The 115,343-nt window shown below is 33.4% G+C and carries 99 protein-coding genes, 4 tRNA genes, 3 rRNA genes and 5 pseudogenes (2 of these 111 cut by a window edge); 56 read left to right on the top strand and 55 right to left on the bottom strand.

Annotation, left to right across the window (positions count from 1 at the left end):
- The 7 genes and pseudogenes from arsB to AC0J6S_RS15245 form a co-directional block, all read right to left on the bottom strand.
- Nucleotides 1–889 carry the 5' portion of an ACR3 family arsenite efflux transporter gene (gene arsB / locus AC0J6S_RS15275; protein ID WP_474954592.1) on the bottom strand. The gene continues 158 nt to the left of window position 1, outside the view, so only the first 889 of its 1,047 coding nucleotides appear in the window; it begins with the start codon at nucleotides 887–889; the stop codon falls past the left edge of the window.
- A 2-nt stretch (nucleotides 890–891) separates the two neighbouring features.
- Nucleotides 892–1,524 (bottom strand): arsenate-mycothiol transferase ArsC, encoded by a 633-nt coding sequence (locus AC0J6S_RS15270; protein ID WP_474954591.1) that lies wholly within the window; start codon nucleotides 1,522–1,524, stop codon nucleotides 892–894.
- A gap of 15 nt (nucleotides 1,525–1,539) precedes the next feature.
- The gene (locus AC0J6S_RS15265) at nucleotides 1,540–2,010 is read right to left on the bottom strand and encodes a DUF6428 family protein (RefSeq protein ID WP_474954590.1); all 471 of its coding nucleotides are present in this window, start codon (nucleotides 2,008–2,010) and stop codon (nucleotides 1,540–1,542) included.
- 19 nt (nucleotides 2,011–2,029) lie between these two features.
- Entirely contained in the window at nucleotides 2,030–2,362 is a 333-nt protein-coding gene (locus tag AC0J6S_RS15260) for an ArsR/SmtB family transcription factor (protein WP_474954589.1), read from the bottom strand.
- 185 nt (nucleotides 2,363–2,547) lie between these two features.
- Nucleotides 2,548–3,600 carry a zinc-dependent alcohol dehydrogenase family protein gene (locus tag AC0J6S_RS15255; RefSeq protein ID WP_474954588.1) on the bottom strand — a complete coding sequence of 351 codons (1,053 nt, stop codon included), beginning with the start codon at nucleotides 3,598–3,600 and terminating at the stop codon, nucleotides 2,548–2,550.
- Between the two features lie 320 nt (nucleotides 3,601–3,920).
- Nucleotides 3,921–4,304: a hypothetical protein gene (locus AC0J6S_RS15250; RefSeq protein WP_474954587.1), complete on the bottom strand. Its 384-nt coding sequence runs from the start codon at nucleotides 4,302–4,304 to the stop codon at nucleotides 3,921–3,923.
- Between the two features lie 234 nt (nucleotides 4,305–4,538).
- Nucleotides 4,539–6,054: pseudogene (locus AC0J6S_RS15245) on the bottom strand (succinate CoA transferase).
- A gap of 157 nt (nucleotides 6,055–6,211) precedes the next feature.
- Here AC0J6S_RS15245 and AC0J6S_RS15240 point away from each other — a divergent pair.
- The 13 genes from AC0J6S_RS15240 to AC0J6S_RS15180 all read left to right on the top strand — a co-directional run bounded on the left by AC0J6S_RS15240 (nucleotide 6,212) and on the right by AC0J6S_RS15180 (nucleotide 18,972).
- Nucleotides 6,212–7,030, top strand: a complete 819-nt coding sequence (locus tag AC0J6S_RS15240) for a helix-turn-helix domain-containing protein (protein ID WP_113666895.1) — start codon at nucleotides 6,212–6,214, stop codon at nucleotides 7,028–7,030.
- A gap of 194 nt (nucleotides 7,031–7,224) precedes the next feature.
- The gene (locus AC0J6S_RS15235) at nucleotides 7,225–8,532 is read left to right on the top strand and encodes a TolC family protein (RefSeq protein WP_474954586.1); all 1,308 of its coding nucleotides are present in this window, start codon (nucleotides 7,225–7,227) and stop codon (nucleotides 8,530–8,532) included.
- 35 nt (nucleotides 8,533–8,567) lie between these two features.
- Entirely contained in the window at nucleotides 8,568–9,620 is a 1,053-nt protein-coding gene (locus AC0J6S_RS15230) for an HlyD family secretion protein (protein WP_474954585.1), read from the top strand.
- Nucleotides 9,621–9,624: 4 nt separating this feature from the next.
- Nucleotides 9,625–11,208: an efflux MFS transporter permease gene (locus AC0J6S_RS15225; protein WP_474954584.1), complete on the top strand. Its 1,584-nt coding sequence runs from the start codon at nucleotides 9,625–9,627 to the stop codon at nucleotides 11,206–11,208.
- Between the two features lie 160 nt (nucleotides 11,209–11,368).
- Nucleotides 11,369–11,734, top strand: a complete 366-nt coding sequence (locus AC0J6S_RS15220) for a hypothetical protein (protein ID WP_474954583.1) — start codon at nucleotides 11,369–11,371, stop codon at nucleotides 11,732–11,734.
- A gap of 25 nt (nucleotides 11,735–11,759) precedes the next feature.
- The gene (locus tag AC0J6S_RS15215) at nucleotides 11,760–12,350 is read left to right on the top strand and encodes a DNA polymerase ligase N-terminal domain-containing protein (protein WP_474954582.1); all 591 of its coding nucleotides are present in this window, start codon (nucleotides 11,760–11,762) and stop codon (nucleotides 12,348–12,350) included.
- 1,057 nt (nucleotides 12,351–13,407) lie between these two features.
- Nucleotides 13,408–14,921 (top strand): 16S ribosomal RNA (locus AC0J6S_RS15210).
- Between the two features lie 187 nt (nucleotides 14,922–15,108).
- Nucleotides 15,109–15,182 (top strand) — tRNA-Ile (locus AC0J6S_RS15205).
- Nucleotides 15,183–15,325: 143 nt separating this feature from the next.
- A tRNA-Ala gene (locus AC0J6S_RS15200) sits at nucleotides 15,326–15,399 on the top strand.
- 195 nt (nucleotides 15,400–15,594) lie between these two features.
- Nucleotides 15,595–18,478 (top strand): 23S ribosomal RNA (locus tag AC0J6S_RS15195).
- Between the two features lie 151 nt (nucleotides 18,479–18,629).
- Nucleotides 18,630–18,739: ribosomal RNA gene (gene rrf, locus AC0J6S_RS15190) — 5S ribosomal RNA — on the top strand.
- The 16S, 23S and 5S rRNA genes sit together here with 4 tRNA genes alongside, the layout of an rRNA operon.
- 68 nt (nucleotides 18,740–18,807) lie before the next feature.
- Nucleotides 18,808–18,880: transfer RNA gene (locus AC0J6S_RS15185), tRNA-Phe, on the top strand.
- Between the two features lie 6 nt (nucleotides 18,881–18,886).
- Nucleotides 18,887–18,972, top strand: a tRNA-Leu gene (locus AC0J6S_RS15180).
- Between the two features lie 227 nt (nucleotides 18,973–19,199).
- Here AC0J6S_RS15180 and AC0J6S_RS15175 read toward each other — a convergent pair.
- The 10 genes and pseudogenes from AC0J6S_RS15175 to AC0J6S_RS15130 all read right to left on the bottom strand — a co-directional run.
- The gene (locus AC0J6S_RS15175) at nucleotides 19,200–19,442 is read right to left on the bottom strand and encodes a transposase (RefSeq protein ID WP_474956375.1); all 243 of its coding nucleotides are present in this window, start codon (nucleotides 19,440–19,442) and stop codon (nucleotides 19,200–19,202) included.
- Between the two features lie 248 nt (nucleotides 19,443–19,690).
- Nucleotides 19,691–19,831, bottom strand: a complete 141-nt coding sequence (locus tag AC0J6S_RS15170) for a transposase (RefSeq protein WP_474954581.1) — start codon at nucleotides 19,829–19,831, stop codon at nucleotides 19,691–19,693.
- A 461-nt stretch (nucleotides 19,832–20,292) separates the two neighbouring features.
- Complete coding sequence (locus AC0J6S_RS15165) at nucleotides 20,293–20,487, bottom strand: ISAon1 family transposase N-terminal region protein (RefSeq protein ID WP_474956374.1); 195 nt, start codon at nucleotides 20,485–20,487, stop codon at nucleotides 20,293–20,295.
- A gap of 399 nt (nucleotides 20,488–20,886) precedes the next feature.
- On the bottom strand, nucleotides 20,887–21,297 hold the full coding sequence (locus tag AC0J6S_RS15160) for a BON domain-containing protein (RefSeq protein ID WP_474954580.1): 411 nt from the start codon (nucleotides 21,295–21,297) through the stop codon (nucleotides 20,887–20,889).
- Nucleotides 21,298–21,615: 318 nt separating this feature from the next.
- Nucleotides 21,616–22,428, bottom strand: a pseudogene (locus tag AC0J6S_RS15155) (MlaD family protein); the annotation flags it as partial.
- Between the two features lie 191 nt (nucleotides 22,429–22,619).
- The gene (locus tag AC0J6S_RS15150; RefSeq protein ID WP_474954579.1) at nucleotides 22,620–23,354 is read right to left on the bottom strand and encodes an ABC transporter ATP-binding protein; all 735 of its coding nucleotides are present in this window, start codon (nucleotides 23,352–23,354) and stop codon (nucleotides 22,620–22,622) included.
- A gap of 4 nt (nucleotides 23,355–23,358) precedes the next feature.
- Nucleotides 23,359–24,115: pseudogene (locus AC0J6S_RS15145) on the bottom strand (MlaE family ABC transporter permease).
- 167 nt (nucleotides 24,116–24,282) lie between these two features.
- The gene (locus AC0J6S_RS15140) at nucleotides 24,283–24,969 is read right to left on the bottom strand and encodes a type 1 glutamine amidotransferase domain-containing protein (RefSeq protein ID WP_474954578.1); all 687 of its coding nucleotides are present in this window, start codon (nucleotides 24,967–24,969) and stop codon (nucleotides 24,283–24,285) included.
- 486 nt (nucleotides 24,970–25,455) lie between these two features.
- Nucleotides 25,456–25,638 carry a hypothetical protein gene (locus AC0J6S_RS15135; RefSeq protein WP_165150995.1) on the bottom strand — a complete coding sequence of 61 codons (183 nt, stop codon included), beginning with the start codon at nucleotides 25,636–25,638 and terminating at the stop codon, nucleotides 25,456–25,458.
- 179 nt (nucleotides 25,639–25,817) lie between these two features.
- Nucleotides 25,818–25,997, bottom strand: a pseudogene (locus AC0J6S_RS15130) (BON domain-containing protein); the annotation flags it as partial.
- A gap of 552 nt (nucleotides 25,998–26,549) precedes the next feature.
- Here AC0J6S_RS15130 and AC0J6S_RS15125 point away from each other — a divergent pair.
- From AC0J6S_RS15125 to AC0J6S_RS15115, 3 genes are read left to right on the top strand one after another with little or no spacing between them, the layout of a single operon-like run.
- Nucleotides 26,550–26,948, top strand: coding sequence for a PAS domain S-box protein (locus AC0J6S_RS15125; protein ID WP_474954577.1), 399 nt, complete (start codon nucleotides 26,550–26,552; stop codon nucleotides 26,946–26,948).
- Nucleotides 26,945–27,751: a sensor histidine kinase gene (locus tag AC0J6S_RS15120; protein ID WP_474954576.1), complete on the top strand. Its 807-nt coding sequence runs from the start codon at nucleotides 26,945–26,947 to the stop codon at nucleotides 27,749–27,751. The genes AC0J6S_RS15125 and AC0J6S_RS15120 overlap by 4 nt, the downstream gene beginning before the upstream one ends.
- Nucleotides 27,744–28,796 (top strand): response regulator, encoded by a 1,053-nt coding sequence (locus tag AC0J6S_RS15115; protein ID WP_474956373.1) that lies wholly within the window; start codon nucleotides 27,744–27,746, stop codon nucleotides 28,794–28,796. The genes AC0J6S_RS15120 and AC0J6S_RS15115 overlap by 8 nt, the downstream gene beginning before the upstream one ends.
- Before the next feature lie 905 nt (nucleotides 28,797–29,701).
- Here the strand turns inward: AC0J6S_RS15115 and AC0J6S_RS15110 are convergent.
- The 6 genes from AC0J6S_RS15110 to AC0J6S_RS15085 form a co-directional block, all read right to left on the bottom strand.
- On the bottom strand, nucleotides 29,702–30,415 hold the full coding sequence (locus AC0J6S_RS15110; RefSeq protein WP_131908736.1) for a YebC/PmpR family DNA-binding transcriptional regulator: 714 nt from the start codon (nucleotides 30,413–30,415) through the stop codon (nucleotides 29,702–29,704).
- 61 nt (nucleotides 30,416–30,476) lie between these two features.
- Complete coding sequence (locus tag AC0J6S_RS15105; protein ID WP_474954575.1) at nucleotides 30,477–30,935, bottom strand: hypothetical protein; 459 nt, start codon at nucleotides 30,933–30,935, stop codon at nucleotides 30,477–30,479.
- A gap of 20 nt (nucleotides 30,936–30,955) precedes the next feature.
- Nucleotides 30,956–31,510, bottom strand: coding sequence for an LIC11966 family surface protein (locus AC0J6S_RS15100; RefSeq protein ID WP_474954574.1), 555 nt, complete (start codon nucleotides 31,508–31,510; stop codon nucleotides 30,956–30,958).
- A 14-nt stretch (nucleotides 31,511–31,524) separates the two neighbouring features.
- Nucleotides 31,525–33,567: a carboxy terminal-processing peptidase gene (locus AC0J6S_RS15095; protein ID WP_474954573.1), complete on the bottom strand. Its 2,043-nt coding sequence runs from the start codon at nucleotides 33,565–33,567 to the stop codon at nucleotides 31,525–31,527.
- Nucleotides 33,568–33,573: 6 nt separating this feature from the next.
- The gene (gene gcvT, locus AC0J6S_RS15090) at nucleotides 33,574–34,656 is read right to left on the bottom strand and encodes a glycine cleavage system aminomethyltransferase GcvT (RefSeq protein WP_474954572.1); all 1,083 of its coding nucleotides are present in this window, start codon (nucleotides 34,654–34,656) and stop codon (nucleotides 33,574–33,576) included.
- Between the two features lie 430 nt (nucleotides 34,657–35,086).
- A complete protein-coding gene (locus AC0J6S_RS15085; protein WP_474954571.1) occupies nucleotides 35,087–35,782 on the bottom strand; it encodes a LytR/AlgR family response regulator transcription factor in 696 nt (231 codons plus the stop codon).
- A 164-nt stretch (nucleotides 35,783–35,946) separates the two neighbouring features.
- Here AC0J6S_RS15085 and rpsF point away from each other — a divergent pair, with 164 nt between their 5' ends.
- From rpsF to AC0J6S_RS15060, 5 genes are all read left to right on the top strand, one after another.
- Nucleotides 35,947–36,288: a 30S ribosomal protein S6 gene (gene rpsF / locus AC0J6S_RS15080; protein ID WP_474954570.1), complete on the top strand. Its 342-nt coding sequence runs from the start codon at nucleotides 35,947–35,949 to the stop codon at nucleotides 36,286–36,288.
- 5 nt (nucleotides 36,289–36,293) lie between these two features.
- Entirely contained in the window at nucleotides 36,294–36,590 is a 297-nt protein-coding gene (gene rpsR / locus AC0J6S_RS15075; protein WP_086454224.1) for a 30S ribosomal protein S18, read from the top strand.
- 65 nt (nucleotides 36,591–36,655) lie between these two features.
- Nucleotides 36,656–37,096 (top strand): 50S ribosomal protein L9, encoded by a 441-nt coding sequence (gene rplI, locus AC0J6S_RS15070; protein WP_474954569.1) that lies wholly within the window; start codon nucleotides 36,656–36,658, stop codon nucleotides 37,094–37,096.
- 99 nt (nucleotides 37,097–37,195) lie between these two features.
- Nucleotides 37,196–40,381 carry a TonB-dependent receptor gene (locus AC0J6S_RS15065; RefSeq protein ID WP_474954568.1) on the top strand — a complete coding sequence of 1,062 codons (3,186 nt, stop codon included), beginning with the start codon at nucleotides 37,196–37,198 and terminating at the stop codon, nucleotides 40,379–40,381.
- A 517-nt stretch (nucleotides 40,382–40,898) separates the two neighbouring features.
- Nucleotides 40,899–41,180 carry a hypothetical protein gene (locus AC0J6S_RS15060; protein WP_165151003.1) on the top strand — a complete coding sequence of 94 codons (282 nt, stop codon included), beginning with the start codon at nucleotides 40,899–40,901 and terminating at the stop codon, nucleotides 41,178–41,180.
- A gap of 27 nt (nucleotides 41,181–41,207) precedes the next feature.
- Here the strand turns inward: AC0J6S_RS15060 and AC0J6S_RS15055 are convergent, their stop codons facing one another.
- The 4 genes from AC0J6S_RS15055 to AC0J6S_RS15040 all read right to left on the bottom strand — a co-directional run bounded on the left by AC0J6S_RS15055 (nucleotide 41,208) and on the right by AC0J6S_RS15040 (nucleotide 46,429).
- A complete protein-coding gene (locus AC0J6S_RS15055; RefSeq protein WP_474954567.1) occupies nucleotides 41,208–41,612 on the bottom strand; it encodes a putative quinol monooxygenase in 405 nt (134 codons plus the stop codon).
- Nucleotides 41,613–41,718: 106 nt separating this feature from the next.
- On the bottom strand, nucleotides 41,719–42,792 hold the full coding sequence (locus tag AC0J6S_RS15050) for a serine hydrolase domain-containing protein (RefSeq protein ID WP_474954566.1): 1,074 nt from the start codon (nucleotides 42,790–42,792) through the stop codon (nucleotides 41,719–41,721).
- Nucleotides 42,793–43,024: 232 nt separating this feature from the next.
- A complete protein-coding gene (locus AC0J6S_RS15045; protein WP_474954565.1) occupies nucleotides 43,025–45,154 on the bottom strand; it encodes a KAP family P-loop NTPase fold protein in 2,130 nt (709 codons plus the stop codon).
- Between the two features lie 405 nt (nucleotides 45,155–45,559).
- Nucleotides 45,560–46,429 carry a DUF808 domain-containing protein gene (locus AC0J6S_RS15040; RefSeq protein WP_474954564.1) on the bottom strand — a complete coding sequence of 290 codons (870 nt, stop codon included), beginning with the start codon at nucleotides 46,427–46,429 and terminating at the stop codon, nucleotides 45,560–45,562.
- Between the two features lie 199 nt (nucleotides 46,430–46,628).
- Here AC0J6S_RS15040 and AC0J6S_RS15035 point away from each other — a divergent pair, with 199 nt between their 5' ends.
- A complete protein-coding gene (locus AC0J6S_RS15035; protein ID WP_474954563.1) occupies nucleotides 46,629–47,096 on the top strand; it encodes an OsmC family protein in 468 nt (155 codons plus the stop codon).
- Nucleotides 47,097–47,228: 132 nt separating this feature from the next.
- Here the strand turns inward: AC0J6S_RS15035 and clpB are convergent, their stop codons facing one another.
- Complete coding sequence (gene clpB, locus AC0J6S_RS15030) at nucleotides 47,229–49,832, bottom strand: ATP-dependent chaperone ClpB (protein WP_474954562.1); 2,604 nt, start codon at nucleotides 49,830–49,832, stop codon at nucleotides 47,229–47,231.
- A 145-nt stretch (nucleotides 49,833–49,977) separates the two neighbouring features.
- Between clpB and ytxJ the strand changes: the two genes are divergently transcribed.
- The gene (gene ytxJ / locus AC0J6S_RS15025) at nucleotides 49,978–50,367 is read left to right on the top strand and encodes a bacillithiol system redox-active protein YtxJ (protein WP_474954561.1); all 390 of its coding nucleotides are present in this window, start codon (nucleotides 49,978–49,980) and stop codon (nucleotides 50,365–50,367) included.
- Between the two features lie 104 nt (nucleotides 50,368–50,471).
- Here ytxJ and argH read toward each other — a convergent pair whose 3' ends face one another.
- From argH to fahA, 12 genes are all read right to left on the bottom strand, one after another.
- Nucleotides 50,472–51,752 (bottom strand): argininosuccinate lyase, encoded by a 1,281-nt coding sequence (gene argH / locus AC0J6S_RS15020; RefSeq protein WP_474954560.1) that lies wholly within the window; start codon nucleotides 51,750–51,752, stop codon nucleotides 50,472–50,474.
- Between the two features lie 144 nt (nucleotides 51,753–51,896).
- A complete protein-coding gene (locus AC0J6S_RS15015; RefSeq protein ID WP_474954559.1) occupies nucleotides 51,897–52,967 on the bottom strand; it encodes a M20 family metallo-hydrolase in 1,071 nt (356 codons plus the stop codon).
- The gene (argB, locus tag AC0J6S_RS15010) at nucleotides 52,964–53,749 is read right to left on the bottom strand and encodes an acetylglutamate kinase (protein WP_474954558.1); all 786 of its coding nucleotides are present in this window, start codon (nucleotides 53,747–53,749) and stop codon (nucleotides 52,964–52,966) included. Before argB ends, AC0J6S_RS15015 begins: the two co-directional genes overlap by 4 nt.
- Nucleotides 53,739–54,686, bottom strand: a complete 948-nt coding sequence (locus AC0J6S_RS15005) for an N-acetylornithine carbamoyltransferase (protein ID WP_474954557.1) — start codon at nucleotides 54,684–54,686, stop codon at nucleotides 53,739–53,741. Before AC0J6S_RS15005 ends, argB begins: the two co-directional genes overlap by 11 nt.
- 65 nt (nucleotides 54,687–54,751) lie before the next feature.
- Nucleotides 54,752–55,522 carry a glutamate 5-kinase gene (gene proB / locus AC0J6S_RS15000; protein WP_474954556.1) on the bottom strand — a complete coding sequence of 257 codons (771 nt, stop codon included), beginning with the start codon at nucleotides 55,520–55,522 and terminating at the stop codon, nucleotides 54,752–54,754.
- Nucleotides 55,506–56,702, bottom strand: a complete 1,197-nt coding sequence (locus tag AC0J6S_RS14995) for a glutamate-5-semialdehyde dehydrogenase (RefSeq protein WP_474954555.1) — start codon at nucleotides 56,700–56,702, stop codon at nucleotides 55,506–55,508. The genes proB and AC0J6S_RS14995 overlap by 17 nt, the downstream gene beginning before the upstream one ends.
- A gap of 166 nt (nucleotides 56,703–56,868) precedes the next feature.
- On the bottom strand, nucleotides 56,869–58,005 hold the full coding sequence (locus AC0J6S_RS14990; RefSeq protein ID WP_474954554.1) for an aspartate aminotransferase family protein: 1,137 nt from the start codon (nucleotides 58,003–58,005) through the stop codon (nucleotides 56,869–56,871).
- Nucleotides 58,006–58,088: 83 nt separating this feature from the next.
- Nucleotides 58,089–59,066, bottom strand: a complete 978-nt coding sequence (gene argC / locus AC0J6S_RS14985; RefSeq protein WP_474954553.1) for an N-acetyl-gamma-glutamyl-phosphate reductase — start codon at nucleotides 59,064–59,066, stop codon at nucleotides 58,089–58,091.
- A 188-nt stretch (nucleotides 59,067–59,254) separates the two neighbouring features.
- The gene (locus AC0J6S_RS14980) at nucleotides 59,255–60,448 is read right to left on the bottom strand and encodes an argininosuccinate synthase (RefSeq protein ID WP_474954552.1); all 1,194 of its coding nucleotides are present in this window, start codon (nucleotides 60,446–60,448) and stop codon (nucleotides 59,255–59,257) included.
- Between the two features lie 4 nt (nucleotides 60,449–60,452).
- The gene (locus AC0J6S_RS14975) at nucleotides 60,453–61,070 is read right to left on the bottom strand and encodes a GNAT family N-acetyltransferase (RefSeq protein WP_474954551.1); all 618 of its coding nucleotides are present in this window, start codon (nucleotides 61,068–61,070) and stop codon (nucleotides 60,453–60,455) included.
- A gap of 474 nt (nucleotides 61,071–61,544) precedes the next feature.
- Entirely contained in the window at nucleotides 61,545–62,729 is a 1,185-nt protein-coding gene (locus tag AC0J6S_RS14970; RefSeq protein ID WP_474954550.1) for a hypothetical protein, read from the bottom strand.
- Between the two features lie 158 nt (nucleotides 62,730–62,887).
- Entirely contained in the window at nucleotides 62,888–64,171 is a 1,284-nt protein-coding gene (fahA, locus tag AC0J6S_RS14965; RefSeq protein WP_474954549.1) for a fumarylacetoacetase, read from the bottom strand.
- Nucleotides 64,172–64,279: 108 nt separating this feature from the next.
- Between fahA and glyA the strand changes: the two genes are divergently transcribed.
- The 5 genes and pseudogenes from glyA (at nucleotide 64,280) to AC0J6S_RS14940 (ending at nucleotide 69,590) form a co-directional block, all read left to right on the top strand.
- Entirely contained in the window at nucleotides 64,280–65,554 is a 1,275-nt protein-coding gene (glyA, locus tag AC0J6S_RS14960; protein WP_474954548.1) for a serine hydroxymethyltransferase, read from the top strand.
- A 162-nt stretch (nucleotides 65,555–65,716) separates the two neighbouring features.
- On the top strand, nucleotides 65,717–66,310 hold the full coding sequence (locus AC0J6S_RS14955; RefSeq protein ID WP_474954547.1) for a MiaE family protein: 594 nt from the start codon (nucleotides 65,717–65,719) through the stop codon (nucleotides 66,308–66,310).
- Between the two features lie 248 nt (nucleotides 66,311–66,558).
- Nucleotides 66,559–67,653, top strand: a complete 1,095-nt coding sequence (locus tag AC0J6S_RS14950; RefSeq protein ID WP_474954546.1) for an efflux RND transporter periplasmic adaptor subunit — start codon at nucleotides 66,559–66,561, stop codon at nucleotides 67,651–67,653.
- Nucleotides 67,653–68,909, top strand: a complete 1,257-nt coding sequence (locus AC0J6S_RS14945) for an ABC transporter permease (RefSeq protein ID WP_474954545.1) — start codon at nucleotides 67,653–67,655, stop codon at nucleotides 68,907–68,909. The genes AC0J6S_RS14950 and AC0J6S_RS14945 overlap by 1 nt, the downstream gene beginning before the upstream one ends.
- A gap of 2 nt (nucleotides 68,910–68,911) precedes the next feature.
- Nucleotides 68,912–69,590: pseudogene (locus tag AC0J6S_RS14940) on the top strand (ABC transporter ATP-binding protein).
- A 4-nt stretch (nucleotides 69,591–69,594) separates the two neighbouring features.
- On the opposite strand, the gene AC0J6S_RS14935 reads toward AC0J6S_RS14940, so the two are convergent.
- The 4 genes from AC0J6S_RS14935 to AC0J6S_RS14920 form a co-directional block, all read right to left on the bottom strand.
- Nucleotides 69,595–70,164, bottom strand: a complete 570-nt coding sequence (locus AC0J6S_RS14935) for a pentapeptide repeat-containing protein (RefSeq protein ID WP_474954544.1) — start codon at nucleotides 70,162–70,164, stop codon at nucleotides 69,595–69,597.
- 97 nt (nucleotides 70,165–70,261) lie between these two features.
- The gene (locus AC0J6S_RS14930) at nucleotides 70,262–70,696 is read right to left on the bottom strand and encodes a DUF6526 family protein (protein ID WP_474954543.1); all 435 of its coding nucleotides are present in this window, start codon (nucleotides 70,694–70,696) and stop codon (nucleotides 70,262–70,264) included.
- 111 nt (nucleotides 70,697–70,807) lie between these two features.
- Nucleotides 70,808–72,565, bottom strand: a complete 1,758-nt coding sequence (locus tag AC0J6S_RS14925; RefSeq protein ID WP_474954542.1) for an adenylate/guanylate cyclase domain-containing protein — start codon at nucleotides 72,563–72,565, stop codon at nucleotides 70,808–70,810.
- A gap of 95 nt (nucleotides 72,566–72,660) precedes the next feature.
- Nucleotides 72,661–73,104, bottom strand: coding sequence for a hypothetical protein (locus tag AC0J6S_RS14920; protein ID WP_474954541.1), 444 nt, complete (start codon nucleotides 73,102–73,104; stop codon nucleotides 72,661–72,663).
- Between the two features lie 376 nt (nucleotides 73,105–73,480).
- On the opposite strand from AC0J6S_RS14920, the gene AC0J6S_RS14915 reads away from it, so the two are divergent.
- Nucleotides 73,481–74,362 (top strand): YitT family protein, encoded by an 882-nt coding sequence (locus AC0J6S_RS14915; RefSeq protein ID WP_474954540.1) that lies wholly within the window; start codon nucleotides 73,481–73,483, stop codon nucleotides 74,360–74,362.
- 142 nt (nucleotides 74,363–74,504) lie between these two features.
- Nucleotides 74,505–75,548 carry an NAD(P)-dependent alcohol dehydrogenase gene (locus AC0J6S_RS14910; protein WP_395380615.1) on the top strand — a complete coding sequence of 348 codons (1,044 nt, stop codon included), beginning with the start codon at nucleotides 74,505–74,507 and terminating at the stop codon, nucleotides 75,546–75,548.
- A gap of 249 nt (nucleotides 75,549–75,797) precedes the next feature.
- On the opposite strand, the gene AC0J6S_RS14905 is transcribed toward AC0J6S_RS14910, so the two are convergent.
- Both AC0J6S_RS14905 and AC0J6S_RS14900 read right to left on the bottom strand, forming a co-directional pair.
- Nucleotides 75,798–77,090: an O-acetylhomoserine aminocarboxypropyltransferase/cysteine synthase family protein gene (locus AC0J6S_RS14905; RefSeq protein ID WP_474954539.1), complete on the bottom strand. Its 1,293-nt coding sequence runs from the start codon at nucleotides 77,088–77,090 to the stop codon at nucleotides 75,798–75,800.
- 28 nt (nucleotides 77,091–77,118) lie between these two features.
- Entirely contained in the window at nucleotides 77,119–79,974 is a 2,856-nt protein-coding gene (locus AC0J6S_RS14900) for a TonB-dependent receptor plug domain-containing protein (protein WP_474954538.1), read from the bottom strand.
- Between the two features lie 658 nt (nucleotides 79,975–80,632).
- Between AC0J6S_RS14900 and AC0J6S_RS14895 the strand changes: the two genes are divergently transcribed.
- Both AC0J6S_RS14895 and AC0J6S_RS14890 read left to right on the top strand, forming a co-directional pair.
- The gene (locus tag AC0J6S_RS14895; protein ID WP_474954537.1) at nucleotides 80,633–81,829 is read left to right on the top strand and encodes a tyrosine-type recombinase/integrase; all 1,197 of its coding nucleotides are present in this window, start codon (nucleotides 80,633–80,635) and stop codon (nucleotides 81,827–81,829) included.
- Nucleotides 81,830–81,982: 153 nt separating this feature from the next.
- Entirely contained in the window at nucleotides 81,983–82,261 is a 279-nt protein-coding gene (locus tag AC0J6S_RS14890; RefSeq protein WP_474954536.1) for a hypothetical protein, read from the top strand.
- Nucleotides 82,262–82,283: 22 nt separating this feature from the next.
- Here AC0J6S_RS14890 and AC0J6S_RS14885 read toward each other — a convergent pair whose 3' ends face one another.
- A complete protein-coding gene (locus AC0J6S_RS14885) occupies nucleotides 82,284–83,477 on the bottom strand; it encodes a tyrosine-type recombinase/integrase (RefSeq protein WP_474954535.1) in 1,194 nt (397 codons plus the stop codon).
- A 445-nt stretch (nucleotides 83,478–83,922) separates the two neighbouring features.
- On the opposite strand from AC0J6S_RS14885, the gene AC0J6S_RS14880 reads away from it, so the two are divergent.
- The 5 genes from AC0J6S_RS14880 (at nucleotide 83,923) to AC0J6S_RS14860 (ending at nucleotide 88,358) form a co-directional block, all read left to right on the top strand.
- Nucleotides 83,923–84,243: a hypothetical protein gene (locus AC0J6S_RS14880; RefSeq protein ID WP_474954534.1), complete on the top strand. Its 321-nt coding sequence runs from the start codon at nucleotides 83,923–83,925 to the stop codon at nucleotides 84,241–84,243.
- A 36-nt stretch (nucleotides 84,244–84,279) separates the two neighbouring features.
- Entirely contained in the window at nucleotides 84,280–84,936 is a 657-nt protein-coding gene (locus AC0J6S_RS14875) for a sigma-70 RNA polymerase sigma factor region 4 domain-containing protein (RefSeq protein WP_474954533.1), read from the top strand.
- A 4-nt stretch (nucleotides 84,937–84,940) separates the two neighbouring features.
- A complete protein-coding gene (locus tag AC0J6S_RS14870; RefSeq protein ID WP_474954532.1) occupies nucleotides 84,941–85,402 on the top strand; it encodes a hypothetical protein in 462 nt (153 codons plus the stop codon).
- A 1,257-nt stretch (nucleotides 85,403–86,659) separates the two neighbouring features.
- On the top strand, nucleotides 86,660–87,772 hold the full coding sequence (locus AC0J6S_RS14865) for a DUF5131 family protein (RefSeq protein ID WP_474954531.1): 1,113 nt from the start codon (nucleotides 86,660–86,662) through the stop codon (nucleotides 87,770–87,772).
- 118 nt (nucleotides 87,773–87,890) lie between these two features.
- The gene (locus AC0J6S_RS14860) at nucleotides 87,891–88,358 is read left to right on the top strand and encodes a hypothetical protein (RefSeq protein ID WP_474954530.1); all 468 of its coding nucleotides are present in this window, start codon (nucleotides 87,891–87,893) and stop codon (nucleotides 88,356–88,358) included.
- A 202-nt stretch (nucleotides 88,359–88,560) separates the two neighbouring features.
- Here AC0J6S_RS14860 and AC0J6S_RS14855 read toward each other — a convergent pair whose 3' ends face one another.
- Together AC0J6S_RS14855 and AC0J6S_RS14850 are read right to left on the bottom strand one after the other, a co-directional pair.
- Nucleotides 88,561–89,874 (bottom strand): hypothetical protein, encoded by a 1,314-nt coding sequence (locus AC0J6S_RS14855; RefSeq protein ID WP_474954529.1) that lies wholly within the window; start codon nucleotides 89,872–89,874, stop codon nucleotides 88,561–88,563.
- 840 nt (nucleotides 89,875–90,714) lie between these two features.
- A complete protein-coding gene (locus tag AC0J6S_RS14850; RefSeq protein WP_474954528.1) occupies nucleotides 90,715–91,143 on the bottom strand; it encodes a hypothetical protein in 429 nt (142 codons plus the stop codon).
- Between the two features lie 738 nt (nucleotides 91,144–91,881).
- Between AC0J6S_RS14850 and AC0J6S_RS14845 the strand changes: the two genes are divergently transcribed.
- The 5 genes from AC0J6S_RS14845 to AC0J6S_RS14825 all read left to right on the top strand — a co-directional run bounded on the left by AC0J6S_RS14845 (nucleotide 91,882) and on the right by AC0J6S_RS14825 (nucleotide 98,889).
- A complete protein-coding gene (locus AC0J6S_RS14845) occupies nucleotides 91,882–92,322 on the top strand; it encodes a hypothetical protein (protein WP_474954527.1) in 441 nt (146 codons plus the stop codon).
- A 472-nt stretch (nucleotides 92,323–92,794) separates the two neighbouring features.
- Nucleotides 92,795–94,585, top strand: a complete 1,791-nt coding sequence (locus tag AC0J6S_RS14840; RefSeq protein WP_474954526.1) for a dynamin family protein — start codon at nucleotides 92,795–92,797, stop codon at nucleotides 94,583–94,585.
- Nucleotides 94,585–96,384 carry a dynamin family protein gene (locus tag AC0J6S_RS14835; RefSeq protein ID WP_474954525.1) on the top strand — a complete coding sequence of 600 codons (1,800 nt, stop codon included), beginning with the start codon at nucleotides 94,585–94,587 and terminating at the stop codon, nucleotides 96,382–96,384. Before AC0J6S_RS14840 ends, AC0J6S_RS14835 begins: the two co-directional genes overlap by 1 nt.
- A gap of 1 nt (nucleotide 96,385) precedes the next feature.
- Nucleotides 96,386–98,383: a dynamin family protein gene (locus AC0J6S_RS14830; RefSeq protein WP_474954524.1), complete on the top strand. Its 1,998-nt coding sequence runs from the start codon at nucleotides 96,386–96,388 to the stop codon at nucleotides 98,381–98,383.
- Nucleotides 98,374–98,889 (top strand): hypothetical protein, encoded by a 516-nt coding sequence (locus tag AC0J6S_RS14825; protein ID WP_474954523.1) that lies wholly within the window; start codon nucleotides 98,374–98,376, stop codon nucleotides 98,887–98,889. The genes AC0J6S_RS14830 and AC0J6S_RS14825 overlap by 10 nt, the downstream gene beginning before the upstream one ends.
- Before the next feature lie 55 nt (nucleotides 98,890–98,944).
- Here the strand turns inward: AC0J6S_RS14825 and AC0J6S_RS14820 are convergent, their stop codons facing one another.
- Nucleotides 98,945–99,871 (bottom strand): helix-turn-helix transcriptional regulator, encoded by a 927-nt coding sequence (locus AC0J6S_RS14820; RefSeq protein WP_474954522.1) that lies wholly within the window; start codon nucleotides 99,869–99,871, stop codon nucleotides 98,945–98,947.
- A 126-nt stretch (nucleotides 99,872–99,997) separates the two neighbouring features.
- Between AC0J6S_RS14820 and AC0J6S_RS14815 the strand changes: the two genes are divergently transcribed.
- From AC0J6S_RS14815 to AC0J6S_RS14805, 3 genes are all read left to right on the top strand, one after another.
- Entirely contained in the window at nucleotides 99,998–100,213 is a 216-nt protein-coding gene (locus AC0J6S_RS14815) for a hypothetical protein (protein ID WP_474954521.1), read from the top strand.
- Between the two features lie 63 nt (nucleotides 100,214–100,276).
- Nucleotides 100,277–100,531 (top strand): hypothetical protein, encoded by a 255-nt coding sequence (locus AC0J6S_RS14810; RefSeq protein ID WP_474954520.1) that lies wholly within the window; start codon nucleotides 100,277–100,279, stop codon nucleotides 100,529–100,531.
- 300 nt (nucleotides 100,532–100,831) lie between these two features.
- On the top strand, nucleotides 100,832–101,656 hold the full coding sequence (locus tag AC0J6S_RS14805) for a DUF7663 domain-containing protein (protein ID WP_474954519.1): 825 nt from the start codon (nucleotides 100,832–100,834) through the stop codon (nucleotides 101,654–101,656).
- A 762-nt stretch (nucleotides 101,657–102,418) separates the two neighbouring features.
- On the opposite strand, the gene AC0J6S_RS14800 is transcribed toward AC0J6S_RS14805, so the two are convergent.
- From AC0J6S_RS14800 to AC0J6S_RS14780, 5 genes are all read right to left on the bottom strand, one after another.
- Nucleotides 102,419–102,985 (bottom strand): hypothetical protein, encoded by a 567-nt coding sequence (locus AC0J6S_RS14800; protein WP_474954518.1) that lies wholly within the window; start codon nucleotides 102,983–102,985, stop codon nucleotides 102,419–102,421.
- Between the two features lie 153 nt (nucleotides 102,986–103,138).
- Complete coding sequence (locus tag AC0J6S_RS14795) at nucleotides 103,139–103,639, bottom strand: YqiA/YcfP family alpha/beta fold hydrolase (RefSeq protein WP_474954517.1); 501 nt, start codon at nucleotides 103,637–103,639, stop codon at nucleotides 103,139–103,141.
- Between the two features lie 12 nt (nucleotides 103,640–103,651).
- Nucleotides 103,652–104,050: a hypothetical protein gene (locus AC0J6S_RS14790; protein WP_474954516.1), complete on the bottom strand. Its 399-nt coding sequence runs from the start codon at nucleotides 104,048–104,050 to the stop codon at nucleotides 103,652–103,654.
- Between the two features lie 11 nt (nucleotides 104,051–104,061).
- Entirely contained in the window at nucleotides 104,062–104,271 is a 210-nt protein-coding gene (locus AC0J6S_RS14785) for a hypothetical protein (protein ID WP_474954515.1), read from the bottom strand.
- Nucleotides 104,272–104,361: 90 nt separating this feature from the next.
- Nucleotides 104,362–104,952: a hypothetical protein gene (locus tag AC0J6S_RS14780; protein ID WP_474954514.1), complete on the bottom strand. Its 591-nt coding sequence runs from the start codon at nucleotides 104,950–104,952 to the stop codon at nucleotides 104,362–104,364.
- Between the two features lie 175 nt (nucleotides 104,953–105,127).
- On the opposite strand from AC0J6S_RS14780, the gene AC0J6S_RS14775 reads away from it, so the two are divergent.
- The 11 genes from AC0J6S_RS14775 to AC0J6S_RS14725 form a co-directional block, all read left to right on the top strand.
- Nucleotides 105,128–106,066 (top strand): replicative DNA helicase, encoded by a 939-nt coding sequence (locus AC0J6S_RS14775; protein ID WP_474954513.1) that lies wholly within the window; start codon nucleotides 105,128–105,130, stop codon nucleotides 106,064–106,066.
- Between the two features lie 70 nt (nucleotides 106,067–106,136).
- Nucleotides 106,137–107,036, top strand: coding sequence for a helix-turn-helix transcriptional regulator (locus AC0J6S_RS14770; RefSeq protein WP_474954512.1), 900 nt, complete (start codon nucleotides 106,137–106,139; stop codon nucleotides 107,034–107,036).
- 60 nt (nucleotides 107,037–107,096) lie between these two features.
- Nucleotides 107,097–107,543, top strand: coding sequence for a SprT-like domain-containing protein (locus tag AC0J6S_RS14765; RefSeq protein ID WP_474954511.1), 447 nt, complete (start codon nucleotides 107,097–107,099; stop codon nucleotides 107,541–107,543).
- Between the two features lie 435 nt (nucleotides 107,544–107,978).
- Nucleotides 107,979–108,179 carry a beta propeller repeat protein gene (locus AC0J6S_RS14760; protein WP_474954510.1) on the top strand — a complete coding sequence of 67 codons (201 nt, stop codon included), beginning with the start codon at nucleotides 107,979–107,981 and terminating at the stop codon, nucleotides 108,177–108,179.
- A gap of 113 nt (nucleotides 108,180–108,292) precedes the next feature.
- Nucleotides 108,293–109,237, top strand: a complete 945-nt coding sequence (locus AC0J6S_RS14755) for a hypothetical protein (RefSeq protein WP_474954509.1) — start codon at nucleotides 108,293–108,295, stop codon at nucleotides 109,235–109,237.
- Nucleotides 109,238–109,628: 391 nt separating this feature from the next.
- Nucleotides 109,629–109,964 (top strand): hypothetical protein, encoded by a 336-nt coding sequence (locus tag AC0J6S_RS14750; RefSeq protein ID WP_474954508.1) that lies wholly within the window; start codon nucleotides 109,629–109,631, stop codon nucleotides 109,962–109,964.
- Nucleotides 109,965–110,252: 288 nt separating this feature from the next.
- Nucleotides 110,253–110,537 (top strand): hypothetical protein, encoded by a 285-nt coding sequence (locus AC0J6S_RS14745; RefSeq protein WP_474954507.1) that lies wholly within the window; start codon nucleotides 110,253–110,255, stop codon nucleotides 110,535–110,537.
- Nucleotides 110,524–111,000 carry a hypothetical protein gene (locus tag AC0J6S_RS14740; protein ID WP_474954506.1) on the top strand — a complete coding sequence of 159 codons (477 nt, stop codon included), beginning with the start codon at nucleotides 110,524–110,526 and terminating at the stop codon, nucleotides 110,998–111,000. Before AC0J6S_RS14745 ends, AC0J6S_RS14740 begins: the two co-directional genes overlap by 14 nt.
- Before the next feature lie 299 nt (nucleotides 111,001–111,299).
- A complete protein-coding gene (locus AC0J6S_RS14735; protein ID WP_474954505.1) occupies nucleotides 111,300–111,926 on the top strand; it encodes an HD domain-containing protein in 627 nt (208 codons plus the stop codon).
- 55 nt (nucleotides 111,927–111,981) lie between these two features.
- Nucleotides 111,982–113,214, top strand: a complete 1,233-nt coding sequence (locus AC0J6S_RS14730; protein ID WP_474954504.1) for a metallophosphoesterase family protein — start codon at nucleotides 111,982–111,984, stop codon at nucleotides 113,212–113,214.
- Nucleotides 113,215–113,224: 10 nt separating this feature from the next.
- Nucleotides 113,225–115,343: the 5' portion of an AAA family ATPase gene (locus AC0J6S_RS14725; RefSeq protein WP_474954503.1), read on the top strand. Its footprint extends 926 nt past the window's final position; only the first 2,119 of its 3,045 coding nucleotides appear in the window; its start codon is at nucleotides 113,225–113,227; its stop codon lies off the right edge, out of view.

Genomic DNA, 115,343 nt, shown 5'->3' with positions numbered 1-115,343 from the left:
AATTATTTCCCGAAGCAGTGAATGAAAGTGCAACGGCATCTCTATAATTAGCCCCAATTTTTTTAGAAACAAAAAACATCAAGAAAAACATAATGGTGAAGAAAATGACAAGTGGAATTGCAATTCGAACTACATCCATTGGTAAATCAACAATCATTTCACCTTTTAAACTGAACATCACTACAATTGTAAAAAGTAACGCAATCAGAGTAATGGGAGAAACAAACGGAATGAACTTTTGATTGAACCATTTGTCACCAATGAATTTTTTAATGGCATAACGGCTAATTACTGCTAATGCAAATGGAATTCCTAAATAAATTCCGACTGTTGCAGCAATTTCAGCAATAGTAATGTTTAATTCCAAGCCTTTTATTCCAAACAGAGGTAGCATGATTTCCAGATAAAAATACGCATACAAACCAAAAAAGAACACTTGTAACAAGCTGTTAATTCCAATTAATCCAGCTGTTAATTCCCTATTTCCTTCGGCTAATTCATTCCAGACAATTACCATCGCTATGCAAGGCGCAATACCAATTATAATTAAACCCATCATGTATTCTGGGTAATCTTTCAAAAAGAATGTTGCCAGTGAAAACATTAAAAATGGACCAACAATCCAGGTGATAAAGAAAGAGGCGGTCAGTAATTTTGGTTTTTCAAACATTAAAGGAATTTTTGAAAAATCAATTTTAGTCAAAGGGGGATACATCATTAATATCAATCCAATTGCCAAAGGAACATTCGTCGTTCCGCTCGAAAAGGAATTGATAAAACCGCTACTGGACGGGATAAAATAACCAATGGAAACGCCAATTGCCATTGCCAAAAATATCCAAAGGGTAAGGTAACTGTCGAGGAAATTTAATCTTTTTTTAGCGGCCATTATTATAATTTTATTTGGGAGAATACGAAGAACATTTCGGTTGCAATTTGCAAACTGCGTTCCTGATATTTTTCTGCTTGGTGGGGTGTATTGTCAAAAGCTTTTGGATCTTCATAATTGATTGGAATGCGTATTTCAGCTCCTGGAATAAAAGGACAACCGCCATCCGCTTGGGAACACGTCAATATCGCTGCATAATCACTTTTTGGATTAAAATCGTCATCATACCTTTTTGAAAAACCAATGATTGGATGCTCATTCTCCGCATATTTTATGGCATAAATAGGATTAGTTCCTGCCGCGATAGTTTTGATTTTAAATCCTGATTGCTCCAATGTTTTTGATGCTATAGGAAATAAAGCTGTTGCTTCGGTACCCCCAGAATAGCAAAATACATTTTTTATATTGAAATGTGCCGCTGCAGTTTGTGCCCAAACTTGTGACAAATGGCTTCTTCTTGAATTGTGTGTACAAATCAAATTCAACCGAATTTCTTCTTGATTCGATGCTTTTGCTTGAATAAAATCAATAAGCGGTTGCAGAACAATTTTGCGTTCTACCGAAATGCTTTCAAAATTAAAAGAAGAAATTGTTTTTGCTATTTCTGGAAATAGCATGGTTTTGGTTAGTTCCATTTTACAGTTTTAAATTTAGCAACAACCTCCCCCTGGAGTGCAGCTATTGGTTTGACTTGGGAGTTCGGATAATTTTACTTTTTGTTTTTCTACAGGGATTCCACATTGGTCTTCAGCCAAACAAGCTGTTTGCTTATTAAGTAGCGTAAATGCTGTTCCGTTGAAACCAATATCGTATTTGCCAATAGTTTCCGCTTGGAATTCAACTTCCACTTCATAATCTTCAATACCCAGTATTTTTTCAGATAATTCAATTATATCCAAAAGTTTTTTTGGTTTTAAACGGTGTTCAAAGTCATTGGCATCCCATAACTGAAAGTTTACCACGTTTTCTTTTCGAACTTTTCCACCACAATCAATGAAGTTTCTGGTAATTAAACCCACTTCAGTTACATGGAAATGTTCTGGAACATAAGTTCCGTTTGGCAATACAAAAGCAACGTTTTCTAACGTGCTCAACTGTTTTTTAATTTCTGATAGTTTCATGATTCTCGTTATTTAAAAATTAGCAACATTGATTTTTTTTGTTTTCTAAATAGCTATTAATGTGTTGAAAAAAGCCTTTTATTTTATTAAAACCTTCTTCATTGAGGCAATAGCAAATGGAAGCCCCTTCAAAATTGCCTTTTATAAGTCCGGCATTTTTCAGTTCCTTCAAGTGTTGCGAAACGGTAGGTTGTGCCAAAGGCAATTCGTTTACAATATCGCCACACACGCAACTGTTCACTTTGATGAGGTGTTGAATAATCGCAATACGCGCTGGATGCCCAATGGCTTTCGCCAAAGTTGCCAACTCATTTTGTTCGTCTGTGAAATGTTCTGATTTAGTAATCCCCATCGTCTTGTATCTTTATATTGCAATATTACGATAATAGAAAGAAACAACAAAATATTTTGTATTAATTTATAATTAAAAAGCAACACAATATAGTACGAGTGAACAGAGTTCTACCATGATTGTATTGCTTTTTCTTTGAATATTTTTCAAATAATAATGCAGATTGCTTAAGCTATAGTCAGATTTTAAGCTTCAATAATTACTTTCATCGCTTTTTCTTTTGCTGCGTTGCCAAAAACTTCATAAGCTTTTAGTATTTCACTTAATTTAAAATGATGCGTAATTAGCTTAGAAGGTTCCAATTTTCCGGAAGAAACAGTTTTCAATAGCATAGGAGTAGTATTTGTATTTACCAATCCCATTGTTATTGTAATATTTTGAATCCACAAATCTTGAATTTGCAGTTCTACTGGTTTTCCATGCACACCAATATTCGCAATACTACCGCCTGGACGAACAATTTTTTGACAGATATCAAAGGTAGCCGGAACCCCAACGGCTTCAATAGCCACATCAACTCCGTCTTTCGTTTCGGCTAGTATTCTTTTCTGCACATCTTCTTTGGCTGAGTTTATCGTATCTGTTGCGCCAAATTTTTCAGCCATTTTCAAACGATTTTCGTCCATATCAATCATGTAAATTTTAGAAGGAGAATAGAACTGCGCAGTAAGCAAAGCAGACATTCCTATAGGTCCGGCTCCAACAATCGCAATGGTGTCTCCTGGTTTTACACCGCCGTTAATCACACCAATTTCATGTCCTGTAGGCAAAATATCGCTTAACATTACTAAGGCTTCTTCATCAGCACCGTCAGGAATAAGATAAAGACTGTTATCAGCATGCGGAATACGAACATATTCTGCCTGAGTACCGTTTATAAGATTTCCTAAAATCCACCCGCCATCCTCACAATGCGCGTACATTTGTTTTTTACAATATTCGCAGGAACCATCTGAAGTGATGCAGGAAATAATTACATGATCTCCTTTTTTGAAATTCCTAACGGAGGTTCCAGTTTCTTCAATTATACCAACTCCTTCATGACCCAGAGTCGTTCCTGGTTTTACCGATGGCGTTTTTCCGTGTAAAATTCCCAAGTCAGTTCCGCAGATGGTGGTTTTTAATATTTTTACTAATACATCTGTTGTTTTTTCGATTTTAGGCAACGGAACGTCTTTTAATTGTATTTTTCCAGGACCGTCATAAACTAGTGCCTTCATTGTTTTAGTCTGAACCATTTTACTTTTATTTAAGTGTTATTTATCCATTATTGAACCAGTAATATTATCAAGTCTTCCTATTTAATTAATCTCCTTGTCTCCAGAAAGATCAGAATTAATTAGAAATACTCTTTAATAATCTCTTAATCAAGATGACTACTTTTCAAAGTTCGTTTGTTTACTGCTTAAATTCTATGATATAAATCACTTAATGGATAAATATTGGGGTCCTTTAGATAAATAAAAATTTAAAATTTATTCATTATGAAAATCTCTTACAAAATAATGTAGAAACTTTTTTAAAAAAACACGTTCTAAATTTTTGAAAATCATTCAACTCACATCCATTTTGAGAGAAAATCAATAAGCTCTTCTCTCAATTCTTTAAATAGTTTTTCAAATGTTGTTATACTTTGTCTATGTTTTTTATGGTCTGAAAATTTTTCATGATCAATGGCATGCGGATTATCAACCACTGCAGCCTCAAGGAACAATTCGTGACTTTTAATATCGTGAGTTAATATATCAATCTGTTCCTTTTGAATAATCAGCTCATTACTAAAATGATCTGCTAAAGCACGAACCTCTTTAGAAGTATTTTTTTCTGCCACTTCCAAAATTCGTTTATCCATAATTTTAAGTTCATCTTTATAAAACAAAATTTTGTTTAACCATGTTTTATGTTCTTCATGTAAGTCATAAATTGTTTTTTTAGTTTCCATTTTTAGTCTTTTTTAAATAGTTTGAAATTAATTTTATTTCGATTATTTTATACAAATTATAAAAGGTAGGTGATTTTATAAAATTATTAAGTTGCTTAAAGTTAGTGATTTATGTTATATTAAATAAAAAAAAATACAAATTTTAAGCTACAAAAAATGAATTGATTGCAAAAAAAAATATCCCCAAACAATAAAGTGTGTTTGGGGATATTAAAAAAGATAAAAATAGGAATACTAGCCTATTTCGACTAGACAATTTTGCTTCATACTGCCGGTTTCAATATATCTGGAGTGCAGTTTGAATGCTTCTTCTAAAATGTGCGGCGTATCGGCCTCCTCGCAAACAAGCCCGATTAAAATAATCGGATAATTCTTCTTTGTAATCCGGATGGGTGCAGTTTTCAATGATAACTTTGGCGCGTTCTCTGGGAGCAAGCCCTCTCAAATCGGCAATTCCTTGTTCAGTGATCAAGATATCAACATCATGTTCCGTATGGTCTACATGCGAAACCATTGGTAAAACATGAGAAATAGCATTACATTCTTTTGAAGATGATTGGGTAACAAAAATGCTCAAATACGCATTTCTAGCAAAATCACCCGAACCACCAATACCATTCATCATTTTGGTTCCAGAAATATGGGTAGAATTGACATTGCCATAAATATCAAATTCAATGGCTGTGTTAATTGCTATAACTCCTAATCTTCGGATCACTTCGGCTGAATTACTGATAGTTTGTGGTCGAAGTAGAATTTTGTCTTTGTACTTTTCGAAGTTATCAAGAATGTGTTTGTAGCAATTTTCAGAAACCGTTATGGAAGAAGCCGATGCAAAATCTAATTTTCCGCTGTCAATGAGTTCAAAAGTGCTATCCTGCAAGACTTCGGAATACATCACTAAATTTTCAAAATTTCCTTTTGCAAAGCCAGACATGACCGCATTAGCTACTTTTCCTATTCCCGCTTGCAACGGCATCAATGATTTGGTTAAGCGTCCTTCTTTAATTTCATTTTCAAAAAAAGCCAGTAAATGATTGGCAATAGCAGTCGTTTTGGGATCTATTGTAGTTAATTGTGCCGGACTATCGGGAATTTCTGTGAAAACAATTCCAATGACTTTGTTAGGATCAATGGTGATATAATCGGTCCCAATTCTTTCATCTGCAGCTGTAATGTTTAAAACTTCTCGATTGGGATAACTTTTTGAAATATAAATATCATGAATCCCTTTGAATTCAAGTGGTATGGAAGTATTTATTTCGATGATGATTTTATCGGCGGCATGCGCAAAAGTAGCTGAATTTCCAACTGAGGTTGTTGGAATTACATTTCCATTCTCATCAATATAGGTAGCTTCAATTACAGCAATGTCAATTTTTGGAAGGTGTTTGTTTTCTAATAATTCGGCCGTTTCACTTAAATGTTGGTCTATAAAAAGTACTTTTCCTTCGTTTATTTTTTTTCGTAAAGTGGCATCTACCTGAAAAGGCATTCTTTTGTACAAAGCGTTATTGTTAGCCAAGTCCGCATCTGTGGTATGCCCTAAAGAAGCACCGGTAATTAATGTGATTCCAATAGTTTCTGATTTTGCTCTTGCGGCAAAAGCGGGTAAAACAGCTTTACTGTCACCAGCTTTTGTAAATCCACTGGTTCCGATAGTCATTTTGTCTTTGAAAAATAAAGCGGCTTCTTGTGCAGAAATAACTTTGTCTTTGTAACTTTGAAATCTAATTCTATCCGACTGCATAATTATGTGTTTTTAATAAAAAAATAACCAAAAATTAATGTTTTGATAATGAATTAAATCAATTTTTAGATTTTAATTTATATCCTATACAATTTTAGTGAAATTAAGAATTGGATAAATATCGTAATAAGTCATAAAAATATTCATTTCAGCCACAATGAGTCCATTCGAAACTTTAGAAGAGAAATATTATATTAAAGAGGTTGATACCGATAAAAAAAGTATTTATTGCCACCATGATTTGATGGGTGAATTGTTAATTCCAACTCACAAGCATGAAAAAGCCCAAATGCTCTATTCAGAAGGTGGTATTGTTCATGTTACTACTGAAACCAAAACTTATTTTCTTCCCGCCCGTCATTTTATCTGGATTCCGGGTGGCGTAAAACATAGTATTCATCCCAATTCGGAGCGTGTCATGATGCGGAATTTGTATTTTCCGGTAGATTTGAATGAAGATTCATTTTACGAAAAAGAAGGAATTTATCCCATTAATGATTTATTACTGCAAATGATGCTTTTCACGAATCGATGGAATGGAAACTTGAAAAAAGGAACCAGGAATTTTAGTATTGCCAATGCAATAAAAGCCATTTTACCGGAAATTTGTCTGACTAATTTGCCGTTATCCTTGCCTTTACCAAAGGATATTCGCCTGAATAAGATTATTAGTTTTTTAGATAAAAACTTAGGAGAAACTATTTTGTTCTCTGATTTGGCCAATCGTTTTGGGTTCAGTGAGCGCTCTTTGTATCGTTTGTTCCAAAAAGATTTAGGCATGTCATTCATTCAATATTTTACCATTCGGAGAATTTTAAAAGCAATAGAATTGTTACTTGAAAAAAAACTATCTGTTAGCGAAGTTGCTCAAGCTGTGGGATACAGTAGTGTTCCAACTTTTAGCAACACATTTTTCAAGATTTTAGGACAACGCCCTTCTGATTATTTAAAGGGCATTGAAATATTAAAAAAGTGATTTTTTTGCACTACTTATTTTCTGCAATCGTTATAGTTTTCTATTTGTCCTAAATGAATAAATAGTTGGCTTTAGTTGATTTTACGACGTAGATTAAATTAGGGAACTTTGCATGACATTCCTTTATCTACATTATGTTTCTTAAAAAACAGGTTCTTTGGAGCCAATCGAAAATTAATTTTTCAAAAAATGCATTGGTATTATTCCTCTTCTTTCATGGAATCAATTCAGCACAAGCACAGCAAGCTACAGCACTTTTTTTAAATGATGCTTTAAAAATCGCTAAAGAAAATAATAAGACCATTCAGAAATCTCATATCGAACAGCGTATTTCAGAAAAAGAGATCGCCGTGACAAAAAATCTTCGTTTACCAGAGGTTAATTTTAATGCAATGTATTCCCGATTATCTGACTTGACGGAATATGAAGGCGGTTTTTTCTCAGACAAACATATGTATACTCCAGAACCTGGAACCATACTATATGATGTGGTTACAAAATTTGATGTACCGCTTTATGCTGGTAATAAAATCAATAATGCGATTAAAAAGTCGAAAGAGGAAAACGAAATTGCGAAAATCAAGATAGAAAAGACTGAGAGTGATATTCAATTACAGGTGACAGCTACTTTTTTAGGTATTTATAAAATGATGGAACTCCAGAAAATCATTGGCGAAAGCATTAAAGAAGAACAGGAACGATTGAAAGAAGTAAAAGCTTTCAAAACCTTTGGAACAGTTACTAAAAACGAAGTGTTGCGCTCTGAACTGCAACTTTCAGACCGGGAACTCCATTCGTTGACCAATAAAAAAAACATCAAAATTGCACTTCAAGAGTTAAAAACACTATTGCAGTTGCCCGAAGAAGCAGAAATTGCTATTGATACAACAAGCTTACTCGATATTGCTCTGTTGAAAGACTATGATTTCTATTTTAAAGAAACTCTTCAAAACGAAGAAATGCGTATTGCAAATAGGGAAGTGGACGTTAAAAAAACAGAGTTAAAAATGGTGAAAGGGAATTATTATCCGAAGGTGAGCTTATTTGGAAATTATAATCTAAAATATCCTGACTATATGTTGTTTACGCTGAATCGTCCGTATCTCTATACCATAGGACAAATAGGAGTTGAGGCTACTTATAATTTGTCGCATTTATATAAAAATAAAACCAAAGTTCAGGTTGCCAATTTAAAAGTGGATTTGCAAGAAAATGAATCCGAGCTTGTGAAAAATGAAATGGTGGACAAATTGTTTAGAAAGCATACCCAATATCAGGAAATACTGGACAAGCTTCCGGTTACGGAAAAAGCATTGGATTTAGCCAATGAAAATTATCGCATTGTAAAAGTAAAATACCTGAACCAACTGGTGTTAATAACTGAAATGGTGGATGCGGATAATGCGCTGCTACAGGCCAAATTCAACAAAGTTTCCACTAGAATAGATGTCGTTATGAAACAATATGAATTGCTCCATACAGCAGGATTACTCAACAAATAATAATTTAATTTAATATAATTTAGTTTCAAACTTATATGGTAAAAGTTCATAATTCATCAAGAGCGCATCGATCATTTCATAGATTAATTACCGTGATTTCCGGTATGCTGGTTCTCGGTGGAATTGTTTTAGGGATTTGGTTTTATATTTTTAATAAAAATCACGAAGAAACTAATGACGCCCAGGTGGATCAATATGTAACGCCAATTATGGCCCGAATTACGGGTTATGTTACCGAAGTGCGCTATAATGAAAATCAATTTGTTCACAAAGGCGATACCTTGATTATAATTGATAATAGAGAATACAAAGCACATTTAGATATGGCATTAGCCGATGTTGAAAATGCAAAAAGCAATAGTATTGTGATTGAAAAAAATGTCGCAACAACTTCTAACGTAACTTCCATTAGACAATCGCAGTTACAAGCTGCCAAAACAGAAGTTTGGAAAACCAAACTGGAATACAATCGCTATAAAGGATTAGTAAGTCAGGAAGCAGCTACTGAACAACAGCTTGAAAAAGTAAAAGCCGATTATGAATTGGCACAGGCGCATTATCAGGAAATAGCTAACACGATTCAATCGGCGGCATTGAACACCTCAGAAGCTTCGGCTAAAATTCCAACGGCTCAGACGGTAATTCAGTCCAAACAAGCAGTTGCAGACAATGCCACTTTGTTTCTTTCTTATACCGTAATTACAGCGCCTTATGATGGCTGGGTGGGTAAAAAAATGATTCAATCCGGACAAATGATAAAAGAAGGACAAACTTTAGTTTCCATCGTTAGCAAGGAAAAGTGGATTACAGCTAATTTTAAAGAGACCCAACTCCAATATTTATCCATTGAACAGGAAGTGGAGCTAAAGGCAGATGCAATAAGTGGAAGAGATTTTGTGGGAATAATTGAATCTTTGTCGCCAGCTAGTGGTGCGCGTTTTTCATTACTCCCGCCTGATAACGCCACGGGTAACTTTATAAAAATAGAACAACGAATTCCAGTTAGAATAAAACTTAAGGATAATAATGCACAAACGGACTTTCTTAGAGCCGGTATGAATGTCACCGTTATCGCTGAACACAAATAATCAGATGTCAGAAGTACGTGTTTTTAAATCTTGGGTTCCTAATTGGGCTATTATTGCGATTATCTTTTTCTGCATGCTGCATTCTATGGTTTTATTGGGAGTATATACTTCAAATGTGACGTATGCAGCGAGTTTTTTGGACGTAGAAGTTGAAGATTTGCAGTTCTCGATGTGTGTTACTCATGGGACTTTTTTAGCTACAATTCTCATCGAAAGTCGGTTTTTTAAGTTTTTTCCAACCAAGAAATATTTTCTGGTTATTTATAGCTTAGCTGCTCTAACATTCATACTGACGGCGTACACCGAAAATTTTTCTTTGTTTATTATGTTAAGAATGGCCGAAGGTGTCTTGATGGCATTGCCAGTTTTACCCTTACGGCAATTTTTGATAGCACGATTTAAGTCTAAAAATGCTGTGATTATTGCTTTTACAATTAATTATGGAGCCTTGATGTTGGCTTCTCCTTTTATAATGAATATTGCGGTTTGGCTACTGGAGAATTACGATTGGAACTATATGGCGTATGGTTCGGCTTTCTTCCAAATTGTATGTGTGGCTTTGGTCATGATTACTTTTAATAACAATCGTTTTCATAAAAAAATCCCGTTGTATCAAATTGATTGGGCCAGTTTTATTCTGGTGCTTACCGCTATTTTGTGCGGTAGTTATTTTGTGGTTTATGGCCAAAAAAAATATTGGTTTGAATCCCCACAAATTGTTGCAGCACTTATTGTTGCGTTAGTAACAGGAGGGTTTTTTATCGCCCGACAAATGCTGGTGAAGAGACCTACTTTTGATATGCGAGTTTTTCGGTATGCGAATCTACGAACTGGATTATTATTATCCGTGGTTTTTTATATTGCCAGATCAACGTTGAACATTTGTCACAGTACGATGGCTGTTGTTTGGAATTGGGAGCCTTCAAGAGTGGCCCATGTACAATATTTAAATTTAACAGGAAATGTAATTGGGATGATTTTGACTGGATTCTTTTTGGCCAGATCAGTTTCTTCCAGGTATATCTTTATAATAGGATTTTCACTTTTAGCACTATTTCATTTCTGGTTTACGTTCCTTTTCGTGCCGGATGCTTCCTTGTCGGATATTGCGATTCCGTATATGTTACAAGGTGTGGCTGTCGGAGTAATATTTGTTCCGCTGGTCTTATTCACCGTATCTGCTGTTCCTACACATTTTGCTCCGTTTGCCGGAATTGTTGGCGTTGCTGGGCGTTTTTGGGGAAGTATAATGGGTTTTGCAATGATTCAAAATGCAGGTTTGTTTTTACAAAGTACCCATTTTACAAAATTCAGACAATTTGTTCTTCCCGAAAGTCCGGAAACACAAATGCACATCGAGCAAATTACCAGAAGTTTTATGTCTAAAGGGTATTCGATGGATGATTCCAATAAATTAGCGATGAAACAAATTATCAGTTCGGTTTCAAAACAATCGGTTTTATTGTCCAATATGGAAATCTTTACCGTTATTGGTTATCTTATGCTTATTGTCGTTGTTTTTCTAATGCTTAATCAACATTTAAGACAAACTTTTGATGTTTTCAAAAATAGAATTTGGGGGACTTAAAAAGGTGTACTATGGTTTATTTAAACCTTTTTGGATTGAAAATCTCTTTTTGGCACCTTGAAATCCTTGAATAATTTGATTTTTTTTATATAAATATAAACAGCATTTCTATTTAAAATGTTTAACTTAGTGTACTGAAAATTAATTAAATAAGTGTAAAATGAATAATAGAAACGATAAATTGAACTTTGAAAAAAGAAAACCGGGGAAGAAAGATAAAAATAAAGTACCAGATTCTCTTTTGTACCCTCCAAGCGAAGATATTTATAACCAATTTCAAAAAGAGATGGAAATAGATCCTGAGGACATTTCTAAAAATAAGGCAGCTGTTGAAATAAATAATGTCAGAGAATTGAATGAGAAAGATTTTGAAGACGATGTTTCTGGGGCTGACTTAGATATTCCTGGTTCAGAATTAGATGATGAATTGGAAAATTCCGGAAGTGAAGATGAAGAAAATAACCATTATAGTATAGGTGGTGATAATCATAGTAATTTAGATGAGAATACTGGAGATAAAATTTAGTTTAAGATTTTGTCGTAAATTTTAAATGACAATCGAATTAATTATGTCTTTAACGGAATACAATCAAAAGCGTAATTTTAATTCCACAGTCGAACCAGAAGGTGAAATTAAGAAATCAACATCCGAATTAATTTTCGTGGTGCAAAAACATGCGGCTTCACACTTGCATTATGATTTCCGATTGGAAATGGATGGTGTATTAAAAAGCTGGGCCGTTCCCAAAGGACCATCTATGAATCCGGCTGATAAAAGATTGGCTATTATGGTTGAAGATCATCCTTATTCTTACAAAGATTTTGAAGGCACTATTCCAGAGGGGAATTACGGTGCTGGAAGTGTTATCGTATGGGATAACGGAACATATACATTGGCTGATGAAGATCCGTCAGATAAACTTGAAAGCAAAGCAAAAGCCAATTTACAAAAAGGACATCTTAGTTTTATTCTTAATGGGAAAAAACTGAAAGGCGAATTCGCATTGGTAAAACTTAAAACAAAACAGGAAAATACATGGCTGTTGATAAAGTCAAAAGATCAATATGCTGGCCATAAAGATATCTTGCTTCAAGATAAATCCGTAATCTCTAATATGATAATAGAAAGGCTGAAAAAATAAAATTCATCAGTGCGTTCCTCATTATATAAAGAAAGGCGATTATCGTAAAGGATAATCGCCTTTCTTTATATAATGAGTCGGGCTATTCGCTACAAGTCCTCGTCTCGTCCGAAAAGACGAGACTGTGGGCTTTCCGCTTCTATCCCTAACGCGGGTTTAGAATAATCAAGATATCCAGTTCAATCAAGAGGATAAGAACTAACGCCAACACAAGATTCGGTTACCTTATATACAGGAGAAATTAGAAAAGCCTCGTCCTATATAAGGTAAAGGATAAAGTCATTTTATTGATACAATAGTTTTTCTCCATATAAAATAGGCTAGACAAACTTTTAATAGGAGTAGTGCGCGTTGAAGAGCAGTTAAAACATGAATAAAGATTGAATTTTGAAAGCTTTAGTCAATAAGGGAGGGAAGTTGGTAGCCGTATAATCGCACTGAAATAGGTAATTTTGGATTGAAATGGCGTGTATCGGCTAATAGATTGCTATTTTGTTTAAAAAACTTCACACTTCAAAAACCATGTTTTCAGCAAGTTAAAGTAAAAGTTAAGAAAAGGGTAAAAAAAAGGTTTAAAAAAGCTTGAATAACGGTATAAAGGAGTTAGTTTTGCACCCGCAATGACGCAGACGTTCTTTCAAATACTGGCAAGTAAAGTTAATCAAAAGAGAAAATTTATTTTCTAAAAAAGATTCAAAAAGCTTGTGAGATTAGAAAACGGATGTTACATTTGCACCCCGCAAGACGCTCAAAGTTCCTTGATAGATTGATAAGAAAAGAGAAGCAAACGAGATAAAATTTATCTTAAAAAAACTTCAAATTTTTCTTGCCAGTTAAAAAGAAAGTTGTACTTTTGCACCCGCTTCGAGAAACACTATAACAAGTGTTAAAAGGAGTTAAAAACAAGATAAGAACACGTTCCTAGACATATTGAATTGACAGCCGTTTTAAGAGAGATCTTAGAACACAAGAATAAGAGTAATAGAATCGAGAGATTTGAAAAAACCACTAGAATTTAGTCGAATAACAATAGCTTGAGCAATCAAGCGTACAATATACGATGAAGAGTTTGATCCTGGCTCAGGATGAACGCTAGCGGCAGGCTTAACACATGCAAGTCGAGGGGTATAGTTCTTCGGAATTAGAGACCGGCGCACGGGTGCGTAACGCGTATGCAATCTACCTTTCACAGAGGGATAGCCCAGAGAAATTTGGATTAATACCTCATAGTATATCGAGTTGGCATCAACATGATATTAAAGTCACAACGGTGAAAGATGAGCATGCGTCCCATTAGCTAGTTGGTAAGGTAACGGCTTACCAAGGCAACGATGGGTAGGGGTCCTGAGAGGGAGATCCCCCACACTGGTACTGAGACACGGACCAGACTCCTACGGGAGGCAGCAGTGAGGAATATTGGACAATGGGCGCAAGCCTGATCCAGCCATGCCGCGTGCAGGATGACGGTCCTATGGATTGTAAACTGCTTTTATACGAGAAGAAACACCTCTACGAGTAGAGACTTGACGGTATCGTAAGAATAAGGATCGGCTAACTCCGTGCCAGCAGCCGCGGTAATACGGAGGATCCAAGCGTTATCCGGAATCATTGGGTTTAAAGGGTCCGTAGGCGGTCAGATAAGTCAGTGGTGAAAGCCCATCGCTCAACGGTGGAACGGCCATTGATACTGTCTGACTTGAATTATTAGGAAGTAACTAGAATATGTAGTGTAGCGGTGAAATGCTTAGAGATTACATGGAATACCAATTGCGAAGGCAGGTTACTACTAATTGATTGACGCTGATGGACGAAAGCGTGGGTAGCGAACAGGATTAGATACCCTGGTAGTCCACGCCGTAAACGATGGATACTAGCTGTTGGGAGCAATCTCAGTGGCTAAGCGAAAGTGATAAGTATCCCACCTGGGGAGTACGTTCGCAAGAATGAAACTCAAAGGAATTGACGGGGGCCCGCACAAGCGGTGGAGCATGTGGTTTAATTCGATGATACGCGAGGAACCTTACCAAGGCTTAAATGTAGATTGACCGGTTTGGAAACAGACTTTTCGCAAGACAATTTACAAGGTGCTGCATGGTTGTCGTCAGCTCGTGCCGTGAGGTGTCAGGTTAAGTCCTATAACGAGCGCAACCCCTGTTGTTAGTTGCCAGCGAGTCAAGTCGGGAACTCTAACAAGACTGCCAGTGCAAACTGTGAGGAAGGTGGGGATGACGTCAAATCATCACGGCCCTTACGCCTTGGGCTACACACGTGCTACAATGGCCGGTACAGAGAGCAGCCACTGGGCGACCAGGAGCGAATCTATAAAACCGGTCACAGTTCGGATCGGAGTCTGCAACTCGACTCCGTGAAGCTGGAATCGCTAGTAATCGGATATCAGCCATGATCCGGTGAATACGTTCCCGGGCCTTGTACACACCGCCCGTCAAGCCATGGAAGCTGGGGGTGCCTGAAGTCGGTGACCGCAAGGAGCTGCCTAGGGTAAAACTGGTAACTAGGGCTAAGTCGTAACAAGGTAGCCGTACCGGAAGGTGCGGCTGGAACACCTCCTTTCTAGAGCCTTAGTGTTAGTAGTAATACACGCTAGGGAAAGAAGACGAAAGTTCAAGTTGGAAACAAGTTTCAACATTTTATTACTCTTGCTGTTAATTTATATAAAAAAGAGAGAAAAGAAAATAGAATATAGAGCATAGATTTAGTCTATAATCTTAAGTCTTTATTCTTTACTCAAAAAAAAGAGTGTCTCGTAGCTCAGCTGGTTAGAGTACTACACTGATAATGTAGGGGTCGACAGTTCGAGTCTGTCCGAGACAACAAAAAAAGCATTAAGTACTTATTATTAAGTATTTATACAAAAACGTTCATAGAAACAGATTGAAAGGAAATTCTAGGGTTGAAAGATTACGAATTACAATAATTCATAATTCATAATTCACAATTCATAATTAAAAAAGATTGGGGGATTAGCTCAGCTGGCTAGAGCGCCTGCCTTGCACGCAGGAGGTCAACGGTTCGACTCCGTTATTCTCCACTATCTTCGAGAAGATAGAATATAGAAAAAAGAATATAGATTAAGTCTATTATCTATTCTCTATGTTCTTTATTCAAAAAGAAAAAGTTCATTGACATATTGAGATAAGAAAATAATAAAAAGTAGAAAGCATTTTTTGTTTGTTTATCATTAGACAAGTAAAAGAAACGGTCTTAATTAATTTTAAGATTGGTACAATAAGCAAAATAAGGGCGTATGGGGGATGCCTTGGCTCTCAGAGGCGATGAAGGGCGTGATAAGCTGCGAAAAGCTACGGGGATTGGCACACACGAATTGATCCGTAGATACCCGAATGGGGCAACCCACTATGTTGAAGACATAGTACACCGATAGGTGGGCAAACCCGCTGAACTGAAACATCTAAGTAGGCGGAGGAGAAGAAAACAAAAGTGATTCCGTAAGTAGTGGCGAGCGAACGCGGATTAGCCCAAACCAATGTTGTTACGGCAATATTGGGGTTGTAGGACCACGTTATTTGTTGCGGATTGAATTAGAATCTACTGGAAAGTAGAGCCAAAGAAGGTGATAGCCCTGTATAAGTAAAAGAAGATAACGATAGTGGTATCCTGAGTAGGGCGGGACACGAGAAATCCTGTCTGAATTTGGCGGGACCATCCGCTAAGGCTAAATACTCCTGAGAGACCGATAGTGAACCAGTACCGTGAGGGAAAGGTGAAAAGAACCGTGAATAACGGAGTGAAATAGATCCTGAAACCATACGCTTACAAGCGGTCGGAGCCCTTTCGTGGGGTGACGGCGTGCCTTTTGCATAATGAGCCTACGAGTTAACGTTGCTGGCAAGGATAAGTGGTTAAGCCACGGATCCGTAGCGAAAGCGAGTCTGAATAGGGCGCTTTAGTCAGTAGTGTTAGACGCGAAACCGTGTGATCTACCCATGGGCAGGTTGAAGCTGTGGTAACACACAGTGGAGGACCGAACCGGTTGACGTTGAAAAGTCTTCGGATGACCTGTGGGTAGGGGTGAAAGGCCAATCAAACTCGGAAATAGCTCGTACTCCCCGAAATGCATTTAGGTGCAGCGTTATGCGTAAAGTTATATAGAGGTAGAGCTACTGATTGGATGCGGGGGCTTCACCGCCTACCAATTCCTGACAAACTCCGAATGCTATATAATGTTTCATAACAGTGAGGGCTTGGGTGCTAAGGTCCAAGTCCGAGAGGGAAAGAACCCAGACCATCAGCTAAGGTCCCCAAATATATACTAAGTTGAAAGAACGAGGTTTGTCTGCCCAGACAGCTAGGATGTTGGCTTGGAAGCAGCCATTCATTTAAAGAGTGCGTAACAGCTCACTAGTCGAGCGGACGAGCATGGATAATAATCGGGCATAAGTATATTACCGAAGCTATGGATTTAGAGTTTACTCTAAGTGGTAGGGGAGCATTCTAACAGGGTTGAAGGTGAGTCGTAAGGCCTGCTGGACTGGTTAGAAAAGAAAATGTAGGCATAAGTAACGATAATGCGGGCGAGAAACCCGCACACCGAAAGACTAAGGTTTCCACAGCTATGCTAATCAGCTGTGGGTTAGTCGGGACCTAAGGCGAACCCGAAAGGGACAGTCGATGGACAACGGGTTAATATTCCCGTACTAGTTATTACTGTGATGGGGTGACGGAGTGATGAAAGCGCCGCGAACTGACGGAATAGTTCGTTGAAGTACCTACCTATAAGACCCGCAGGCAAATCCACGGGTTTTGGGGAAATACGATAGTACTCGGAGTCTTCGGACAAAGAGATAGTGCGCCTAAGGGCTTCCAAGAAAAACCTCTAAACTTCAGGTAATAAGTACCCGTACCGCAAACCGACACAGGTAGTCGAGGAGAGAATCCTAAGGTGCTCGAGAGATTCATGGCTAAGGAATTAGGCAAAATAGACCCGTAACTTCGGGAGAAGGGTCGCCAGCAGCAATGCTGGCCGCAGTGAAGAGGTCCAGGCGACTGTTTATCAAAAACACAGGGCTCTGCAAAATCGTAAGATGAAGTATAGGGCCTGACACCTGCCCGGTGCTGGAAGGTTAAGTGGAGATGTTATCTTCGGAGAAGCATTGAAATGAAGCCCCAGTAAACGGCGGCCGTAACTATAACGGTCCTAAGGTAGCGAAATTCCTTGTCGGGTAAGTTCCGACCTGCACGAATGGTGTAACGATCTGGACACTGTCTCAGCCATGAGCTCGGTGAAATTGTAGTAGCGGTGAAGATGCCGCTTACCCGCAGTGGGACGAAAAGACCCTGTGCACCTTTACTATAGCTTAGTATTGACCTTGGATAAATGATGTGTAGGATAGGTTGGAGACTGTGAAGTGGCGTCGCTAGGCGTTGTGGAGTCATTGTTGAAATACAACCCTTTGTTTATCTGAGGCCTAACCCCGTTATGCGGGGGACATTGCTTGGTGGGTAGTTTGACTGGGGTGGTCGCCTCCAAAAGAGTAACGGAGGCTTCTAAAGGTTCCCTCAGTACGCTTGGTAACCGTGCGTAGAGTGCAATGGCATAAGGGAGCTTGACTGAGAGACATACAGGTCGATCAGGTACGAAAGTAGAGCATAGTGATCCGGTGGTTCCGCATGGAAGGGCCATCGCTCAAAGGATAAAAGGTACGCCGGGGATAACAGGCTGATCTCCCCCAAGAGCTCATATCGACGGGGGGGTTTGGCACCTCGATGTCGGCTCGTCACATCCTGGGGCTGGAGAAGGTCCCAAGGGTTGGGCTGTTCGCCCATTAAAGTGGCACGCGAGCTGGGTTCAGAACGTCGTGAGACAGTTCGGTCTCTATCTACTGTGGGCGCAAGAAATTTGAGTGGATCTGATTCTAGTACGAGAGGACCGAATTGGACAAACCTCTAGTGTATCTGTTGTCACGCCAGTGGCATCGCAGAGTAGCTACGTTTGGAAGGGATAAGCGCTGAAAGCATATAAGCGCGAAACCCACCACAAGATGAGATTTCTTTTAAGGGTCGTGGGAGATGACCACGTTGATAGGCTATAGATGTAAAGGCAGTAATGTCATAGTCGAGTAGTACTAATAACCCGTAAGCTTATGTACGCTTTTCTCTCCCGATGCAAATCGGGAGAGAAGAAACTTTCTAACAAAAAAACTTTTCTTTATCTCAGTATGTTAAGATATTATTGCAATTACGAATTCATAATTACGAATTACGACTTGCAAATAATTGCCCAAAGCAATTATAACCTCTTAAGGTGGTTATTGCGGCGGGGCTCACCTCTTCCCATCCCGAACAGAGTAGTTAAGCCCGCCTGCGCAGATGGTACTGCAGTTATGTGGGAGAGTATGTCGTCGCCTTTCTTTGAAAATCCCGTTCCCTAATTGGAATAGGGTTTTTTATTCATTGTTTTATTATAAAAAAGGCCATAGGTACCTTAGCTCAGATGGTAGAGCAATGGACTGAAAATCCATGTGTCCCTGGTTCGATCCCTGGAGGTACCACAAAATGCTCGGATGGTGAAATTGGTAGACACGCTGGACTTAAAATCCAGTGAACAGCAATGTTCGTGCGGGTTCAAGTCCCGCTCTGAGTACAAGAAACTTTAGTTGGCTAGCGCTAGCTGAAGTTTTTTATTTGTAGTGCTTTTTACTTTATTGTTAATTCTATAATGAAATAATGGATCAAGCCCAAAAGTTGTGGAGTAGCAGAAATTATGCATCAATATTAGTCAGCTTTAAAAGGAAAAATGCTACGTTTCTCGCAACTCTGATTTAACTTCTAAATGCTGGATCAATCCTAAAACCTGTGGAGCGATAAAAATTAAGCATAAATATTAGTTAGTCTAAAGAGAAAGAATTCTATATTTCTCACTCCTCTGAATTGAGATCTAAAAGCTTTTATTTTATCATTGAAGGATTCCGCTGAGGCATTTATACTTCTGTTGTTAAAATAGTTCAATATGTTTTGATAATGATTTATTATTGTTCTTGATGTTCTATTGGATGATTTGAACCCAGATTGATTTACTTTTTCGTGCCATTTGGCAGGTCTGGCAAAACCAATTATTTTATTGGTTGTTTTTTCAAAAATATTTCATAAGTCTTGAGTTAGATTATATGCTTTTTGAATATAGGGATATAATTCAAACAAGAAATGGGCTTGTTCTAGTTGGTTTTTCGACTATTTTAATTTGTTTTTGTATAAGAAATAACGACTTCTTGCCAATAATTGTTTAAGAGTATCTCCATTAGTCAAAACTTCAGATTCTAACCTTTTTTTCTTTTCTTGGCTTTCTCTATAGCTTCATTTTCCTATTCTATCGATTGCCAGCGGTATTTGGTTCTTATTTCTTGTAAAGCTTCTGTAGCTAGTTTTTGTACGTGAAAACGGTCGATAACACGAGTTGCATTTGGGAAACATTTCTTGGCAATAAGGCCCATATTTCCTGCCATATCAAGAGTGGTTTCTGTGACTAAGTTTCGTTGTTTAAGAGGGATTTTACAATAATCGCAATTACCGTTTCGGCTTTAGTTCCTGCAACCATGGCCACTATAGAGCCCTTTTTGCCTTTGGCTGTTTTGTCTGTCAAAATGGTATAGAGTTCGCCATTAGATAACGAGGTTTCGCCTATTGATAAAGGTTTTCCAATGTTTTTAACAAAAAATAGCCAATCTTTTGCGTGTTTTATTTGATACCAAGATTTGAAATCACTTAGGAAATCTTTGTAGTGTTATTGTAAATTTTTACCGCTAACACCATAGAAAGAGGCAATGGCATTACAATCATTTGGCTTGGAATCTATTGATTTCTTTTAAAAAAGACGCAAACTCCTGTGTTACCCGAGTTCCGTCTGCTACTAAATTCCTCCCGAAGTTTCGGGACTAAAGACGACTTGCCCAGTTTCTTCATTGAGCTATCTTCTACGTGTGATATGAAGATATACTTGGTGTCCGCGAATTAGAAAATCTTGAACGATTATCTTGTCAAAGAATCCATTGGACCTTAATTTATTTTGTCGATACTCTTTAGGAATCGAATTAATTTCTTTTAAATGCAAATGAAGTATTTCTTCCGCTTTTTTATAAGAAGTCAATTCAAAATAATCCACAATAATCTCTGGTAATAACAATTTGTTAAGTTCGCTATAAGAATCTTGTATTTGAATCTGATTTAGAAATGCAAAAATCAACTTTTTAATATTTTCCTACAACTTTTAGAATTGATCCCTGCTATATTACAGTCTATAATAACAACTTTGTTAGTGGTTAAATTAATTTATTTTCTTCTTTTTCCATAAAGAAAAACTTTGTGTTCTAGAATTAGAAAATCTTGAACTGAAATACTATATAAAGAACCTTTTAATTTTAATTTATCTTTTGAATGCTCAGTTGGTGGTATGTTAATCTCTTCCAATTATAGATTAAATGTACCTTGATTTTGTTCCATTAATTTAAGTTCAGAATAGTTAAAATGTGATAAGAGTCATGAAGTAGTAATAATAATATCATTAGTTATGCCTGTAATTCCAATAAGATGACAAACTACATTTTTCGAAGCTTCTTTTTGGTAATTTCGCTCTAATTCGCCACTCGAGTAGACCCCAGCTATTTTTGACCAATACTGTTACCTTATCTATTGGGATGTCACAATGCCAGTTGAAAGCATTTTGAATTGCTGCTATAATATCAACATCCGTTCTTTTGTCATTAACATTACAGATTACATTGATGTTTTCAAACACTTTTCTTACACCTATTACATTTTTTGCAGTGTGCTCTGCTTCGGCTCTTTTTGCAAATATATTTACAGACCCTGTTAGTGTTACTACTCCATGTTGTACCATTACTCCAATTTTGGCAGCCTGCAAAAGAGGTTCGCAGTTGATTCCATCGACTACATTTTTTCTGCAGTTCTTCATTGCTTTTCATTTTGAAGCTTTTTTAGTTTGTAATTAAGTTCAAAAATACATTATAACTATCAGGTCTGAAATGACCTTGCTTTTTGCAATAAGTGATTTTTTTACTTTACGATTTGTTCAGTAATTCAAGCCCTTCTTTGGCTCTAGCGTAGTAACCTGAAGTATCTGTTTTGTCAAATGAATTATAAATAAAGTGTTAAATTTTAGTATTCTATTAGGTGTTTAATTTGTTAAAAAAACATTAAGTTTGTTGATATAAAAATTTATACTTGGTAAATAGTATTCGATTCGCTTCATTTTTTAGATTTAGGTATCTACTTATTTTGTTAATTCCTTTATCTCTTTTTGCTTTTTAACTTTAGCTTTTTCCTGTCTTCTAAAATACCCACGAAAAAGAAAGCTTTGTTTTATTGCTTCCTCTATTTCATTTAATTTTTTTGTACCCGTTTGAAGGTTAATTAAGGTAGAATCTAAAGTATTGGCCGTTTTTTGTCCGAGTAGTTTGGATACAACGCCTTTTTTATTATTGAGATTTGCCGAGAAAACATTTATATCTGCAGCGCTTTTTTCAAATGAAATTAAAGATCTTTCGATACTATTTGCATATGTTGGATCAGTCATCAGTTTTGATAGTGTACCGTTTTTGGTATTCATTTTTTTTGTAAATGTTACAAATTCGCTAGTTCCCGTTTCAAGGTTGTTCAATGTTTTGTTTATGTTTTCAGCAAATTCTTCGTTGGTGAGTATTTTTGATAGTGTGCCTTTTCCATTATTTATCTTATAGCTAAATTCCGAAAGTTGTTTTGTAATTATTTGGGCATTATCGATACTTTTTTTCAGACCGCTCATTAAGTCTTCCATCCCAACGGCTTCGAGCGCAGTAATCATTGAATAGTCCTTTACAATTTCCCGTGAATTTGTTCCAGGTAAGATCATCAAGACTTTGTCTCCCATTAATCCATCAGACCCTATAATTGCAGAAGCGTCTTTTTTTATGTATTGCTGAATTTCAGAACGGATAACCATATTGACGAGTACTGTAGAATCAGAAACAAAATCAATTTCTTTTATTGTTCCGATATTTATTCCCGCTAGCAATACATTATTTCCGATAGTAAGCCCATTTGCATTTTTAAAATGTGCTTACAAGTGAAAGGTCGAACCAAAAAGGTTCTGGCTTTTGCCAATAAAATAAATAGTGCCGAAAAAAACGACAAGAGATGTAATGACGAACAGCCCTAATTTCCAAGTATTATTTGTCTTTTTTTTCATCATATCTCTTTAAAATTTTTTTAGGCTAATAACTTTTGATTAGGGTGATTCTATTCGAAAAAAGAATGTACCCAATCATCAGCGCTATTTTTTAGTTCAGTATATGTTCCTTCGGCGTATATTACCCCCTCTTTTATAATCATAATTCGATTACCAGTCATTTTTGCACAACTTATGTCGTGCGTAATGATTAATGAGGTTGCTTTGTATTTTTTTTGGACTGAGAGTATCAGTTCACTAATTTCTTTTGCAGTAATTGTATCTAATGCTGCCGTTGGTTTATCATAAAGAATGATTTCAGGTTTGATAATTAAGGTTCTTGCTAGTCCAATACGTTTTACCATTCCACCTGCTAATTCTGAAGGCATTTTGTCAATTGCCTCTTCTAATCCAACGCTTTCCAACGTTTCATTGATTTGTCTATCGATTTCTTCCTCGGGTAGATTATTTGTATGATGTTTTAAAGTAAAAGCTAAATTTTCCCTTACCGACATTGAATCGTACAAGGCACCGTTCTGAAATAGGAAACCAATTCTCATGCGAATTTTATTGAGTTCCTTGTATTTTAGTTTTGTAATATCAGTACCAAAAACTTCTATTTTTCCGCTATCGACTTCTAGTAATCCAACAATACATTCAATTGTAACTGATTTACCAGAACCAGATCGACCCAGAATTACCAAAGCGTCGCCCTTATCTACAGTGAGATCTATTCCGTTCAACACTTTATTTTTCCCAAAATATTTATGGAGGTTAGTAATCGAAATTAAAGGTTTTTCATTCATGATTTTAGAAAAATAAATCGGTTATTTGAGCAGCTAATTCATCAATAATAAAAATAGATAGTGAAGCAGTTACCACCGCTGAATTGGCTGCTTGACCGACGCTTGCGGTTCCTCCAGAAGTATTAAATCCTTTATAGCACCCAATAACACCAATAAAAAATCCAAAAAAGAATGTTTTTATAGTAGCTGGTCGAAGATCTACAAAATCAAGGTGCTCAATTACTGCTGAAAAATAGCGGAATAAACTTATTTTACTATGGACATTGTAACCAATGTAGCCTCCGAAAATACCCACTAAATCAGCAACAATTACCAACAAGGGAACCATAAAGGTGGTGGCCAAAATTCGAGTCACCACAAGATATTTATAAGGATCGATTGCAGATACTTCCATGGCATCCAACTGTGATGTTACTTTCATAGCACCCAATTCAGCACCAATCGCAGAAGCAATTTTTCCAGCGCAAATCAAGGCCGTAATGACAGGAGCAATCTCCCTAATTAGTGAGAGCGAAACCATACTTGGCAACCATGACTCAGCGCCAAATTTTGTCATTGTAGGTCTGGATTGATTAGTAAAAACCCAATATACAAACCTATAATACTCTTACTAGAGGAAGGGATTTGTAGCCTGTAGTGTAACATTGACGGATGAATTCATTGAACTGAAAAGGCGGTATAAAAATCTCTCTAAAAAATCTTCCAATAAACAAAGAAAATTTTCCAGCCAGAGTTAACTGGTCTTTTATGTAGGCTATCATATTTAATATTGAATGTCACTAGTGTCCACTTAAAATAAGTTGAAAACCAGCTGGTTAGAATCAAGTTCATTGACATTATTGTAATCTGATTTCATAAGTAATTCATTTACAGGTGTTTTATCAAGTAATGATGCTGATAAAATTTGTAGAATTTCGTAGATTGTTACCTATTTTTTGCCTTTTAAGGTTTCAAGAAGCAATTTTGCCGTTGCTGCTGATGAGGCTTGATTTTGTCCAGTAATTAGCAATCCGTCTTGTTTTACATAGGATTCCAAACCGTTACCTTTATTGTAATGAGCACCGTTTTTAATCAGTTCATCTTCAAGTAAAAATGGCACTACCTTTGTTAATTTCAACGCTTCCTCTTCGGTATTAGAAAAGCAAGTAAGTTGTTTTCCTTTAACCAAAGGTTCGCCATTTTTTGCTTTTACATTGACTAAAGCAGCAGGAGAATGGCATACGAAGGCGATTGGCTTTTGATGGTTATAGAATCCTTCAATAAGATTGATAGAATTTTTATCAGTTGCTAGATCCCAAAGCGGACCATGACCGCCAGGGTAAAAAACGGCATCATAATCTTCTTGATATATAGTGCTTAGTTTTAATGAATGTGCTACGAGGTCTATGGCAATAGGGTCTTTATAGAATCTTTTGGTGTCTGCAGTTTGCGCATCTTCGGCTTCGCTTTTTGGATCAACAGGCGGTTGACCACCTTTTGGTGAGGCAATGGTTATTGTTGCTCCCGCATCTAAAAAAACAAAATAGGGTGCAGCAAATTCTTCAACCCAAAACCCAGTTTTTTCACCACTTGTTCCTAAATCTGCATGTGAGGTAAGTACGATTAGTATTTTCATATCAGTTGTTTTTTTATTTTTTATTTGAAAAAAGAGATTTGTTTGTGAGCTTTTCTTGTTCAGTTTTTAACTTTTTTTACTGTTGTATTCATGTATATTGGCGCAGTTGGCGCTTTAAATGCAAGGATTAAAAAAAGTATTTTCAGAGTAAGGATGTTTAATTTATAGTTATTTATTCGGCTTTTCTTAAAAGAGACTTTTCATTAATTATAGAAGCAAGATTTAACTTAAAAGCACTTGGTTTAAATCATGATTAACATACTTTTAAAAGTATGTTAATCATGATGCTCGAAACTATTTACCACGCATTTACTTTAACATGTTTGAAATATTCTCTAATAAATTCCTGTTGCTAATTATCGGGCTGGTTATCAGTATCGATACTTTCTGTTTTTATATTGTCAAAATGATGCTTTTCTATTAAAAAATTAAGTAGTTCCGACTTTGTATTGGTTGGACCAAAAAAGTAAAACTTCCTCAAAATCTTCAATTATGCTCGCTAACTTTTATAGTAATAATTCTGTTTTTGCTATTGTTGTTTGTTGTGCATTTCGCTTTCACTTGTTGCAAGGTTTCCTGTTTGTCTTGAACATCAAAATGAAGTAAAATTGCTTCTGTAGCCTTAAGCCAATCAGTGAAGTCTATGATTTCTGCATCAGCGCGATTCATACAAATGCATAGTTTTTAAATTATTTTCATTTGGTATTATTTAGTCTTCTTCAATTAATAATTAATTATCAACATTTATAACTACTGTTGCTTTCCACGTTATACGGCCAGCAAGCTCTTTCTGATGGGAATAATCAACAGTTCCTTTTAAGACTATATTGTATTTAGAAATTACTACTTCAATTTTTTTTACAATCTAAATTGCGATTGTTTTGTAGTGTTACCTGGAGAGTTAGTTTATCTATTTGACCTTTATTTTGAGATTTTATAGAGATAGCATTACGTGTGCCTTTTACACCAATTAGGTTAGTTATTATTACTTTAGCGGCTTCTTTTTGATAGTTCCATTCTATTTCTCCTGAAAGGGTGACCTATCCATTGATCACCTTGACTTTAATGGTATCGTTTAATGTATTCCAATTCCATCTGAAAATCATTAGTATTTCATTAGTAATTTCATTATATTTTTTCTCTTCCCTTCCGTTTAATAGGAGAACAATTTCATTACTTGTTGATTTTACACCTATAACCTCTCTTGCTATATTTTAGGCTTTTATTTACGTTGTATAATGCTCAACTATATCACTAAGCATTATTATATCATTATTTGGAACCACTACTATTTTACAATAATAAATAGCTGATGCTTGCTGTAAGCTATGTATTACATGCTCTTGTAAAATTCCATCAGTTTTCATTTTTTCTATATTGTGCTTTTAAATGTTTTATCATTCTTTGCTAAGGCAAAGTTGGAATAAATAGCAGGAGAAAGAAATGAGCTAGAGAGGTACTTTATGTGATTTATATCACTTATTATAACTATTAAAGGAGTGAATTTTACAATATATAACCCTTATCGTGAAAGTATTTAGGGGCTGGTTTAAGTTATCTTTACAAGTAAACAACGCTCATTGGATATACAAGTTATGGAAAACGCTACCTTACTACATGCCCTCGTATACAATGCCATTAACGGCATAATAATTATGGATGATGTTGGAATTATAGAAAGCATTAATCCAGTGGCATGCAAACTATTTGCTTATACAGAGCAAGAAGTTTTAGGAAACAATATCTCAATGCTAATGCCTAATCGAGATAAAGAATCAAACGATGACTACCTTCAGCATTATAAAAGTACCGATCAAGCTCAGATCATAGGCATTGGAAGAGAACTCATAGGAAGAACTAAAGAGGGATACCAATTTCCTTTTAAACTTGGTGTAAGCGAAGTAAAGAATGCTGGAAGAAGAATTTATGCCGGATTTATACATGATCTTACAAAACAAAAAAAGATGAGATACGTTTGAAAAATTACGCATCTCATTTGGAAGAGCTTGTTGAGCAACGTACAAAGACCTTGAAAGAAACTATTAAAGCACTTGAAAAATCAAAAGAAAAAGTGAGTATAACTTTAGAAAAAGAAAAGGCGCTGAGTAAATTAAAAAACCGTTTTTTATCAATGGCTTCTCATGAGTTCCGTACACCATTGAGTACAGCACAATTATCAGCATCACTTATTGAAAAATATGCAGAACCATTAGAAAACCCCAATATCGTTAAACATGCAGGAAAAATAATTGATGCTGTAACAAATTTGACTACCGTGCTAAATGATTTTTTGTACATAGAAAAATTAGAAGTAGGTAAGGTAAAGGCAAATCTAACTTGTTTTGATTTGGAGCAATTAGCCCAAGAAATTACGGAAGAGATGCAATTATTATCAAAAGGAGAACAGCAAATTCACTTTGCACATTATGGTGTTCAAAAGCGAATCAAATTGGACCAGAATTTAATTAAGAATAGTGTTATTAATTTAATTACTAATGCTATAAAATATTCTAGTGATACCTCTCGAATAGATTTTACAACCGAAATCAATGATACGCATTGTATCATTAAGGTAAAAGATGAAGGAATAGGTATTCCTGAAAAAGACCAAAAGCATTTATTTAAGCCTTTCTTTAGAGCACATAATACGGGAAACATTCCCGGAACCGGACTTGGTTTAAATATTGTCGCCCGGTACATAGCTCTTATGGAGGGAGAAATTTCTTATAGTAGTGTTATAGATAAAGGAACATTATTTACGTTAAAATTTTCAAATACATGAGCAAATACTAGTAATAGAAGATAATAAAGAAATAAGGGATAATATAGTTGAAATACTTGAATTAGCCAATTATGAAGTTACCGTAGGTAAAAACGGCAAACAAGGTCTTGAAATTGCTATGACAGATATACCAGATATTATTTTATGTGATATTATGATGCCCGACCTGGATGGTTATGATGTATTATACCTTATTAATAAAAATGCTGAAACATCCAATATTCCTTTTATTTTTATTACTTCTAAATCGGAACGATTTGATTTACGCAAAGGAATGGAAATGGGCGCCGATGATTATCTTACCAAGCCATTTGGAAGATTAGAACTCTTAAATGCAATCGAAATCAGATTAAAGAAAAAAGATTTGCAGCATGATTTTTATAGCAGATCGCTAGAACAACTGGATAATCTAATTCCTAAAAACGAAGGATTGATTGAATTAAAAAAAATCATTGCCGAACGTAAAAGTAGGTTATTCAAGAAGAATAAAGTGGTATATTATGAAGGGGATAGTGCTACAGGTATTTATTTAGTGCTTTCAGGGAAAATTAAGACGATAAAGATGACTGAGGAAGGACGTGAACTAATGACGGGTATTTACCAGACAGAAGATTTTTTTGGGAATAATGTTATCCTTTGCAATAAACCATACGATGATACTGCAACTGCTTTAGAGGACAGTTCTTTATTCTTTTTTCCTAAATCACAGTTTGATGAGTTATTACGGCTTTATCCAGATGTTTCAGGAAAGTTTCTTGAAATTCTATCCAATGAAATCCGTAATAAAGATGCGTACCTCTTGCAACTCGCCTATCAATCAGTACGGAAAAGAATTGCAGAAGCGATACTACGTATGTTTAAAAAAAGCAACAGTGCAATTGACAGTGTTAGTATCAGCAGGGATGATCTTGCTGCATTGTCCGGAACAGCCATTGAAACGGTTAGCCGCACACTTACAGAATTTAAAAATGAAGGTCTAATTGAAAAAAAAGGGCGTTTGTTAAAAATCCTGAATCATGATAAAATTAGTAAAATGATAAATTAGGATCTGGAAGCTCATACTGCAAGGTACTTTTCTTTCAGGTAGTTCCCTTTTTTCTAAAATTAATTTTAGGATAATAAATCCAATCATTCCTGCTGCTATTGCGCAAATTCCAGTGATTTTAACTACTTGATTTCAATTCAAAATGACTGCTAAATTTTTCACTAAAAATTACTCTTTTTCACTAGTTAATTAGTATTCAAATATTCTTCAATATTACCCTTTATTTATCCCTCTTTTTTTTTCTCAAAGATTCTTTGGATATGCAAATGAAAACTGCACATTAAGTTAGGCTATATTTTTGTAATTAATTTGATCGTTAAATTCTTCAATAGTTGCATCATTCAAAGCAGAGTGCATTCTTTTTCTGTTGTGCCAAATTTCAAAATATTGCTTCACAGTTCGCTATCGCTCGGGTATTGAAATTTTTAACCAATACTCCGAAGTGCTATTGTTATTATAGGACTTCGGTATCGTTGGTGGATTGAAAATAAATCAATGTTATCTGTTCTTTGATAGCAATTTTCGATGCTGGTTTGCAGTGATTGTTTGTTTTTTGCATCGGTAACATCTTCCATTCCTCACTTGAAACACTTTCACTTTTTTTAATTGGTTATAGTTGTTCATTGTTTTGAATGAAACTATAAATCATCGAGCGCTCTTGGAAAAGGGCAATTTCTTTTTTAATGTATCTCAATATAAATCAGCGTTTTGAGTCTTTTTTCCAATTCGTTAATTTTTCTAGTTCGGGACTTAGTTTTAAATTTCCTTTTCCAGGAAAGCTCCTTTCTCGAAACATCTCGAATTTTTTGCGTCAATTATACAACTGAAGTACTGTTACTCTTTATAAGCTAAGATTATTTGTTAACTCTGTTTGATTGCTAAGTTAGCATGTCCACATAGGAAATCTATGCTTCTTCCATAGTGTGATACACGTTCATTACATCATCATCTTCCTCCAGTTTTTCAATTAGCTTTTCGATGTCAGCCATTTCAGCTTCTGTTACTTTCTTAGTGATTTGGGGTATTCTTTCAAATCCGGAAGAAAGAATTTCCAATCCTCTGTTTTCTAATTCTTTTTGGATGGTTCCAAAGCTTCCAAAAGGCGCATAAATTAATATGCCGTCTTCATCTTCAAAAACTTCCTCAGCGCCAAAATCGATTAATTCCAACTCTAATTCTTCAGGATCCATCCCGTTTGCTGGAATTCTAAAGTTACAAGTATGGTCAAACATGAATTCAACGGAACCTTGCGTTCCCATAGTTCCGTTGCATTTGTTAAAATAACTTCTAACATTAGCTACCGTTCTGTTATTATTATCCGTAGCAGTTTCCACTAGAATTGCGATTCCATGAGGCGCGTACCCTTCAAATAAAACTTCTTTATAATTGGCTGTGTCTTTATCAGTTGCTTTTTTAATGGCACGTTCCACATTTTCTTTTGGCATATTCACAGCCTTAGAGTTCTGGATAACAGCTCTTAATCTGGAGTTGGCATCTGGATTTGGTCCGCCTTCCTTTACAGCCATTACAATATCTTTTCCAATTCTGGTAAATGCTTTGGCCATTGCTGACCAACGTTTCATTTTTCTTCCTTTTCTAAACTCAAACGCTCTTCCCATTTCTATTTCTTATTTTGAACTGCAAAAATACAGTTATTAGTTATTTTTTCAAATATTTTTATTAATCAATTGGAACGTGTTTTGAAATAAAATTTATTCCGGTTGTATTCCAGTTATTGATCGCGTTGGAGCGCTCTGTGTTGAACTTTGTATTGAGTTTATTATACGTTCCTACTTCTTTATTCAAAATGTTTAAAAGCGAATTAAAATTATCAATTTCTGCTTTAGATCTTGCATTTGCGGCTTTGTCGTCCATTATTTTTTTACTTTCCTGAAATTTTTGGTTCAGCATCATAAAAGCAACAACTCCCGGAGCGAATTCTACCGCTTCTTTTTTGCTGAATTCCAATACTTTTTTGGTAGCATTCACAAGCATTACATCATTTTTGTAGGCTTTAAAGGTCTTTAGTTTTTCTAAACCTTCATTCGAATATTGTTCCAGAGCATTGCTGTTTTGTTGTATTGCATTCAAATTGTTATCAGCAATTGCTTTCATCAATACCGATTCTGTGAAATTCACTTAAAAAAAATTAGATATAATTAGGTATGATTTTCAAAAACTTCATTAGATATTTTCATTTTTTTGCCCAATTCACTTTTATCTTCCCCAATTTGAATCCCATATTTATTGGCAAATATTTTTTGGTTAGCATTCAATTTGTCAACTTCTTCATTATTTTTAGTATTGACTAGATCTCTTGCCATAATAAACGCTTCCATATAATCGTAGGATTGTTCAGCGACTTCCTGCATGTTTATTATTTTGTCGTATTCCTGATTGATTTGCTTTTCAGAAATTACTAAATAGGCCAGAAGCTGATTTTTATATTCCACATCCCCTTTGTAACCGTCTTTCAAAGCTTCTATTTTTTTAGTTGCGGTTTGTATACTTTTTACCAATGTTTTTCGAGTAACATCAATTTTTCGGGCATTTTTGCTATGTGCCACAGCCGAAGTGTATTTCCAAGTTGTTCGGGAAATAATATCAGTTTCCTTGCTGATGTAATTCAAATAGTCAACGGGAGTTTTGAATTCCTGCGCATTAGTAAACGTTGTAACGAGCAAAAGTAAGAGCAGGGTAAAGGTTGATTTCATATTTTAGGGTTGACTTATTTGATTAGAGTTCTGTAATCATTCAATATTGCAATTGCTTCTTCTAAATACGGACTGTTTTTCAAATTTTTAATTTTGTAAGTATTACTTTCTTGCTGAAAAGTATCGAATTTTAAATTCTCTACATCATAGGAATTATTCGAAAGAGTAAAATCACTTTCACTTTCTACTATTTTTTTGACTTTTCCCCAAAGGGAGTCAATTTCATGTACATCATCAAACACATCTTTAAAAACTAATCGTGTTGGTTTTTTAGGATTGTTATAAAGTGCATTAATCTGTTCATTTGCTACATTAATTTCATTAAAACGAACATTTGCTTTTACTCTTTTTTGGCTTAATGCTGTTAGTTGTGGGAAATAAGTTCGTGGCAAAGGACTGAATCTCGCCTTGGTAGTAATGTTATCATTTTTCAAAGCTGTTTTGTAACTGTCTTCACGAGGAGTAATACTGTCAAATAAAATCGGTAGCGCAATATCGGGTATAATTCCTTGGATTTGATGGCTTTTGCCGGAAACTCTGTAGAATTTTTCAATTGTTACTTTTACAAAGTCCTGTTGGTTTTTTTCGTCCAAAGGCAAAATAGCCTGCATTGTAGCTTTTCCTAACGAGGTGCTCCCGATGATCATTCCGCGGTTGTAATCTTGGATAGCAGCTGCAAAAAATTCGCTTGCTGATGCAGAGTTTCCATTTATCAGCACTACTAAAGGACCATTGTAAACGCTTCCGCGATTAAAATCTTTCAAGATCGTTTGTTGGTCTTTACTGTCTACTAAAACGGATAAAGGACCTATGTCGATAAACATTCCGGCTAATTTTATCGCTTCTTGTATAGAACCGCCACCATTATTCTGGAGATCAATCACTAAACCTGATATGTTATCTTTTTGAAGTTTTATAATTTCTTTGGCAACATCATCAGCACAACCTTGGACGGAATTCCCATCAAAATTCGAATAAAAACTGGGAATATTGATATAACCTATTTTAGCTTCTTTTTCGGCAATAAAACTATACACTACATTACCTGTCGCTTTCATTACTTGCTTTCTGAGAAATACAGTTATGACAGCTCCGTTTTTTTTCTGAATGGTTAATTCAATGTCAGTATTGGAATCTAAAAAAATCAATTCTCCAATTTTTTCAATGGAAGAACAGGAAACCGTGTAAGTGGTTCCTTTAGTATTGGAAACCTTCAAGATAATATCGCCTTTCTCAAATTTATTGGTTTTCGCCACTGGCCCGCCTGGAACTATTTCCCGTATCACAATTTCTTCTTTGTCATTAAATCCAACATTCAATCCTAAAGAAAGCTTACTGGTGGACAAACCCGACATGAAACTGGATTTTGCGGCCAACGAAAAATAATTAGAATGTGGATCAAAATAAGTACAAAACAAATTTAAAAAAGTATTCTGTAAATCACTTTCTATTCGGCCTTTAGTCTCTAAAATACTGTTTACCTGACACAAATTAGCATCAAATAACTTTATTTTAGTTATTTTTTCGAGAGTGGTAAAATTTTGATTTAACGAATCTAAATTTGAACTTAGCTTTGAAATATCTTCAAGGATATCATATCGAATTCTCTTTTTCCAAACTCGTTCTAAATCAGTTGCAACTAAATCAAAAGGAAATTTTTTCTTCGAAAATTTTACGGAATCAGTAGAAGTGTAATCAAATGATTCTTTCTGTATTTTCTCTAAAACTTTCTTTTTTCTGTTTAAAGCCAAAGTGTAAACAGCAACGAAATCATTCATGAAAGAACAATTATTTTGCAAAATGTAATTGTCCAGTTGGAGTCTGTGTTCGCGAAGTTTTTCGTATTCAATTTTGGTAAATAAATTTCGGTTCGAATCCAAAGCATCCATAAAACCATCAAAAACAAAAACCGATAAACTGTCGTCTACCGGTTTAGGTTGATAATGTTCGCGTTGTAATATCGCGTTTATTTTAGAAAGTGTTTCACAAGTTTTTGCTTCATTTTGACCAAAAAGTGAAAATGTAGTCAGCAAAAATGCAAGTGAAAGTTTCTTCATTTATTTTTATTTCTTGTAAAAAGGTAATTTCACCACTTTGGCCGGAACATCATTTTTACGGATTCTGATAAAGATATCACTTTCCAAAGCACTATTTTCAACAGTTACGTAACCCATAGCAATTCCTTTATTCATCGATGGTGACATCGTTCCCGAAGTTACAATCCCGATTACATTTCCGGATGCATCTACGATTTCATAATCATGTCTTGGCACCGCACGTTCTTGCATTTCAAAAGCTACCAGTTTTTTAGTAACTCCGGCTTCTTTTTGTTTTTTCAGATTTTCTGAATTCGTGAATTCTTTTGTGAATTTTGTGATCCATCCCAAACCAGCTTCCAGTGGTGATGTCGTGTCGTTGATGTCATTTCCGTACAAACAAAAACCCATTTCCAATCGCAACGTGTCACGAGCTGCAAGACCAATTGGTTTGATGCCAAAAGCAGCACCTGCTTCAAAAACTTTTTTCCAAATTTGTTCTACTTCTGAATTTTTGCAATATATCTCAAAACCTCCTGAACCAGTATATCCTGTAGCCGAAATAATTACGTTTTCAATACCCGCAAATTCACCCACTTCAAAATGATAATACGGAATCGCTGATAAGTCTTTTGAAGTTAACGATTGCATTGCTTCAACCGCTTTTGGTCCTTGAATAGCCAATAGAGAATAATCATCCGATAGGTTTTTCATCTCCACACCCAAATCATTTTGAGCTGAAATCCAATCCCAATCCTTGTCAATATTCGACGCATTTACGACTAATAAATACTGCTCGTCCTTCATTTTATAAACCAGCAAATCGTCTACAATTCCGCCGTCATTGTTTGGCAAGCAAGAATATTGCGCTTTTCCGATGGTCAAAGTCGAAGCATCATTTGAAGTCACTTTTTGAATCAAAGCCAATGCATTTGGACCCGTAAGCAGGAATTCACCCATGTGAGATACGTCAAAAACACCCACGGCATTGCGCACCGTTTCATGTTCCGCATTCACTCCTTCATATAAAATGGGCATATTGTATCCGGCAAACGGAAGCATTTTTGCTCCCAAACTCTCGTGTATGTGCGTAAGCGCAGTATTTTTCATTGTGTTTTTGTATATAAATTGACTGCGCTAAATTATCAATTTTATTTCGGGTAACAAAGTTGTGAAGGGCAAAGTTTGAGGCTTCAAACGTTTTCGAAAGAAACGATACTTTATTCTCTCGGTTTATAGGCGGTACATTAAAACAAAATTGGCTATAAAGTAATTTTTAGACTTTAATTACTCACTATTATTGGTAAATAAACCTTCTATTTATAGGAAACAGAATGAGGTTTTCTTGGATTTAATTTTTAAATTGTTCTTTTCATTCGATAAATCTATATGGTATTTTATAAAAAGACCTCTAAAGTTGACAACTTTAGAGGTCTTTAATTTATAATGATTTACAGAAAGTAAAGCGCTGAATTTTTAGTAGGTAGATAAAGTTAGGGATTCTAATTTTTGTAGGTTAATATATTTGTGTGTTACAATGTTACGTAAAAGACAATGCTTTGACCAAATCTTCTTTTTTATTTCTGCTTAAAGGGATTTTTGTTATACCAATTTCAGCGAATTTGCTGTTAAAGCGTTCAACTTTGTCTATGTTTATAATGTAGGATTTGTGTACTCTAATGAATTTTTCTTTTGAAAGATCGTTTTCAAAGGATTTCATGGTTGAAAGAACTAAATTACTGTCATCTTCAGTAACTACCTTTACATAATCGCCAAATGCTTCAATCCATTTTATTTTTGAAGTGAAAATTTTCAATTTTTTTAAGTTGCTTTTTATGAATATGTGTTCACCTTCATCCTCTTTATTTTCTTTTTTGAGCAAATGAAAATCTATTGCTCTTTTAACTGACGCATTAAAGCGATCGATTGCAATTGGTTTTTGAAGGTAATCAGTAGCATCATAATCAAATGCTTTCATGGCATATTCAGCCTTTGAAGTAATGAAAATAATTTGTGGCTTTACTTTTAAGCCATCCAGAAAATCAAAACCGCTGATAACCGGCATCTCGATATCAAGAAAAATTAAATCCACATTATGAATGGACATACAACTTCTTGCTTCGATTGCATTAGAAAAATCACCTATTAAATGTAAATTTTGATGATTATTAACTAACTTAGCGATAATCATTCTTTGGATAGAACTATCATCCACCACGACACAGTTTAGTTTCATAATTTTGTATTTTAGATTTGGCTACGTAAACATACTACTTTTTTATTAAAAAAAAAGAATAGAGCCGATTTTTTTTACCATACATCGAATAAAACAAAATAAGACTTGTTTGTTGAGAATTATTGTTTACTTTTGCACCCAAAATAACATATAAATATATATTTATGAATCATTATGAAACTGTTTTCATTTTAAATCCCGTTTTATCTGAAGTTCAGGTAAAGGAAACAGTAAGCAAATTTGAAGATTTTCTTACTAGTAGAGGAGCAGAAATGGTGTCTAAAGAAGACTGGGGCCTGAAAAAAATGGCGTACGAAATTCAAAACAAAAAAAGTGGTTTTTACCATTTATTCGAATTCAAAGTAGCAGGAGAAATTCTTATTGCTTTTGAAACTGAATTTAGACGTGATGAAAGAGTAATGCGATTCTTGACTGTAAGTCTTGATAAACATGCTATTTCTTGGGCTGAAAGAAGAAGAACTAAATTAAAATCTACAAAAGCTTAATTATCATGGCAACATTACAACAATCGGCTTCAGGAAAAAAAGATGGAGATATCAGATATCTTACGCCTTTGAACATAGAAACTAACAAAACTAAAAAGTATTGTCGTTTCAAAAAGTCAGGTATCAAATATATTGATTATAAAGATGCTGATTTCTTATTGAAATTCGTTAATGAGCAAGGAAAAATTCTTCCTCGTCGTTTAACTGGAACTTCTTTGAAATACCAAAGAAAAGTATCAGTTGCAGTAAAAAGAGCACGTCATATTGCTTTAATGCCATACGTGGCCGATTTACTAAAATAATAAAATAACTCAGTTGTTGGTTTTCTGAAACATGAAACCTAACTTCTATAACAAAGGACAACAACATGGAACTTATATTAAGACAAGACGTTCAAAACTTAGGATTTAAAGATGATATTGTATCGGTAAAAAATGGTTACGGTCGTAACTTTTTGATCCCACAAGGTCACGCACATTTAGCTACTTCTTCTGCAAAGAAAGTATTAGCTGAAAACCTTAAACAAAGAGCGCATAAAGAGGCTAAAGTGGTAGCAGATGCAAAAGCATTAGCTGAAGCTTTAAAAGCTATCGAAATTAAAATCTTTGCAAAAGCAGGTGGTGAAAAATTATTTGGTTCAATCACAAATATTGATATTGCTGCAGCTTTAGCTAAAGGTGGTCAACAAATCGAAAGAAAATTCATCACAAGCGGAATCGTTAAACGTACTGGTAAATATAATGCTAGTGTTCGTTTGCACAGAGATGTTATCGTTGAATTAGATTACGAAATTGTTGCTGAAAAATAATTTTTAGTTAACATATTGTTAATAAAATATAAAAAATCACTCTTCGGAGTGATTTTTTTTTGTTTAATTTCGCGCCATAAACAACACAAATTCAAATAAATGAGAAAATTAATTACATTATTACTAATTTTTAGTAGTTTTTACTCAGTGATTGGGCAAACAACTACTTCAAGTATTAAAGGACTTGTGAAAAGCTCCAACAACGAGACGCTGCCCGGAGCTACAGTGCTGGCAATTCATACTCCAACCGGATCTAAGTATTCTGCTTTATCAAATGAAGACGGAAGGTTTAGCATGTTGAATATGAGAATTGGTGGTCCTTACAAAATTGTAGTAACTTTTGTAGGTTATCGAAGTGAAGAGTTTAATGATGTTTACCTTGATTTAGGTAAGGTTTTCAGTCTTGATGTTCTTTTAAAAGATGAAAGTCAGAAATTAGATGAAGTGAAAGTTACTGGTGCTAAAAATAAAGTTTTTTCCAGTGGCCGAACTGGTGCTGAAACAACAATTGGACGAAGAGAATTGACTACTTTACCTTCAATATCAAGATCAGCTTCAGATTTTACCAGATTAGAGCCTACAGCAAGTGGCGGTTCTTTTGGTGGTAGAAATGAAAAGTTCAACAACTTCTCTCTAAATGGTGCAGTTTTTAATAATCCTTTTGGATTAGATGCTGCAACTCCAGGGGGGCAAACTGGAGCTCAGCCAATTTCATTAGACGCAATTGAGCAAATCCAAGTGGCTACGGCACCTTATGATGTGACTTTATCAGGCTTTACGGGTGCATCTGTGAATGCAGTTACGAAGTCAGGAACAAATGAATTTCATGGTACAGTTTACGGTTTCTTTAGAAACCAAGATATGACGGGAAATAAAATAAAAGGAGAAAAGATTTTTGTTCCTTCATTAGAGCAAACTCAAGCTGGTTTTAGTATTGGTGGACCGATTATTAAAAATAAATTATTCTTCTTTACAAATTTTGAAATTGATGAAAGAAGTGACTTGGGATCAAATTTTGTTGCCAATAATGGGGATGCAATAACAGGTGTTAATGAATCCAGAGTTTTAGAAACAGATTTGATTAATGTTTCAAATGCGTTGTCTTTATTAGGATACAATACGGGTGCTTATCAAGGTTTCTCTCATAATTCAAACTCAAGAAAAGGGATTGTAAAATTAGATTGGAATATCGATGATAATAATAAATTGGCTGTTATATATAACTTTTTGGATGCTTCCAAAGATAAGCCAGCTCATCCATCTGCATTGGGATTTAGAGGTCCAAATGCTTCTATCTTGCAATTTCAAAACTCAGGATATCAAATCAATAATAAATTGAGTTCTTTCCTGTTAGAGTTGAACTCTAAGGTAAATGAAAAAGTGTCTAATAAGTTACAGGCTGGTTACACGCATTTTGATGATTTTAGAAATCCATTTTCTTCACCAGCTCCAGTAATTAACATTCAAGATGGAGCAGGATCAAATTATATTATTGCAGGTCATGAGCCATTTTCTATCAATAATACATTAGATCAAAAAGTTTTTCAAATTACAGATAACTTAAATTATACGGTTGGAAATCACTCTTTCACCTTTGGTGGTTCATTTGAAAAATTCCAATTTCAAAATTCATTTAACCTTGCTGGTTATGATAATTTTGGTACTTTTGGTACATTGGGTAATTATTATGGAACATTTAGTCCTTATCCTAGCGTAAACTCATTTTTAGCAGATGCTTCAGCACCATTGGCTACAAGTTTTATTAAACAAAACCTTGTTTATGCTCAAAATCAATTTGATGCCAAAAACTCTTTTGGAGTAGGTGAAGATAATGGCTGGAAATTATCAGAGCTAAATGTAGGTCAAGTTGCATTTTACATGCAGGACGACTGGAGTGTAAATGATAATTTTAAATTTTCATTTGGTTTAAGAGCAGATAAACCATTGTATTTCAATACAGCTGATTTGATTCAGAAGTATATAGATACTGAAAATGGTTCTACTAGAAATAATGCTACACAGTATTATGATCCTGAGACAGGTAATCAAGTTTCTTTGCTTTCAACAAAATTACCAAGCGATAGATTGCTTTGGTCTCCTAGACTTGGATTTAATTGGGATGTAAAGGGAAACAAAACAACACAACTTCGAGGTGGAACTGGTATTTTTACAGGAAGAATTCCTTTTGTTTGGTTAGGGAATCAAGTGAGTGGTGCTGATGATGGTTTTTTCCAAATTATGGATCCGGATTACAAATGGCCTCAGGTATGGAGAACAAGTGCAGGACTTGATCATAAGTTTGAGAATAATTACATTGTTACTGTAGATGTGTCTTACAATAAAGACATAAATGGAGTTCATGTGCAAAACTGGGGTTTAAGAACACCATCGGGAATTCTTGCGGGTGTTGATAACAGGTTAATTTATGATAATGCTACGGACAATCAAAGTAACAATGCTTATGTAATGACAAATTCTGATAAAGGAAGTGCGTTTAACTCTTCTGTTAAAGTTCAAAAGAATTTTGATAATGGTTTGTTCGCTAGTTTAGCCTATAACTATTTGAAATCTCAAGATGTGAATTCAATTGAAGCGGAAATTACAGGTGATGCTTTTGCGTTTAACCCAGCTTTAGGAAACGTAAATAATGCTGTTTTATCTAATTCTAAATATGGAGATACACACCGTTTTATTGGTGTAGCTTCAAAAAAATGGAAATATGGAAATGACAAATGGGCAACTACTGTTTCAACTTTCTTTGAATATGCTCAAGGTGGCCGTTTTAACTACATTTATGGTGGAGACATTAATAATGATGGATCAGGAACAAATGATTTAATTTATATCCCAACATCAGCTGAGATTAATTCAATGGCTTTCTCAGGTGCAGGGCAAGGAGCAGCTTTTGATGCATTTATCGGTCAAGATGACTATTTAAACGAAAGGAGAGGTCAGTATGCTGAGCGTTACGGAGCTTTATCACCATGGAGAGGAAAATGGGATTTAAAAGTAATGCAAGATTATAACTTTAAAGTTTCCTCAGCTTCTTCTAAAACCAATACAATTCAATTTAGTATTGACGTATTAAATTTAGGAAATTTATTAAATTCTGATTGGGGATTAGTGCAGGTACCAACAAGCGTTCAGCCAATTGGTGTATCAGTAAATCAAACTACAAAAATACCAACCTATACTTTTAATGGAACTCAAACAAAAACCTTCAACTATGATGCAAGTTTATTGTCAAGATGGCAAGCACAGTTTGGAGTAAGATATATTTTCTAAAACTAAATAAAATATATATTTTAAGCCGTCTCAAAATTTGAGGCGGTTTTTTTATGTTTAGACAAGAATTTTTTGATTGATAGTTATTAAATTTACATGGTGTTAGCAATCTTTTCTAATGGTAGGATTAGTTATTTCTAATCTTCTAAATATGATATGCTATAATTTAAATGAAATTTTGAGGATGTGAACTTACTAAATTTGTTAAACTAAGTACTGAAACAGTATCTTCTGGATATAAAGGGTTTCTTTTTCTTGAAGTTGCAGAAAAACCAATAGAAGTTTGCTTCAGAAAACCATTTTTTTGATTTGTTTCTGCATCATCTAATCGTAGAGCCCAAATATGTTTTAAGGTTTTTGGCTAATAATTAATTTATTACTTTGCAATGGTAATATCTATTGCGCCATTTCAGATGCAGGAGAATATACTCCACTAGCCGTAAATGAATTTGAAGACATTGGTTAATTTTGCATTGCTAAACTACTATACTTTATAATTAATTAAATTTTTACAATTATGACAGACGAATTTAAAAGCATTGATAAAGAAGATATCGCTCTTCTTAAATTTCCAACAACTGATGTTCTTGACGATGTTGATGAAATAAAAACTAGAATAAGTGAGATCAATAGAGCGTTATCGCTTGGGAATCTAGAGCATTCGAAAATTAAAATTTTCTTTGAAGATGATGAATCCAAAAAAATAGTAGATACTACCGTTTGGGGTGTTACAGACAAAAATGTGATGTTAAAACAAGGTGTGATGATTCCAATTCACAGAATATACAAGTTGTTTTAGTGTATATTCTTTAATTATTTGGGAAGGTCATTTTTCCATCTTATTAGCCGAGCCAATTAGAGTTACATCTACAAGTTCCAGAGATTTAACCATATCTTTAACTGTCTCCTTATATTTCTTAAAATGAGTTGTTTCTATATGAGATTTGTATGCCGTTGTATCAGCATATATTTCAAGTATTGTGATGTGTGATGGTTCGGTTTTGTCAGCAACGGCGTAATACGTTAATACACCAGGTTCAAGACGAACTGCAGTAGTCATTTGTTCTTTTAACGCAATATTATAATTGTCCAATTGCAACGGATCAACTTTAATTTTTGCCAATCTTACCATTTGAATTTTTTCCTGAGCCAGAGTATTTGTGCTAAAGGAAAGTATAAATAAAGTGACTACAACAGTCAGTAATTTATGGGTTGGTTTAAATGTTTTCATATCTATTGTGTTGAAGTTTACATTATAATATTTAAGATTCCTTTTTGATATTTGTCAATAAGTTGCTTGCTTTTGTTTGTTCATGAGCGCACTTTTGACTTTATTGTTATTTATTTTCTGTTAGGTATAAATTTGCTATTTCTTCGATAAAATTTTCTGGACGAGAACCCACTAAATTTGTCAAAATCACCACTGAAACATTGTCTTTTGGATAAATGTATAAAGCATTTCTATTACCACCTAACGAGGCAATTACAGGGTTTTTAACTCTTGAAGAGGAATAAAAACCAATCGAACTTTGATTCAGAAAACCGTTTTCTTGATATATTTCTCCATTTTCTAATCGAATTGGAGTCCAAAGCGTATTTAGATTTTCAGCATTAATTAATTGATTACTTTGTAATGCGATTATCCATTGTGCCATTTCAGTTGCCGTTGAATAGATTCCGCCGGCTGGATACAAATTTGAAGGCATTGGTTGATACACATTGGTTAGAACATTATTTCTAAAATAAGAATACGGCTTTGCGGAGTGCTTAATTATGTTGTAAAAATCTCCAATCCCAGCTTTGATGGAGTTCTTCATTCCCGCTTTTTTATACTGGTTTTCTGTAATGAATTTTTCAAATGACTGTCCACTTATTTTTTCAATAAGCATTCCAAGTAGCAGGTTATTGGCTTGACTGTCTCTGAATTCTTTACCAGGTTTAAAAATAAGCGGTAATTCTTTTATTTTTTGGAATAAAGTTTCACTGTTTTCAGACAGCATATTTCCTTGTGAATCCCAAATTTCAGGAAGTCCTGACTGATGAGTTACTATTTGTTTTACGGTAATATTTTGCCAAGTTTTAGGCAGCTTATCCAAATATTTTGAAATAGGTTCGTCAAGATTTAATTTACCATTTTCGACTAATTGCATAATCGCAACTCCTGTGAATGCTTTAGTAATAGAATTAATGCTAAAAACAGTTTGGCTATCCACCGCAATTGAATCTTCAATAGATGCTAAGCCGTAATGACTTGTTTTAACAATAGCATTATCTTTAATTACAGCTAATTGCAAACCAACAATTCTGTTTTTTTGCATCAAGTCTTTAATCGCATTATACACTTTGTCAGCTTGAGCATAAGTAGCATTGCAAGCAGTAAAATAGGCAAGGAGTAGCATTATTTTTTTCATGTTTTTTTGTTTTATTTGGGTGGTTTTAAATAGTCTGCGGATATTTCTTATTTGAATTTTCTCATGAAGACTCCGAAGTCGGTAAATTTTGGAGAGCTAACATTTAGTCGCTTGGCGAGCTTGGGGACTTCGTGACCGATTAAATTCCGCTAATATAAAATTTCTTGCGAAACGTAAATGCGAATTTCCCACAAGTCTCGCAATCTTGCAAAACCGATGTTATATGCCGTATTTATTGTTCAGTTACTTTATTTGCTAGTTCGTACCAATGCTTAAACTGTCGTAATGCATTAATTTCTGTTTGTCCTTCGTCCATGTCATTAAATATAACTTCTTCTTTTTCAATTTCAATTTTATACTCTAAAACTAATGATTTGTAAAATTGTTCAACATCAAAGTAATTTTTGATTAGATCGAAACTTTCTTTTTTGAAGTCAGTTTTATATGGATTTGGATTGATTGAACTATGTATCAAGGAAGTCAAAGCAAATACAATCGTTTTGGTAAAGGCAGGATTATTTTCTATCAATGTATTTACATATTTGTATAATTCGACCGAGTCTTTTTCATACCAATAATTTAAAATACTAAAAATGTAGTTGTCGTAGATTTCAAAAATAGTAGTTCCTTTACCTATACAATCATTTAATGCTCTATTTAACAGAATTTCGTTGAGTTGCTTGTATGCTGTTTGATCAAATAGTTTGTCTTCTTCATCTCTTCCAACTTTCAACCATCGTAATATTTCTTTTGAGAAATCGAAAGGAGTGTCACTTGATAATAAATCTTTTGCGATGTTTAACTGGTTCTCTTTGTTTGGATTATATTTTATAAGTCTATATATCGTAATTGCAGCTTGAGATTTTGGACTTGATGCTCCAAAAGTAAAAGCATTTATTATTTCTGGAAATTGGGTTTGATTTTGAGTAATTAATTTAATTACTTTAATGTTTGTTTGTGCATCAAAATTTTCTTCATAAAAATTTAATTTATTTAAAAACTCAAGACCATCAATTTGATTCAAGATTTCAGAAAGTTCCAAAGACAATTCATCTAATGTTTTGCTTGATATAGACTTGATGAAATCATCGAAATATATATCTGAAAGTTGATTATCTGGTACGCTATATAAAAAATACCGATTAAAATATTTCGCTGATCCAATTTTCTTTTCTTTTGTCCATTTTGTTTCACCTTCATGAACATATGAATTATGTAATGCTTCGTTTATTCTTGGAAATAATTCAATAAGGATATTAGTTATCGCTGTTGTTTCTCTTTTAGAAATATCTGAATTTAAAATGGTGAATTGGGATTTAAACTCTTCAACTTTACTTGAATTAGTATTTCCACCAAATGATTTATATGATTCGATAAAAAAATGCGAATTATTCTTTACAAAATCATAATGCTTTGGGAAATATATTTTTACAGCTTCGAATAAAATTAGGTCAGAATGATTTACTTCTCCTTTTAGCAATGGCAATAAAAAAGATAAGGAATTTGCATACCTAACTGCAAGTCGAGGCGTAGTAATTTTGAGTAAAATATTTTGGGAGATTAAATATCCTACATGTTGTCCCTCAGTTTCAGAAAGTATAATACCACTCTCTTTTATTACTTCGTTAATTAGCTCATATGTATAATTAAGTAAAGAACTAGATAAAGCTTTAGGAATTCTTAATGGAACTTGTATAATTTTCTCTAAAAAATTATATCCCGATATTTTGTCGCCATTAGCATATCTTTCCCCAATTGCTGACGCTACCATTTCATCATCAAAAGATAGAAGATAATAAGTATTTGAAAAATCACCAGTTAGTTTAACGAGTTTAAATATTGCAAATAACTCTTGTTTATCAAGTCTGTCTATATCATCAATTACAATCACAACTTTTTTGTTGCTTTCCTTAAGAAAGTCGTTAACACGATTTTTGAGTTCTTCAAGAGCTGTATCAGATAATGACTCTCCTATTTTAGATAAGTCAATATTAAGCACACTTCCAGCACTTCCATATTTTTGGACAAACTTTCCAATTTTCTCCTTTAAATTATTTAATTGCTTGTCTAATGCTTCTGAAATATTCGTTAAAAAATTTAGAACCAAGGTTTCCTCTGTTGTGAACCGCCATGGATTAAATTTTATAACTATGATATTCGAATCAAGATTTAATTCTTTTTCTAAAATATTTAAAACTGATGTTTTTCCTTCTCCCCATGCTCCATAAATTCCGATTACTAATCCATCATCACTTTTTCTATTAATTATAGTTTCTGCAATTCTTTTCGAAAAATTATATCGTTTAAATTTATCTTCAGCAGGAGTTGAAATTGGTTTGTCAGAATTATAGATGGTTTTCATGATTAGATCGGTTTTAATATGGCACAAAACTTGTGTATATGCGCTACAGCGCAGCAATATAGTAAACAAATATATTAAAATTTTCTTACAAATTAGTAATCAGCTTTTTTATTCTAATATGATTTATAAGAGATTCTAAACTTTTACAAAGCGGTTTTTTCGAAAACTTTATTCTGGAAAAAACTCGTGGTCAAATAGCCCCGATGGGAGCAAGTATCCTTTTTATAAATGCAACCCGATAGGGTTGCGTTTATAAAAAGATACTGCGGACAGCGGGACAACTCGTCTTGAAAAAACAAAGTCGTCTGCTCCTAAAAAAAAGCATAAAAAAAACACCAGACTTTCGACTGATGTTCTCCTTGTTTTTTTAATTATGTATGCGGCTAAAGTGTATTCAACTGTTGCTTACTTTTTGCCAATGATCTTTTTGACCAGGTTTACGATTCCCAAAACAAGAAGTCCAATTGCAAGTCCAATAATAAATTCAGTTACTATGGGTGGTAATTGAGGTAGAATTCCATGTAAAAAATCAATTTCATGTACAAATATGCCACCTGCCACTAAAACCAATGCAATGGTTCCAATAACAGATAAACTCTTGATGACTTTTGGCAAGGCTTGAACCAAAATGTTTCCGATAGTCTTTGAGAAACTACGCTCTTTGGTACTCATACTTATCAGTTTTAAACCTGCTTCATCCATGCGGACAATCAGGGCCACAATTCCGTAAACACCCACCGTTGCAATTATAGCAATGATAGTGACCACTATTATCTGCGATGATATAGGTTTCCCGACAACGGTTCCTAATGCAATAATGATAATTTCAACGGACAGGATAAAATCAGTTACGATAGCTGATTTTATTTTTTCTTTTTCGACGGCAAGAATTTGTTCTTCGGTCAACGGTTCCAATGAAATTGCGTGTTTTGCATGCTCATGCGGAAAGAAGTATTCGTATATTTTTTCGGCACCTTCGTAGGCTAAATAAAGCCCGCCAAGAACCAAGATTATAATTACGGCAATGGGCAAAAAAGCACTTAACAAAAAGGCGACGGGTAAAATGATTACTTTATTTAGGAATGATCCTTTAGTAATTGCCCATAGTACGGGAAGTTCTCGAGAGGAGATAAACCCAGATGCTTTCTCCGCATTTACTGCTAAATCATCGCCCAGAATTCCGGCCGTTTTTTTTGCTGCCACTTTGCTCATTACCGCAACATCATCCATAAGTACTGCTATATCATCTAATAATGCGAAAAATCCTGATGCCATTTTGATTGTTTTAGTAACTGCGCTGGACTATTTTTTTGAACGAATTTCTGTTCTGGCGCTATGTTTGTTTATTCCTGCGAATCTAAAACTTTTTTTATTTACTCTATTTATAAAATGGAGAAAATTTTAGTTAGGGTTCACCCAAAACCTTTCTTTTTTAATCGTAGTGTTTTTAGTTACTTTTGAAATAAAAATAATTATGGGGTTCAAACACGTTTTTAAAGCTAAATTAGATTGGTTTTTTTATAAAAAGGAATCGGTGACATATACTAAAAGTCATACGATCGCGATTGATGGGAAGGCTGTTCTGCATGTTTCTGCTGCCAAAGCTTTCAAAGGAGATGCGGCTTTGTACAATCCGGAAGACTTGTTATTGAGCAGCGTGGTTTCCTGTCACATGATGTCATATTTATATGTTTGCGGCCGAAATGGGATTGACGTAGTTTCCTATACAGATGAAGCGGAAGCAACTCTGGAGGTTTTGGAAGACGGAAGCGGACGTTTTACTGCTATTAAACTGAATCCAAAGGTTAGTATTACTGACAAAGAAAAAATAGAAGAAGCGATTAGCTTGCACAAAAAAGCAAACCAACTCTGTTTTATAGCAAATTCATGTAATTTTCCAATTCTGCATTTTCCAACTTGCGAAATTGAGGTCGTAAATTAAAGTTGAAACGCATTTTTAGTTTGTTTTTGGGACTAATTTTAAACAGGAAGTAAATCATCTGGTTTATTCCTAAAAAAAGTTGGGCATAAAAAAACCAGCCTTTCGACTGGTTTTCATTTTATTATAATTTGATTAAGAAACCAATTCTGTTTGATTTCTAAAAACCAGTTTTCCATCAAAGGCATCTATCAAAACAATGCTATCTGTTGTAATTTTTCCAGATAGAATTTCTTTGGATAATTCATTAAGCACATCTCTTTGAATTACACGTTTTACAGGTCTGGCGCCAAATTGCGGATCGTATCCTTTCTCGGATAAATAGGCAATAGCTTCCGGAGTTGCATCCATCGTGATGCCTTGCAGTGCTAGCATTTTAGTAACACTTTTTAATTGTAAACCAACAATTTGGGCAATGTTTTCAGTAGTCAGTGGTGTAAACATTACAATCTCATCTATACGGTTAATGAATTCAGGACGTACCGTTTGTTTCAATAATCCCAATACTTCTACTTTTGCAGCTTCGGTTGCGGCTTCGACACTTCCTTTCAAATTATCAAATTTATCCTGAATAATCTGGCTTCCCATATTCGAAGTCATGATGATAATCGTATTTTTAAAATCAGCTAAACGTCCTTTGTTATCTGTCAAACGTCCTTCATCCAAGACTTGTAATAAGATGTTGAACGTATCAGGATGCGCTTTTTCAATCTCATCCAACAAAATTACAGAATACGGTTTTCTTCGGACGGCTTCGGTCAATTGTCCGCCTTCATCATAACCTACATATCCCGGAGGCGCACCAACCAAGCGGCTTACACTGTGGCGTTCTTGGTATTCACTCATGTCAATTCGGGTCATCGCATTTTCATCATCAAATAAATATTCGGCTAAGGCTTTCGCCAATTCTGTTTTTCCAACTCCCGTTGTTCCGAGGAATAGGAACGTTCCCACTGGTTTTTTCATGTCTTGTAAACCGGCACGGCTTCTACGAACGGCGTCACTCACTGCCTCAATCGCTTCTTCCTGTCCTACGACTCTATGATGCAATTCATCTTCCAATTTTAATAGTTTTTCTCGTTCGCCCTGCAGCATTTTCATCACTGGAATTCCAGTCCATTTGGCCACAACCTCGGCAATATCTTCACGGGTAACTTCTTCTTTTATCAAGGAAGTTCCCGATTGGTTTTCTTGTAATTCCTTGAGTAAAATAGCTAAACGTTCTTGGGCTTCTTTGATTTTACCGTAACGAATTTCGGCTACTTTTCCATAATCACCATCACGTTCTGCACGTTCTGCTTCGTATTTGAAGTCTTCGATTTCGGTTTTTACGGATTGAATGTTATCGACAACATCTTTCTCTGATTTCCATTTAGCGTAAATTTCGTTGCGATCTTCTTTTAAATTAGCCAGATCCATACCCAAAATTTTGAGTTTGCTTTCGTCTTTCTCACGTTTAATGGCTTCAATCTCAATTTCCAGTTGCATTACTTTTCGATCCAAAACATCGAGTTCTTCGGGTTTTGAATTAATTTCCATGCGCAGTTTAGAAGCGGCTTCATCCATCAAATCGATGGCTTTGTCCGGAAGAAAGCGGTTCGTAATATATCGTTGCGACAATTCGACAGCCGCAATAATAGCGTCGTCTTTTATCTGAACTTTATGATGCGTTTCGTATTTTTCTTTGATTCCACGCAAAATCGAAATCGCACTTTCAGTATCCGGTTCTTCGACCATTATTTTCTGGAAACGTCTTTCGAGTGCTTTATCTTTTTCAAAATATTTTTGATATTCGTCCAATGTGGTTGCACCAATAGCGCGCAATTCCCCACGAGCCAAGGCCGGTTTTAAGATATTTGCCGCATCCATAGCGCCTTCGCCACCGCCGGCTCCCACAAGCGTATGGATTTCGTCAATGAATAAAACAATATCGCCTTCGGCAGAAGTGACTTCTTTCACTACAGATTTCAAACGTTCTTCAAACTCTCCTTTGTATTTAGCACCGGCAATAAGCGCTCCCATATCAAGAGAATACACGATTTTGTATTTCAGATTGTCAGGAACGTCTCCATCTACAATTCGGTGCGCCAATCCTTCAGCAATGGCGGTTTTTCCTACTCCGGGTTCTCCCACTAGCATTGGGTTATTTTTCGTTCTTCGCGTTAGAATTTGTAATACTCTGCGAATTTCCTCGTCGCGACCAATAACGGGATCCAGTTTTCCGGCACGGGCTAGTTCGTTGAGGTTTTTGGCATATTTGTTTAATGAATTATAGGTTTCTTCGGCAGAGGCAGAAGTCACTCTTTCTCCTTTTCGCAATTCTTCTATGGCGGCTTTCAATCCTTTTCCGGTTACGCCTTGATCTTTTAATATTTGGGCAGCTTTGGTTTTAGAATCAAAAATCGCCAAAATCAAATGCTCTACAGAAACGAATTCGTCATTCATTTTTTTTGCAATAATTTCCGCTTCATTAAGCGTTGTATTTGCGGTTCTGGAAAGCATTATTTCGCCACCGGAAACTTTCGGGAAACTCTGAATCGTGCTATCCAATATTTGAAGAAATAACGGCACATTTACGTTCAATTTTTTCAAAATAAAAGGGGCCACATTTTCATCGACTTCAAAAATAGCCTTGAAAATATGTTCGTTTTCTATTTGTTGCTGTCCTTGGCTTTGCGCCAATTGTTGTGAAAGCTGAATGGCCTCCTGCGATTTGATAGTGAATTTATTTATGTTCATGGTGTTATAGTGTTTTGCGGTTATTTGACTAACTTTGTAAATCAATATTCAATTTATATTCCAATACAATAATACCGACAAATTGACAGAAATTTCATGATTTATATCATAATTAAAAGTCAAAATGTCTTAAAACAAGACAATTATGAGTTTTTTAAAAAATATGTTCAATAGTTCAGATGATAATGATTCAAAAGAAAACAAAATCAACTGGAACGTACTAACCGATTTAGGGCAACTAAATGAAATTATTACTGCATCAAATGAAAAACCGGTTGCGATTTTTAAACATAGTACCCGCTGCAGCGTAAGTAGGATGGCGCTGAAACAATTTGAAAATCGGTTCAATAGCTCAGATAAAGTTACACCTTATTTTTTAGATTTAATAGCACATCGCGATATTTCTAATGAAATTGCAACTCGTTTTGGAGTGTATCATCAATCACCGCAATTGATATTAATTAAAGAAGGTAAAGCTATTTATAATGTTTCGCACAGTGATATTGATGCGGAGGAGTTGGGGACGAAAGTCTAGTAAATGGTATTGCTTTTAAATTATTTACCGCAAATTCGCTAATTTAATGTAGTCATTAGTTAGCGAATTTGCGGTTTTATTTTGTGGACAAACCGATGAGATCATTAGTAAGCCTTCATCATTTTTTCTTTTATTTCTGATAAACACAAATTATTAATGCTTCCTTCGTGCGTATGTTTGGTTTCTTTTGGAGATTGAAAAGTACCGTTTTCTAATTGTTCTGCAACCGCTTTATAGGCATCTCTAAAAGGCATTCCAGCAACTACCATTTCGTTTAAGGTATCAACCGTAAACAAATAATTGTATTTTGGATCTGCAAGAATATTGTCTTTTACTTTAATGTCTTTTATTGCAAAAATCGCGATATCCAAACATGCTTTCAGGTTTTGAATTGCTGGAAATAATCCTTCTTTTAGCAATTGTAAATCTCTGTGATAACCACTTGGAAGGTTGTTGGTGATCAATGTAATTTCGTATGGTAACGCTTGAATTTTGTTGCATTTTCCACGAATTAATTCAAAAACATCCGGGTTTTTCTTGTGTGGCATAATGCTCGAACCTGTTGTAAGATGCGAAGGCAAAGTGATAAAATCAAAATTCTGACTCATATACAAACAAACATCCATCGAGAACTTCGCCAAAGTTGCTGCAACGCTGCTCATGGCAAAAGCAACTGTTTTTTCTGATTTTCCACGGCTCATTTGAGCCGCAACCGAATTGAATTTTAAAGTTTCAAAACCCAATTCCTGAGTCGTGAATGTTCTGTTGATAGGAAATGAACTTCCGTAACCTGCAGCTGAACCTAATGGGTTTTGGTCCACAATTTTCAAAGCGGCATTCAACATTGTAATATCATCAATCAAAGTTTCTGCATAAGCAGAAAACCACATTCCGAAAGAAGATGGCATCGCAATTTGAAGGTGCGTATATCCTGGTAACAATATATTCTGGTGCTTTTCAGCTGATTCCATCAGTAAATCAAAAAGGCTTTTTACTTGCTCTTTCAGTTCTTTAACTACATCTTTCAGATATAAATTAACATCTACCAAAACTTGGTCATTACGAGAACGTGCAGTGTGGATTTTTTTTCCGGCGTCTCCCAGTTTTACGGTTAGTAAATATTCGATTTTGGAATGGACGTCTTCAAAACTGTCTTCGATTTCGAAATTACCGTTTTCAGCGTCTTTTATTATTTCTTCCAAAGCCAAAACCAAAGAAACGGTTTCAGAGTCTGTCAAAAGCCCGATTTGTCCTAACATTTTTGCATGTGCAATAGAACCTAAAGCATCATATTTAGCCAGAACTAAATCCAGTTCTCTGTCGTTTCCAACGGTGAAATGTTCGATTTGCTTATCGGTTGGTATTCCTTTTTCCCAAAGTTTCATAATTAGATTTTTAGATTTTTAGACAGTTAGATTTTTAGCCCCGATAGCAGTGGAAATCCTTTTATTTTTTTCTTTAAAAAATAAAAGATTGCAACGTATAGCGGGATTAGCTCCTGAAAATAATCAGGATAAATCCAAATTATTTTATTGTTTGAAAAAATCAGTTAGTATTTTGATATACAGCTGAATTCCTTCTTCTATTTCGTTTATAAATATAAATTCATCTGCCGAGTGTGACCGCAGAGTTTCGCCAGGTCCTAATTTCAGGGATTGACAACTCAAAACTGATTGATCCGAAAGGGTAGGAGAGCCGTATGTGGTTCTTCCCAGGGCAATTCCGGCCTGTACTAATTTGTGAGCAACAGGAATTGATGATGCGTTTAAATGCATGGAACGCGGATTAATTTCAGCAGTTAAATGTTTTCTCACGGTATCTAAAATTTCCTGATTATTATAGCAATCATTCACCCTGATATCGACAACCAAATGACATTCCGCAGGAACTACGTTGTGTTGTTTTCCAGCAGTTACTTGCGTAACGGTCATTTTTACAGGACCTAAAACCTCCGATATTTTTTCGAATTGATAGCTGTTAAACCATTCGATCACGGGTATCGCATTGTAAATAGGATTATCCGGATTGTTGTGTGCGGCGTGACTGGCGGTACCTTTTACGATGACATCTAGCACCAATAAACCTTTTTCGGCTACGGCCAATTGCATTAATGTTGGTTCTCCCACAATGGCACATTCCAGTTCAGGTAAATGCTTTAAAACGCTGTTTAATCCATTTTTCCCACTGCTTTCTTCTTCGGCTGAAGCGACCATCACGATATTGTAAGGCAGGTTTTCATTCGAATAAAAATGTACAAAAGTGGCTAAAAGCGAAACCAGACAACCGCCTGCATCATTGCTTCCCAATCCAAATAATTTACCGTCTTTGACGATGGCTTCAAATGGATCGTTTGTATAGCCTTGGTTTGGTTTTACTGTATCGTGGTGCGAATTCAGTAAAAGCGTTGGTTTGGACTTATCAAAATGTTTATTGAAAGCCCAAATATTATTATTCTCTCTTTCGAAAGGGATATTATTTTGTTTAAACCAATTTTCGATTAAAAGGGCTGTTTGGTCTTCTTCACTTGAAAAGGAAGGCGTTTCAATCAGCGATTTTAAAAGCGCAATGGCTTCTTGTGTAAGAATTTCTATACTCTTCATAGTGTAATTGTAGTGTACAATGCGGTTTTGTCTTGCAACATGCGGTGATGACCAATTTTTATTTTTTGAACTCCTTTAGATAAGCTGTTGAAACAGTTGTCTAATTTAGGAATCATGCCCGAATGTATCGCTTTTTCGGCTTTTAATTTGGAATATAATTCTTGATTGATGTTCTCAATTACGGAAGAATCATCTTCGGCATCATATAAAACGCCTGGTTTTTCGAAGCAATAATTCAAAGTAACATCAAAAACTTCCGATAAAGCAATGGCTAATTCACTGGCAATAGTATCCGCATTTGTGTTTAATAATTGTCCTTTTTCATCGTGTGTTATCGCACAAAAAACAGGAACGATACCATTTGAAAGCAATGTTTCCAATAATTGTGTATTCACTTTTTTGACATCGCCCACAAAACCATAATCGATTGTTGGGTGGTTTCTTTTGTTGGACTGAATTAAATTTCCATCAGCACCGGAAAACCCCATCGCATTGGTATTTTTAGCTTGTAATTGGGCAACAATATTTTTATTGATTTGACCTGCATAAATCATCACAACTACATTAAGCATAGCTGCATCGGTGATACGTCTTCCATCAATCATTTGAGGTGTTAAACCTATGCTTTCAGCCATTTTAGTAGCTGATTTTCCGCCGCCATGAACGAGTACTTTATAGCCTTCAATCTTAGAAAAATCAGATAAAAACTGTGATAATTCTGTTGGATTATCAATAATGTTTCCACCAATTTTTATTAGCGTTACCGGTTTTTTATTTTCCATTTTCCAATATTTTTTGCAACACTAATTGTGCGGCATAAGTTCTATTGTTGGCTTGTTCGATAACAATTGAATTTTCGCTGTCAATCACTTCATCAGTAACAATTACGTTACGTCTTACCGGTAAGCAGTGCATGAATTTAGCATTGTTAGTCAGTTTCATTTTATCGGCAGTTACGGTCCAATTTGGGTCAGAATTTGTAATCTGACCATAATCGTTATAATTGCTCCAGTTTTTGGCGTAGATAAAATCGGCATTTTCGAAAGCTTTGTTTTGGTCGTATTCAATCTTGGAATCTTTCGTGATTTCGGGATTCAACTCGTAGCCTTCGGGGTGCGTAATCACAAAGTCAGCATTTTGTAATTGCATCATTTCCACAAAAGAATTGGGAACTGCTTGAGGTAACGCTTTAGGGTGTGGCGCCCAAGTCAAAACTACTTTTGGTCGGTGTTTAGTTTTGTGTTCTGCCATAGTTATAGCATCGGCCAGGGATTGTAAAGGGTGTCCTGTAGCACTTTCCATATTCACAACAGGCACAGTGGCGTATTTTAGGAAACCCATAAGAACGGTTTCGGCATTGTCTTTTTCCTTATCTACCAATCCGGCAAAAGCTCTGATGGCAATTATATCGCAATATTGAGAAACTACCGCAGCAGCTTCTTTTATATGTTCTGAAGCACCTGAGTTCATGATGGCTCCATCTTCAAACTCAAGTGTCCAACCTTCACTGGTAAAATTCATGACCATGACGTTCATGCCTAAATTCAAAGCCGCTTTTTGAGTACTCAAACGCGTTCTCAAACTGGAATTAAAAAACAACATTCCCAAGGTTTTGTTTTTACCCAGTTTTTTGTTTTTAAATGGTTTTTTCTTGATTTTCAAGGCTAGTTTCACCCATTTATCAAGTGAGTCTATGTTTTGTATGGAGATGTAGTTCATTGTTATTATGAATTATGAATTATGAATTATGAATTGTCCAAAAATCAAACAATCCACTATTCGAATTAAATTATTTTAGTAAAAGGTATTTCGTTTTTTAAGGCTTTCAAAATAAAATTATCTTCCAATCCGTTGACAATCCATGTTTCGATATTGGCTGCTTTGGCGATTGCCGAGGCTTCTATTTTAGATTGCATTCCGCCAGTTCCATGTGATGATTTCGAATCGCCAATCTCTTTTTCTAATACTTTTAAATCGGTTACCAGAGAAATGGTTTCAGGAACGGCATCATGGATGGATGCTTTGGTGTAAATCCCGTTCGTATTGGTAGCAATAATAAGAATGTCAACATCTAATAAAACGGCCGTTAAAGCGGCTAGTTTGTCATTATCGCCAAACCGAATCTCATCCGTTGCCACCGTATCATTTTCATTGATAATCGGAATGTAATTGTTTTTCACCAACACATTGATGGTGTTCACAATATTTACTTTTGATTGTTCTTTTTCGAAATCAGAATAAGAAAGCAAACACTGCGAAATCAGCAATCCTAAATCGCTGAAATTTTCATGATAAATTCGCATTAAATGAGGCTGACCAATCGAAGCCAAAGCTTGTTTTACAAAAACATCTTTGTCTTGATTTTCTAGTTTTACAAATTGTTTGGCTGCGGCAATCGCACCTGAGCTTACAATGATAAACTCATAATCGTCTTGTAAAGCGGCTATTTGCATCCCAATATCCTCAATCTTTCCTCTGGAAATGTGATTGGTTTCTTTGGTTAAGGTGTTGCTTCCTAACTTTAATAAAATTCTTTTTTTACCGGATTTGTCCATTTCCGTAAATATACCATTTATTAGTAACTAAATGTTGCAAACCAATTGGTCCCCGTTGGTGTAATTTGTCTGTGCTTATCGCCAATTCTCCTCCTAAACCAAACTGTCCTCCATCAGTAAATCGGGTAGAGGCATTTTGATAAACGGCTGCCGTATCCACGTTTTCCATGAATTCTTGAGCAATTGCATCATTCTTTGTGATTATCGAAGCTGAATGTCCACCACAATATTTATTTATTTTGTCAATCGCTTCTTGATCCGAATTGGTTGTTCCAACAACAATTTTGTAATCTAAAAACTCTTCATGCCAAATTAAATCCGATTCGATCTGAGGAACGTTTGCTATTTTTGAAATGCTTCCATCTCCTAAAACGGTTACGTTTCTTTGTTGCAATTCGGTAATTACTTTCTTTGCAAAGGCTTCCCAATTTTCAAGATTAGTATCAATTAAAACTTTATCTAAAGCATTACAAACTGATATATTTGAAGTCTTTCCATTAATTATGATGGCAAGTGCTTGATCTAAATCAGCTTCCTTGTTTACATAAACAAAATTATTTCCTCGACCGCTTATAATCACCGGGCAGGTGGCATGTTTTTTTACAAAAGCAATCAATTGCTCACCGCCACGAGGAACGATTAAATCTACTTTTTGTGTTGGTTTCTCCAAAAATGCCTGAGTTTCTTCTCGATTGTAATTTAGGTATTCTACCCATTCTGTCGCAACATTATTTGCTGTTAAAGCCTGATGCCACAATTCCACAATTTTTAAGTTGGATAGTAAAGATTCTTTTCCCCCTTTCAATAGAATTTTATTTCCGGATTTAAAAGCGATTCCACCAGCTTCAACTGTAACGTCAGGTCTGGATTCATAAATAATCATTATGGTTCCAAAAGCCGCTGTTTTATTGATGATTTTCATTCCGTTTTCATGGTCGAAATTAAAACGCTCCACGCCAATAGGATCTTCTTGACCTGCTAATTGCTGCATGGATAAAATCATCCCGTCAATTTTGGCATCATCAACCAATAAACGTTTTTCCATCGCCAAGTCATCCCCAGAATAATTATTGATATCCTGTTGATTCACAGTTTTAAGGTTGGCTCTTTCTTGTTCAAGAAGTTCGGCCATACGGCTTAAAACTGCATTTCGCTTTTCTATTGGTAATAAGTAGTTCATTAGTTTTTGGTATACAATTTTAAACGGAAACTCTAAACATATAAGTCATTTAAGTTTTTAGTTCTTGGTTAATATTTATTTGTTTAAAATAAAAAATTCAGAGAATCTCTAAATTCTATTGACTCTGTTTTTTAAAACTCGAATGAATTACATGTTTAAAAAAAAATCATTTCAATTCTACCAATGCTTCTTTTAAAGCTAAAATAAAAGTGTCAATTGCTTCCTTTTTTATTGTTAATGGAGGAAGAATTCTTAATAAGTTTTTATTGTTAGCATTTCCTGTAAAAATATGCTTGTCAATAATCATTTTTTTACGAAGTGTACTTACGTCAAAATCAAATTCTACACCAAGCATTAATCCTCTTCCTTTGACTTTGATAACTTCAGGAACTTGTTTGATTGCTTCTAAAAAATAGGCGTAAACGTCATTTACGTTATCCATTAATTTTTCGCTTTCAATCACATCCAAAACTGCTATTCCGGCAGCACAAGCCAAATGGTTTCCACCAAAAGTAGTTCCCAATAATCCATAACTCGCTGTGAATTTTGGAGAAATCAAGATTCCGCCAATAGGAAATCCGTTACCCATTCCTTTCGCCAAACAAATAATATCTGCTTTAATGTTATGATGTTGGTGTGCAAAAAACTTTCCGCTTCTTCCGTATCCTGATTGCACTTCGTCCAAAATCAAAACGACATCGTAAGCGGCACATATTTTTTCTAATGCCTGAAAAAATTCAGTTGTTCCTTGGTCTAAACCGCCAACTCCTTGAATTCCTTCAATTATAACAGAAGAAATATCTCCTTTTTTTAATTCGTTTTCTACCAACTCGATGTTATTCAATGGTAAAAAAGTAACGATTTGCTGTGCATTGATTGGCGCAACAATTTTTTTGTTATCTGTCACCGCAACTGCCGCCGAGGTTCTTCCGTGAAAGGAATTGTCAAAAGCAATTACACGCGATTTATTGTTATGAAAAGAGGCTAATTTCAAAGCGTTTTCATTGGCTTCAGCTCCAGAACTGCACAAGAATAGCTTGTAATCTTCCAATCCGGAAAGTTTCCCTAATTTTTCTGCTAATTCTACTTGCAATGGATTCTGAATCGCATTCGAATAAAAACCAATATTATCCAATTGATTTTTTAATTTGGCAACATAATCTGGTTGTGTGTGTCCAATGGAAATTACTCCATGACCACCATATAAATCTAAATATTCTACTCCTTTTTCATCTATAATAGTACAATCAAGTGCTTTTACAGGAGTGATGTTATATAATGGGTAAACGTCAAATAAGTTCATTTTCTTTTTTTGTTTTAAATGGTTTAAGGTTTCAAGTTTCAAGTTACGTGCGCAACCTTAAACTTTAAACTTGAAACAAATTTTTAGAATCCAGATGGTTTCAAGTGCAATCCTGTGGTTTCATCCAATCCAAACATTAAATTCATGTTTTGAATGGCTTGTCCTGAGGCACCTTTTGTTAAATTATCAATTACTGAAGTAATCAATAACCGATTTCCTTTTTTCATTAAACTGATAATACATTTATTCGTTTGAACCACTTGTTTCATATTGATTTCATTGGTAGTAACGGTTACGAAAGGGTGGTCTTTGTAAAAAGTCTCGTATTTGGCCACTATTTCTTCCAGACTTTCTTCGATTGTTGTGTATAATGTGGCGAAAATTCCTCTAGCAAAATCCCCTCTATTGGGTACAAAAATCAATTCGTTTGTATAATCTGCTTGTAATTGATTGACACTTTGGTTTATTTCGCCTAAATGTTGGTGTTCAAAAGCTTTATAATGTGACATATTGTTCGATCTCCAACTAAAATGCGTCGTTTCCGAAGGTGAAACTCCAGCTCCTGTGCTTCCAGTTGTCGCATTGATATGAACGTCAGTCGTAAGCATTTCGTTTTTAGCTATTGGTAGTAACGCCAATTGAATTGCTGTTGCAAAACAACCCGGATTAGCTATAAATTGAGCATTTTTAATAGCAGCTTTATTCAATTCAGGCAAGCCGTAAACGAAGGATTTGCTATCGAATTCTTTGTCTTTTGTTAATCTGAAATCATTTCCTAAATCGATGATTTTGGTATGGCTTGCAAATTGATTTTGCTCTAAAAATGATTTTGATTTACCATGTCCTAAGCATAAGAAAACAACATTTACATTTGGATTTACAGTATCGGTAAAATTCATTTCGATATCGCCCATCAAATCATGATGAGCAAAATGTAAAGGTTTTCCGGCGTTTGTCGTGCTGTAAACAAAATCAAGTGTTGCATCTGGGTGAAACATCAATATTCTGATGAGTTCTCCAGCAGTGTAACCTGAGCCACCAATTATCCCAATATTAATCATAATTTTAAATTTTAAAACGTACTTAGAATTAATCCTTTGGGAGCAATTCAATTTTTATTTTTTTTAACCACATAGATTTAATAATTTTGAAAGGCGTTTCACTTTATTAGAGAAAATCATAGCAATGTGAACCCACAAATGGGCTATTTAACTCTTCTTTTCTATGCTTCTATGTGGTTAATTTTTTATTAATCATGTGTTAGTTTGTTTACAGATGAAAATATATTTTGGGCATTTCCAAGAATTTTGATAAATCCTTTGGCATCGTCAGAGGTCCAGGCGTTGTTCATTTCTCCGTATTGACCAAAAGGGGTGTTCATTAAATCATTTTCAGATTCAATTCCGTCTAGTGTAAAGTGATATGGTTTTAGCGAAACGATAACGGTTCCGTTTACAGTTGTTTGGGTGTCTTCCAGAAAAGCCTCGATGTTTCTCATTACAGGATCCAAGAATTGCCCTTCATGAAACAACATTCCGTACCAGTTCCCCAGTTGTTCTTTCCAGTATTGTTGCCATTTTCCAAGGGTATGTTTCTCCAATAAATGGTGTGCTTTGATGATGATTAAAGGGGCAGCAGCTTCAAAACCAACTCTTCCTTTAATTCCGATAATCGTATCCCCAACATGAATATCTCTACCAATTGCATATGCGCTGGCTAATTTTTCTAAGACAACGATGTTTTTTGATGGTTTGTCCATAGTCCCGTTGATGCCCACTAATTGTCCTTTTTCAAATTGTAGCGTTACTTTTTCTTCACCCTCTTTTTGTAATTGAGAAGGATACGCTTCACTTGGTAGCGATTGATTTGATGTCAATGTTTCTTTTCCTCCAACACTGGTTCCCCACAATCCTTTATTAATAGAATATTGTGCTTTTTCCCAAGAATAATGAACGCCATTTTTAGCTAAATATTCCACTTCTTCCTGTCTTGATAATTTTAAATCACGGATAGGAGTGATGATTTCAATTTCGGGAGCAATGGTTTGGAAAATTAAATCAAAACGAATTTGGTCATTTCCTGCGCCAGTACTTCCGTGTGCAATTGCTTCTGCACCAACAGATTTGGCATATTTAATGGCTTCGATAGCTTGAAAAACACGCTCCGCACTTACGGATAATGGATAGGTATTGTTTTTTAATACATTTCCGTAAATCAAATATTTAATGGCTTTATCATAATATTTATCTACAATAGTAAGATTTGCATGTTGCGCACTTCCTAATTCGTAGGCTCTTTCTTCGATAGCGGCTAGTTCAGTTTCATCAAATCCTCCTGTATTTATTAAAACGGTATGAACTTCATATCCTTTTTCATTCTTCAAATATTTTAGGCAATATGAGGTATCTAATCCTCCGCTGTACGCTAATACTACTTTTTTCATGATATTATTTTTTTAAGAACAAGGCTTCTTTAATTAATTTTAATCTGTTTAATACTCTGACATTAAATGGATGTTTAGGCGGATCTTTGGGTTTTTCTTTTGGATCATATAACATTCCGGTACATAAACACATTTTATTTTCTTTGCTTTGCAAAATTTCATAATTGGTACAGGTTTTACAGCCAGCCCAGAAACTTGGATCGCTGGTCAATTCTGAAAAAGGAACCGGTTTATAACCTAAATCAGAGTTGATTTTCATTACCGCCAATCCAGTTGTGATTCCAAATACCTTAGCATCTGGATATTTTTCTAATGAGTAATCAAAAACAAATGATTTGATTTTTTTGGCTAAACCTAAATTTCTGTAATCAGGATGTACAATTAATCCGGAATGTGCCACAAATTTCCCGTGTTGCCAACTTTCGATATAGCAAAAACCAGCAAATTTACCGTTGTCTAAAGCAATGACAGCATCTTTGCTTTCCATTTTTTTCTGGATGTACTCCGGGGTTCTCTTAGCAATTCCCGTGCCTCTTAAAAGGGCGGATAATTCTATGGTATCGCATATTTCTTGCGAATACTTATAATGTTCTTCCTGAGTTATGATGATAGAAATATTCATTTCAAAAGCTGAATTTTATAGTTATAGAATGATTTGTGATTTTGTAATTGAAATATCTCTTTGCCAAATTTAACTACAATATCAAACCTGTTGATTGTTGTGCAATGAATTGAACCACAATACAATAGTGGTAAATAAATAGTTTTTTTTGGATGTGAAAATCCAATGGGGAATAAGGTTAATTTCAAAACGGAAAAATGAAAAATGAATAAAAAAATGAAACAGCTTTTGGGTACTATAGAGATAGCATCCGTACTTCGGGAGAAGTAGTAGGTCTGTTTGTCCGTGACAAAGAAGTTATATGTAAACTTGTTTTATTCATTGGTGCAAAAGTACACTTATTTTTATAATCCAAGGTTACTTTTGTGTTTTGTAACAAAATTATAATGTATTGTTGATTTTTTTGCAAATAAAAAAACTCCTTGACAACATGATTATCAAGGAGTTTTGCATAATGGAATTAAATTTAAAGTTTTAGTTTCTAAATTTATTTCGACTTATAATATCTTTAATTTTAGCTTTTAAGTCTTCTCCGGTATCATAAACCATTTGTTCACTGTTAGGAAAACCTACTGGTTTTCTGTCAAAATAAGAATAGTAATTATCGTCAGAAGCGCGTCGATCTCCTTTATAATTGGCATAGATATTCTCGAAAATAAATTCGCTTGTTATTGGGAAAGATTTTAATAATTGATTGTTTTTTAGATTAATATAGTCAATTTTAGCGGTAATTTGACAAGACTTAAATTGTCTGAATTCGTAAATTTGAGCCGTTACTGTTCTCAGGTTGTCGACCATAACTACTTTTCCTTTTTCGTCCAGCACTTCTTTTCCGTTAGAATCTATCAGTTTTTTGACACCGTCTTTAATGATGCGTTCTTTTACAAATTCTCTTTCTTTGATTTGCTCTGGCGAAATGTAAATTTCTCGGAAATTAATCATCATTCCGTAATCATAACTGATTCCTTTTTGTTTATTGCTATGATAAACTGTCCATTTATCATTGAGCCCGTACGTGCTAAAATCTAATAAATCATTTTGAAGACGAACCGGAATAATCATGTTCGTTTCATTTTTCGTGTAAACGGAAACATAATCCGATCCTCTAAATTGTGCATCGTTCATCAATCGCAAAACATCTTTATAATTTGGATCTATTTGGTTTAAATAGTCCAAATCATCATACGCCTTTCTGAAATTCATCTTGTCTGATGTTACCATTAGTTTTTTTGCATTGGCATATAAATAAATGGATAAGGCATTTTTGATATCAATGATTTGATCGTTATAATTATCAAATGGGAAAATCGCATTTCGTCCTTCTTTAATCAGTTTCAAAGGAAGTAAGGGTTTGATTTTTTCCTGACGGGAATTCAATTGCAAATACGTATTGTATAACTTCTCCAATTGCGCTGGATTAGCATCTTTTGCCAACAAATTTATTGTGTTCAAATCACGTTCTTTAGCTTTGGCGAAAGCTTCTTCTACCAAATAAATATAATCTTGCTTGCCTTTTTTATCTTTATTGGTTCGTAAATTGGATACGGCATTATCAATTGCCTGATCGTAATTTCCGGAACTTAATAAATTTTGGGTTTGCTTTACACCACAAGAGGAAATTAGGACGAAAAAGGATAATAAAAGAGTAATTTTTTTCATAAGCGTTACGATTGAGTATATGATTTTTTTGATAGCAATGCTGTTTTTTTTTCAAACAGATTTATTGATTTAAATTATTAAAATCCAAAAATAATGCCATAAAAAAACCTAACAAAAATAGTACAATTGTTAGGTTTTTTAAAGGTGTGTTTATTTTTTTATTTTCTAACGAAAGGTGGTAGTAATTTACTGGAAACTTCACCAAAACCAATGCGAACATGTCCGTTCTGACAGTGTCCTTTCATGATAACAGTATCATTATCGTTGATAAATTTACGTTCCGTTCCGTCATTTAATTTTATTGGATTTTTTCCGCCCCAAGTTAATTCTAACATCGAGCCAAAACTGTCTGGAGTTGGTCCGGAAATGGTTCCAGATCCCATCATATCTCCAGAATTTACACGGCAACCATTAGAGGTATGATGTGCTAATTGCTGGCTCATGGTCCAATACATATATTTTAAATTAGAATGAGAAATAACCGTTGCTTCGCCGTTTTCAGGCTGAATTGCTACTTCTAAATTTATATCAAAAGAATGTTTTCCTTTCTGTTGTAAATAGGGAAGAGGCGTTGGTTCTTGTTTTGGACCTTTAGTTCTAAAAGGTTCCAAAGCATCCATAGTAACAATCCAGGGTGAAATTGAAGATGCGAAATTCTTTGCTAAAAATGGTCCTAGTGGCACATATTCCCATTTTTGAATGTCGCGGGCACTCCAGTCATTCAATAAAACCATCCCGAAGATATAATCTTCAGCTTCGGTTACAAGAATGTTTTCACCCATTATGTTGACATCCGTGGTGATAAAAGCAGTTTCAAGTTCAAAATCAACAGAACGAGAAGAGCCAAAAACAGGAGTAGTTTCCCCATTTGGCAACGTTTGTCCCATTGGTCTGTGAACCGGAATTCCTGAAGGAACAATGGTAGAACTTCTTCCATGATAGCCCACAGGGATATGCAGCCAGTTTGGTAATAATGCATTTTCAGGGTCACGGAACATTTTTCCTACATTAGTTGCATGCTCTTTACTGGAGTAGAAGTCTGTGTAATCACCAATAAGCACTGGCAATTGCATTTCTACATCTTCCATCCTGAAAATTATGATGTCTCTATCTTTGGCATTGTCTTGTAATTTCGAATTTTTTACATCAAAAAGTTCTGCAATTCGGTTTCGAACCAAACGCCATGTTTTTTGACCATCAGAAATAAAATCATTCAAAGTGTCCTGCATGAACATATCATCAGTCAGTTCGATGCCTTCAAAATAATTTAATTGTTGTAAAGCTCCTAAATCAATGGCGAAATCTCCTATTCTGGTTCCTACTGTTACAATATTCTCTTTAGTAAGAAAAACTCCAAAAGGAATATTTTGAATAGGAAAATCACTGTTGACAGGAACTTCTAGCCATGATTTTCTATTGGTATCGTTAGCTGTTATTGGCATATTTTGTTAATTATTTTGTTAAAAAATTACTCATCAAATATATTATAATCTAACTATTAACCAAACGTTTTTTTGTATTTTTGCATCAAATTAACGAAAATCAAAAAAATGCAACGCGACGAACAAATTTTTGACCTTATTCTGGAAGAACAAGAAAGACAAATTCACGGATTAGAACTTATTGCATCGGAAAACTTCGTAAGTGACGAAGTAATGGAAGCAGCTGGTTCTGTTTTAACTAACAAATATGCTGAAGGATATCCTGGCAAAAGATACTACGGAGGTTGCGAAGTAGTTGATGTTGTGGAGCAAATTGCTATTGACAGAGCCAAAGAATTATTTGGTGCTGCTTACGCAAATGTACAGCCACATTCTGGCTCACAAGCAAATACAGCGGTTTACCACGCATGTATCAAACCAGGTGATAAAATTTTAGGTTTTGATTTGTCTCATGGAGGACACTTAACGCATGGTTCACCGGTTAATTTTTCAGGTCGTTTGTATACTCCTTCTTTTTATGGTGTAGACAAAGAAACAGGAAGATTGAATTATGATAAAATTCAAGAAATAGCGACCAGAGAACAACCAAAATTAATTATCGCAGGAGCTTCGGCTTATTCTCGTGATATGGATTTTGAGCGCTTTAGAGTAATTGCTGACAGTGTTGGGGCTATTTTATTGGCTGATATTTCTCACCCTGCAGGTCTTATTGCAAAAGGTTTGATGAATGATCCGTTGCCACATTGCCATATTGTAACAACTACAACTCACAAAACACTACGTGGACCTCGTGGAGGATTAATCTTAATGGGTAAAGATTTCGAAAATCCATTTGGTTTAACCACACCAAAAGGCGAAATCAGAATGATGTCTTCTTTATTAGACTTGGCTGTTTTCCCTGGAAATCAAGGTGGTCCATTAATGCATATTATTGCTGCAAAAGCAGTTGCTTTTGGTGAAGCTTTGAAAGATGAATTTTTTACCTATGCTTTACAATTACAAAAAAATGCTAACGCTATGGCTGATGCTTTTGTAAAAAGAGGATATGAAATTATTTCAGGAGGTACAGATAACCACATGATGTTAATTGACTTGAGAAATAAAAATATTTCTGGTAAAGATGCTGAAAACGCATTGGTAAAAGCAGAAATTACAGTAAATAAAAATATGGTGCCATTTGATGATAAATCACCATTTGTAACTTCAGGAATCCGTGTAGGAACTCCGGCTATTACCACTCGTGGTCTGGTTGAAGAAGATATGGAAACTATCGTTGCACTAATTGACAGAGTTTTGATGGATCACACCAATGAAGATGTAATCGAGCAAGTAGCTAATGAAGTAAACGAAATGATGAGCGAAAGAGCTATTTTCGTATATTAATTTTTTTTGTTTTAAAGTTTAAGGTTTAAGGTTTAAAATTTTGGAATCAACAGTTATTAAATACTATTAGGTATTTGAATGCTACATTGGTCTCTCAATTTTAATTTTAAACCTTTTTCTTTAAACCTTAAACTTTTTTCAAACTTTAAACAAAATTTATCAATGTCTGTACTAAGATTAAAATTACCAACAGATCCAAGATGGGTCAATATTGTAGAAAAAAACATCGAGGAAATCTTGACGGATCATGCTTGGTGCGAACAAAAAGCAGCTACAAATGCAATTACTATTATTACCAACAATTCAGAACATCAGGACTTAGTTAAGGATTTATTGGCTTTGGCCAAAGAAGAAATCGATCATTTTGAGCAAGTACACAATATAATCATCAAGCGCGGGTTGAAATTAGGTCGCGAGCGAAAAGATGATTATGTGAATGAATTGTATTTGTACATGAAAAAAAGCAGCAAAGGAAGCCGGGTTTCCAGCTTAGTGGAACGTCTATTATTTTCAGCTATGATTGAAGCCAGAAGTTGTGAACGTTTCAAAGTGCTTTCAGAGAATATTCAAGACGAGGAATTATCTATTTTTTATAGAGATTTGATGGAGAGTGAAGCAGGGCATTACACGACTTTTATTACTTATGCAAGGAAATACGGTGTAGGAATTGATGTAGAAAAACGTTGGAGAGAGTGGTTGGAATTTGAAGAATCTGTTATTGCGAATTATGGTAAAAACGAAACGATTCACGGATAAAATACAATCCTTTCTTTAACCCCATAAAATTTTTAATCCCATAAAATATATCATTTCAAAAATACTATTTAAATCATTTCTTAATTTAAGGTTTTAATAAGTTAAAAAATTGAAATTCAATTTTTTATTATTTAAAAAAAGTGTCAGAGCTTCAAATTTTGCAGTGCTGAAAGTAGCTTCAACATGGATATTGTCGTATATTTATAGAAAGAAATTACAACATTCTGTAAAGATAAATATAAGATGAAATGAGTTTGAAATTACAAGTACAATTTTGTTTGTTAATGCTCAGTCTGCTTTCTTGTTCCAAAAATGAAACAGAAGAAATTAAACCAACCGTAGGAGAAATTACAGAAACGGTGTATGCCTCCGGAGTTATAAAAGCGGATGGGCAGTACACAGTTTTTGCGACCGTAAATGGTACTTTGCAAAAAGTAAATGTTATCGCTGGTCAATCCATCAGTAAAGGCCAATCACTATTTGAATTAGAAAGTGATAAAGCGGAACTAAATACGGAGAATGCTCGATTGGCGTATCAATTGAGTTTAGAAAGCAGTCGTTACATCCAGGATAAAATTGCTGAAATGGAAATGAAAGTCCAATCAAGCAGAGATAAATTGACGCTGGATGAATCCATTTATAACCGAAATAAAAGCATTAGGAATCAAGGTGGAATTTCGGAAGTTGATTTTGAAAGAGTCGAATTAGCGTATAAAAGTTCCAAAATTAATTATGAATCGGCTAAAAAGCAATTGGCACAACTCAAAGCCCAATTGAAGAATGATCAAAGCAGAAATAGTGTTAACCTAAAAATCAATCAGAAATCCCAAAGTGATTTTAGCGTCAAAAGCGCCTTCTCCGGAAAACTATTTGATGTCCTGATAAAAGAAGGAACATTAGTTACGCCGCAAACTCCTTTGGCAATAATTGGTCAGGAAAATTCATTTTTATTGGAACTGGAAGTAGATGAAAATGATATGGTTCGTGTGAGAACGGGACAAAAAGTATTAGTGACAATGGACAGTTATAAAGGACAGGTTTTTGATGCTGTCATCGATAAAATTTACCCGATAATGAATGAGCGTTCCCGTACTTTTAAAATTGAAGCCCATTTTGTAAAACCACCCGAGAAACTGTATCCTAATCTTACTGCCGAAGCAAATATTATCATTCAGATGAAGCAAAATACCATCACGATTCCAAAATCATATTTAATTGAAGGCAAATATGTATTAGTAAATAAAGACGAAAAACGCGAAGTAAAAACGGGTTTGAGTGATTATCTAAAAGTGGAAATACTATCAGGTTTGACCGCGGAAGAAACGATTTATAAACCTCAATAATGAACTTTAAACTCATTTTAAACATTGCATTGCATTTGCTCCGAGCGCGATTGAAGCAAACTATTGTTGCTGCTATTGGAGTGACGTTTAGCATTGCTATGTTTATTGCTTTGGTTAGTTTTATGAATGGATTAAACGATTTACTAGATGGTTTAATGCTCAATCGAACACCTCATGTATTGCTGTACAACGAAATAAAACCTTCAGAAAATCAACCAATACTTTTGTCTCAGGAATTCAAGAAAAACACCAATTTTGTTCGTTCAATAAAACCGAAAGATCGAGGGAAATCCATTTACAACAGTAAAACAATTTTGGCAGTTTTAATACAAGATTCACGCGTTATTGATGTCGCACCAAAAGTGACCTCACCCGTTTTTTTTAATTCGGGGACAATCGAAATTTCAGGAATAATTAATGGAATTGATGTTTTATCTGAAGATAAATTATTTAAAATAAGCGATTATATCATTGAAGGAAAAGTAGCTGACCTGCTTCAGAATAACAGCATTATTATCGGGAAAGGTTTGTCAGATAAAATGTTGCTTACCAAAGGAGATATCATCAAGATTACCACATCCAAAGGAAATTTAGCTTCGCTTAAAATCGTAGGTATTTCTGAAATTGGAATTGCTGAAATCGATAATGTGATGAGCTATACCTCTTTGGCGACAGCCCAAAAAATTCTGGGTGAACCTACAAATTACATCACTGATATTCAGCTAAATTTGTACGATATGACTACTGCGCCTGCTGTTGCAAAAGAGTTTCAGGACACCTTTAATTTGGATACGATAGATTATCAAACTGCAAATTCTCAGTTTGAAACCGGAAGCACGGTTCGAAGTATTATTTCGTATTCCGTTGGAGTAGTGTTGCTGATTGTTGCCGGTTTTGGAATTTATAATATTCTGAACATGATGATTTATGAAAAAATGGACAGTATTGCGATTTTGAAAGCAACCGGATTTTCCGGTAATGATGTGAAATGGATTTTTGTTTCGCTTTCTGTAATTATTGGATTGGCCGGAGGATTGTTTGGTTTGCTGTTTGGATATATTTTCTCTTCTATCATAGATGTGATTCCGTTTGAAACGTCTTCATTACCCACAGTGAAAACCTATCCTATTAATTACAATCCACTATATTATATTATCGGGATTACTTTTGCATTGTTTACAACGACTATTGCCGGACTTTTTCCTGCTTTGAAAGCCAGTAAAGTAGATCCGGTAGAAATCATCAGAGGAAAATAAAAATGGAAAATAATACTGTTTTAGAGACAATTGGGTTGAGTAAATATTTTTACGACCCTGTAAAATTTCAGGTTTTGAAAGAAATAAATGCGTATTGATCACGGAGAGTTTGTTTCGATAGTTGGCAAATCAGGCTGTGGTAAATCGACTTTGTTGTATTTGCTTTCTACGATGGATACTGATTATGACGGTCAGATAATGATTCACAACGAACTTGTTACTGGAAAAACCGACAGAGAATTGGCATTAATCAGAAATGAAAAAATAGGATTTGTATTTCAGTTTCATTACCTGTTGGCGGAATATAATGTGCTAAAAAATGTAATGCTTCCGGGGATGAAATTAGCGAAATATTCGGATAAAGAATTAGAGCATCGCGCCATGGAACATTTGAAAACACTGGACATGGAAGATCAAGCGCTGAAAATGCCCAATCAATTGAGCGGTGGACAAAAACAGCGTGTGGCAATTGCGCGTGCTTTAATAAACGATCCGTTGATTATAATGGGGGATGAGCCTACAGGAAATTTAGACAAGAAAAACAGTGATTTGGTTTTTGATATTTTCAATAAATTGACTCAGGAGAAAAACCAGACTTTATTAGTGGTTACCCACGACACTGATTTTTCCCAAAAAACCAATAGAATTATTACAATGGAAGATGGGAAAATAATTTCTTAAAGAACTATTTTACTATGATTTCATGTTTGTATAGCAATCCTTTTATTCCTTCTAAAGCAAAAATGGCTTTCTTTAATTTTGTTGTTTTGGGATCAATCGTATAATTATAGCTTGTTTTGAAATCAGCTTTGTTGGCAATTGCTTTTGCAAATTCAGAACGGTATAAATCGCAGTTTTCAAAAACGACTTCGGTCAAATCAGTGCTCATAAAATCTACAGCAATAATACTGCAATTCGTAAATGATGTTCCTTTAATTTTTAAGGTGTAAAATTTGGAGAAATCCAAAACACAATTGTTAAAAGCAATTTCAAAAATTAATTTATCGCACATGGCAAAATTCACGTCTTTGATTTCACAGCGATTGAAAGTTACGGTTCTAAAGGCGACATAATTAATTTTGGCATTGCTAAAAATACAATCATCGAAGGTGCAATCAATAAAAGTAACCGCTACAAAAGTACATTGAGAAAAATTACAATTGGTAAATGTACAGCACTCAAATTCCTTAAAATTCACTTCTTCTTCCTTGTACGTAATGTCTTTATACTCAAAATCTAGAAAATATTCTGCCATTTATGGGTTTTAAATTCAGCTTTTAATGCTGTTTTTCGGAACAAAGAAACAAAAATCTGAATCGTTATATTGGATAAATCAGAGTATTATTTGAGATTTAAACTCTTTCGTAGTCGCCTTTCCAGTGCTGAATCGCTTTTTTGATTTCCTTTGCCGGAAGGTTTTCATTCAGCGCTCTTTGCGTAAGCGCTGGAAATTCATCGTCTGGGGCAAATCGTAAAGCAAATAGTTGGTCGTCATTTAACTGGTGTTCAAAATCTTCCAATCTTTTTCCTGTAATAGTAAAATAGCGATACCTCAGTTCCAACCGTACGATTCGATTTTGCAAAGTCAATGCATAATGCTGGCGCAACATGAAAGCCAAACAAAAAAGGACAACAAAAACAGCGCTGATAAAAATCCAAATTAAAGAATCTTCTCTGGTGCAACTAAAATATACACTGAAAGCCAGCAATGTCATGATTATTGGATAATAAACAAAATGATGCGGTGGATAATAGCGTATGTGATTTTTAAAGGATTGTGATTTCATTGTATTTTTTTTAAAGATAGTAAAAACCCTTAGCTTATGGAATTTTACTTCTTTAGAGGATAAAAATACTTTTGAGATTGACTAAAAGTGTTTCATTTACAAGGTTTAATTTTACTGCGCAATTGGATCATTGACAAAATACATTTTCATCATTCCTTTATTTTTGACTTCAATTTCACCTCTGTATTCACACTCAAATTCATTTTTGATAATCTGATACGTGTGTTCAGATATATTAATTCTTCCTGGCTCCGAATTTGATTCCATACGGGAAGCAATATTTACGGTATCGCCCCAAATGTCATACGAAAATTTCTTGATCCCAACCACTCCGGCTACTAAAGGGCCAGTATTAATGCCGATTCTGATTTTAAAATGAGTTTGGTTTTGTGTAATTAATTCTTCGGATATGTTCACAAATCGGGCAATTTCGAGTGCTGCGAGTGTCATTTTATAAGCATGATCTACAGTTGGAAATGGCAAACCACCTGCGCACATATAAGCATCACCAACGGTTTTTATCTTTTCAAGATTATATTTTTCCATAATGGTATCAAATTTCGAGAAATAGTAATCGATGCTTTCCACTAGTTTCTCAGGAGGCAGTTTTTCTGCATACTGCGTAAATCCTTCAAAGTCAGTAAATAAAACCGTCACCGATTCGAATTTTTTAGCTTGTACTTTTCCATTTTTCTTTAATTCAAGAGCAGTTTCTTCCGGCAAAATATTCAGTAATAGTTTGTTAGAACGATTTTTTTCTTCTTCAATAATGCTGTTCGTTTTTTTTACAAATTTATAACGTCGGTAAAATCCGATTGTGATTACCAGAACTAAGAATAAAGAAATTGCTGTTATGTATATGATGTTTTGTTGTCTTTTATCTTTCAATTTCTGGATTTCCGAATCTTTTTCGAGTAAATCGACTTCGGTTTGCTTTTGCGAAACTTCATAATTGGTTCGTATATCCGCCATTTGTTGCATCGATTTAAGGTTGGTTAAACTGTCCCTGTATGCAATATGATTTTTGTAATACGCGAATGATGCAGCCATGTTTCCAGTTTTCTGATGCAATTGTGACAGTTTCAAATTAGCATTGCTGATTTGTTCTTTGAGTCCATATTTTTGAGCTAAATCCAAACTTCGTTTGGCATAGCTAAGAGAAGTTTTCCAATCATTTAGTGCTAAATAAATGTCGGACATGTAAGTCAGGTATTCTGAAATGGCATAATAATCTTTTAGATCTTCCAGAATTTTTATAGCTTTGCTAATATAGACCTTCGCAAGTTTATTGTTGCCCAGTTTTGCATTTACCATTCCAATATTACCCAGACTATAAGCAGTACCAATTAAGTAATCGGCATTATCGAAAATGATACTTGATTCTTTGAAGTATTTTAAAGCTAAGTTATATTTTTTGTTTTTGGAATATTCGTCCCCAGCGTTTAATAATGCGCTGGCTAACGATATAGAATCATCGGTCTTCCTTAATAAATGGATTGATTTGTTATAATAAAGTTCGGCATTATCAGCATTTCCCATAACCGAATATACATCAGCAATAGCCATGTAAGCTACGCCTTCGCCAGTAATAAATTTAGCTTTGATTGCTGCTTCAACACTTTTGAAAAAAGCATTTAAGGCTTTGTTTAGATCGCCTCTGAGCCTATTTTTATTCCCTTTTTGGTAATATCCGCGATGTAGGTACAAATAGTTTTTTTCTAATTGGGAGAGGGCAATAAGTTCATCGGCGTATTTCAGTGATAATTCAAGATTATTAACTTCATTAAAAGATAAATTTCTCAGTAATTCTAATTTCTCAGAATTTGCCAGGCTATTTTTATGATAGATCTTCACAAGACTATCAGCCACCTTTTGATTTTGTGCAAAAGAACTTAGGAACTGGAAAAATATAAAAAATACAGAAAATAAGATTTTGACAAAATATTTAAAATCTCTTAAAAGTATCATGGGTTTGCAGCTAATTTTGGATCGATGTGAAATGATTTAGAAGAATTTCCATCAGCATAAACACTAAAATTGATAGTGTATTTGTCGAGTTTATGAACCAAATTGGAATCATTTTTAACCTTAGCGGTTGCATTTCCGGATCTTCCGCCAGTGCCGTAAATGGTCGTGACATCAAAGAAATTCAAATCTCGGGATTCCGGTTCGTTAAATATACTGTCAATGGCAACGGAATAGCCGTTGTCGTTTGTCACACCAATCCATTTGACGTCTTGGTTGAGGTATACGTTAGATAAAAAGTCCTTCAAAGTTCCGTTTGGAGATCTTCCTGAATTATCATCAGATAAGGAACAAGCGTTATCAATATCCTCTTGGGATGGATTGCTCATTGCGTAAAGACTGCTGGCTTGAACAGTCAATGCGATTACTACTTTTTTGCCCATGATTATTATATTTAAAATTTATTAAATAGTAACTTAAATAGACCATTATAGAATGAGGCAGTTGTAATTAATATATTGATATTTAGTAGATAAAGGTCTAATTTTAATACCAAATTTAATGCTTTTTTCAAGATTAACATCAGTTTATTATGCATGCATCACTAATGGAATTATCTGTTTTTAATTAATTATGAAATGGAAATCCGACAGGAATAAAATTGTGCATGAGACTATTTTATGAATACCAAAATAGAAAATTAAGAATAGATGTACAAAAAAATAAATCAAATAAATATGCAAGTCATTATTAATCAATAAATTGAAGTTTATTTGCTACTTTAGTAAAACCAAAGAATAGTAATTAAAATAGATCGTCATGATTACTGATCAAAGTTCAATCAATTGGAATAAAATATTTTGTTTTAAAAATATTATTTTAAATTTAGTAGGAGTAGTTTTGATAACCCTTGCCTTAAAAGGTTTTATGATACCTAATAAATTTTTGGATGGTGGAATTATCGGAATTTCAATATTGGTTCATGAAATTACAAAATGGCCTTTTGGAGTTTTGGTATTAATGTTTAATATTCCTTTTTTAGTCATTGGAAACCGAATGTTAGGAAAAACATTTGCGTTCCAAAGTTTATTGACGTTGCTGTTAATTGCTGTCAGTATGACTTTTTTAGATGTGAATCCCGTGACTTCAGATCCGCTTTTAATTGCTTTGTTTGGTGGCTGTCTTATTGGGGTAGGTATGGGTTTGTGCATCCGAAGTGGTTCTGCAGCAGATGGAGTAGAAATCCTGGCGTTATTGACTACTAAAAAAATTGGACTCAATGTATCTGAAGTCATTTTTGCCTTGAATACGTTATTATTTCTTGCAGCTGCATGGTCCTTTGGAATTTCTACAGCTTTGTACTCTATCGTCACTTATTTTTCAGCTGTAAAATCTTTGGATTATATATCCCATGGTTTAGAACAATATACTTCGTTGCATATCATTTCTTCTAAAAGCGACTTGATAAAATCACTGATTGTCCAAAAATTCGGAAAAGGAATCACCATTATTAAAGGAGAAAGAGGTTATTTACCTGATAAATTTGATGTGAAATTAGATTGTGATATTATAGTAACAGTGGTAACACGACTCGAATTACTACGAATTAAAGAAGAAATCCGAAAATTAGACCCTAAAGCATTTATGTTTATTCAGTATATCAAAGAGGCCAGTGGCGGTATACTGCGAAGTATGAATTAACATTGATCTGATGCACTTATAATTAATGGTACCAGCGCTTACTATTCCAACTAATAGAAAAATAATAAGAAGTGGGAATTATGCAATAGGTTTAAAATGTAAGCTTGAATAAATTTCATAATTTTATAAAAAATTGTAAAATATGATACCAACGAAGGGATATGCAGTACAGGATGCTAAAACGGATTTAGCCCCATGGAATTTCGAAAGAAGAGAATTAGGACCGCATGATGTGCAATTTGATATTCAGTTTTGTGGTGTTTGCCACAGTGATCTTCATCAAATAAAGGATGATTGGGGAGGAGCAATATACCCGATGGTTCCCGGACATGAAATTGTAGGGAAGGTGGTCAAAGTAGGAAGTCACGTAAAGAAATTTAAGGTAGGTGATTTAGCGGGAACAGGTTGTTTAGTCGATTCCTGCAGGACTTGTGAAAACTGTCAGGAAGGATTAGAACAGTTTTGTCTAAATGGAAGTACAGGAACCTATAATGCTTTAGGACAAGATGGAAAAACACCTACTTATGGCGGGTATTCGGATACGATTGTTGTTCATGAAGATTTTGTTCTGCATATTTCAGACAAATTATCATTAGCTGCTGTAGCACCTTTATTGTGTGCCGGAATCACAACATATTCTCCATTGAGACATTGGAAAGTTGGAAAAGGACACAAATTAGCTGTTTTAGGACTTGGCGGTTTAGGTCACATGGCAGTAAAATTTGGTGTTGCTTTTGGTGCTGAGGTTACCGTTTTGAGTACATCCGCAAGCAAAGAGGCAGATGCCAGAAAATTAGGGGCTCATAATTTTATAGTTACTAAAGATGAAAAGCAATTGGCAAGTGTTGCGGGTTCTTTTGACTTTATTTTGGATACAGTTTCTGCACCACATGATTTAAATTTATACTTATCCTTGTTAAGAGTAAACGGAGTACATATTTGCGTTGGAGTACCACCAACGCCATATGAAATCCACGCTTTTAGTCTTATTGGAGGACGAAGAAGTCTTGCAGGTTCATTAATAGGAGGTTTACCTGAAACCCAGGAAATGTTGGATTTCTGTGCAGAACACGGAATTGTTTCTGAAATTGAAATGATTGATATCAAAAATGTGCATGAAGCGTATGACCGAATGACAAAAGGCGACGTCCGTTACCGTTTTGTTATCGATATGGCGACATTGTAAAGAGATTATAAAAGTAAAAACCCTAAACATTTTAATAATGTTTAGGGTTTTTTGTGACCTACTAACAACCAATTTTCGAATCATTTATATAAGATCTGAAGCTTTGGAGTAGGTTATAATTTGTTTACTAAAGCCATTGAAGCCATTAAATTTATTCTTAGGCCCATATTCACTTAAACTAAGCATTTCCACTTTGGAACAAACCAAGTAATCAAAGGCCCACTTTTCAACCAAAAAAAGGATATATTGTTATATTGATTGTAGTTCTTTGATACTACTAAAAGCAATTTTCAAATCTGTCTTTAAATCTTCGATATCCTCTAAACCTACAGATAATCTAATTAAGTCTTTAGAAACCCCTGTTGCAATTTGTTCCTCATCAGATAATTGCTGATGCGTAGTACTTGCGGGATGAATAATGAGTGATTTAGTGTCTCCAATATTGGCCAATAATGAAAATAATTTGGTTTCGTCAGCTACTTTTTTAGCAGCTTCAAACCCTCCTTTTAATCCAAAAGTCACAACTCCGCTTTGTCCTTTTTGTAAATATTGTTGTGCTAATGCATAATATTTACTTGTTTTGAGACCCGGATAATTAACCCATGCTACTTCTTCTTGAAGTTCTAACCATTGTGCTAATGCCAATGCGTTTTGACTGTGTTTAATAATTCGGAGCGGTAAAGTTTCTAATCCCTGAATAATCTGAAATGCATTGAATGGACTTAGAGCCGCACCATAATCTCGCAAACCTTCTATTCGGACTTTTGCAATAAAAGCTGCGTTGCCCAATACTTCGTTATACACTAATCCGTGATAACCAGCTGAAGGTTCCGTGAATTCCGGGAAGTTTCCATTCGCCCAATCAAATTTTCCTGCGTCAATAATCACACCTCCAAGAGAAGTTCCATTGCCGGAAATGTATTTTGTTAGGGAATGAATGACAATATCTGCTCCATATTGAACTGGATTTAATAAGTATGGAGAGGCAACTGTATTATCGACAATGAAAGGAACTTTCAGAGATTTAGCCTCTGAAGAAATAGCTTTCAAATCTAGAACGTCTAGTTTTGGATTACCTAATGATTCGACAAAAATGGCTTTAGTATTTGGTTTTGCTGCGTTTGTAAAATTAGATGGATCTGTAGGATCTACAAATGTCGTGGTAATTCCTAATCTTGGTAACGTAACTTTCAATAGATTATAGGTCCCGCCATAAAGACTGCTTGAAGCTACTATATGGTCCCCAGCTTTTAGTATAACCAAAAGTGTTGTTGCAATAGCTGCCGTTCCTGAAGCCGTAACCACAGCTCCAATTCCACCTTCTAAGGCCGCCAATCGCTGCTCTAAAATGTCATTAGTAGGATTGTTTAATCGGGTGTATATAAAGCCCGCTTCGGTTAGGCTAAATAAATTGGCAGCATGTTCTGAATTATTAAAAACATAAGAACTGGTTTGATAGATGGGTACTGCTCTGGTTCCTGCGTTTTTTGTTACATCGTGTCCGGCATGCAATGCGTTTGTTTCAAATTTTTGTGTGCTCATAATAGTTTATATTTAAAGTAGTTAATAGTTAAAATTTAAAGCCTAATCGGGCAAAAACAAATCTTCCGTTCAAACCAAATTGTGAAACAGCTCTGGAATAGGCAAACTGATTGGCATTACTCAAATCAGCACTAGGTGATGGCGAAAGAGTTGGAGTAGTATTGGTAAATGATGGCGTTGCAGGATTGTTTCTGTCCGGATATACATCTCCAATATTATTAGCCCCGATTGTCAATCTGAATTTTTCAGAAACTTGGTAGCCAAATGATAAGTCAGTTACTATTTTAGCACTGTATTCCGGATGTTCGTAAACGGATGAAGATCCATCTAAATTCACATCTGTTGCACCAGGATCAGTAACGGCTCCGAAATAGCTGTTTCTGAAATAAATGTCTAATTTTTTGATGCCAAAAGTGGTTGCCAAATTCGCTTTAACCTTTGGAATCGCTTCTTCTAAATATACTCTGCTTGATTCTGGAAAAAAGGAATAGATATACGGTTCTCCACCAGCATCTATAATAGATTGAGGCACATTTAAACCGCCAACTCTTCTCGTTTGATTGTAACTAAGCGCAAAATCATTTTTGATGGTAAAATCCGGAATGACATTGTATTTGTGTGAAATAACTATGTCAATTCCTTTGGTTTCAGAGTTAATTCCGTTGGTCCAGAACGAAGCTCTTTCTACACCTTTCGTGTCAAATGCCTGTTGGAACAAAGTCAGTGCAGCTTGTTGCGTCGGCGTTGCTGATCCGCTTATTTGAGCATCTGAAGGCCTAGCATATTGTCCTGTTAATACAACACGGTCATCAATTCTAGTGAAATAAGCATCGGTTGCGATGGTTAAATTGGCAGAGGGAATTTTAAACGTAAATCCAGTACTCACACTTTTTGAAGTTTCCGGTTTTAAATTTGCCACACCAATACTTTTAGCAGCGTCTGAATCATTTGTAAAATAACCCACCTGATACGGAGATCCATTTATAAATTGTGTTGAACTGCTTTCAAAATATTTCTGTTGCAATGATGGTGCTCTAAATCCTGTTTGTCCAGAAATTCTCCAATTAATATTGCTATTTAATTTTAAAAGTGAAGCCAATTTAAAAGTAACCGTATTACCAAAATCGGAATAATTTTCATAGCGTAAAGCTCCGTTTACGAGCCAATTTTCAAAAGGATTTAATTCTAAATCCAAGTAAGCAGCAACACTTTTTCTGTTTTTTTCTTTCGCATCCGAAGGCTGAAATCCAGAAAATCCTTGTGCTCCTGCGCCTCTTTTATTTCCGAAAAAATCAGTCACGATCAAGGGAGAACTACTGGCTAGATTTCCTGAAACAAAATCACCATTGGTATTATATAAACCGTAAGAAGCTTGTTCACCCGCCTGAATTTCATAATTTTCATATCTAAATTCCCCACCAAATGCAACATTTAATCCTTGTAAGAAATCATATTTTCTAGTTAAATCCAGATTGGTTGTACTTTGTAAAAAAGATACTTTTCCTGCATCGAAAGAGGAGGGAGAGTTTACTCCCAAAGTCGCATTTATTGTATTATTGACGTTGTATTGAAAAGAATTCGTTCCTAAATTAGAACTAATATCGGTATCAAAGCCAAATAAGTTTGTCGTAATTCCAATAGCAGAGGACACATCCAAAATTGTAGATTCTATTTCAGGTAAAAAACCATTTTGATACACTTGGCTAAAAGTTCCAGAGCCATTTGGAAGACGGTTAAAGGCATACGAATTACCGTTTCTATAAGAAACTCCACCAAATGAATACAAGGAAGTAATTTCATTTATGGGATATGTGGTATTGTAATACAGTTGTCCCGAAGCTAATTTTGACTGCCCAACGCTCATGTTGTAATCACTTCTCTGCTGGCCTCTGTATGAAAGTTCATTATTAGTTACGTCAAAATTTAAGGCACTTTGTATTTGACTGATTGTTGTTGCAGCTGAAATTATATTTTGTTGAGTAGGAGTAAAGTAATTTACTTGTGGTGCATATTGTTTAATTGTATTAATAATTTGTCCTGAATTTGGCGTATTATTAATGTTATTGAACAAAGAATTGATAGCTGTACCGCCTTGTGCAGCTCTATTTTCAACAGCATTGTAGGCATTAAAAATTGCGTTACTTCTTATACCAGCCCTGCTTGTAGCGTCCCTTGTAACGGCACTACCAGTAATATTGAGAAAGCTTTTTTCTTTTCCTAGAGAAGTCCCGTAATTTAAATCTAACTGTGCTGTTTGTCCATCAATTCCTCCTTTGAAATTATTAGCTCTAGAGGATAAATTTCCCCCATATTGTATCGTTCCTGAAATATAATTTGCGTCTTTTTTCAGTACAATATTTATAACTCCTGCAATAGCATCAGAACCATATTGCGCTGCAGCTCCATCTCTTAAAACTTCAATTCGATCAATAGCAAAAGATGGAATTGCGTTCAAATCCGTACCCACTGAACCTCTTCCTGGTGCACCATTGATGTTTACTAAAGCACTTGTATGTCTTCGTTTACCATTTACAAGGATTAAAACTTGATCTGGTCCTAAACCTCTCAATTGTGCCGGATCAATATGGTCTGTACCATCTGCAGTTGACGTGGGATTACTGGTAAATGAAGGTGCTACATAATTCAAAATTTGAGTTATACTGGTTTGTGGTGCTCCTTTTGTAATTTCAGATATATTCAAAATATCGATAGGGACAGGCACATCTGTTTTTACCCGGTTTTTGCTTCTGGAACCAATTACGATTATTTCAGATAATTCATTTTTTTTGATGGAGTCATTTTCCTTTTGGTTGATCTGGCTGTAAGTAGTTGAAAAGGCAATTAAGCTTACAGTTATTGCTACAATTTTTTTTGTTTTTTTCATTACTTATTGTTGGTTTTATGTATTAGTACTTTTTTATTAATTTTTAATTTGGGCATAAAAAAACCCCTGCGGTATGCAGAGGCTCTATTTTATCTTTAGAAATAATTACAATAGTAGCTCTGCGGGATTATCCGTCATCATGCTACACATATTGTAATTATTTAATTTCATTTGTTCTGTTAATGATGATTAGGCAAATTTGCAAACTATTTTTTACTCCACCAAGAAAAATCACAATTATTTCATATAGTCTATGGATTTAATAGGATATTTTCAAATTAACATTGCAAGTAGTTCCAAACAAGCTTACTTTTTGGCACACTTATTTTATAAATTTAGGGCACTATAAGAAAAACCATTTGCGAATCAGTAACGCTTAGTAGTGCTACTATTGCCTGGTGCAGAATAGGGGTAATAAAGATGATAAAAGATTGAAGGTATAAAAAAGAAAAAACCCCTATTTTACAGGGGTTTTTAGTTTCTTCGAAAGTTGACTACTTTCATATTTTGTGACCTTGACTGGATTCAAACTTGTGCTTGTTAGGACCAGTAAATTAAGGGGTTTAGATATTTTATTTTTTAAAAGTGTACTTTACGGTGTACTGATCCGAAATTTTTTGATAAAAATTAAAATTAATTGAACTCAAAAAATTTACTTATGGAAACTCGATTTTTTCTTAAAAATACAAAAAACAAAACAACTTCGATTATCTATTTTTCTTTCGCCATGTTAAACGGCGATAAGTTTAGGTTTTCCTCAAGGCAAACAATTAAAACGTCTCTGTGGCAAAATGGATTTCCAAAAAGGACAAGTTTAACACAGGAAACTCGAAAAGTTCTTGAGAGCTATAAAAGCACAATAGATAATTTCATTTATGAAACTGTTAATAAACAAGAACGACAACCAACAAAATTTGAACTGGCAAAATTTGTACAAGATTTAATCAGTGGAAAGAGAATTGAACATGATAATACAATTGAATATTTCACCAACGAATTTTTGAACGATGATTCTTTATCTCTCGCCGAAAGTACAAAGAGGGTTAAAAAAATACATCTCGATAATTTTGTAAAAATTATTGGTAAAAAAAAGATACTTGTAGATTTAAATAAAAAAATAATTGAAAATTATAAGACTAAGCTAAAGAAAGAAGGAAAACGAGATATCACTACGACTAATAATTATATTAAAAATGTAATTGCTTTTTTGAACTGGCTTTGGAAAAAAGATTATATATCTGATGATTTAAAAAAATATCTTAAAAAAGATAAGGAAATTGAAAAAGATGTAATTGCTTTAAATGAAAGCGAGTTAAAAACTTTGGAAGCTGCAAATTTTGAAGAAATTCATCTTCAGAATCAAATTGATATTTTTTTATTTGGTTGTTATACCGCATTATCAATTGGTGATATTAGAAAAGTGAAGAAAGAAATGATAGATGAGAATAATCATTTAATAATACGACGGTCAAAAAATAATTCAAATCAGCGTATTCCTCTAATTCAAGAGGCCGTCTCAATACTTGAAAAGCATAACTATAAGTTACCATATATAGCCGATAATAAAGGTTCTGAAAATTTGAAGACTGCGTTCAGAAAATTAAATTTGAAGCGAAAAGTTAGAATTTCAACGCAATCGACAGACGGTAAAGTAACTGACGAATATTTTGAATTGTATAAAATCATAAGTTGGCACAAAAGCCGTAAAACCGCAATCACAATGTTATTAAGTAAAAATGTACATGTGAATTTGGTGATGGCTATTAGCGGTCATAAGAAGACTTCAACAATGAATAGATATATTGCATTTGCTGAGAATGATCTGACGGATGCAATGAATAAAATGAGATCTTGAAAGAACTTTGATTGTTCAAGGGTTTTTTAGGGTCAGTATAATAATGGTATTTTTACGAGAAAAAATTGAGATAAGATTTCTACTAAAATAATTTTAAAAAAAAGATTAAACAAAGTACCAGCTTTCAGGTATAACATATCAAAGCAAAAAGGTATGATTGAAGAATATTTAAGAGAAATAATCGAATCGATTATTCAAGAAAAAATGAAAGATATTATTGCGGATCTGATCGAGCTAAAACCCCCGGAAAAAGAATTTTACAGTCTTTGCGAAGTAGCAACAATCTTATCAATAACAGAAAGTGGTTTAAAGGCGCGGGGGAAAGCGGGTAAAATTAAATTGGTGTATGATCAAAACAATGTAACGGTCCATAAAAAGGAATTGGAAAGGTATAAAAAAATGTACCTCTATCCACAAATAAAGAAAGGGTGAGTTTAAAAACTCACCCTTTTTATTATTCCATTTTATTCATTGCTTCAATTAATATACTATCCGAAAAATTTGTGTATCGATTTAAAGTGTTCTCATTTTTGTGTCCGCTAATTGCCATTACTACTTTTGTGGCTACACCCAATGATAATAAGCATGTAATCGAGGTTTTGCGACTCTTGTGCCAACTGATAACTTCACACAACTCCATGTATTGGTCAGTAACTTTACCGTTTGAAGATTGGACAGAAATTCTAACTTTTCGTCTCAAATTTAATTTTCTGAACGCAGTCTTCAAATTTTCAGATCCTTTATTTGCAGAGATGAAAGGTAATTTGTAATTATATTTTTCTAAAATTGCAATGGTCTTGTTGATCAAAGGAATTCTTTGGTTATAATTATTTTTAGTTCGACGGATGTTTAGGACATTATTTTCATTAATCATTTCTCTATTTACTTTTCGAATATCAACAATCGAAAGTGAAGTATAACAGCCGAATAAAAATATATCAATTTGGTTTTGCAGGTGGGTTTCCTGAAAGTTTACAGTTTCTAAAATTTTCAATTCGGATTCTGTTAATGTGATCACGTCTTTCTCTATTTCTGGATCTTTTTTTACGTATTTTTTTAGGTCCGCTTCGATGAAATCTTTTTTCCAAAGCCAGTTTAAAAAAGCTATTAGATTTTTTAGATAATTATTGGTGGTGGCAACTTCTCTATTGCCCTCTTTTTTTAATTTAGTTTTATAACTTTCGATTAGTCCTTTTTTTAAATCCACCAGTACTTTGTTTTTTCCCACAATTCTTAAGAAATGATTTAGGTGAATTTTTTTCACTCTCTTGGTGCTATCGGCAAGACATAAAGATTCATCATTTAAAAACATATCCATATAATATTCTAAAGTATGTTTTTGTTCAGTTTCCTTACCGTCAATTAATGTTGTGACATATTCTGATAGTTCAAATCTTGAAGGCTGTCTTTCCTCATTTTCAATTGTTTTTTTTATAAAATTATCGATAGAATTTTTATAATTATCTAATATATTTCTTAATGTCATTGTTCTTGCTATTCGCTTCGGGTAGCCATTGATCCAAAGTGAATGATCTATTGACTGCTTGCTTGTGATTCTTAACCGTTCTCCATAAAATGTCGTAAAAGAGAAATAGATTATTGCCGAACTTTTGTCTTTAATTTTTTTTAAATAAAAGCGTGTTTCCATATTTGAAGTTTTAATTTACTTTTATATTGGATTTTACTCAGAAAGTTTTGTGACTTTTGAAACTTTTTATAAATTTTTACTGCAAAAGCAAGACGGTATTAATAATGCATCTTGTGATAAATGCCGCTATCTTAAGATAATAGATTCTTACTGCATCATTAATATTATTATTTACGTTCAATTTTGCTAGAGCAAAATCGAATTACAAATTATATTCTGAATCATATATTCCATTTTTTACGTTTAAGAATAATGTTTATAAATTAATATGAGGTTATGTGAACCATTATCTTATTATATATGCCAAACATTATTTTGATATAAATAAAATTTTTTATTTTGTAAGTTATTTTTTAATATATTTGAACATAACTAAATTTTTTTTGCAATAATTTCTTTATAATTAAGGGATATAATAAGAGTTAACTAATCTTTAAAACTGCATATGACATTCTACGAAAATAATGAGGTTGCGACAATCTTAACAGATTATAATATAGATTTTATCGAAGATAACGGTTCCTTTGAAATTGAAAATAATCAGGATTTAAGTTTATTACCTAATAAAAAAATCATTAAAATGCTGGGCTTAAAAAAAAATGGCGGGCATTTGTGTTTAGTTATGAAGTTAAATGAAATCGAACCGTCATGGTTATATGTCTTTTTTAAATACTGGAGACATTTTGAAGTTTATGACAACAATGGAAAGATTATTAGATCTCATTTTTATTCATTGGTTAATGAGATATTGGATGGGCTTTTATAAGATTAGATAAAAAAATAGTAAAAAAATATAAAATTTATGGATGAAAAATTATTACTACAAATTCCAGATGTGGATTTGATTCAGCTTATTTATCAAGATGAAAGATATTTAGGGGTAGTGTATAAAAAGTGTAAAGCTAGTTGTGTGAATATTTTAAGAATTAAGAATACCATTTCACTTAGTGATGCTGAGCTTGAAGATATTTTTAGTGACGCTATTATTGCATTATTGCAAAAAATTAGAAATAATAATTTTGTATTAAACGCATCTTTTCAAACTTATTTAAATGCAGTTTGTGCAAATATGTTCCTTAACAAAGTTAGACAAAAAAATGAATTTCGTGTAAAAGTAGAAGCAAGTTTTGAAATTGAGAATATTGATCCCGAAGATGATAATTATAATGGTGACAATGATTCTGAAAAATTTGGTGAAAATTTGTTCGATCCCTTTGAGAAAGAATCAGAAGAAAAGAAAGATTTTTTTGAACGCTACATTATTAAAATGACGCGGGCTTTAGAACTTATGGTGCTAGATCTTGGCAATTGTTACGAATTGATAACTTTATTTTCTTATGAAAATGCAAAAATAAGAGCTTTAACAGAGAAATTTGATTATGCTAGTGATGCTGTTACCAGGAACACAAGATATAAATGTTTAAAGCGATTGAGATTAATGATAGGGCAAATAAATTAAAAAAATGAAAAAATCGATAGACGTAGTTAAAAGCCATTTAATACCAAAACTGGAAAAAGTTTCTAATTTTGATATTAGTAAACTTCCAGAATTTTTCTGGGAACAATTTACCGAATCTCTACTTACTTTCGAAACTAACGCAAAACCGATTTATAAATTTATTTTTGGTTTAGAATTAGATCCGGACGTAACAGAAAAAATAATTTCAAAGATCCCTAATATATTCTCAAAACTAGTAAAAGAATTAGCAGAAGAATATGTAAACGGAGCTTCTTCAAAAGCAATTAATGTACTTTTAAATTCGAAGGGTAAAGCTTTTAAAACTGAAGTAGAATTCTTTTACGTATTAAATAAAGCTATACAAATTGTTGAACAGAAAAGACTAAAAGCAGAAATACCATTCTTTTTTGAAAGGCTAAAAAATGAAATTTCAGATTCTGAAAATAATGAAAGTGATAAAGATTAGAGAATAAAAACTAGATGTTTTTATTTATTAAAGGGCGTAACAGTGAAATCTGTTACGCCCTTTTTTTGTAAAAAATTAACAACAAAATACACTAAAGTGTTTTGCTTTTAGATAGTTGTATTTATTGTGATCTAACAGTAATTAAACGGTTAACTTTTTTAAAATTTAGTACAAATAAAAAGAAAGAACATACAAATTGATCATAAAGAAATATGAAATCAGTTGGCTGACCTTTAAATTTTTTGGTATTACTAAAAAGAGAGATGCTCGAAAGTGATTGTAAAAATAAATAAATCAGTTGGGTGACCTTTTAAATTTTTTGGTATTACTAAAAAGAGAGATGCTCGAAAGTGGTTATAAAAATAATTAAATCAGTTGGGTGACTTTTTAGAATTTTTGGTATCAGTAAAAAGAGAGTTGGTCGAAAGTGATTGTAAAAATAAATAAATCAGTTGGGTGACCTTTTAAATTTTTTGGTATTACTAAAAAGAGAGATGCTCGAAAGTGATTGTAAAAATAATTAAATCAGTTGGGTGACCTATTCATGTTTTTGGTATAAGTAAAAAGAAAGAATATTGAAAGTGATTATAAACAAGAATGAAATTAGTTGGGTGACCTTTTCAAGTTTCGGATATCAGTAAAAAGAGAGATGGTCGAAAGTAACTGTAAAAATAATTAAATAAGTTGGGTGACCTGTTCATGTTTTTGGTATAAGTAAAAAGAAAGAATATTGAAGGTGATCTTAAATAATAAAAAACAAGTTAAATCACCTTTTTAAGATTTTAATATAATGGTAAAGCAATAACAATAAATAACAACAATGATGAAAATTAAAAATTATGGCAGAAAAATGTTTGTGCTTTGGTAAAAAAGAGATTTTATATAATTCGACCGGAATTTTGTTTTATCGTACAACCAAATCCAACAGCTGACTTTTACACAATAGCTCGCAATAATTGGATTACTAATAATTGAGGTAAAATTATACAATTAAATCCTTGGAGAAAATTAGAACATCATGTGATAATCAATCCTATTAAAGCAGATAAATTGTAATCAGTAGGAAAATTAGGTGCGCTAATCCAACAGAAAGGTATGGAAGTTTATATCCAATAGGGATGGAACAATGGAATAAAATCGAAGTCTATAAAAATGGTGATTGGATCTATTATGAATCATTTGACTAAAGTTCCCACCGAAGTGATAGTAATAAAAAAAGAACTTAAAAATAAATTAAACTTAAAAATAAATTAAACTATGGCATCAAATATAGAATGGACGCAGAAAACATGGAACCCAACAACCGGATGCACCCGCATCTCAAAAGAGTGCGATTTTTGCTATGCTGAGAAAGAAACAAACAGACTAATGCACAATCCCACATACAATAAATACCGTATGGGATTTAATGTTATTGTCGAACACCGACACACTCTACAAGAACCTTATAAATGGAAAAAACCGTGTACAATATTTGTCAACTCAATGAGTGATTTATTCCATAAAGACATTTCACTTGATTTCATTAAGAGGGTATTCGAAGTAATGAATAATACTCAAAGACATACCTATCAAATCTTAACGAAGAGACATGACTTACTGGAAAAATACTCAGATCAACTTAATTGGACAGATAATATTTGGATGGGCGTATCTGTTGGTAATCAAATTGCGACTAGAAGAATAAAATCTTTGGTAAAATGCGGAGCCAAAAATAAATTTTTATCCATTGAGCCTTTTATTGAAGAAATTACAGAGATTAATCTTATAGGTATTGATTGGGTCATTGTTGGAGGTGAAAGTGGAAGCAATGCCGTTAGACCAATGCGAGAAGATTGGGTTATGAAAATTCAAAATGAATGTTCAAAACAAAACGTTTCCTTCTTTTTTAAGCAGTGGGGAAAAACAAGGAACAATCCAAATCAAAATGACCCTACTATCAATAAAGTGCATCGTTATCATGCTAAAGGCGGCAGTCAATTAAATGGTAAAGTCTATTGGTCAAATCCAACGATTTCAAATCATTATCTACCCACCATAAATTTATTCGGAGATAACTATCTTATAATGGATGAATTGGAGGATTTGGTTACTATCTGGGAATTAAAATCGCATCTGCCATTTGCCGATAAAGATTCATTCAAAATCTTAAAGGATGACATTAAGAAAAATGAACTTTATGACCCAATATTGTACATAACTATTCCAAATGGTCAAAAATTGGTAGTGGAAGGTCACACAAGACTAGCAGCTTTAATCTCTCTCAATAAAAAACAAATACAATGTAAAGAGTTAAAAGAGACTTTCAAAAGTATCGAGGAAATCCAGCTATGGATGATTAAAAACCAATCCACTAAATCAATTATATAAAATTAATAATTGTAAAGGAGTGGCATTTATGTTTCTGAAATTTGAATTTTCAACACCAGTTTATTTATAAAATTTTTTGAATCGAGATGACTATAACCTTTAACTAAAAAACATAAAAATGAAAAAAAATATCAATCTAGAATATTATCATATTAGTCCTGTAAAAAATTTAGACAGTATTTTATCCGAAGGAATAAAATCTGAAGACAAGGAAATATTTGTCTGTGATAATGAAACCTACCTCCCAATGATCGCAAGCTCGCAGCTTTTCACTAATGAGTATTCAATTTTTAAAATTTCAAATAATGGAATTACAGGTAAAATAATTCAGGACGAAGTGGCTGAATTATGCAGTAAGAATCAATATATTATCTTGCAAAATGTAATTAAACCTGAATATATTGTTCACATGGAAAATGTAATATGGAATATATGGGAATTAAATGAGCATGTTAATCGTTTATATTCTAGAATGCTTGGTTTAAATGAAGAATTGAATTTGGAAAGGACGGTATGCATCGATAGTGAATGGTGTTTATACTATAACAAAAAATACAATAAAGCAATTGCTTGCATTATTGATTAGAGAGTATGTGAATTTAAGATTATTCTTACAATATACTTCGTGTTATTTCAATTCTATAATGTGGGTAGAAAATGATATAAATAGTTAATTGGCAGATTTGCAATAATAGGACACTGTCTCATAAAGTGTGTAAGTTGAAAAGTTAAGGCTTCGATTTTATAATCGGAGCTTTTTTTTAAATATAATTCGATTGTGCTCTCTGTCATCTTTTTAATAAATGATTTTTGTATCCGCGTACCCGATTCCTTTGAGATTGCCTAGTGAAACAAAATCCTTTATATTTTATTTCCCCAGTAAGAATATTTTCTATTTTTAGTGTCGGTGTAGTATTATATAAATTGGTGAAAGATTTGTTAATTATATTAATGGTTTTTTCAATATCCTTCTCTCGAACTAGCCACGCATCATGTATTGTGTAATATTTTAAATCCTGCTTATTGATCTCTTCGCATATTACATCAATGCATATAGTACTCTCGAATTGCTGCATTCGGATAGCGAGCTTATTATGTTTCTCTTTCTTCTGTTCTTTTATCCATTCATTAATCGTAGGAAATAGTGAATCAAAAATATTTTTTTCTTTTTTATAACTTTCGTTTTTACTATAAAATATACAAAACATAACTTCTTTAATATCGTCTCTTTCATAACGTTTTCCTGTTAGCTTATAATATGCATTAATAAATTTTTCATAAAATCGTCCCCTAGTTGTCCACTGCGTATATTTAATCAATTCATTTTGATCAATTTTGTTATCCATCTCATTATTTAGGATAACTGATAATAGATACGGTTGTGAGTTAGTAATGTCGATTTGATACAAAGGTTCCTCGCTGATAATGAATTTTTTCAGTTGTTTTTTCATATTTGTCAGGTTGGTGTCAATTCTCCCATTAGTTTTATTGTGACGGAAGAAAATTGCACCATCATTAATAGCGGAAATAGACATCAACAAGAAATTATACTGGTTATTAATTTTAATAAAATTTTTTAGGATGTCACCTGTGTTAGTTGATAATTTTTCAGAGTACCAATTATTAATATATTCCAAAGCCATATCGTAATCTATCTTGAATGTGTTTAGGAAATGCTCTTTATATTGTCTGTATTTACTATTAACAAAACTATTTCGGGCATTCCGATTATTTATTATCCGTTTAATTAGGGTTGATTTTTTTATTTGGAATACTGTTAATGGTGAAATATAGTTATCGTGATATTTGTAACCTAAAGCTTTACCATTAATTGCTGATGATATTCCATCACATATAATTATTTTTTCATCCTTTAGTTTATCCATCGCAAGACGATAGTTTGTTTTGTCAGTAATAATATCAGTAAAATAGTCCTGCGGTATGTCAGTATATTGGTTAGAGTAGTTTATGTCTTCTTTGTGATATATGCTGATTCGGTAAATCATATCACATATTATATAGAGGTGGTCTTTATTTTTATATTTTAAAACTTGAAGCTTTTCATGTACAAGTTTAGGTACGTAACGGTTAACTGTTTTCACTATTGTATTTTTATTTTTTTCGTTTGCTACAATTGAGTAGCGAGTCGCGTCCAAAGATTAGTCTGGAATACCTGCCGAGAATCTTCAAGTATCACTGGGCTTTATTTATAGTATAAATAGTTTGAAAAGTTGTTTGTTTTTGGATTTTTTTATTGAAATATATTTCACTAAAACCTACCACATAAGTTGGTCTAAATAGTTTAGAGATATAGGGTAATAATAAGTTGGTCCAGAAAACCTACCACATAAGTAGGTCTAAATAGTTTAGAGATATAGGGTAATAATAAGTTGGTCCATAAAACCTACCACATAAGAAGACTTAAATAGTTTAGAGATATAGGGTAATAATGAGTTGATCCATAAAACCTACCACATAAGGAGGCTTAAATAGTTTAGAGATATAGGGTAATAATGAGTTGATCCATAAAACCTACCACATAAGGAGGCTTAAATAGTTTAGAGATATAGGGTAATAATGAGTTGATCCATAAAACCTACCACATAACGAGGTCTAAATAATAATATAAAGAGATTAGCATTTATCTGATATTTCAATAAAAGAAATTCTGAAGTAATTCCCAACGCAATTGAATTTCTTGTCAATCCTTTAGAAAATGATATGAACGTTATATTGTCAAGAATCAACAGGAAAATAAAAGAAGCAGTTGAAGAACCGTTACTTGGTCTTTATAGTATTAAGGGGGAAAGATGTGAAAAAAAATTCATAAAACTAGACCGGGAATTGGTGAAAGATTTAAGTAATTGATTTTAGAAAACGAAAGTAAAGGATAAGCTTTTATAACTAAAACCGGTCGCTTAGCCTGTGCAATTTTAAACTAGTCAGCTATTGTGCTTAGCAAAAGATGCCTCGGATTTAATTAATCCTTTCTGAATCAACAACTCTCTTATTATTTCCCAGTCTGCAAAAGGTTTCAGCGATAATTTACCATCAATTTTTAAAGGGCAAACAATTGCACTATCATCAATCATAAGCTGAGCACAACTTTTTGGAGATGAAGTCCAGGATTCCTGTGTAGGATCTTTTTGGATGCCGTAAAGTTGAATTTCGTTTTCAGCAAACCAATTTACCGCTTGTGTCAAATAATTTTGTCCAATCGAATCTTTAGAATCCCATCGTATTGTAAATAATATTAATTCATGACCATTTTGAACTAATTCGCGAAGCACTTTTTCGGCACCTATACTTTTACCTATTTTCGGAAAACTTTGAGTTACGCAAGTCCCGTCAAAATCAATATTTATTGTCATTTTTTATTTTCTCGTTGCGGTTTTTAATTAATCGGATTCTCAACTTTCTATACAACAAATATAAGTAATGACTTCTTACCAATGAATTTGAATTAATGCATTATTATCATGAAACTCTGAATTTTCAATTTAAAATAATAGTAAAAGGAGGAATGATTGAATTATTAAAAAAGTTAATTCAAAAAAGCTATCTATTACACAAGTGAACGATCATCATTTAATTTCAATATTAACTGTAAAAAATATTCAATAAAAAATATGATTTAAAACAATGATGATTAGTTAGTTATGTAAAATAGTTGAAGTTGGAGCCATATTTTTAATAAAAATGAGGAAAACCGTAAAACAAAATTTTATAAATGCGATAGATTTGGACGAAACAATTGCATCACACATTGACGATCTGTTAATTTCATGGTTAGTAATTACTTGTGATTAGACATAATTATAATTGTGGAATAAAAGGATTCTTATATGTAATTTAATAATAAAATTAAGGTTAAATTTTATTGAAAGAAACATTTTAATTCATCTATATTTGGTCACTCAGGCAATAATAAATGATATGCTGTAGTGATGTGAATTCTGTGAGGCGACACGTGTTATTAATTTTGATAAGACCTTAAAATTACAACGGTTGTTATTCTCTTGGTGTCAAACAAGTAATTTAAGTATCTGTTGGTTTTAAAAGTCAGGCATAATATTTTTAATAAATAATTCTAAAATATATTTCAAATAATGATTGATCCCATGCGTCCATACCGAAGAATAGAAATTGATAAAGTCTTCAGTAAGATCAAAGCAGGAATGCAAGCTTCAGCCTTATTAAGGGGTAAAGCTAGGGGAATGGATAGAGCTCTCTACCAAGATGGTTATACTGGAAAAGAACTGATAGGCGGTGATCCTTACGATTATGAACACCTTAGATCTTCAGAAGCAGTTTACAATGCTTACAAATCAATATTAACGGATGATCAAATAGCACTAGTGGTAAACTGTCCCGAAAATGTAGCCGTAACGCTTACGTTTCTTAATAAATCCAAAGGGAAAAGACGAATGGAGGATTGGTTAACTAATCCAGCGAACATCGTTGTTACCGGAATTGATTTAAAATTGACATTGGCTAATTTGAAAAAAGCAGATGAGGGGATTGAGAGAATGGTAAGGGCAATTTTGTAAATACTATAGTAAACTTTTGCAGTGACACAATTTGTCAGTTTGTAAGAGTAGTTTTGTCTGTGCAAAAAATATAAAATGCAAAAGTGAACTTATTTAAAATGAAACAACAATTTTTATACTTGTTATGAAATTAAAACAGAACAAAATTGAGGATTTATTACTCAATCAAATACCAATTACAGATAAACATTCTTATATAAAAGAACCAAATTTTTGCTATTACAAATCACCACTAGAATTAATTAAAGAACATTTATAAGGTAAAGAATTTAGAATAGAAGCTGTTAAAATGATAAAGAAGTAACTGTTGAGACCTAAAAGTTCAACATCTAAATCATTAGCCACTTAAAAATGAACTAGTCTAAAACTTTAAATGCTAATTTTTAGGAGGAGCAATAGGCTGTTATAGTCCATATTAGGAACATATTATTATTATTATTATTATTATTATTATTATTATTAAAAAAGTAGAATGAAAGAACAATTATTATCTATTGCTGAAGCAAATAATGCAACTGCAATATCTGAAAAAGTAAAAGATTTAAATAAAGAAAAATATAAAACGTCTGTTGCGTTCTTAGGAGAGTTTTCTTCTGGAAAAACCACGTTAGTTAATGCTTTATTACGGAAACAATTTTTGCCAAGCTTTGACAAGCCAACAACAGCAATTATTACAGAAATAACAAAAGGTGAGGAGAATTCTTTTTGTGTTATAGAAAACATGAACGGTTCAATATCCATTAAAGAAATTGAAGTAAGCGAAATTGCTGAGGAGGTTCAAAAAGAAGGGAAAAATAGGCTTTTGAAAGTGGAGGTAAAGGATTCTGAAGTACTAGATGAAAACACTATTTTAATTGATACCCCTGGTGTTTCTTCTATAAATGAGATGCACTCTAAGGTTACTTATGGATACCTACCTAATATGGACATTGTATTTATGGTTGTTAACATCAATATGGGAAGTATTTCTAAAAGTTTACAAACATTTATAAAGGATTGCCCTGAAAATGTAAAAGAAAAACTCCATTTTGTTTTAAACTTTAAGGATACAAAATCACCTATTCAAATTGAGAAGCTAGTTTCAGAGTTTAAAAATTCTGTTAAAGAGTTTATTTCTGATGCTCAAATATTAGTTGTTTCTTCTAAAGATGCTATAAAGGCTAATGCTTCAAATGATATTGACTTATATGAGAAGAGTGGTGTTAATAAAATAGAGGAAATTATTAAGTTAGAAATTCCTAAACTTCATAAAGAGATAGCTGAGGAAAGGTATTTAGAATCTCTAATAAAGTGTAAAAATGATTTAATATATTTTCTTCAAGAGAAAGAAAGTAATTTGACTTTAGATAAAAGTGATTTTTTAAAGAAAATAGAAGATTTAAAAATTGAGAAACAAGATCTTAAAAGAGATAGTGATAAAATTATTAGAGATTTTGAGCTGATAAAAAATTCTACGGAAGAAGATTTAAGTCGGTTAAATAAAGATTACGTTTCTTCATTTATAAATGGTTTAAATAATAATAGTTTAGAGGCTGTGGTAAATCAGTATACAAATGAATTTACGACTGTCTTAGAAACACAATTAGCGTCGATTGAAAATTATACATTACCCTCTAGCATTTTAAATAAATTATCTAATTCCACGATTAATAGTATCAATAACAAAGTGGGTACGATATTTCAAATAGCAAATAAATTACCTAGTCTAATCAATGCTGGGGCAATTGCATTAGCAACTGGAGGTAGTAGTATTGTTGCAAATGTTGCTGAAACTGTTTTGATACAAGCAGGTGGAAAGGCGATTGAATTAGCGGAAAAACATTTAGCGGATGATAATACAAGAAAAGAGGTTTCTAAATTAATTACAGAAGGTCAAAATCAAGCGGTTGATGCCCTTCCTAAAACATCTACATCAAATAAGCCTCTCTCTAAGGGAACAACTGTTATTACTACCATTTTCACTGTTTTGGATCAATTAAATGTTACGGAATTTGCCAAAAATAAAATTACCGAAGCAACTCAGAAAAGCAATGTTTACAAAGCTTTAAAAGAAAATTCAAATCATATTGTAAATGAGGTTTTTGTAGGTATTAATACAATTCTAACTCAGAAGATTGATACTGAAATAAACCATCCTTTAAGTATTAAAGAAGCTGCAATTACAGGAGTTAAGGAAGAACTTTCCAAATCATTAGAGCAACTGAATGGTATCAAAAATCAGATATCGAAAGATTTAGTGACTCTTTATAAAATTGCCAAATAATGGACTTTAATAAAAATGATAGTTTTGAAGAGTTTGAAGCTATCCTCAAAAAAATTCTTGAACAGTTTCAAGACAAAGAATTTATTGAGAATGTGGATGTAATGTTTGACAAAATTAATTTCTTTCGAGAGAAAAAAAATGAGATTGAAAATTATGAAAAGACTATAAACTCTCATACAAGACCTTTAAGACTTGGTTTTGTTGGTGGTTTTAGTACAGGAAAGTCTTCGATGATTAATAGTTTGTTGGGGGAAGAAATTTTAGGTGTGAAATTAGAACCTGCAACTGCGCAAATTACGGAATTAAGTTATGGCGAAAAATTTGAGGTTTTAGAAGTTACGCAATGTGAAGATTCCTACCTTTATTATAAGGAAATATCTTTAGAGGATTATCAGAAAAGCAGTACTATTAGAGTAAATAAAAATAAGAATTTATCTCATTATATTATTAAACACCCTTCTAAAAACCTTTCTAGATTTACGATAGTAGACACTCCAGGGTTTTCATCTACCTCCAAAGAAGACGATGACTTAACTAAAAACTGGATTGAAACACTCGACTTATTAATTTGGATATTTGATGCTAACATAGTAGGAGCTAAAGATGATTATGATAAATTAAAAGAATTAAGTATTAGCACCAAAATAATTGGTGTTATTAATAAAATTGATTTAAAATCTCCTAATGTTAGAGAAAAAATCAGAAATGAAATTTTAAATGAGGAGTTCTTAGATGACGTATTTTTTTATTCTTCAAAAAAAGTACTAGAAGAGTTTACAAAAAGTAAATGCTTTATTGATACTTTGGAAAATATTACTTCTCAAATTAAATATTGTGTAATTAATTCTGAAAGTTTTGATATTAATAAAAATAATAGCTCAGAAATTACATTTAAAACATCCACTCTTAGTAAGCCATTTAGTTTATTGCCTCTACAAACAACCAGTTATACTGAGTACTATGATGAGCTTATCAATAAAATTGATGATGTGAGAGAAAATGAAATTAATTTAATTTTAAATCAAACTTTAGTTAATAAACACAATGATTTTAGAAATCTTATAAAAGATGACTTGTTTTATTACCAAGAGGATTTTAATAACGATGTTAGTACACAAACTGATGAAATAAAACAAACTAATGATTTTTTACAAAAATCAAAGGATTTATATAAAAATCTTATAGAAGACTTTGATGATAGATTTGACGCTAGTTTTAAGGTGTTTTATACTGCTTTTTTTAATGAGCTAGGTGACTACTTGTTTTATAAAAATATTGAGTCCGGAATATTTTCAGATGATGCGTATATATGTATGATAGATGTAGATGAAGGCAAAGTAAAAGATAACCTTTATGAATTTATATCTAATGCCTTTCAATCTTTTTTAGAAAGTAGTTTTGATCTCTATGAAAACATAATAAACAATTCTGTTTATAAAGAGTTTTCTAAGATAGAAAAAATAAGGAATGATGAATATCACATAATTAATACTATTGTTGATGGGTTGATTAATAGTAGTGTAGATTCTATAATAGGTTATCATCGTAACTTTGAAAGTTATAAGACAGAAAATTTTTTACAAGATAAAAACTTTCATAAAAATAATATAGATTTAGTTGTTCCTGATGAATTATTAAAAAGTTCGATTAGTACACTATTAATATATGATTTAATTGATGCGAGATACCTAGATTATGATCCATCATTGGAGAGCGAAATTAAAAAACTAGAATCTGAAAAGAATGATACTTTAGAAATTTTAAGTATGATTGATCTACTATTAAAAAAGATAAACTAACATGGAAAAAAATATTTTAAAAGAATATAATAATAAGGTACAGCAATTAAACACTGCTTTTCAAAATCTTGAAACTAACAATCTTGTTCCAGTAACTCACGGAGAAAAATCTTATACAGTTGAAAATATTAAAGAGGTACAGGACAATTTAAAAAAACAAGAATTTACCATTAGTGTTTGTGGGCAAATAAACGCAGGAAAATCATCTTTTTTAAATTATTTACTTTTTAATGATAAAGAAGTTTTGCCAGCAGATGATACTCCTTGGACAGCAAAGCTAACCACTGTAAGTTATGGAGAAGAAAATTACGCTACAGTAACCTACTATAGCGTAAAAGAGTGGGAGCTTTTAAAACTTCAAAAAGTCACTGATGATACTGGGGCTTCAACTACGTATTATGATGAGTTTTTGAAGAAAGATGTAAATAAAGCTGCCTTAGATGGTTTGCAGGTAGAATCATTCATTACTTCTAGTAATAAAACGGTTGAGGGAGTTGACTTAAATGATCTTAGAGACTATGTGGCTAAGGGGGGGTGTAAGACTCCGTTTGTTAAACAGGTAGATATTAAAGTTAATAATGAACTTGCTAAGGGTGTAGTTTTTGTAGACACTCCTGGCATTAATGATAGAAATGAACTTAGATCTAAAGTAACAGAGGACTGGATAAAAAAATCCTGTGCTGTAATTTATTTGTTCTATGCAGGGCAAGCACTTAGTACCGCAGACTATGATTTTATAGATCAACATTTAAGTTCTGTACCTGCAGATAAAATTCTTTTCGCTTTAACTAAAGCTGATATTAGTGCAGACTACGAAGGAGCAAAATCTTTTGTAGAAAAAACCTTAATGGAAGATGAAGAGCTTAAGAAACGTAAATTTATTACTGATAAAAAAAGTGTGTTTCCAATTTCTACGCTTTCCGCATTAATTAACTATAAGCGGCTAAATAATATTGTACTTAATGAAGATGAAGAATTTCATTTAGAAAGAATAATGGAAGAAAGCCCTTCGTTTATAAAGAATAATGGTTTTATAGAAGAATTTGTTAATGGACTTAAAAGTCATTTAATGACTCAAACAGGTAAAGCAATTATAGATAAAACTACAGAGTTTTTATACGATATTTATAAAACAAATGAAGCATCTTTACTTTCTAATCTTAATACCACGAAAGTGAAATTAAAGGATCTAAATTTATCAGATGCTGAACTTAAAGAGAAAATAGTTAACTTAAATAAATTAATAGATGAAATTGAGAAATTTAAAAAGCAATTTGAAAGAGATACTGCAGGGGGTGCTGTCGCCCGAATGAAGTCAAACCTAAAAATTCGTTTACAAGATTTTAAAGAAAGTGGATTTAAAGTGCTTAAAAAAGATTTAGAAGATTCCTCAAATGATTCAATTAAAGCCTTAAGAAAACTTGCTACACATTTAACGAAAGTAAGTTTGGTGAATATTTCTGATAAAATTCATAATTCATTATTAAATGAGTTGTCTGTTAAGGAAGATATTAATGAACTGTTAGAAACGTTTTCTAATAAGTTTGAAGCGATTATAAGTGACGTTAATGTATATGATGGATCTCTTTTTTGTAAAGTTGCAAACCCATCTGCTATTGTTGAAAATATTTCTTATAACGAATTGTCAGTAGAAAAATTAAAGGAGAATTGTGGTACTAATTATGGTAGTTTATTTAATAAAGATTCAGTAAAAAACCAAATTTTTGCTGAAATTCAAATAATTTTTCAGAAGCATGCGGATTATGTTATTACAAATGTAATGGCAAATATTAGTAATGTTATTGAAGAGAATATAAATGGTGTTTATAATAATGTAAATACCGAAGTAAAAAAAATCAAATCAAACTCTAATGATTTGTTAGACAGTAGCAAAGGGGTTGATGAGCAAAAGAATATTTTTCAAGCAGAAATAGTAAGAGCTCAGGAGAGGTTAGATTATGTGATGTCTAATTTTAAAACCCTACAAAAATGTCTTTAAATATAGGGTTAGTAATAGTTGTCATATTAATTGTCGTATTGTTTTTTAAGATGAAACCTACGGCAATCAAAACAACCTCATCTATTGCACCAGATGATAAAGTTAAGCATGTCATAGAAGAGTTTGTTGAAGGAATAATTTTAGATTACTATAATGAGTATAGGAGCAATTACCTAGCGGTTAGGTATAATATAAAAGAATTAGAATCTAATACAAGTTATGTCTTTAAAACAAAAAAAATTGGTTCGCTTATTAATATTTTAGATTTTAATCAAGTCTCATTTGGGTCTAAATACTTGGGGGAGCTCATTATTAAAAAGTACAGTGTTGTTATTCCAGTTGATGATCACCTTTCTTTTATAATTGATATTTCAAGAATTGAAGGTAAGATTAAAGCAGTGGAAAGTGTAAAGGCCTTGCTACCTATAGAAGATTACAAAAAGGTTATAAGTGAGTTGGAAGCAGATATAATATACCATATTAAAAAATATTCTAATACTGTATAAAGACACTATATCAAAATCGGAATAAATTTCAAAATAGCTTGGGTAATCACCCAAGCTATTTTTCATATAAAGCTATCCCCTTAATCAACTCTTCCTTAATCTCATTCGCTAACCATTTTGGTTCTAACACTTTAACCAAACTCCCATATTTCAATACCTGTTGTCTGAATTCAAAATTGGGGTGAATTCGTAATTCAATATCAAAAGTTTTTCCGTTATCAAGATGGATTTCCTTTTGAGAAAGGTGTAATGGTAGCGAAACCAGATATGGTTTTTGGGAAATATCGAATGACAAATTTATAGTTTCCAATTTATGATCCACATAATTTAGACCAACCACGTTTCTGAACTTGTCTTTGGCTTCCTCCGTTTTTGGTTTGAACTTTTTAGTGCCCACTTTGATATTTTCTATTCTATCGATTCCAAAAGTTCTATAGCCTTTTTCGGTTTCGCCCACCACATACCATCGGTTTTGGTATTGCCTAAGGAAATAGGGTTTTACGGTATAATCAGCTTGCTTTTGATGGTAAAAACTGTTGTGTGTAAAGCTAATCGGCAGGTTTTGTTGAATGGCTTCTAGAGCAATTTTAAAATTTGGAACGGCTGTTATTACGGCTTTTGTTTCAAATTCTATAAGTGAAAGAGGATTGCTTTTATCTTCAAAATGAGAAGTGAAAAGTTCCGCAGTGGCTAATATTTCAATGTGACTCAAAAATGATTCGGTATTGCTGCTTTCTTTTTCGTCAATAAAATAACCACCGATACTATAATCGAATTTAATTTTAATTCCATAAATCACAAATAGTTTGTCTATCAGTCTGTAAAAAGTGCGATCGCTAATTTCGGGTTTTGTGATACCTAACTTTACTACCAATTGTCCTATTTTCTGAAATGGTCTTTTCTTTAGAGTATCAAGTAAAATACTTGTTTGTGCTACTTGTGTTGAGTTAAGAGGTTTATGCTCTGTAATGTCTTTTTCCATAACTCAAAAGTATTAAAATAAACTGACAATTGATGGCACTCTATTGATTTTCAAGTTTATTTGTCACTGACATAAAATGGCATTATCTAATTTTATTTTTGTCTTGAAATTTTAAAATAAACAATTATGAAAAATCTATTTAAAAAACAAAAATCAGAATTGGACTTTAGCAATTTAGGAGCAATTTTAAGCATGAGTGTCGCTGCAGGAGTTGCTATTGCTAATTATTCAGGGAAAAACCCTATAAATGCAGGTATCATTAGCGCTGGCTTATCATTGTTGGTTACTGGTTTATTTACCGCTATGGATGATGAAGTTCCTAATCATAATTCCAACAACTAAAATAGTTATTCGTATCCAATTGATCATTTTTAATCTGACGAAAGTCACAACACATTTACAATTATGTTATTTCAAGTATTACTAAATATTATCGTAGCTATTATTAAGTTTGCGATGTGGGTTTTGGTTGCATTGGTTGCGATACCTTTTGGAATCTATATGTTTTTACTTAAATATTTTCCAGTATTTACCCATGACGCTAGTTTTTGGTTTTGGTCTGTTTTTTCCATATTATCAATAATAGGTTTCGTTTTGTTATGGAGACCTGTTATGTGGGTAGTTGGCGGCATACAGTTATTAGGAGCAGGAGGCGAATAAAAGAAGTTAGTTCCTAAAAATTTCATCTATTTCACCATAAAGGGTTCCTCTTTGTAATTAAAGTTGAGCCCTTTTTTAGTATCAGGTTAACGATAACTTTTAATGAACGAGGGACGATCTTTATTTTATTGCAATTTATATTTAATAAATTAGTGTTTTTTGTAAAAAACATAATAAATAAGGTGAGAATTTAGTTATTAAAAGGTAACTTCTTTTTTAAAATGATTTAGAAAATAGAATAGGCAGTTTAAATGGTTTAGTTGATTTTACTGGAATTTGTAATTATATAAAAATATTAATATGGACGCTCGAAAAATATTTGTTGAAGATTGCACTAAACTAACAGAACTTCCATCTAAACCAAAAATATTTTGGTATGTCAGCGCCGGTCATGATTTTCGTGGACCTGTTTTTTTGACACAAAATCATATCGATTTTGAAGAAAAACATCATGGAAAGAAACTTCAAAAACCGGATCTGTTCGTTTATAACTGTATGGGTCAAGAAGTACAAGAATTAAAAGATAAACTTTCAGAAGGAGGACGTGTAGAATTGTTTAACGACCTTGGAACAAAAATAGTAGGCGATAATTTTGAAATTTTGAAATTGAATAAGAGCATTAATTTCCAAGTAGACCCACTATTTATTGATGTAGAGAATGTCCAAAAATATAGTAGTCATAGAGAAGCTTTTTACTTTGAATTAGAAATTATTAATAGAAATTACAGAGAGAAACAAAAGGTTCTTTATTTTGAAGCTGAAAATATTGACTTTTTCAAAAAGATTATTTTAGCAGATTTTTTTGAAACGTTATACTTGTGTGCAACCAAAGAAGGATGTGGATTTGGAAATTGTAAAAAATCTATCATAGATTTTATATATAATAATTCAACATCATTATCTTATTCAGACTTTGGATTTAAACCATCGTACAATATACTTTATACTGATTTTACGCATAAAATATTCCAAAAGGCAATAGCTGAGTCGAAAATATTGACCGCCAAGGAAGATTATGTAAATTATATTCAGGAAAACCAAGAATATTTAGATTTAGTCGATCAGCCATTCCTAAATCGAGATTCAATAGTTTATAGTTTAGATTATTTAGAATTACTGTCTTAACGTTATTTAGAGTATTTTTATTTAGAATAATTTATTTCAAATCCATTTTGAAATGTAATTAGAATATCATTTTTATTGCTAACTAAAGTTTTATTTTGATATTTTAACTCTGTTAATAATAGCATTCCGTTAGTCTCTGATAAACTAAATTCTAAATCATTAATGTTGAAATCATCAATTTTAATTTCATAGCTGCCTACTAATCCAATTCCTTTTTGTTCGATATATAAACCATCGTCATAAAGAGTTGTGTTTTTCGTTACGACTGCGTTATATAAAGGAAAAATTTTGGTAACTTAATCTTTTAAGTAGTAATAGAAAAATGGATCTGTTATTATTTTATAAATAGGAGTTTTAATTATTGAGGCGACTGATTTCAAATTGAAAGATTTTCATCGTTTTACAGAAATTTATGAAAATGTTCATTTGAATACTGTTTTTTTATGCGCAGGCAGACCTGAAGAAAACCAAGAGGATGTTGACAGTAGGATTTTGAAGGAAGTGCTGAATAGGTTTAATAAGTAGAGAAAAATATGAAGATCTTACAAAATATTTTAAAGATTTAATTAATTTAGATTTACCACTAGCTATTGACATAAGTAAAAGACTTTATGTGTTTATTAATGATAAAGTCAAGCTTCTAAGTGAAAACTTTGAAGATTTTGAAAAAAAGGTGTCAAGAAAAAGGATTAAACGACTTAGCATATTACATTAGTTTGATTTAATTGCAATAATTAAAATAGCAATGATGCATAATAGATTTCACTTTAGGATTTCAAAACCATTCTGATAAATGAGCAATGTCTCCTTTTTCCTGACAAGAATTTTTGTGTTATGATAGTTAGGTTTTTGTAATAATTGTTTGCCGTTAAATTGCATCAAATTGAATTGTAAATCATCAATATTGAAGCTCTTAAGTTTTAATTCATAGCTAGCAATAAAGCCAATTGCACATTGTTCGATATAAATTCCGGGACTGAAATCTTGTTTAATTTCAATTTGCTTAATATTGTATGATGGAAAAAGCAACATTTCATGATTTAAATCGTCAATTTGAAACTTTCTAATTTTTTTACCATCTAAAAGTATTTCAATTTGGTTTTTGGGAGTGTTCAATAATCCACTGACTTTTTTGCCTGGTAAATGTTCCACCGATGGAATGGAAGCTCTTTTCAGATTGTAATAGAAAAAAGGATCTAATAAAGCTTGTACTAAAGAAAGTTTCATTTTATCAGCCATCTTCAAACATGCATTCAAATCCTCCTCGCCGCACTCGAACTTTTTGACTGTCCAGCTTTCCCCGTGAAGATTGATTTTGAGAATTTGCATTTAAAATATTATTTGAAAAAGGGAGGTTTATAAAACACAATATTCCCGCTATTGGATCCTAATATATTTCAGGATTAAATAGTTTCGTTTTTTAGTTAGTTTTAGTGATGCCTAATATTTTTTAGGATTTACTACACCATTAACATACTGGCATCAATAACAAAGTTCGCCAAAAAAGGCGTTAGTTTGTTGTTCGAAAATCTCAATAGGAATTTGATGTACCAGCTCTTTTTTAATAGTAATCACATAATCAGTTGTCGGGTTACTATGTAGTGCCAGATAATTTAAGTTGTCTTTTGCTTTGATAATATTATCCTGTGCACCCAAAACAATTCGCATGAATGCGGAGTTGTTTTTAGGCAGGGAAGCGGGTATTATTTGTTCGACTGCATTGCGGTAGGGTAGTGCTGGATTATATAGCAACGCACAAATGCCCAGACTGTTCGCCAGATGATAAGCCGCAAAACCGCCCATGCTGCTTCCTATTATTGCATTGATGTCCTGATTGTGATATTCATCGTATAGCATTTGAATCATATTTGGTTTCGATCTATAATCTAAATCGGGAGCGATAATCGTTCCGTAAGTTTCAAGGATAGCTCTTTTTGGGTCGCTCAATTTACTTTCGAGTCCGTGGAGGAATAGTATGTTCATGGTATAATTTCTTTAAAATTCAATATCGTATGAATTATTCTCATTCCCTTCTAAAAGGTACTTTTTATATTCTTCTTTGGTTCCCATCTGTTTTGGCCAAAAGGTTTTGCTATAAAAATACATTAATTCCAACACATCTTCTTTGGTTGCTGCCAAAATATCGAGGTATTTTAGATTGCGTTCGTAGCAGAAATAATCTTCATCATAGTATTGATCTGTCTCACCCAAAAGTCTTTTTTGAAAAGGATAACCTTCCACTTCGTAACATTTACTTTCGCAGTAGTTGATGATCAGACTGCGAACATCGCTTTCGTAAATTTCGGCATACGTATCGTCATCTTTACTGTGGGATAAGTTATTCCATTTTTGATAAATGCTTAGGATTTGGACTTTTATTTTTTCTATATCCATTTTTAAATTGTTTATTCTATTTTCCAATCCACTTCACCTAAATCCAAGATTCCGTTCATTTCGACTTCGAGCCAGGAAGAAATTCCGCCTTCAATGCATTTTAGGTTCAAGCCATAGCCTGAAAAAGTATCGTTGTTCATATTTAAGGTTGTTCCCTTTTGCAAATGGTTCATCATTTTTGAATGCTGTTCATCAGTTAACTCAATAGTAATCTTTTTCATATGTTACTTAGTTTTATTTTTGGTGAAAGATCAGTAACCAAAACTAAGCTTAATGACCCTGTAAAATTTACGGTTTTCCTCATTCGGTTTTTATATCCATTTAGACCAAGCGGATTGGGTTAGATAAGGCACTTTATTGATTTCGCAGATTTCCATCGTATGACCGGTTCCGCCTGTTTTTGGATTCAGTTCATCATCGTAGAAAAAAGCAAAATTCACCGGAGGGATTCCTGAATTCGTCCCCGTTACTTTAACAGTATCGCGAATAATATACGCCGCTTTTATTGCAAACCGGTCTCTGGCACCGTCCACATATTTATCAATTAACGATTTGGTCTTTTTATTGTTTTTGGACTGGTAAATTACCTCAGACTCATTCAGTAAATCAATTTGGTCCAGAGAAATTGTTTCATACGCATTATTTTCTTTTTGGCGGTGGCTGTCATAAGGCGTAATAACCTGTAATCGTTCGGGAACTACCTGCAAAACACCTTTAGAGAAATAGAAGTCCGCTCCATCAGCGTTGCCACTTCGAAACTTTGCTTTAGGAAGGTTTAGTGCCAGGAACATCCCAAATTGGATCAGTTTTTCTTTATCAGATTCTACAACATTGCGTTTCCCTTCTAATAAAATGATGCTATTTTCAACATTATATTTGGAAAAAAATTCGGTGAAAGTCATATCTTTTTATTTATTAATCAACAAAGATAAATAGCCACAACGACAAATCGTGTCGGAGTTAAATTAATTTCCAAAACTCTATGCTTTGTCAGCTTTAATTTTTCTTGAATATAATATAAAATTTTTCTGGCCATATTTTGGCAGATATGAAAAGTATTTTTGATAAAAAAAAATCATGGATCAAATAGAAATTAAAAGTTTAAAAGAAGTTGGAGAGGAGTTTAAAGAAAGGCTTAAGATCATCACCAAAAAAGAAAAAGGTGTTACGGGGATCTCATCTGGATTTCACAAACTGGATGCCATTACTAATGGTTTTCAGCCTTCCAATTTAATATTACTTGGTGGAGTAGCAGGAATGGGAAAAAATGCATTTGCTCTATCGTTAATCAATAAAATGACATTAGAGAATCAATATTCAATTGTTTTTTTTTCATTAAAATTATCAGCTCAACAATTGATGATGCGAATCATTCGGCAACAAACAAATATTTCTTTCGAAAAATTTCGTTTAGGGTTACTTGATGAAAATGAAATGGAACTCGTGTCTCAAAAAATGCAAGAATTAGAAGATGTACCTTTATTTTTTATTGATTATCCATTTCTAACTGTTGATAATATTGAGGAAAAAATATATGAGTTACTTTGTCCTAATTATCGTGTAGATATAATTATAATTGATGCTTTACATTTACTTGCTTCTAATAGAAAAGATAAAGTTGGAAAAGTACTCAATAAAAGGGAGCTTGCTAAAATTTCTTATGACCTCAAACAGTTAGCTGAAAGATTAAATATAACAATAATCGTTTTTGTTGATGTAAAAGAAAATATTTATCGACGTGGAAGTAATAAACAACCACTATTATCAGATATTAGAAAGGATGCCCCGATTGATAAATATGCCGACTTAATTTTACTTCTGTACAGACCTGAATATTATAAAATTGACGAATGGGACGATGATGATTCTTCCCCAACAGCGGGTGAAGCTGAAATTATCGTCGCCAAAAATAATTATGGAGGTCTCGGCAATGCTAGATTAAAATTTACCGGACATTTAGGCGAATTTGATAATTTGCCGATCTGCGCTAACATTGATGATGATTTGCCATTTTAAATATTAATATCACACTCTGCCTTAAATCGGCAGACAAATAATTTATCTTTGAAAAATAAATCAAACAATTATGTCAAAATTAACCTATTTTAAAAGGTATTTGTATGTTATAGACCGCTTGAGAAGCAGACCATGCAGTTTTAATGAATTACAAGATCATGTGATGCACAAGCTAGAACAAGACGATATTGATATGAATTTCGAATATGCCATACGCACTTTTGACCGAGATAAAAAAGACATTTCTACCCTTTTTGGAATTAACATTCAATACAATCGTAAAGACAAAACCTATATTATTGATGAAGAAGAAATTGAAGACCAAACCGTAACACGAATGATTGATGCCTTTTCGATACATCATGCACTTCAAGAAGGAAATAAATTGTCACCAAGTGTGTTTCTTGAAAAGAGAAAATCATTGGGAACTGAGCATATTCATGGAATCATACATGCCATACAAAACCTTTTTATTTTAAAATTCACTCACCAAAAACATTGGGAAGACTTTAGTACGCAACGCGACGTTAAACCCATTGCCATAAAAGAATCGCAACAAAGATGGTATTTGGTTGCTTTGGATATAAAGGATGAAACAGTAAAAACTTTTGGACTAGACCGTATTTTCAATCTAAAAATTACTGATACTAAATTTAATCCGATTGCCTATAATGTCGAAAAGGAATTCCAACACGCTTTCGGAGTAGAAACCTATACTCGCGCCGAAAAAGTGGTTTTGAAGTTTTCCAACAAGCAGGGTAACTATATCAAAACATTTCCGCTGCACGATTCTCAACGCATAATAGAAGAAACTGGTGATAGCATCTTGATGGAAATTTACATTCATCTTACAAATGACTTTACTATTGAACTCTTGAAACATGGTGGTAATGTAAAAGTGATAGAACCAAAAAGCTTGATTGCGACCATAAAACAAAGGGTAGAGGAAATGTCCAATCTATACCAATAAGGAACTTTATGACAATAGATTTCTTAACGGCACGCGGCTATAGCAGCTGTAGTTGTCAAATTGGATTGGTACAGATGGAAAGTTGGTAAAATATTAGCAAACAATGCAAATAGCAAACAAAATGGTATCCATAAAATTAAAAGAAGAGTAAAACTAACCAAGGTAAAACCATTGTTAAATTCGAAAAATAATAAAACACAGGAAAGATTGATGATATTAGAAACAATGACTTTGGAGTTGATGATAATTCATGGTGTTAGTCACCTTAAATTCAAATTTTCAGGAGCAAGAAAAAGAAATGGTTCTTGCAGCAGTGATACCATTCGCTTGTCAATCCATCATGCATTATACTCTGAAATCAATGAAGTAAAGAATACAATATTGCACGAAGTTGCTCACGCAATCGTAGGTTTCGATTATGGTCACCGGGAGGTATGGCAAAATAAAGCACAAGAGTTAGGCTTGGTATTGAATGTCGATCGTTATCGCAAAATAGGAATCAAATAGTCTAATTTAATCAATTAAAACATTGTCTTTTTTTAATATTATTTTCAATGTCTCTTTATCGCGCTTTATCCTATTAGGTTTGCATAAAGAATGATGAAACGTAATAACAAATCAGAATCAGTTTTATTAAAATTATTCAAAAAGAGAGCGGAAAAATACCAATAGGCGAGTAATCTCTTTTAGTTGAAAGAAACAAATATGTTAACGTTCTATTTGAATTTTCTCCCGAGGTTTGATATATGTATTATAGATAGTGTATGGATAGAATTGATTGTAAACTATCAACATTTTTGTGCAATAAAATAATTTTTACTCTGCCACTTTTTGTCACCTACCTCTGCTTTCTTTACATAATGGGAAAGCCGAAAACCAGATAGAGTAGGCAAACTAAAACCAATTTGTATTATGGCACTTATGATTTTAAAGGGAAAAGAAATGATTCGAATTAACCCCACAACGAAAACTAAAATTGAATACTCAACTAATGATGGTAGAAGTTGGATGTCTCGTTCTACTTCTGGATCTTACGGAGATTTTTCAGACTTGATCGACAATGGCAAAGAAATTCTAGGAATGACTTCAAAAGGCTTGTATTATTCCACAAATGAAGGTAGAAGCTGGATGAAAAGAAGTTAAAATAAATTATATTCCATTTTAGACATTCTTATGTTTAATAATATTTAAACCGTCACAATATGGTATTGTGGCGGTTTATTTTTGTTTCATATTAATGAAAACACATAGAAATTATGGAAGAAAACAACATCAATTCAAATCACGCAATGGATTTAGCCAATGACTGTAGAAATACTGTTAAAGTAATCGGTATCGGAAATACCGGTTGCAGTGTTGTAGATTATTTACGTCTTCAACATATTAAAGGAGTCGATTTTACTTTCCAAATCATAGAAAAGGATGTAGTTCCAAACAAAATCCGGCCGGAACAAACCATTGCTGAGGATGCAGAACAATTGCTGGATCTACAGCGCAACCCTGCGTTGGACGCGCTATTGAACGAATTTACAAAAGTGGTGCTGGTAATTGCCGGAATGAGTGGGACAACCGAAAGGGTTGTTGCCTCGAAAATAGCGCAACTTGCAAAAGAAAGAGAGATTATCACAGTAGGTATTGTTTCAATTCCTTTCCTTTCTGACGGAAAATCAAAATATGAAAAGGTGCTTCAGGATATTGATCTACTTCGCAATCAGTTTGACTCCTTGTTGGTAATCGATACTAATAAGCTAAATCCCCTCAATTCCGTTCCTGATTTAGAAAGTGCATTTCTACATATCAATACCACTTTCACCACCCTGGTGAAAGGAATTACTGCAATTGTCCTGCATTATAATTTTGATTTAAACAATATTAAAACCGTTCTATGTAAGGGCGGTTCAACACTGGCTGGGTTTTCAGTTGTTTCCGGCAGGAACAGAGCTGAAAAAGCCATTAGATCGGCTTTGTTTACTCCTTTATTAAGAGATGCTGCGATCACCAATACCAAAAACATATTGTTGCTTGTCACAAGTGGTACAACTGAAATTACAATTGATGAAATTGCAGTAATCAACGATTACATTCAGCTGGAAGCAGGGTATAACGCCCGTATAATTATGTCTGTTGATGAAAATAATAATCTTAACGATTCCCTTGCGATTGCAATAATCGCTTCCGGATTTGATATTCCAGCATACTAATTCAAAAACATCAAATCATTAAAAAAACAGACAGGGAACACTCCAAACCAATACCACTTTAATCTAATTCATTAATCTCAGTATGAAAATAAATACTGTTTTACGGAAAACCGTAAAGTTAGTTTCTTTTTAAAGTTTATGTTTACTGACATTTTGAAGCTCGGAATAAAGTTTCTTTGATATAGAGGAATTAAAAAAAAACAGAGTTCTTAAATTTGGATATCACCAAAAAACGTATTTTTTATATAAATTTTTACATCTAATATTAACGAGCTAATTTTATGACAAAGTACATATTTTTACGGCATTAAAATAGTAACGATGAATATTAGAAATATTAGCTGGAATACACATTAAGAGAGCAATCGATTACAATAATCATGAAGTAGTTATGAATAAGTTAAATTCTGTTTTGTGCCTGTTATTAATGATGCTGTCAGTCGAAGTGGTAGCTCAATACCCTAATAAAAGCAAAATGAAGTTAACGGTTTTAAACCGCGTTTCGTTTATCACCGGTCAAAGCCAATTGGAGATTTTAATGAACAAAGGATTAGTTGAGAATTCAACAACAAAAGTTGAATATAAAAGAATATATAAAAAGAGTGGCAAAATCATGACGGCTTTCAATTTGAAAGGACATCATTTTATGGATTATCGCAGAAATAATAGGGTGAAAATGGTAGTGGTACCAGGATTATTTTTTTTTCAGAGTAACAGTGCACCATAAAGATTCAACAAAGGGAAAAACGATTGAAGATAAAGTTGCCGAAGCCTATGTTAGAATTAGGAAATAAATTTTTTTGATTAACAAAATTGTTTAAAAAGTCATAATATGAAAAAAAAGAAACTAACGAGTGCTACATTAATTTACCAACATTACAGAAAATAATGATCTAGTTAGAATTTACATAAATTAACGGATGACTCATATGCGATTTGTATAATTGAAATATAATTTTATTTGGATAAGAAAAAAGAGTAATAAGTTTAAGCTAGTAACATATATTTAAAAAAGATGAAATTTAATCCAATTAGTGGCGAATTAAGTACCAACGAAGGCCAATTATTAAAAAAAATGGAGTGTTCCCTTGGGGTTAATCAATCCTCCCTGCGGATTAATCCGAATAATTTAAAAACCAGTATTTGTTTAAAATGCAATAATCAAGTATTGAACACAGAAAAATATAGTGATGTAGAATTATTACGAATTCTCAAAAAGGATCCTAATACTTGTTTAAAAGTAGATTTCAATCAAAAAAATATCAGAATTATAACAAACGGATATCATGGATCTAAATAATTTTGAAAAAGAAATCAGGATTATTCAAACAGTCAGGGATTTAAAAAACATGAATGATTCAGTTTTAAAAGGCTTTCAACTTTTATTTAAAAAAGTAATCCCTTCTGATGAAATTAGTACTAAGTATTCAGTTTGGCAGCATAAGCAAACAGGAGAAGTAAAAGTTCTTTATGATTTTAGGGATGAATTTAATGAAGAAATAAAAGAATTCTATTTACCTGTTATTCCATGGACATTTCATTATCCTTACGCATTCGAGTTGCCCTTTGCAGCTTATTTGATTCCTGAAGATTTAGCAATTGGAGAAATCGTTTTTTTAGAGGATATTATTGAGGATATTAAGTCACAGGTATGGAACCAAGGGGATTCATTTAGGCTGAAATATGGCAAAGCAATATGGAACGGCAGTGATTTTGAAATTCAATTTAATCCTGACAAAGACACTTCATTTTCTGTGGGGTAGGGATGTCAGATACACCAAAAGTTTAATAATAAATTTTTTTGATTGAATCCGTTATATTTGATTGTGAATTTTGTCCTATCAATATTATTTTTTTTAATTTTTACTGAACGGACTGTTTCTGTTGACACTAAAAAATATATAATAAGACATATTAAAAAATTGTTTTTTTGATTTTTTTTTAACAATTTAGAGCATTTATATCCCGATTTTTTAGCGAATGTGTTATTTTTAAGGTCATTATTGTAAATCGGGCAAAAGTTAAGAACAGAAAGATAAAAATAAAAATTAATGAGAACGGAATGAAGGACAGTTTCAAAAAAATCATAGATAAATTTGAATTGGAGATTGCTGCAGAATATGAAAATCATGAAAATAAATTCGATTCCGAGAGTTATCATGGAAGGTTTCATATTTTGAGAACGCTTTTATTAGCCAATACTATAATCGAGAACTATATCCAAAAGGGAATCGCAGTTGATGAACAAAAAACATTTTATGCGTTGCTCTTTCACGATATTGGGCGAGAAGGAAACGGTGTTGATTTGTGGGAAAAAGAGAGCGCCTTGGCGTGTCATGATTATTTAATAAGTAAAAATTACGGAAGTTCGTATGCTATTGGCTGCAGCGAATTAATTTACAAGAAAAGTGATCAATCGATAGAAAGACAAATTTTGAAAGATGCTGATGTTTTGGACTACCATCGCTTCTTCATTTCTCATGATGATCAGGATTATTTTGACAGAAGTCACCTTGTTTTTGGAGGAGAAAAAGAGGTAATCGGAAGCATTGATATGAAAGCACGGGAAGCAGTAATTAAGCTTGCAAGAAATTTGGTCCAATTTACTTCTGAAATTCTTGTGGAAATTCCCACTGATGAATTGATCGCTGCTGTAAATAAATATTACAGAAAAGTGAAACCCTGGTAAAGAATAAACGGTTTTTAGAATACAACAATAATGTTATTAATATAACAATCAAAATATGAGTATTAAAATTTTACATACTGCCGATTGGCATTTGGGAAAGAGATTAGACCATTTTTCTCGTTTGGAAGAACAGAAAGAAGTTTTAAATGAAATTTGTCAAATTGCTGACGAACAAAATGTTGACATAGTAATTGTGGCTGGCGATTTATTTGACACTTTTAATCCACCAGTTGAGGCTGTTGATTTGTTATATAAAACATTGAAAAGACTAACAAATAATGGAAAACGACCAGTAATAGCAATTGCCGGAAATCACGACAGTCCTGATCGAATTGATGCCCCAAATCCTTTGGCTAGAGAATGTGGAATCCTATTTGTTGGTAATCCCGACAGTATGATTTCGAAGATGGTAATTGAAAATGGTTTCGAGATAACTCAATCAGAAAATGGTTTTTTTGAAATTAAATTAGCACAATTTGATTTTCCAATCCGGATTATTGCAACTCCTTACGCTAATGAACTTCGTTTGAAAACATATCTGGGAGCTGATAACAAAGAAGTACAGTTAAATCAACTTCTTGAAAATTCATGGAAAGTTCTAGCTGATAAATATTGTGATGATAAAGGAGTTAATATCTTGACCACGCATTTATACATGTTGAAACGAGGTGGTGAAATATTAGAAGAACCTGATGGTGAAAAACCATTGCGTATAGGTAATGCTGATATCGTTTATACGGATTGCATCCCGAAGCAAATACAATACACAGCTTTGGGACATTTACACCGTTTTCAGAACATTGGGGGACATCCTAGCCCTGTTGTTTATTCAAGCAGCCCACTATCATATAGTTTTTCTGAAGCCGGACAAGAAAAAAAAATAGTGATTCTAGATTTAGATCCTAATAAGGAAGTGCGTTTTACGGATATTATGTTGCATTCAGGACGTGTTTTACACAGGAAACGTTTTGATTCTATTGATAATGCAGTTTTATGGTTATTAGAGAATCCTTATTGTTTAGTTGAATTAACCTTATTAAGCGACAATTTTATAGCAAATCAGGATTTAAAAAGGATACACGAAAGTCATGATGGGATTATTCATATTATTCCTGTTATTTCCAAGGATAATTTGGATGGCAATAAAGTAGTGAAAGTAAATTTAGACCAAGATATTCAAGGGCTTTTTAAGGATTACTTTGTTTCAAAGTACAAACAAGAGCCTAATGAAGAACTCATCGATTTATTTCAGGAAATTATTGGAACTCAAGTTGAAAACGAATATTAAACGATAACATATGTTACCATTAAAATTAAGTGTTACGGGTTTATATTCGTATCAAAAGAAACAAACGATTGATTTTACGGAATTGACCAGTGCCGGATTATTCGGAATTTTTGGTGCTGTTGGTTCGGGTAAATCATCGGTTTTAGAAGCTATTGGATTTGTGCTATACGGAGAAACTGAGCGTTTGAACAGTAAGGATAAGCGTTCTTATAATATGTTAAACCTTAAATCAGACAGGGCTAATATTGAATTTGAGTTTTTAAATTTTGAAAAAAGGAAATTCAAGTTCGTAGCCGATTGGAAAAGGAATAGAAACCATTTTGAAAAAACTACAACTGTAGAGCGGTTGGCCTATGAGTGGAAATATGGAGAATGGATTCCAATGCCTTCTTCCGCAGCTACCCCAATAATAGGGCTAACTTATGATAATTTTCGACGTACGATTATTATTCCACAAGGAAAGTTCAAGGAATTTCTAGACCTGAAAGGAACGGAACGGTCTGAAATGATGAAAGAAATTTTTCATTTAGGGAATTTTGATTTGGGCATGAAAGTAAGTTCATTACAAAAAGATAGCAGGTCAAAAATAGACTTGCTTAAAGGAGCATTGTCCGGATTTGAAGGAGTTACCAATGAAACGATTACAAATTTAAAAGTTGAGGTAACTTTGGCAGAAGCCCATTTAAAAAAAGATACTGCTGAATTAGAATTAATTGACTCAGAAGTTAAAAAACTAGCTATACTAAAAGCTAATGTAGAAGAATTAGGAAAAAGAAACGAACAGCTATTAAGTTTGACATCTGCAAAACCTGCTATGGATTCCTTGCAGGCCGAAATTGATGTATTTGAAAAGGCTGAAAAAGTCTTTAAAGCCGTTTTAAATAATTTTGAAACTGAAAAAACGAACTTAAAAGCAGTTAAAGAACGATGTCTTGTTGTAGAAACTAGCAAGAAAAAAGTCAAAGAAAATATAAGTGTAAATGACTTAATAATCAACGATATACAACCTCAATATACTGCTTTAGATAATACAAAAAATAGAATTTTTGATTTGGAATCAATCATTCAAATTCGTGAATTACAGTCGAAAGTAGCTATAATTGAAGATAAAATTAAAAGCGAGGAAAAATTATTTTTAGTCACTGACAAAAAAGAAAAAGAGCTAAAACAAACCCTTGCCATCCTTCAAGTCACACTGAATACTTTGAAATCAAAACGAATGGAATCGAAGGTTTTGTTAGAGGCAGGAAATTGGTATAATTTACAAGGTTCAATTCAAACGAAAGCCGGGGATAACGAGAGTAAAATAAAAGCAATTCAAGGAGATGTAGCTTCGCATAAAGCAACTTTTTTAGAAATGAATTTGTCAATTGAATCGTGGAAAAACGAATTGGATTCCAAACTAAAAGTTTTGCAACTTGAGAAGGGAGAGGCAATAGAAGTTGAAAAAAAGCTCTTGGTATCTAAAGAATTGGCCCGTTTTTCTAATACCATTCATGACGGAGAAAATTGCCCTTTGTGTGGTTCACTAGAACATCCAAACATAATGCAAGTAGAAGATGTTACGGAGCAGTTAGCTATTGTAGTTGCTACGATTTTAAGCGTTAAAGAAAAGGAAAGTGTAATTGTTGGTATTGTCTCTAAAGCTGAAAAAGCGGCATTTTCTCTGGATCATTCAGAGAAAGAGTTGGCAGTAGTACTGGCTGAAAAAGAGACAATTGATAATGATCTTAAGAATCATATCTCAAAATTTGTATGGACTGAATTCGACAGTAAAGATGATTCCATTTTTGTAACTAAAAAGGAGGAGCAAGCTCAAATTGAAAAAGCGATTAGTGATACTGAGTTAAAGGAGAAAGCAATCAGGTTAGAAGTAGAAGAAGTAGCTGAGGAATTAAAAAAGCAAACGAATAATAGACAACTTAATGCGACTGAAAAAGCAACAAAATCTGGAGTCATTTCTAATTTGGTATCCCAATTAAAAGTGCTAGAATTTGCTGATTATGAACAAATCGATATTGCAATTATTTCTGATGAAAAATCAATTTTGACTCAAGAAAATATTCGAATAGAAAAATTGTATCAGTCAACTGCTGATTTGATTGTTTTGCAAAAACAAGATTTAGCTA

This window comes from Flavobacterium sp. TS_SC_5 (assembly GCF_056156265.1).
Note: the sequence above shows the minus strand (reverse complement) of the source record. Positions and strands in the feature narration are given on the sequence as shown.

Coding starts and splice junctions, on each gene's coding strand:
- AC0J6S_RS15270 (WP_474954591.1), bottom strand. CDS start 1,524: ATGGAACTAACCAAAACCATGCTATTTCCAGAAATAGCAAAAACAATT.
- AC0J6S_RS15265 (WP_474954590.1), bottom strand. CDS start 2,010: ATGAAACTATCAGAAATTAAAAAACAGTTGAGCACGTTAGAAAACGTT.
- AC0J6S_RS15260 (WP_474954589.1), bottom strand. CDS start 2,362: ATGGGGATTACTAAATCAGAACATTTCACAGACGAACAAAATGAGTTG.
- AC0J6S_RS15255 (WP_474954588.1), bottom strand. CDS start 3,600: ATGGTTCAGACTAAAACAATGAAGGCACTAGTTTATGACGGTCCTGGA.
- AC0J6S_RS15250 (WP_474954587.1), bottom strand. CDS start 4,304: ATGGAAACTAAAAAAACAATTTATGACTTACATGAAGAACATAAAACA.
- AC0J6S_RS15240 (WP_113666895.1), top strand. CDS start 6,212: ATGAGTCCATTCGAAACTTTAGAAGAGAAATATTATATTAAAGAGGTT.
- AC0J6S_RS15230 (WP_474954585.1), top strand. CDS start 8,568: ATGGTAAAAGTTCATAATTCATCAAGAGCGCATCGATCATTTCATAGA.
- AC0J6S_RS15225 (WP_474954584.1), top strand. CDS start 9,625: ATGTCAGAAGTACGTGTTTTTAAATCTTGGGTTCCTAATTGGGCTATT.
- AC0J6S_RS15220 (WP_474954583.1), top strand. CDS start 11,369: ATGAATAATAGAAACGATAAATTGAACTTTGAAAAAAGAAAACCGGGG.
- AC0J6S_RS15215 (WP_474954582.1), top strand. CDS start 11,760: ATGACAATCGAATTAATTATGTCTTTAACGGAATACAATCAAAAGCGT.
- AC0J6S_RS15170 (WP_474954581.1), bottom strand. CDS start 19,831: ATGGCAGGAAATATGGGCCTTATTGCCAAGAAATGTTTCCCAAATGCA.
- AC0J6S_RS15160 (WP_474954580.1), bottom strand. CDS start 21,297: ATGAAGAACTGCAGAAAAAATGTAGTCGATGGAATCAACTGCGAACCT.
- AC0J6S_RS15150 (WP_474954579.1), bottom strand. CDS start 23,354: ATGAATGAAAAACCTTTAATTTCGATTACTAACCTCCATAAATATTTT.
- AC0J6S_RS15140 (WP_474954578.1), bottom strand. CDS start 24,969: ATGAAAATACTAATCGTACTTACCTCACATGCAGATTTAGGAACAAGT.
- AC0J6S_RS15135 (WP_165150995.1), bottom strand. CDS start 25,638: ATGAATCGCGCTGATGCAGAAATCATAGACTTCACTGATTGGCTTAAG.
- AC0J6S_RS15110 (WP_131908736.1), bottom strand. CDS start 30,415: ATGGGAAGAGCGTTTGAGTTTAGAAAAGGAAGAAAAATGAAACGTTGG.
- AC0J6S_RS15100 (WP_474954574.1), bottom strand. CDS start 31,510: ATGAAATCAACCTTTACCCTGCTCTTACTTTTGCTCGTTACAACGTTT.
- AC0J6S_RS15095 (WP_474954573.1), bottom strand. CDS start 33,567: ATGAAGAAACTTTCACTTGCATTTTTGCTGACTACATTTTCACTTTTT.
- gcvT (WP_474954572.1), bottom strand. CDS start 34,656: ATGAAAAATACTGCGCTTACGCACATACACGAGAGTTTGGGAGCAAAA.
- AC0J6S_RS15085 (WP_474954571.1), bottom strand. CDS start 35,782: ATGAAACTAAACTGTGTCGTGGTGGATGATAGTTCTATCCAAAGAATG.
- rpsF (WP_474954570.1), top strand. CDS start 35,947: ATGAATCATTATGAAACTGTTTTCATTTTAAATCCCGTTTTATCTGAA.
- rpsR (WP_086454224.1), top strand. CDS start 36,294: ATGGCAACATTACAACAATCGGCTTCAGGAAAAAAAGATGGAGATATC.
- rplI (WP_474954569.1), top strand. CDS start 36,656: ATGGAACTTATATTAAGACAAGACGTTCAAAACTTAGGATTTAAAGAT.
- AC0J6S_RS15065 (WP_474954568.1), top strand. CDS start 37,196: ATGAGAAAATTAATTACATTATTACTAATTTTTAGTAGTTTTTACTCA.
- AC0J6S_RS15060 (WP_165151003.1), top strand. CDS start 40,899: ATGACAGACGAATTTAAAAGCATTGATAAAGAAGATATCGCTCTTCTT.
- AC0J6S_RS15055 (WP_474954567.1), bottom strand. CDS start 41,612: ATGAAAACATTTAAACCAACCCATAAATTACTGACTGTTGTAGTCACT.
- AC0J6S_RS15050 (WP_474954566.1), bottom strand. CDS start 42,792: ATGAAAAAAATAATGCTACTCCTTGCCTATTTTACTGCTTGCAATGCT.
- AC0J6S_RS15045 (WP_474954565.1), bottom strand. CDS start 45,154: ATGAAAACCATCTATAATTCTGACAAACCAATTTCAACTCCTGCTGAA.
- AC0J6S_RS15040 (WP_474954564.1), bottom strand. CDS start 46,429: ATGGCATCAGGATTTTTCGCATTATTAGATGATATAGCAGTACTTATG.
- AC0J6S_RS15035 (WP_474954563.1), top strand. CDS start 46,629: ATGGGGTTCAAACACGTTTTTAAAGCTAAATTAGATTGGTTTTTTTAT.
- clpB (WP_474954562.1), bottom strand. CDS start 49,832: ATGAACATAAATAAATTCACTATCAAATCGCAGGAGGCCATTCAGCTT.
- ytxJ (WP_474954561.1), top strand. CDS start 49,978: ATGAGTTTTTTAAAAAATATGTTCAATAGTTCAGATGATAATGATTCA.
- argH (WP_474954560.1), bottom strand. CDS start 51,752: ATGAAACTTTGGGAAAAAGGAATACCAACCGATAAGCAAATCGAACAT.
- AC0J6S_RS15015 (WP_474954559.1), bottom strand. CDS start 52,967: ATGAAGAGTATAGAAATTCTTACACAAGAAGCCATTGCGCTTTTAAAA.
- argB (WP_474954558.1), bottom strand. CDS start 53,749: ATGGAAAATAAAAAACCGGTAACGCTAATAAAAATTGGTGGAAACATT.
- AC0J6S_RS15005 (WP_474954557.1), bottom strand. CDS start 54,686: ATGAACTACATCTCCATACAAAACATAGACTCACTTGATAAATGGGTG.
- proB (WP_474954556.1), bottom strand. CDS start 55,522: ATGGACAAATCCGGTAAAAAAAGAATTTTATTAAAGTTAGGAAGCAAC.
- AC0J6S_RS14995 (WP_474954555.1), bottom strand. CDS start 56,702: ATGAACTACTTATTACCAATAGAAAAGCGAAATGCAGTTTTAAGCCGT.
- AC0J6S_RS14990 (WP_474954554.1), bottom strand. CDS start 58,005: ATGAACTTATTTGACGTTTACCCATTATATAACATCACTCCTGTAAAA.
- argC (WP_474954553.1), bottom strand. CDS start 59,066: ATGATTAATATTGGGATAATTGGTGGCTCAGGTTACACTGCTGGAGAA.
- AC0J6S_RS14980 (WP_474954552.1), bottom strand. CDS start 60,448: ATGAAAAAAGTAGTATTAGCGTACAGCGGAGGATTAGATACCTCATAT.
- AC0J6S_RS14975 (WP_474954551.1), bottom strand. CDS start 61,070: ATGAATATTTCTATCATCATAACTCAGGAAGAACATTATAAGTATTCG.
- AC0J6S_RS14970 (WP_474954550.1), bottom strand. CDS start 62,729: ATGAAAAAAATTACTCTTTTATTATCCTTTTTCGTCCTAATTTCCTCT.
- fahA (WP_474954549.1), bottom strand. CDS start 64,171: ATGCCAATAACAGCTAACGATACCAATAGAAAATCATGGCTAGAAGTT.
- glyA (WP_474954548.1), top strand. CDS start 64,280: ATGCAACGCGACGAACAAATTTTTGACCTTATTCTGGAAGAACAAGAA.
- AC0J6S_RS14955 (WP_474954547.1), top strand. CDS start 65,717: ATGTCTGTACTAAGATTAAAATTACCAACAGATCCAAGATGGGTCAAT.
- AC0J6S_RS14950 (WP_474954546.1), top strand. CDS start 66,559: ATGAGTTTGAAATTACAAGTACAATTTTGTTTGTTAATGCTCAGTCTG.
- AC0J6S_RS14945 (WP_474954545.1), top strand. CDS start 67,653: ATGAACTTTAAACTCATTTTAAACATTGCATTGCATTTGCTCCGAGCG.
- AC0J6S_RS14935 (WP_474954544.1), bottom strand. CDS start 70,164: ATGGCAGAATATTTTCTAGATTTTGAGTATAAAGACATTACGTACAAG.
- AC0J6S_RS14930 (WP_474954543.1), bottom strand. CDS start 70,696: ATGAAATCACAATCCTTTAAAAATCACATACGCTATTATCCACCGCAT.
- AC0J6S_RS14920 (WP_474954541.1), bottom strand. CDS start 73,104: ATGGGCAAAAAAGTAGTAATCGCATTGACTGTTCAAGCCAGCAGTCTT.
- AC0J6S_RS14915 (WP_474954540.1), top strand. CDS start 73,481: ATGATTACTGATCAAAGTTCAATCAATTGGAATAAAATATTTTGTTTT.
- AC0J6S_RS14910 (WP_395380615.1), top strand. CDS start 74,505: ATGATACCAACGAAGGGATATGCAGTACAGGATGCTAAAACGGATTTA.
- AC0J6S_RS14905 (WP_474954539.1), bottom strand. CDS start 77,090: ATGAGCACACAAAAATTTGAAACAAACGCATTGCATGCCGGACACGAT.
- AC0J6S_RS14900 (WP_474954538.1), bottom strand. CDS start 79,974: ATGAAAAAAACAAAAAAAATTGTAGCAATAACTGTAAGCTTAATTGCC.
- AC0J6S_RS14895 (WP_474954537.1), top strand. CDS start 80,633: ATGGAAACTCGATTTTTTCTTAAAAATACAAAAAACAAAACAACTTCG.
- AC0J6S_RS14890 (WP_474954536.1), top strand. CDS start 81,983: ATGATTGAAGAATATTTAAGAGAAATAATCGAATCGATTATTCAAGAA.
- AC0J6S_RS14885 (WP_474954535.1), bottom strand. CDS start 83,477: ATGGAAACACGCTTTTATTTAAAAAAAATTAAAGACAAAAGTTCGGCA.
- AC0J6S_RS14880 (WP_474954534.1), top strand. CDS start 83,923: ATGACATTCTACGAAAATAATGAGGTTGCGACAATCTTAACAGATTAT.
- AC0J6S_RS14875 (WP_474954533.1), top strand. CDS start 84,280: ATGGATGAAAAATTATTACTACAAATTCCAGATGTGGATTTGATTCAG.
- AC0J6S_RS14870 (WP_474954532.1), top strand. CDS start 84,941: ATGAAAAAATCGATAGACGTAGTTAAAAGCCATTTAATACCAAAACTG.
- AC0J6S_RS14865 (WP_474954531.1), top strand. CDS start 86,660: ATGGCATCAAATATAGAATGGACGCAGAAAACATGGAACCCAACAACC.
- AC0J6S_RS14860 (WP_474954530.1), top strand. CDS start 87,891: ATGAAAAAAAATATCAATCTAGAATATTATCATATTAGTCCTGTAAAA.
- AC0J6S_RS14850 (WP_474954528.1), bottom strand. CDS start 91,143: ATGACAATAAATATTGATTTTGACGGGACTTGCGTAACTCAAAGTTTT.
- AC0J6S_RS14845 (WP_474954527.1), top strand. CDS start 91,882: ATGATTGATCCCATGCGTCCATACCGAAGAATAGAAATTGATAAAGTC.
- AC0J6S_RS14840 (WP_474954526.1), top strand. CDS start 92,795: ATGAAAGAACAATTATTATCTATTGCTGAAGCAAATAATGCAACTGCA.
- AC0J6S_RS14835 (WP_474954525.1), top strand. CDS start 94,585: ATGGACTTTAATAAAAATGATAGTTTTGAAGAGTTTGAAGCTATCCTC.
- AC0J6S_RS14830 (WP_474954524.1), top strand. CDS start 96,386: ATGGAAAAAAATATTTTAAAAGAATATAATAATAAGGTACAGCAATTA.
- AC0J6S_RS14825 (WP_474954523.1), top strand. CDS start 98,374: ATGTCTTTAAATATAGGGTTAGTAATAGTTGTCATATTAATTGTCGTA.
- AC0J6S_RS14820 (WP_474954522.1), bottom strand. CDS start 99,871: ATGGAAAAAGACATTACAGAGCATAAACCTCTTAACTCAACACAAGTA.
- AC0J6S_RS14815 (WP_474954521.1), top strand. CDS start 99,998: ATGAAAAATCTATTTAAAAAACAAAAATCAGAATTGGACTTTAGCAAT.
- AC0J6S_RS14810 (WP_474954520.1), top strand. CDS start 100,277: ATGTTATTTCAAGTATTACTAAATATTATCGTAGCTATTATTAAGTTT.
- AC0J6S_RS14805 (WP_474954519.1), top strand. CDS start 100,832: ATGGACGCTCGAAAAATATTTGTTGAAGATTGCACTAAACTAACAGAA.
- AC0J6S_RS14800 (WP_474954518.1), bottom strand. CDS start 102,985: ATGCAAATTCTCAAAATCAATCTTCACGGGGAAAGCTGGACAGTCAAA.
- AC0J6S_RS14795 (WP_474954517.1), bottom strand. CDS start 103,639: ATGAACATACTATTCCTCCACGGACTCGAAAGTAAATTGAGCGACCCA.
- AC0J6S_RS14790 (WP_474954516.1), bottom strand. CDS start 104,050: ATGGATATAGAAAAAATAAAAGTCCAAATCCTAAGCATTTATCAAAAA.
- AC0J6S_RS14785 (WP_474954515.1), bottom strand. CDS start 104,271: ATGAAAAAGATTACTATTGAGTTAACTGATGAACAGCATTCAAAAATG.
- AC0J6S_RS14780 (WP_474954514.1), bottom strand. CDS start 104,952: ATGACTTTCACCGAATTTTTTTCCAAATATAATGTTGAAAATAGCATC.
- AC0J6S_RS14775 (WP_474954513.1), top strand. CDS start 105,128: ATGGATCAAATAGAAATTAAAAGTTTAAAAGAAGTTGGAGAGGAGTTT.
- AC0J6S_RS14770 (WP_474954512.1), top strand. CDS start 106,137: ATGTCAAAATTAACCTATTTTAAAAGGTATTTGTATGTTATAGACCGC.
- AC0J6S_RS14760 (WP_474954510.1), top strand. CDS start 107,979: ATGATTCGAATTAACCCCACAACGAAAACTAAAATTGAATACTCAACT.
- AC0J6S_RS14755 (WP_474954509.1), top strand. CDS start 108,293: ATGGAAGAAAACAACATCAATTCAAATCACGCAATGGATTTAGCCAAT.
- AC0J6S_RS14750 (WP_474954508.1), top strand. CDS start 109,629: ATGAATAAGTTAAATTCTGTTTTGTGCCTGTTATTAATGATGCTGTCA.
- AC0J6S_RS14745 (WP_474954507.1), top strand. CDS start 110,253: ATGAAATTTAATCCAATTAGTGGCGAATTAAGTACCAACGAAGGCCAA.
- AC0J6S_RS14740 (WP_474954506.1), top strand. CDS start 110,524: ATGGATCTAAATAATTTTGAAAAAGAAATCAGGATTATTCAAACAGTC.
- AC0J6S_RS14735 (WP_474954505.1), top strand. CDS start 111,300: ATGAAGGACAGTTTCAAAAAAATCATAGATAAATTTGAATTGGAGATT.
- AC0J6S_RS14730 (WP_474954504.1), top strand. CDS start 111,982: ATGAGTATTAAAATTTTACATACTGCCGATTGGCATTTGGGAAAGAGA.